Genomic DNA, 115,343 nt, shown 5'->3' on the forward strand with positions numbered 1-115,343 from the left:
AACGGTATCAGCATCGGATTCACGGGGCGAATTGCACGCATCGCAAGGGTTCATCAATATGGTACGAAAGATAGAGCCGAGCACCGCGCTCCGCAAGTGCGATATGAAACACGAGAGATGCTCGGTTTCACCAACTCCGACTTAGATCAAATTCGCGATGATTTGTTGTTATACGTGGCTCAGTAGCTCACCGTGCTGCGACCAATGGTATCATTGCACGCCTCCTACCTTTGCCATGGATTGCTTAAAATGAAACCAAGTTTAAACATTCGAATTTGCATCTTGATGATAGTTGCATTTTGCATACTATTTTTTGGAGTAGCTATAGCCGGAATATACAACTTCACCAGAACTGCCACCTATGCAGCATTTGCGAGTTGCTTTATATTATTTTTAACACTTCTTGACATGAGGCAAGATCGAGTACTAAAGGGTTTCTTTTTGATAGGAGCTGGCGTGCTTTACCAAATTGTCTACCCGAAGTTCTTCTACATTTTCGTAACAAAGTCACTCATGCCCGCAGATGCCATTGACCATTTCGAAATTTTTGGGCAAGTCATATTATTAGCATGCGCCGGAGCAGGCGGCAGCATCATCGCTGTTTATGCTGACAAAACGTCTAGTGACAACGAACTAGCTTCAACGGATAATCCAACAACAGAAAAACCCGATATAGAAAAGATAGTGATCGATAACACCGCACAAATTGAGCAATTAATAAAAAGCACAACAATTCTAAGCAGAAAACTCAACATAATGATAGCGACAACCGCCACAGCTATTGTTGCAACAATTACAATTCTAACTATCTCGCTAATGCGATAGATTTCACAGTATAGAAAATGGCATCAGCAATGACGCCATTTGACCTAACACCCGACTCAGATCCAGCGTGCTTAAAAGTAGCACAGCAAACGATTAATAAGTCACGCACATCGTCTCTATTGTAAATATCAGTCTCTTTATTGAGCAGACACAAACGGAAAATTATTAATTACATCATCAGCCAGTCTATAAATGTCAGTATAACCATGAGCCCGAGCAAGCTTAGGCTTCCAGTAACGTCCATGAGCTAACCAATGCCTAAATGCCAAAGCTCCTTTTAACTCTCTGACATAAACAATTGACGATGGCGCGTAGCGCTTCCATGCATCCAAAATATCATCAAAACCAATTTTGTTTTTATGACGACCATACAGCTTCATATAAGCCCGACTAAGTGGATCTTTGAGTTTTGAATCCACTCGCTGCAAGTAATCTAATCGAAATTTTGCTTCCAACGATGCTAGTATTGTTAGACATATCGATATTTCCAACTCACGCTGCGCTTTTCTATAATCGCTCAAAATTTGAGCTGGCATTGAAAAAGCGTGACGACTTAGAAATGACGGGCTGTCTTCAGCATAGAAGACAGTCATAGAGGAACTAACGACGTCAAAATGGTCGGCAATTTCAGAAAGTTCAAGATTCATCCCAGAAGGAATGAATTCAATTCTTTTCATCGCGCGAGACCCATCAACAAATTCAAAAACTTGTCTACGCTTAATTCCGTATATTTATATGGAGGCCTATTCGAAACAATTTTCCACTCCCACGGCTCCAGTTTTGCAAGCGCTTCATCTCTTGATTCCGAATCGGTAACAACCTGTTTGGAACCATCATCTATGGTTACTTTCACACTGATACGCGGGCTATCCCCGCGAACTAATGCGAGCATAGCTCTCCCACTAGGGCCAATCAGATCAACTCTACCTTTTGAACCAATCAGCATAGTCCCAATCGGGTTGAATATGTATTTAGCATTACCTACCAGAAGCTTGGCGCTATTGACTTGATACGTCCCAAGAGCCTCCTCCATTATTGATATAGGAGCGCGAACAAACTGAACTGCACCGTCACTTCCATATGGCGAAACGAACCCTTCGATTGTCCGATAGAGTTGATCCAGATAATCCCTCCACTCAGAAATCTCCTTCTCAGGGTCAAATTTTACACTTTCAACGGTATCGGAATGTTTACTTACAAACTCAGAAAACGATTTGTTTTTTTCCATGAGAACCGTCCACCATTCAATTCCATTAAAAATTTTAGTCTCTAAGCGAGCTGCTATCCACCAGAAACGTGTCTTTACGAAAGGGATACACCCAAAAAACATTATGTCATATTGAATTGAGTTCATCTTTCTGCGTTTTTGGCTCTCGTGTATTGCAAATCGCCTCGTTTAGAGCGTAACGACTCAGCTGATGCCCTGTCTTCTCCTCCTTTACAAGATACCAACGCTGCCATGAACCGCCTTGTGGAGCCACCATCGGCACCATGAACGACTTACCCACCCTGATCCGCCTGATTGAAAACCTCATACGCTTCGGCACCATCGCCGAAACCCAGATGAAGCCTCCACGCGTGCGAGTCAAAACCGGCGCCCTCACCACCAACTGGCTCCCGTGGATTACCCCGCGCGCCGGAGCCGACCGAGAATGGAACCCACCAACCATTAACGAACAAGTCATCCTATTCAGCCCCTCCGGCCAACTCGGCAATGGCATTGTCCTCACCGGCCTATTCAGCGACCACATCCCCGCCAACGGCGACCGCGAGGGCCTGCACCGTCGTACCTACCGCGACGGCGCCGTCATCGAATACGACAGCATCGCCCACCACCTAAACGCCACCCTGCCAGAAGGCGGCACCACGAAATTGATCAGCCAAGGCGGCATCCACATCGTCGGCCCTATCACCCACAAAGGCGACTACACCCAAACCGGCAACCAATCCATCACCGGCAAAATCACCGCCTCGGTGGATGTGGTCGCAGCCAACATCAGCTTGGTCAAACACCCCCACGGCGGCGTCATGTCCGGCGGTGGCATCACAGGCCTGCCGCAATGAACCGAGAAACCGGCGCCACCATCGACTTGGTCGAACACATCACCCAGTCCGTCACCGACATTCTGACCACTCGCCTCGGCACCCGCGTCATGCGCCGCGAGTACGGCAGCTTGTTGCCCGAGCTGGTGGATCAGCCATTCAACGAATTCATCCGCTTGCAGGCCTACGCCGCCACTGTCATGGCCCTGATGCGCTGGGAACCGCGTATCAGCCTCAGTCGTGTGCAATTATTCGGCGCCACGTTGGCCGGCCAATCGATCCTGGACCTTGAGGGCAGCCTCGTCGATAGCAACGAGCGGCTGAGCCTGAGCGTCCCCCTGCGCCTGGGAGGCAGCGCATGAACACGTTCGTCGCCATCGACCTGAGCCAGCTCCCGGCGCCGCAGGTCGTTGAACAGATCGATTATGAGCAGATCCTTGCCGAGCGCAAGGCGTATGCCATCGGCCTTTGGCCGTCCGAGGAACAAGCGGAAATCGCGGCGCGCCTCAACATGGAATCCGAGCCGCTGACCAAACTGCTCGAGGAAAACGCTTACCGCGAAATGATCTGGCGCCAGCGGGTCAATGAGGCCTCGGTGGCGAACATGCTCGCCCTGGCCAAGGGCGCCGACCTGGAGAACCTGGCCGCGAACTACAACGTGAAGCGCTTGGTCATTCAGGTGGCCAACGCTTCGGCTACGCCACCTATTCCAAAGCTGATGGAAAGCGACGACAGCCTGCGCGAGCGCGCGCAAATGGCCTGGGAAGGCCTGAGCACTGCCGGCCCGCGCAACAGCTACATTTTCCACGCCCGTTCCGCCGACGGTCGCGTGGCCGACGCCACCGCAGAAAGTCCTAAACCCGCCGAAGCGGTCATCACCGTGCAATCGGCACTGGGCGACGGCAGTGCCTCGGCGGATTTACTGGCCGCCGTTAAAGCCTACCTGAGCGACGACGACCGCCGCCCATTGGGCGATCGCCTGAAGGTACAGAGCGCGCAGATCATCCGGTACGAAGTTAACGCCAAGCTCTACCTACTGACCTCGGGGCCAGAATCAGAACTGATCCTGAAAGCGGCCAAAGAACGACTGCTGAAGTTTGTGCACCAACGCCGTCGATTGGGTCTGGAGATTTCCGAATCAATTCTCCACGCCTCGCTGCACGTCGAGGGTGTTCGCAAGGTGGTGCTCGATGATTGGGACGACATTGTCGCCACGCCTTACCAGGCGCCCTACTGCACCGACATCGACCTGTCGCTGGGGCTTGATCATGACTGACCTTTCACTGTTGCCGCGCAACGCCACACCGCTGGAACATCTCGCCGCTCAAGCCCTGGCTCAAATCCAGCGCGTACCGATCCCAGTGCGCCAGCTCTACAACCCCGAACTCTGCCCTCTGCCGTTGCTGCCCTACTTGGCCTGGGCGTTCTCGGTAGACCGCTGGGACAGTCAATGGCCCGAGGCAGCCAAGCGCTCGGCCATCCGCTCCGCGTACTACATCCACTCGCGCAAAGGCACCCTCGGCTCATTGCGTCGCGTCGTCGAGCCACTGGGATTTGAGATTGAAGTCGTGGAATGGTGGCAGACCGCGCCCCAGGGCCCCCACGCGACGTTTGCCCTGAACATCAGCGTGTCCGAAACCGGCATCACCCAACAGATGTATCAGGAACTGACCTGGCTCATCGACGACGCCAAGCCCCTCACCCGCCACCTGACGCGCCTCGCCATCATTCTGGAAACCCGAGTCGATACCCATGCCGCCATTGCCGTCGATGACGGCGACGAAATCGATGTGTATCCGTGGGCAAACCCGGATATTGACGTATTCATCCAAGGCTATGGCGGCACCTGCATTTACACCCTCGACGAACTGGACGTGTACCTTCATGGTTGATAAGAACACCCTTTTCGGCGGCATGCTCACCACCCTTGGAGCCGCCAAAAAAACCAACTGCGATGCTTTGGGCATTCCCTGGGAGCCGAGCTACATACTGATCGGCGATACCAACGGTACCGACCCGGCGCCTGATCCGTCGCAAACGCAGCTGATCAATCAGGTGCACCGCGCGCACCTCAATCAACTCCGCGTCTCTCCCACCGATCCTAACGTGTTGATTGCAGAGGTCGTGCTTCCGCCCGAGGTCGGCGGCTGGTGGATGAGGGAGCTGGCTCTTGAAGATAAGGACGGCGTGTTCTCGGCAGTCGCGAACCTGGCGCCCAGCTACAAACCGTTACTGGCCCAAGGCTCGGGACGCAACCAGGTGGTGCGGATGCACATCATCACCAACGGTACCGCCAACATTCAGCTCAAGATCGATCCGGCCGTGGTGTTGGCCACCCGCGACTACGTGGATCGGTCCGTTAATGCCGGCGCAGCCTTCACCACTGTGTCGTCATCCAGAACATTGAAACCCAAAGAAATGGGCTTCGTTCTGATCGACGCCAGCGCGGGGGCGCTGAACATTCAATTGCCACCGGCCAACGCCACCTTGGGTACACGCGAGGTGATTGTTCACCGCAAAGACAACAGCATCAATCGCCTGGTCATCAAGACGGGAAGCAAAGACATGCTGAAATTCCATACTCATCTGAACCCCAAGGGCTATCCCTTCCTGGTGCTGATGGGCGCGGGCGATTGGTGGCGTTTGCGCAGCGATGGGGCCGGGAGTTGGTGGCCGGTTGGGCGCTTCGATAGCACAACGCTGGGTCGCCCAGTCTTCGAGACGACCACCGTGTTCAGTCCCGGCGGTTACGGCGCCATGAATGGGCAATTGCTTAAGAGAGATGAATGGCCGTGGCTGTGGGATCACGCACAGCAGTCGGGAATGCTCCACCCGGATAAACAGCAATACCTGGAGGGTGCATGGACCTTTGGGGATTACAAATCGACGTTCCGTATACCTGAAGCACGAGGTGAATTTTTCAGGGTGCTCGACGATGACCGGCTCGTCGATAAATCCACCCTGAAGGGAGTCACCAAAGCCGGTAGCCCTGTTATTACCGATCTTAGAGGCCGCACGCGCGTAAAGATTGGAATGACGTTAGAAGGTGGCGATTTTCCGAAGGGTACAACCATTATTTCATTCGGCGAATCCGAGGTTACCGCCTCCAACCCATCAAGAACGGATGGCGCTGGGGAGTGGCAAGTACTCGGACGGATAGCCGGCTCATGGTCACCCGATAATTTTGAGCGTCACACCCACTCCGTCTCTTTCGGATCAGGTTCGGGCGACCGTGTAGCACTTCTTCCTTCACCCACCTCACTCACGGGTGGCAACGCTCACCTGAACCATGTCGTGGCCAGAAATACGTCTCCCCCCTTCATCGGGCGCGTCGGTGACGAAGAAACCCGCCCCCGCAACATTGCCTACCCCGGCCGTATCAAAATGATTTGAGGTCCTGATGATTACCTATTTGATTGACGAAGCAGGTGCCCTGTCCGGCCCAGTCACGTTCCCCGACATTCCCGGTTTCGGCCCGCAACTGCCCGGCAATGCGGTGCAAGTTCCAAAAACATTGGCGCCTCCAGAGCCAGGCAAAACCTGGGCGTTGCTCAATGGAGAAGTCCAACAAGCACGCGACCAACGAGGCACCGCTTACCGCACCGCAGACGGTACGCAACAATCATGGCAACAGTTGGGTGAACTGCCCGAAGGGCTCACCACCCAGCCGTGGCCAGGCGAACACTTCAAATGGATCAACGAGCAATGGACCCTCGACGAGCCTGCCCAACGTGCTGCGCAAAGTGCCCAAGCCCTGGAACATCGAGACAACTTGCTGCGTGATGCGCAACTGCGTATCGCGCCGCTTCAGTACGCAGAAAAATTGGGCAGCGCCACACCTGAAGAACTGGCGTCCCTACTTGATTGGATGCGCTACAGCGTGGAACTCAACCGCATCGAGCAGCAAGAACACTTCCCCAACAACGTTGTCTGGCCAACGCTGCCCCAAACGCAACGCCGCTAACCATCGCGATCTGTAGGCATGCCCCCTACAACCCTCACTGCGCGACGAAATGATGCGCGCGCGGCAACCTGTGCACCGACTCAACCCTCACAGCACAGGCTGCCCCATGTCCGATTATCTTCACGGCGTGCGAGTCATCGAACTCAACGATGGCTCACGCCCCATCCGCAGTATTCCGACCGCCGTCATCGGCATGGTGTGCACCGCCGACGATGCCGACGCAACGGTCTTTCCGTTTGACACCCCCGTCCTGATTACCAACGTTCAGACCGCCATCGGCAAGGCCGGCGAAAAAGGCACCCTCTCCGCCAGCCTGCAAGCCATCGCCGACCAGACCAAACCCTACGTCATCGTCGTCCGCGTCAAAGAGGGCCAGGACGAAAACGAGACCACCAGCGCCCTGATCGGCACCACCACCGACACCGGGAAATACACCGGCATGAAAGCCCTGCTCGCCGCCAAGTCGAGGCTTGGCCTGGTGCCGCGCATTCTCGGCGTGCCGGGTTTGGACTCCCAACCCGTCGCCGCAGCCCTCGTATCCATCGCCCAGCAGTTGCGAGCATTCGCTTATGTCAGCGCCTGGGGCTGCCACACCAAGGAGGAAGCCGTCGCCTACCGCAACTACTTCGGCGCCCGCGAAGTCATGCTCATCTGGCCGGATTTCTTGAGCTGGGACACGGCGACCGACAGGACCGTGACCGCTGCGGCCGTCGCACGCGCCCTGGGCCTGCGCGCCAAGATCGATCAGCAAACCGGCTGGCACAAAACCCTGTCCAACATCGCCGTCAACGGCGTCACCGGCATCAACGCCGACGTGTTCTGGGACCTGCAAAACCCGTCCACCGATGCCAATTACCTCAATGGCCACGAAGTCACCACGCTGATCAACGAGGGCGGCCTGCGCTTCTGGGGCAGCCGCACGTGCAGTGACGATCCGTTGTTTGCTTTCGAGAGCTACACCCGTACCGCGCAAGTCCTGGCCGACACCATGGCCGGCACGCAGATGTGGGCCATGGACAAACCGCTGCACGCCTCCCTGGTGAGGGACATGATCGAGGGCGTGAACGCTGAGTTCCGCAGCAAAGTGTCGGCCGGCTACCTGATCGGCGGCAATTGCTGGTACCCCGACGACATCAACACCAAGGACACCCTTAAAGCCGGCAAGCTCTGGCTCGATTACGACTACACGCCGGTCCCGCCGCTGGAAGACCTCACCCTACGCCAGCGCATCACCGACCGTTACCTCATCAACTTCGCCAGCCAGATCAACCGCTAATCGGAGACCAGCGCCATGGCCATGCCGCGCAAACTCAAAAACCTCAACTTGTTCAACGATGCCAACAGCTACGTCGGCGTCGTCAAGTCGGTCACCCTGCCGCCCCTGGGTCGCAAGATGGAAGCCTATCGCGGTGGAGGCATGAACGGCCCCGTGAAGGCCGACCTGGGCTTCTCCGACGACGGCATCCAGTTCGAATGGAAGACCGGCGGCCTCGACCTGATTTCCCTGCGTCAGTTCGGCGCGGTCAATGCATCGGGTATTGCACTGCGCTTTGCGGGCTCGTTCCAGCAGGACGACACCGGCGACGTCAGCGCCGTCGAAGTGGTCCTGCGCGGTCGCCACGAAACCATCGAAATGGGCGACCACGAACCCGGCGAAGACACCGAACACAGCGTCACCACCACCTGTTCCTACTACAAGCTGATCGTCGATAACGAAGACATCATCGAGATCGACTTGCTCAACTTCATCGAGAAGGTCAACGGCGTGGACATGCTCGAAAAGCAACGCGCCGCCATTGGCCTCTAACCCCAAGGACGACCCCATGCAGACCGTTGAAATTCAACCCGTCATCGAAGACAACACCGTCACCCTCGACACGCCGATCACACGCGGCAAGACCACCATCGACACCCTCACCTTACGCAAACCGCAGTCCGGCGAACTGCGCGGCGTGCAGTTGGTGGAGCTGCTGAACATGGACGTGGCGACCCTGATCAAAATACTGCCGCGCCTCACCTCCCCCGGCATCACTGCCCAGGAGGCGGCGGGCATGGACCCGGCCGACCTGCTCGCGTGCGGCAGCAAGATCTCCGGTTTTTTGTTGCAGAAATCGGTGAAGACGGACGCCTCCCTCGTTGCGTAGAGGACGCTATGGCCGACCTGGCGGTGGTCTTTCATTGGGCGCCGGCGGATATGGATCACCTGGGCCTGCAAGAACTGATGGAATGGCGCGAGCGCGCCAGGGTGCGGAGTGTCGCCGATGGCGAATGATTTAAAACTTCGGGTGCTGCTCAGCGCCATCGACAGGGCCACGCGGCCGCTGCATGCCATCAACAATGAGAGCATCGGCGCCGCACGCGCACTCAAGGATGCTCGCGACCGCCTCAAGGCTCTCAACGCTCAACAGAAAGATGTCAGTGCCTGGCGCACTCAGCGCGCGGCGGCCCAACAGACCGAACACGCCTTGAACGCCGCCCGCGACAAGGTCAAAGCGCTCAGTCAACAGATGTCTTCAACCGGCGCCCCCACCAAGGCGATGACGAATAACTTTCGCGCCGCCGTGCGTGAAGCGCAAAAACTTAAACAGCAGCACCAGCAACAAGGTGAACAACTCCAAGGCTTGCGCGCCCGTTTGCAGGCGGCCGGGATCAGCACCAAAAATCTCGGGAACCATGAGCGTCAGTTGCGCGAGCAAATTCGCGCGACCAACAACAGCATCAGCCAGCAAACCAATCGACTGGCGGCATTGGCCGCTCAACAAAAACGTTTGGCCGCATCACGCGCGAGCTTTGATAAATCCAAACAACAGGCCAGTGACATGGCCGGTAAAGGAACCACTGCAATAGTAGGAGGCGCCGCAACGCTGTACGCGGGTGCCCGGCTGATGGCTCCAGGTGTCGACTTCGACGCCAGCATGAGTAAGACGCAAGCCATTTCCCGACTTCAGAAAGACTCGGCGGAACTCGCCGCGTTACGCAAACAAGCCCGTGAATTGGGAGGCTCCACCCAATTCACCGCTGGCCAGTCGGCCGATGCTCAAGGTTTCCTCGCGATGGCGGGCTTCAATCCTGAAGCGATCAAAGTCGCGATGCCGGGAATGCTCGACCTCGCCGCAGCCGGTGACACCGAGCTGGCACAGACCGCTGACATCGCCTCAAACATCCTTTCCGGGCTCGGCCTGCGGGCCGACGAGATGGGCAGACTGGGCGATGTGTTGGTGGGCACCTTCACCCGCTCCAACACCAACTTGCAGATGCTTGGCGAAACCATGAAATACGCCGCCCCCATGGCCAAGACCTACGGCGTCGAGCTGGAAGTGGCCGCCGCGATGGCGGGTAAGTTGGGTGATGCCGGTTTGCAGGGCAGCATGGGCGGTACCGCACTCAGTACGATCATGAACCGCTTGGCCACCCCGCCCAAGGCCGCCGAAAAAGCCTTGGCAAAACTCAAGGTCACCACCGCCGATGCCCACGGCAACCTGCGCCCTCTGCCGGACATCCTCAAAGAGATTTACGACAAAACCAAAGACCTGGGCACTGCCGACAAAGGTGGACTGCTCAAGGCCATTGCCGGCGCGGAAGCGGTCAAAGGCATGGCGCAATTAGTCGAGCAGTCAGGTACAGGAGAGCTGCAAAAACTCATTGCCAGCCTGCGCCAAAGCCAAGGGGAAACGACGCAAACGGCCACCGTCATGGCCGACAACCTGAAGGGCGACCTAACAACGTTGAGCAGCGCCTGGCAGGATCTGGGGATCGAGTTGCAAGAACAGCAGGATGGACCGCTGCGCGGGCTGATTCAGTCCGTCACGGAGATTGTTCGTGGGGTTAAAGGCTGGGCGACTGAAAACCCGAACCTCGCCGCTGGGCTCGTCAAAACCATCGCTTTCGTCGCCGCGCTGGCCGTCGTGCTGGGCGGATTAATGGTCGTCGTGGCCAGCGTATTGCTGCCATTTGTGGCACTGCGCTTTATGTTCGCGCAACTCGGTATCCGCCTGCCCGGCTTGATCGGGTTGCTCTGGAATCTCGGCAGATCAGCACTGCCGTTCGTGGGCAAAGCGTTGCTCATAGTGGGCCGTGCGCTGATGCTCAACCCCATCGGCCTGGCAATCACAGCCATCGCCGGCGGCGCCTACCTCATCTATAAAAACTGGAATGCGGTGAAGTCGTATTTCATCGAGGCCTGGCGCGAAATTCAGGCCGGGTTCAGTGATGGCGTCGGCGGCATTCTCAAAACCCTGATCAACTTCAGCCCGATCGGACTGATCTACCAGGCATTCGCAGCGGTGCTGAGCTACTTGGGCGTCGACCTCCCCAGCCGCTTCACCGAGTTCGGCGGCATGCTTATCGACGGTCTGGTCAACGGACTGAAAGCGGGCTTCGGCAAACTCAAAAACGTCATGGGTGATATCAGCGACGCAACCATTGGTTGGTTCAAGGAGAAGCTTGGTATTCACAGCCCCTCGCGGGTGTTTGCCGAACTGGGCGGATTCACCATGGACGGACTGACTCAAGGTCTTCAAGGTGGGGAGAAAGGGCCGCTCGAAGCCATCAATCGGATCAGTAAGCAGATCACCGAGGTAGGGGTTTTGGCGCTGGGTGCACCAATAATTCCGGCGCCGACGTTTGAAAAAATAGCGTTCGCCGCGCCTGTCGCGGCTGTCGTACAGGCCAAGGCCCCCCGAGCAGCCGCAGTAGAACCTCTCACCGAGCAGCGTCCTACCGCAAGGGCTGAACGTAGCGAGCTGCTGCCGACCATCGTCAACTTTGGCAAAAAACTTGCCACGGGAGCATTGGCGCTCGGCTCGATCCCCATGCCGACCTTCGCCGTCGATGACCGTGCCCCTCTCAAACCAGTACCCGCACCGGCCTACGACAGCCACGACACCTACGAAATCCACCTTCCCGCAACCCCTGGCCTGGACGCCCAAGCCATCGCCCGCGCAGTACGCGCCGAACTGGCGCGCATCGAACGCGAGAAAAGCGCTCGCCAACGCAGCCGACTGGCCGACCTGGAGTAATCCCCATGATGCTTGCCCTGGGCATGTTCGTCTTCAGCCTTTCCACCGCCGCCTACCAGGAACTGCAACGCCAGACCGATTGGCGCCACGCCAGCAACAGTCGCATCGGCGCCGCCCCCGCACGGCAGTTTGTCGGTCGTGGTGAGGACGCAATCACCCTCCCCGGCATCATCCTGCCGGAACTCGCTGGCAGCACCCTCAGCCTCGATGCCTTGCGCCTGATGGCCAACACCGGCAAGGCCTGGCCTATGGTCGAGGGCAGCGGCCGGATTTACGGTTTGTGGGTCATTGAGAGCCTGAGTGAAACCAAAACCCTTTTCTTCCGTGACGGCACGCCGCGCCGCATCGAATTCACCCTCAGCCTCAAGCGCATCGATGACGATAGGATCGATCTGATCGGCGCCGGCACCCGCGCAGGCATCGGCATCATGAGGACGTTGCTGTGATCGATGCCGCCCTGTCGCGCGTCACCGGTTTTCTAGACGACGCCGTCGAACGCTACCGCCGCGAAGCCGGCTACCCAGTGCCGGCGTTCCGCATCACGGTAGATGGCCACGACATCGCCAAACGAATCAGCCCGCGCCTGATGAGCCTGGAGCTGACCGACAATCGCGGCATCGAGGCCGATCAACTGAGCCTCACCCTCACCGACCATGACGGCCTGCTGGCCATCCCGCCCACGGGTGCGGTCATTCGGCTCTGGCTCGGCTGGAGCGACACCGGCTTGGTGGACAAAGGCACCTACACCGTCGATGAAACCGAACACAGCGGCGCGCCCGACGTACTGAGCATCCGCGCTCGATCGGCAGACTTGCGCAAAGGCCTGAAGACCAAACGTGAACGCAGCTGGAGTAACACCACCCTCGGCGACGTGCTGGGCGACATCGCCCTGGGCAACGGCCTGACGGCGACCGTTGCCGGCGCCCTCGATGGGTTGCCCATCCTGCAGCTCGACCAGGCCAACGAATCCGACGCCAACCTGATCAGCCGAATCGGCGAAGAATTCGACGCCGTGGTCACCATCAAGGCCGGCTGCCTGCTGTGCTTTCCAGCGGGTAGCGGCAAAACCGCCAGCGGCGCAGAACTCCCACACATCACCCTCACCCGCGCCGACGGCGACCAACACCGCTACCTGCAAGCCGACCGCGACAGCTACGACGGCGTGCGCGCCTACTTCTATGACGTGAACAGCGCCAAAAAACAGGAAGCCATTGCCGGCCGCGGCGAAAACCTCAAGGACCTGCGCCACACCTACAGTGACCTCCAGTCCGCCCTACGCGCCGCCCGGGCCGAGTTCAACCGCCTGCAACGCGGCAGCGCCACCCTCAGCTATACGTTGGCACGCGGCCGGCCCGACTTGATTCCCGAACTGACTTACACCCTCCAGGGCGTGAAGGATGAGATCGATGAAATCATCTGGTACGGCGGCAACGTGCAACACACCCTCAGCGCGGACAGTGGTTACACCATCAGCCTGGAGCTGGAGAGCAAACTGCCGGACGACACCGTCGATGACCTGGTCGAAGAGAACAACGGCGACTTTACCGGCGTCATCGCCCACTACCGCGATAAACAGACCGGAAAGGAGAAGACCGTAACGATCGGCGATCAGAGCAAGCCGAAACGCTTACGATGGCTGTATGCCAACGAGAAAACGGCAAACCGGGCGATGGATCGGGTGTGGAAACGCATACAGGCAAAAAAAAAATGAACCGGGCAACAACTGACTGATTCCCCATCAAGGACGATTTTCATGCAAGACATCCGTTGCGGCCAGTGCAGCCGCAAACTCGCCGCCGCCAGCGGCTTCATCGAAATACAGATCAAGTGCCCGCGTTGCCGGACACTCAACCACTTGAAGGCCCCGAGCCTCCCCCCAGCGTGCCGCGAGCATCCAGAACAACGAGTTCATGAATGCAGCAACCCACCCTTGGCAGCCTGTTCGCAGGCATAGGAGGCTTTGATGTCGGATTTGAAAACGCAGGCTACCGCAGCGCCTGGCAAGTGGAGCTCAACCCAATCAACCGGGCTGTGCTTGCCGATCGATTTCCCCATGCACGCCAATTTGAAGACGTGCGCCAGTGCGGCGCCCACAACCTGTCCCCCGTCGATGTCCTCACCGCCGGCTTCCCCTGCCAGGACATCAGCGCTGCCGGCGCCAGACCCAGCAACCGAGACAGCCGCGGACTGCGTGGCGAACGCAGCGGTCTGTTTTGGGAAGTCATACGAATCCTCAAAGAAATTCAACCTCGCTGGGTGGTCCTTGAGAACGTCGTTAACCTGCTCGCTGTCAACGATAGCCACGACTTTGAAACAGTCATCCGGGCCCTTGCGGACTGCGGGTATGTGGGATTTTGGCGAGTGCTTAATGCTCAATATTTCGGAGTCCCCCAGCAACGTCGTCGAATATTCCTGGTCGCCGGTTATCGACGAATGCCCCCCATCGAGCTGCTGGCTGACGCCGCGCCAGTGGACGCAATACCTCCAGCGTCTCAATCGATCCAATGGCCACGCCCCGCGGATGCCTGGGCTGCCAATACTCTATTGGCAGACAAAGCCGGCTCCCAAATCGCTATGGGCTGTACCACTCTCGTCGCTCACCCGAACGGATGGGATCAGATGGCTGAGCGGCAGCGAGCGGCTGAAGATGATGGGTTTTGCCTCGGACTGGATGCGGCCAACCTTGCGGAGGCTTTTGGTGCCGGAAACGCCGTTGTTACGCAGGTGGCGGAGTGGGTTGGGCGGAAGTTGATTGAGACGAACTAACGACACAGCCCTCACTTACGGCGCCCGTACGGATGGTATCCGTACAGGCTTGACAAAGCACCGCCGTACGGATACCATCCGTACCGAGAGCACGAAAATAATATGAAAATGAAGACACGAGAATTAGATACCCACCAATGAGAGGAGCGATCATGGCGATCAAAAGGCCGAATGCGGCCATAAAACGAAAATGAAACTAACTTAATTTAAAAGGAAGCAAAACCTGTAAGAAAACTTAGTAGGTATGACAAATGACAACCTTAGATGAAACACTTAAATCAGCTAAAAGCGCACGACTTGAAATTAAAACCACTGACTTTGCAAAAGAGTTCATAAAAAGAGCTGCATCATTACAAGGCTTAGACATGACATCTTTCATAATGGCTTCTGCCTTTGAAAAAGCAGAAGCCGTTATAGAAAGCCACCGAAGGATAGAAGTTTCAGAAGAAGCTTTTTCCCGAGTACAAAAAATCCTCCTAGAGGATGAAACCGCCGCGCCATCAAGCGCGCTACTTAGACTAATGCGAGGGGAACATGAAAACAGAAGAGACGCCGGCATGTGAAATTGACAGCAACCTGCTTGCCAATTTCGAAAAATACAAATACACCAAGACGTTTAGTTGTGGGGTAAGTGTAATCGACTCGTACTATAAGGGCAGCCTCAAACGCGCTCTTAAAAGCGAGAATATTAATGCTATTGGGGCGATAGCACCGACAAAGGAGGTTGTTGGCTTCTGTACGATTACTTTGTCTGATATCGACAAGGTGATGGCTCAGAACGGCATTGACGACACCAATTTGCCATCGCGCGTACCTGTGATAAGGCTGGTGATGCTCGGAGTAGATACAAATTATCAAGGTTTGGGCATAGGCCAAAAAATCTTGATGGAAGCCTTCAAGCAAGCGGCACGGGTCCATAAAGAAGTCCCGATTAAAGGGATTTACTTGGACGCAGCACCTAATGCCGTCTCATTCTATGAGGAGCTTGAATTTAAAAGCATTGGCGAGCCTGATATTAATCAAAGCACGCCAATGCTGATCGGTATCAAAGTGGTCCTGAAGGCGATCGCAGCCTCTTAGCATCGCTTGAATCGCCTGCCAAGTATAGCAGGCTTGCCTATGTCACTATCAATGTAACTCTGTTGGCCAGAATTCCATTGATAGTGAAGCCAAGCAACATTTTCTGTACGGGCTTTTCGTATCATAGGCCCGTACAGCCTTCTGTCCTAGAATCCGCTCACTGCAACGCCGACAATTAAAATACTTATACCGCAGCCCGCCGAACAACCAAAATAAGAAATTAATCTCGTTAGAGACTCAGTTAATAAAACGTAATTTGAGTTACTGAAAACTGAACAGAACCGAATCAAGTTAGTTATGATGCTCGCACAACCAACATTAAACTTAAAAACCTCAGCACTTGCCAAGGTTTTTATAAACTCCAACTAGACCGTCAGCGCTTGGGCCTTGGTTTCTCGTCTCTCACATACCGCACAGGAGGTGGTGTCGGCAACTTAGGCGAGCTCGGCTTGTCCCTAATTACTGCTACCTTATCATTTTTTTCTCGACTCATTGCTCACCTCGAAAGATTGACTTCTATCGTCTTCAAGTACAATTCTAACCCGTGGTGCATCAGGTTTAGCAGGCTCACTCGTTTTTATCGGCGCTGGAGCACTTGTGGTTTGCTTCGCCGGACTTACATTAACTTTGTCTTTTTCACTCATTTGAACCCCCTTTAATTCTTCTGTTCGACTGGCAATCAAGGCAATACTGCGCTCCACTTTGCCTATCTGATCACCTACATATTTGTCTATCACCTGATAGTTTTTTCGAGGTGAAGAAACATCCATATCAAAACCAATAAATAGGACGCCAGCAATACCCAAAGGCGCGAAAGAAACTAACAACCACTTGAACGACTCATGCACTTTCCGCGAGCGCTCTTGATTTACTTCCGAATTATGGGTTGCACACTCCTCATAAGCATTACTTAAATAGGTATCAACCTCTGACCTTACATCAACCGCTTCAGCGCCAACCCCATCGCCATCCTGTATTGCCTTTTCAACCTCTTCATTGTAGCTCACCAAGGCATTACAATAACCTTTCACTTCAAGCGCAGGTGGCATCTGCTTGAAAGTATTGCCCCAGAAAGCCCTAATAGCGTATTTAGAAGAAACAGCCAAACCAGCAAAAAAAACAACTAACGAGGCAATTATTGCCGCACCCACAAAAATATAACGATCCAAGTCAAGCATGCGCAACATATAGCCAGAAACCGTTATCACTGCGAGCATCAAAGTAAATACTATTTGCACTCTAATAGTGATTTTCTCTTTTATTTCATTTTCTTGCAGATACATTTTCTCAAAAACAACAAGAAGCTCTTTTACTTCCATTTTTCGCCTCTTATATAACCTTACTCATCAACATTAAATTTGATAACCGGCCCTAAAAAACCTCATACACTTTCAGTAAATTCTGCGATAGCACAAGCCGACCAGCCCACGAACTTATAGATTATGCTGGCCGTTTGGTATCAGCAAGGACTTTGGTCAATGCTCAGCAGCGCATCGACACCCAACGCCCGTACTGGCAGCTTGCGCGACCTATCCCTCCCGGCACCGCCAAGATTGCGCATACGCGCAGCCACCAATGTACTGAATTCTGCTCAAAACGAACCCCGTCACCGCCATCCTGCAAGCGTTGCATCTAGCAACGGTGGCAACGGATCTGGATCAAGTGGCATACCCACGTCCACCCGCGCGACGTTCGTAGCCCTACCCAATTCCGTACTCACCGCCGAATTGACCATGACATTGCCCTTGATCGCGGGATAACCGCGCCGTGCATTGGCATCCAGCGCGATGCCGCGCGACCTCATAGGGGTGACCAGTAGGTGCATGTGCAGGCCTTACTCTTCGCTACTGATTAAGCCGCGTTCAGGTTTCGCAAAGGCTTAAGGACAATTCGCACCGGCCTCTGCGCTGTATTGCATCTCCTTCACACATCCACTCCTGCCTGCATCTTTTCAAATATTGGGTGGCTTCATGTCGAAGTTGTAGGCAAAATCCGAGACTTGCGTAAGAGGGTGCGATTGCTGAGTGTTTTGGCAGCCTACCGCCTTGTAAGCCTTAGATTCGGCGGGATACTCTCCAGATGTCGCTGCAAAGTCAGCGACCAGGTGTAGGAACCTGAAATGAATCAAGGCGTCACAGCGCCAAGTATTGCAGGCGCTTTTTTGTGTCCGCAATAGCGTTCTATGGCGGCTGTGCGCGGGACACCTTCGGGTGTGCCGGGTGCCTTGATTCCCGGTATTCCTACCCTGCGTACGGTCGCCACCTTATCCCGTAGGAAGGACGGTAGCGACTCCTCAAATCAAGGAGCTGCAGAATGCAAAACAATGGATACCATCCTCGCTACACATCCCGCGACCACCTCATCAACGGAGGTGGCAAATGACCGAACCAACGGAAGCAAAAACCCTCGGCTTTACCCCCTGCATCTACTGCCCAGGTTCAGAGCTGGCCATGTTCCACGTCAGCGCAGACGTACCCGTATACGAAGCATTGTCAAAGGCGTCCGACTTGCTGTTCCTGGCGAAGGCGCTCTCACAGGACGCAGCTTTCGAAAGAGACTCCGACCGTCATGCCTGGGCCGCGCACTATCTAACGGCTTTGGGTAAGGCCATCATTGATGATGTGATGAAGGCCGTTTCACCGCGACCGAATCTCTCGGGTAAAAAAACCGCAAAATAGCGGCCAGCCGTCCAAACCTTAGCCCCGATCTTTTCGGGGCTTCTGTGTTTTTGATACAGAGCGGGTTAAGTGATGCCACTGCAGGAACAAAAAACCCGGCGCTTGGCCGGGTTCCTTTATTGCTGTTCACGACAGCCAACCAGTCCTTCAACTGGCATCCCTTCCCTTGATCAATGAGCACCCGCCAGTGCTTGCGCAACCTGACGGATAAAGCCCCGATCTTCCTCAGACACCTCTCTGTACCACGTAAGAAGATTCCCTTCATCCTGAGTTAACTCAGAATTTTCGCTATTGGTTTTATCCCTGCGAAGGTTCTCTTTTTCATCCTGATCCAATATGCCCACTACTCCATTAAGTGATTGCGGGCGCAACGTTACTTAGGAGTGCGGAAAATCAAAACTGAAATCCATCGTAACGAAAGTTAAATATCGACGAGTTATTTCTTGGCGTTCGAAAGGCTGGTGACTTCGGACATCGCGCCGACAATGCGATGCACAGCTTTTTGGTCATATTCAGACAACGTTCTGAACTGATGGAGCAGCCGCTCTTCGGCCTCGTCCAGCCCTTCAACAGCACGCAGTACACGCCCGCCCGTCAAGACGTACAGCACGTCTACACCGGCTTTAGCCACGGCTGAGAGGTAGACAGAGTCGGCGTTGCGCTCGCCTTTTTCATAGCTGCCCTGGGTATTACGGGTGATCCCGCCGAGCTGCGCAAAGGCATCTTGATTGAGCCCCAGCCGCGTCCTTTCTTCGCGTAAGCGCTCACCTACGCCAACGTCCAAGCCTTCTGTCGATGCACAACTTTTCAAGCTTTCACCCTTTACAGGCCAAATTGTTTGGGCATAATGGCGCAAAATTCAACACGGATGCCCACGAATGGACACTATGCCCGCCCTCCTAACCACCGAGCAAGCCCGAGCAGCACTTGATCGAAGAGGGATCAGCCTCGCCGAGTTCGCCCGTCAGCACGAGCTAAACAGCAACTTGGTCAGCGACTTGTTGAATGGTCGGAAGAAAGGACGCCGTGGCCAAGCGCATCGTGCTGCGGTGTTGCTGGGGATCAAGGAAGGCATCGTTATTTGATCCGGCCACGTCGTTAGTACAGCGCAAGGATGCCCTATGAGCACTTACAAACTGGTCTGCCCTCACTGTCATTCCCGAATGCGCATACGCACCAGCGAAGGCACCCACATTTTTCTGCGTGTCGCTTACTTGCAGTGCACCAACGAAGCCTGCGGCTGGTCGGTACGCGCTGAATTCGAAATGACCCACGAGATGAGCCCCAGCGGTATGGCGAACCCCACCGTCAAGCTCCCACTGGCCGACACGGCGCTGCGCCGCGAAGCCATGAAACAAGCCAGCGATCAGCTGGAGCTATTGCCGAACCAAGGACTGGAGACTGCACCATGACCACCACACATGATTACCGCACCAGCATGCAGGAAGCCGCTCGGGCGTACTTGTTGCGCCACCAGGCGGAATACCTGGCCGATTCCGATCAGCTCTTTGAAAGCTGTGTGCGTCACCTGAGCGTGGCGCTTGAAGTGCCCGCCAACATTGCGACGAAGCTGGTGCACTTGGCATGGAGTGAATTCCAGGACCAAGAGCTACTGCGCCCATCGCTCGATGCAGCAGACCTGACAAACACCCTGTAACCCCCAACTCAACTCACCTCTCGCCTATGCCCGAATGGGTAGGGGGTGAGGTGCGCCTAAAAAGTGAGGTACGCATGGAAAACGACGTGGATATCTTCACCACCCTGACACGTGAACAGGCGGGCATTTTGCTTGAGACGCTTCGCGCAAATTATGCCGACCAGTTCAACGCGTACTGGTATGAGGAGCGCTTTAACGCGGTGCCCGAACATTTGCGGCATGACTCACTGATCGCGGCGTTCCCGATGATGGCGGCGCAGAAGCGGTTGATCGGCGCGCTCTCCTTCAGCCTCGGTCGAAGGTGCTGATCATGTCGGAGTTATCGAACACGCTTCACGCAGAGGTGTTGCAGCGTCTTGCGAACGACTACGGGTTGAAGAGACGCCTAAGCACCGACTATCTGCGCGGCGGCCAATGTCCAGCCTGTGGAAAAAAAGAGCTCTACACCCGCTATACAAATCCCTGGCTGATCATCTGCGGCCGCGAGAGCAAATGCGGACAGCGTTGGCACCTGAAGGAGGTCTATGAAGACCTGTTCGATGACTGGAGCAAGCGTGCGCCCTCCTCCGATCAGTTTCCCAGCGCAACCGCCCGCGCCTACCTGGAGTTTGCCCGGGGCTTTCGCTTTGAGTTGATCCAAGGCTGGTTCACCCAGGACACGTATTACTCCAGCGAATTGAATGCCGGCAGCGCCACCGTTCGCTTTGCCTTGGACAAGGGCGGCTACTGGGAGCGGCTGATCGATCGGCCACACCGCTTCGGCAAAATGAAGGCCCGGTTCCAACCGGGTGACAGTTACCGAGGCACCTGGTGGTGCCCGCCCTGTGTTGAGTTGCTTGAGGTCAAAGAGCTGTGGATTGTCGAAGGCATCTTCGATGCGATTGCCCTGGCCCACCATGGCATCGCGGCCGTGTCGGCCATGTCCTCCAATGTGTTCCCCGAAACATCGCTCAAAGAACTTTCCCGCCACCGCGGCGGGAAGCACCCCAAACTGGTTTGGGCGCTGGATAACGAACCCGGCGCTCATCGCTACACAAAGCGCTGGGTCCGCGAAGCGCGTGCTCTGGGCTACACCTGTGAAGCGGCGCAGATCCCGCAACCCGACAACCGCAAAGTCGATTGGAACGACCTGCACCAGCGCTGGCAGTTCATCGACGATATCGAGCAGCGCGCCGAGCAAGTCGAACAAGACCTCAGGACCGCCCGCCACTACGGCTCCTTGTTGATCGCCGAAAGCGCCGCTGATAAAGGCGTGCTGACGTACGAATGGCGCGAAAGCCATGAGTTTCACTTCGGGTACGAGAGCCGCCTGTACTGGTTCAAAATGGACCTGGATAAATTCAACAAGGCCATGCAGGCGCTGGACACTTCCGAACGCCATGAGGACCAGCAGCTCACCGACAAACAGCGACGAGCCAAAGCACTGCGCCAGTGCGGTGGTGTAGTGGAAATCGCGAACTGCTATCCCCAGGCCTTGTACTTTCAACGCAACGACGTCACCGATGAGTCCTGGTACTACTTTCGGGTCGATTTCCCCCATGACGGCGGCAGCGTCAAAAACACCTTCACCGGAGGCCAAGTGGCGGCGGCCAGCGAGTTTAAAAAGCGCCTACTGAGCATGGCCGCCGGCGCCGTGTTCACGGGTAGCGGCAAGCAGCTCGACAGGATTCTCAAGGACCAGCTTTACGGTTTGAAAACCGTCGAGACAATCGATTACGTGGGGTACAGCAAGGAATACGGCGCTTACGTGTTCGGTGACGTGGCCATGCGCAATGGACTGGTGTGCGAAGTGAATAAGGAGGACTTTTTCGAGTTTGGAAAGCTGCGGTTAAAAACGCTGCAGAAGTCGATCAAGATGCAGATTCAGCGGGATCACAAACAGTACCGAACTGATTGGTTACCGATGTTGTGGCTGTGCTTTGGAGCCAAGGGAATCGTTGCCCTGGCCTTCTGGTTCGGTTCGTTGTTCGCCGAGCAGATAAGGGCCAAGTACAAATCCTACCCGTTCCTCGAAGTCACGGGTGAAGCCGGCGCCGGCAAGACCACGCTGCTGACCTTTTTGTGGAAGTTGTTGGGCCGGGAACATGAAGGGTTTGACCCATCGAAATCGACCCGCGCCGGTCGGCAGCGAGCCATGGGACAAGTGTCCAACATGCCTGTGGTGCTGATCGAAGGCGACCGCAATGAGCCAGACAAAGCACACGCAAAAAGCTTCGACTGGGATGAACTGAAAGACTACTTCGGTGGCGGCACACTCGGCACCAAGGGCATGAAAACCAGTGGCAACGAAACCTATGAACCACCGTTTCGAGGCGCCATTGCCATCAGCCAGAACGCCGATGTCAGCGCCTCCGAAGCGATCCTGACCCGAATTATCAAATCGCATTTTGCCCGGCCAGAAGTCACCACCGAGAGCCGATCAGCCGCAGACAACCTCAACGTGATTCCGGTCGAACAGCTCAGCCACTTTCTCGTGCTGGCGATTCGCGCAGAACCACAAGTCATGGCGAAATTTGCCGAGCGTGTACTTGTCCACGAACAGCATCTGCGCAAGATCAAGGAAATCAGGGTGGAGCGGATCTTCAAAAACCACAGCCAGATGATGGCCTTGGTTGATTGCTTATGCCTGATCTGCCCGTTGGATGAGAACCAGGTCGTCACAACTCACCAGCAGCTCACTGCGATGGCCCTGGAGCGGCAGTCCGCGATCAGTGCTGACCACCCTCTGGTTGCAGAGTTCTGGGAGGTCTACGACTACCTCGAAAGCCTCGGTGAAGGTCCACAGGTAAACCACAGCGTCGACCCGAAACTTATCGCCATCAACCTCAACGACTTCGCGAAGCAAGCCAGCGAACACCGGCAAAACCTCGCTGACCTCAAGACATTGCGGGCGTTACTGGTCGATAGCCGTAGCCACAAGTTACTGGAAATCAATAAAGCCACTTACAGCGCCGTCCGTGCTTCGCAAGCGGCGAACAATCCGATGGACAAGAAAACCACCACTGTACGCTGCTGGGTGTTCCAGAAGGCGTAACTGTCCCATTCAGTTGAAGGAACAACACAATGAAAACTCTGTTTGTCCTCATGGCTCAGTACGACGGCCAAGTGGTTATCCCGCTCGATCGCGTCTGCAAGGACTACTTTACTCACCTCACCACTGACATGTTCCAGCGCAAGGTGATGGCGGGACAAATTAGGATTCCGATTACACGTATGGAGGCAAGCCAGAAGAGCGCCAAAGGCGTCCACATTACGGATCTTGCGGAGTATCTGGACGTGCAGCGCGCCGCTGCGATTAAGGAGAGTCATCAACTAAACAGCGCGCTGCGGCGTGGCTGAATTACTTTAGCAATCTGGCGCCCAGAGTCACTGGCGCCAGCAAGATCTTGTCTTTCCACTCCCACTTAACATAGGGATCACCTCGGCCACGCAGATGCGTATAGCGGCGCATTGAGTTCCAGTCTCGATGTCCGGATACACTCGACACCCGAGGGATGTCCCAGTCCATTTCGAACAGCCGGCTTACACCTTCGTGCCGCAAGTCATGAAAGGTGAGGTCTTCTATTTCAAGAAACTGGCAGGCCCTAGTCCAGGATGCAGAGATTGACCCAGCATCATAAGGAAATATCTCGGGCCGCTCTTTGGGCATGGTTTGAAGAATGGCCCAGGCTTCTGGCGGTAAGTGGCACCACACATCATTGCCGATCTTCTGGCCGGGGTTCTTCATATCGCGAACCAGTACCCGATGGCCGACTTCATCCAGATCGGCCCATTGAATCCGTGTGATTTCTTCTTGGCGACGCGTGGAGAACAGCGCGAACCCGGCCACTTTAAGCATATTGATAGCTGTCGGACGGCGGGCTTGGATGCCCTTGAAGTGTGTCAGCAGTCGATGCAGTTCATCCAACTTAGGACGGCGGTCACGTTCGCGACTGCGCATGTTGTAGCCGAGCTTTTTCAGAACCTTTCGGGCATCAGACATCGCCACTGGATCGACCTCATATCCCCATGCAGGACGAGCCACTGAAAGCACGGCGCCAAGATGGGAAAGATCGTTACCGACCGTCTGGGGTTTAACGTCTCCGCCCTCTTTACTCATGCGCCAAAGCGCATACTCCACCAACTTCTGACTATTGATGTCTTTGTCGTGCAACTTGCCAAAATATGACTCACCGATGGCATTGAGCGTGGCAAGCTTGGTTTTGCCCATCGGCCGGACTTTCTTCATTTCAAGTAAGTAGCGCTCGATCATTTCCTTGACCGTTGCGCCTTTTCGGTTTGCTCGCTCGATGGCGCCTGGTTGATCCAGCTCGGCCTCGCGACTCCGAACCCAGGCCTTGGCGGCCTCTTTTCGGGCGAAGGTCTGGCTCTCTTGGTAAACTTGGGCTCCGTCGCGAACCAAACGTATTTGTGCCGTATAGCTGACGCTGCCATCGGTACGCTTCCTTGCTCTGATCGTGGCCATATTCACCTTGGTACAATTGCAAAATGAGTTGGTATATTGTACCGACGCCTCGAAAAAAACGCCGTTTTACCCCCCAAAATCAGCCTTAAATACGTAGAGCAAAATGATACAGAATCTTGCTACAGCCCCAGTAAACACAAGCTCTGCGCTGTCTCGGCGGTTTAGCGTAGCCCCGATGATGGATTGGACCGACCGCCACTGCCGCTTCTTCCTACGCCTACTCTCCAAAAACGCCCTCCTCTACACCGAGATGGTCACCACCGGCGCGCTCCTGAACGGTGATCACGACCGTTTCCTGCGTCACAACGAAGCCGAACACCCCCTCGCCCTTCAACTAGGCGGCAGCGTCCCCCTCGACCTGGCCGCTTGCGCCCGCATGGCCCAGGAGCACGGTTACGACGAGGTCAACCTGAACGTCGGCTGCCCAAGCGATCGTGTTCAGAACAATATGATCGGCGCAGTGTTGATGGGGCATCCGCAGTTGGTGGCGGATTGTGTGAAGGCGATGCGCGATGCGGTGTCGATTCCGGTGACGGTGAAGCATCGGATCGGGATTAACGGGCGGGACAGTTACGCGCAGTTGTGTGATTTCGTCGGTACGGTTCGGGATGCGGGGTGTACGAGTTTTACGGTGCATGCGCGGATTGCGATTCTGGAGGGGTTGTCGCCGAAGGAGAATCGGGACATTCCGCCGTTGCGGTATGACGTGGCGGCGCAGTTGAAGCAGGATTTTCCGGAGTTGGAGATTATTCTCAACGGCGGGATCAAGACGCTGGAGGCTTGTCACGAGCATTTGCAGACGTTCGATGGCGTGATGCTGGGGCGTGAGGCGTATCACAACCCTTATGTGATGGCTGAAGTGGATCAGCAGTTGTTCGGCAGCACGGCGCCGGTGATTACTCGGGCCGAGGCGCTGGCGCAGTTGCGGCCTTATATTGCGGCGCACATTGATGCCGGCGGTTCGATGCACCATATCACCCGGCATGTGCTGGGGTTGGGCACCGGGTTTCCGGGGGCGCGCAAGTTTCGGCAGTTGTTGTCGGTGGATATTCACAAGGCGAAAGAGCCTTTGGTGTTGCTGGATCAGGCGGCGGAGTTGCTTGAGGGGCGCTAACCCCTCCCTTCGCCTTTAGACGGTCAGGCCGCTGCGGCGGCCGTCCAGTTCACCCACCCGAATAGCCAGGTCGACAGAATCAATAAGCCGAAGGCAATACGGTACCAGGCGAATACCGCGTAGCTGTGGCTGGCAATGAACTTGAGCAAGCCGCGCACGGCGATCATCGCGAAGATGAACGCGGTGACAAACCCCAAGGCAAATACGGGCAAGTCGCTGGCCTGAAACAAATCGAGGTATTTGTAGCCGGAATACACGGCGGCGCCGACCATCGTGGGCATCGCCAGGAAAAACGAGTACTCGGTCGCAGCCTTCCGTGACAGTCCAAACAGCAATCCGCCGATGATGGTCGAGCCTGAGCGGGAAGTGCCCGGGATCATCGCCAGGCACTGCGCGAAACCTACCTTCAAAGCATCCGGCCAACGCATGTCATCCACATGCTCGACATGCACCACATGCTCCCGCTGCTCAGCCCACAACATGACTATTCCGCCCACTACCAGAGCGACCGCGACGGTAATCGGATTGAACAGGTACTCATGGATTTTATCGGCCAGTAATACACCCAAGACAACGGCCGGAAGAAAACCGATCAACAGGTTCAATGTGAAACGCTGCGCTTTAAGTTGGGTTGGCAAGCCTTTGACGATCTCGAATATTTTAGGACGAAACTCCCAGACGACGGCCAGAATGGCACCCAGTTGAATAATAATATTAAACGCCATGGCGCGTTCGCCACCAAACGCCAATAAGTCCGCAACAACAATCTGGTGACCGGTACTGGAAATGGGCAAAAACTCTGTCAGTCCTTCTACTGCGCCTAAAACCAATACCTGCACAAACGTCCAAAACTCCATCAATCCTCCGCCAGGCTATTCTTGTTGAACGCCCCATCAACCAAATAAATGAAAGGCACTACGTAGCAAATGCCTATTAAACAATTAGGGAATCCTGCAGATAATAAAACCCATCAAACAGCATACTCAATACTTGTTATTAATCGTCCGGCTAACGAACTACCGGAAACGCTGATATTGGGACGTGATATTCCGCCCCTAAGGAAATGTGACGAAGCGCACATATTCACCTTATTTCAAGATCAATAGCCCGCAATCACCCGTCAAGATCGTGATGGCCTTTTGGCCATAAAAATCAATCGCCAGCGACCCAAAATAGTGGCACCATTCCATATTGCCATCATCTAAGGGCCCCATTTCACTAGTTCAACTGGCCGCGAGAGGCAACTAAAAGGTCGAAAACCTTTGTTTATGTTAGAAAACTCGGTTTGTCGGGTCTGAAATGCGTTTTGAATGTTACCAATTGTCAGTCACAGATGAGAACCGGTGCTTTAACATCCTGATGTCAGCACCCATTCGAGTCAAAAAGCATGATGCTTACAGGGAAATTAGCGACTAGAAGCCAGCGCCCGACAAATGAAGAACGAGGTGTTCTTACCTTGGGTCGTACCCGCAGCGTGGCCGAGAACTTTAGAGCATTAGTCGCAAGGCACGTACACTCTGATATAGCTATTGATGCTAGCGCTTACACTATTTTACATAAGAAGAATGAACGCCCGGATTTGTACCGCGCTATCTTCATAATCATTGACAGCCCTCATGCATTCGATGAGGGCCTGGCACTGGTGGAAACCCTCCGCTCCACCAACTTGAATCCACTTATATGTGCGGTTATCACAGGCCGAGGTGCCTACAACAAGATGAAGTATTATCTTGCTGGCGCCGACTGCTGCATCAAGATCAATACATTGTCCGACGAAAACACTGAGTTTCTGTCCGAGTTCTTCAGCAGTGAAGAGTGGCAACGGGACGTCAACCTGGTGTTGGACCCCACGCGCATATGCCTGATGGGCACTCGTAAGAAGCTGGACATCTCATTTGCGGAAATGAAAATTTTGGAGGCCTTTGCGCAAACCAGTAACCACATATTAAGTCACGATGAAATCGCCAGAATCATGGGTCTGAACACCAATTTTTACGACCCCCGGGCTTTGGAGAAATCAATCAGTCGTCTTCGCGGAAAAATCAAAGGCATGTATGGCACGAATGCCATTCAAAGCATTCGCGGCTATGGATACCGTTTGATGAGGGGTCTGATCTCGACCGCCTGATTCACCTATGGAAAGGAGTTGTTGCATGAACGCGACTGGAGGTATTTCCCCCGCAAAGGCCCCGTATCGCTCTCTCACCCGGCAACTGATCCTGTCACGTGATGATCGCCCGTTTGCCAGTGAGATAAAGACCCGCCCCCTTCCCGCTCCGTCGTCGTGGACGACGCAGGCGGGCCAACCGTGTGAGCGCAGCAGCGACCCATGGGTGCCGATGCACCGGGAGCCGTCCTCCCTCAAGGACCGTCGCTCGCACAATTCTGAAAAATATCTGAACCGAACGTTTCTCTGCCTGTCTGAACCGAGCCTTGCCAGCATTGCACTAGCTGACGAGCTGATCCGGTCTGGTAACAACCTGCGCGATCTCGGCCACACACTGGTCGTGTCACTCAAGGTGCAACCATTCTGGGAAGTGGATTCCAAATATAAAAAAAACATTATTTATCATATGTATCGCTTGAAAGATCATGGTATAGAAATCGCGCTGGATGACTACACTATCCGACGGAAATCTCTTACACGCTTCGACACTCTGAATCTGTTTAACTACATCAAGGTATCGATTTCATCCCTGGACCAGTGTTTGAAGCTCGAGAGCGATCCTGAGTTTCTCAATCGATTCCATGACCGTATGGTGACACTGCTCCATAACAACAAGATTTCTTTTATTGCCGATCGAGTAGAGCATATCGAGAGCCATTCATTGGCCCGGGCGCTGCCCTTTGATTACTTTCAAGGGAGCTATTACTCCCCTGCCGATCATTTTTAACCAAACTTTGGTGACTACTTTAGGAGAGAGACGTGGAAATAAGTACAACCCTCCCCAGAAAATATTTTGTTGTCGTGACTCACAGCATTACTTCCCAGCGTGAGCTCGAAACCATACTGTCCAGCGAGCGATTCAACTCGTTTGGTACGTCCCAGGCACAAATGTTTATCGAAGGTGTTGCCCCGCCCTCTTCCGCCCCCGTGCTGATGGAGTTCACTTACCCAAGTGGGTCAAGGAAAAATGTCGCCCACACGATCGAACATGAGACACAGAACATACTGGCCACCCTTGAAGCGGAATGGTCGGCAGCTCAGTCCGGTGTCACGCCAACTCCTGTCGAACTTAGTGATATCCCCCGAGAACATGAGGACATCGAGCCATACAGCGAAGCCTGGCAACTCGACGATGATCAAAGTGTGCTGATCAAGGAAAACGTCGAAATCAACCTCACTGGACTGGAAGCCGCTCTCGTCAAGAAGATGCTCCACCATGAAGATCGTGTCGTCAGTCGGGATGATCTGATTCTAAGTATCGGCCGGGAACCGGAACAGTATCGCGGACTGGAAATGTGCTTGAGCCGATTGCAGGACAAGTTCAAAAGCGCCAGCAAAGGTGAACGACTGTTTCGCGCGGTAAGAAACCGTGGTTATTGCCTGATCCAGGAAGTTGTATCAGAGCCGCATCACGCCTGACCCACCTGAAACAAACATATGACAGTGCTATTACAACAATAAAAAGTGCACTTTGTTTGTTACCTCCCGCTCCAAACACCCCCCCAATTTCGACCTTTTCTAACATCTCATATTTATAACCCATAAAGTTGGCACTTTGCCATCTTGTTAGAACTCGTCAGACAGCCCTCCCCATCAATAACTTAATCTATTGACTGACGACAGTTGGATCTCTCGACGTTGTTAGTCCCAGGGCATTAGTTAAAACAATAACAATCCTGTTTAAACAACTCGCGGTTCGACTGTCGATACCTGAATGGACGTCTTTTGGGGATATCGCATGGATCTTACTCTTCGTATCAATCGAAATACCGGCCTCAAGGGACTGACCTTTTGGGGCCAATGGGCGCTGGCACAGGGCTTTGTCGTTGCATTGCTGTTTGTACTTGCCGAACAGCATACCGGCGCGGTCGAGTTCTATTACCGGGTGTGCGCGGCACTGAGCGTACTGGCTTCGGTGCCGGCCTACACGTTCAGTGGCGTCTACCGCAAAAGAGACAGCTACCTGACGGGGTTGGGACGCCTGTTCATGGGTTGGTCCATGACCATGGCTGCGCTGGCCTGCATGGCCTTCATCTGCAAGGCCGACGAGCTGTTTTCGCGGCAGGTGATTCTCAGTTGGGCGGTGTACGGTTTCCTCGGGCAAGCGCTGCTGTACGCGCCGTTGCACGGGTTCTCCAAGTACTATCAGCGGTCGCGAAAAAGCGAGCATCGGACCCTGATCGTCGGGACCGGCGAGTTGGCGCTGGGCCTGGCCAAGAAGTTGAGCAGCGTCGAAAACCTGCCCTTGGTGGGTCTGGTCAGCACGGGTACCGTTGCCCCGCTGGAACCGGATGCCCCCCACATCGTCGGCGTGCAGGAAGATCTGCTCGAGTTGATCAGCTTCCATGACATTCGACGCTTGTACATCACCTTGCCGCTGAGCGAAGCGGCAAAAATCGAAGCGATGTACGTCGATTTGCTCGGTGCCAATGTCGACGTGGTCTGGGTGCCGGACCTGAACAGCCTGACGCTGCTCAATCACTCGGTGCGGGTTGTGGACGGTCTGCCGGCGATCTATCTGAATGAAAGCCCATTGACCAGCCAACCCACCGCTGCGCTGAGCAAAAGTCTGGTGGAAAAAAGCGTGGCGCTGTTGGCCATCATCCTGCTGAGTCCGGTGCTGGCGATTATTGCGCTGGCGGTGAAGCTCAGTTCGCCCGGCCCAGTGTTCTTCAAACAGGACCGCCATGGCTGGAACGGCAAGGTGATCCAGGTCTGGAAGTTTCGCTCGATGCGGGTCCACGACGATCACGAGGTCAAGCAGGCCAGCCGCAACGACTCGCGCATTACCGCCGTCGGGCGCTTTATCCGCCGCACTTCGCTGGATGAACTGCCGCAACTGTTCAACGTGCTGCAAGGGCACATGGCCCTGGTCGGCCCACGGCCTCACGCGGTCGCCCACAACAATTACTATTCGGGGAAAATTCTGGCCTACATGGCTCGCCACCGAATCAAGCCGGGGATTACCGGGCTCGCACAAATCAATGGTTGCCGTGGCGAGACGGACACCCTCGACAAGATGCAGAAACGTGTGGAGATCGACCTCAAGTACATCAATAACTGGTCGCTGTGGCTGGACCTGAAGATCCTGGTGAAGACGCCCTTTACCTTGCTCTCGAAGGACATCTATTGATGGCGTGAAGGTTGAAACATCAGCACCACAAGGGGACGAAAGTCCCCTTTTTTGTGGCTGGGATTAACCGGTCGGCAATCCACAAATCCCTGTGTGCGGGCTTGCTCGCGAAGGCGGCGTGTCAATCAACCTATAGGTCGACTGACACGACCTCTTCGCGAGCAAGCTCGCTCCCACAGGGGTTTTGGGTTGTTCACAAATACCAGGCCCAACCCGAGCGAATGTGGGAGAGGGCTTGCTCGCGAATGCGGTGTGTCAATCAACCTATAGGTCGACTGACACGACCTCTTCGCGAGCAAGCCCGCTCCCACGGGGTCCAGGTGTGATGTAACGATCGTTACTCGGTGATCTTCTCGAAGTTGCGGTAGAACATGTCGTTGTCGCGGCTATCAGTCATCGAATGCAACTGGAAACTGCGATTGAGCCGTGCGCCGCCGTCCCGGGTCAGTGGCGACCAGACGAGGTTGGCGCGGCGCATGGTCGACATGCTCATCAATTCATCGAACGGAATGGACAGGTACAGGCCTTTGTCGAAACTACCTTCGCCATATTCGGCGCCAGTGGCGGTGGTGATCGTCGCCCAGGCCCCGAAGCGTACGCCGTTGGAGAACTCCCGCGAGAGGTCGATCGTGGTGCCCCAATCCCCAGCCAGGTAGCGTCCGACGCTGACCGCAGCCAGTGTGTCGTAGGGCAAATCGGTATAGCCGGTGATATGTCCGGTGACGACCGAGTAGTCCCGCAGGCCAAAGCCCTGGTCGAATTCGCGCTGGCGCACGTAGTTCAAATCCGCGCCGACCGACCAGCGCTGGCCCGTCGGGCGAAACAGCACCTCGCCGCCAACGCCGGCAAACATCGATTCCAGATAACCGCCGTAGACCATGCCATACAAGTCTTTGTCCAACTGCTCGGCGTGGCTGACCTGGAACAGCGGCATGGTGACTTCGGACGTTGTCAGGTACTGGCGCAAGTCCGTGCGCACCCGGGGCAAGCCACTGGGTGCGTCGTATTTAAAGCCGTCAAAGTTATTCAGCAGATTGGCGCTGAGCAGGCCGCTCCACCAGGTGTTGCGGTTGAAGCGATACTCGGCGTCCGCATCAGCACTGAACTGATAGAAAAAACCGTCAGGACCACCGACGTTCTGTTTGAAACCCAACCCGGCCCCGTAGCTGAAGGGGTCGCGGGCTTCGGTGTAGAGGGTCTTTTCGTTGTGCGGCATCGCCGGGTTGATCTCAGTGGTGCGGTGCAACGCTTGCAGCGGTTCCTCGTTATTGAGCACTTCGCGAAAGGTTTGCCGTGGCACGCTGGTTTCTTCCAGTGGCAGGTCGTAGCGCTTGTTGACCAGAGTGAACCAGTCGATATCGGCGTTGACGCTGTTGTCCAGAATCCGGCTGGCACGCCCGACCGCTTTGGCCGAATGAAAATAGCGACCCTGCTCGCCGTAGACGATCAACTCGAAACCGCGCTGGCTGATGCGCTCGACCTTGTAGCCGGCATTTTGCTGCAGACGCCGGGACACATCCGGCCAGTTGACCTGATCCATCGCGACGGCTGGCGCCTTGGCCGGCAAAGGCTCCGCCGGCGGATCGAAGCTCTTGGTCGGGGCCTTGCGGCTGACGAAGTTGGTGTGAAAGGTCAGGCCGAACATCGCGGTGTTGCCCCGCTCCCAGGCCGCACTCACGTCCAGCGAGTCGGTCACTTTGAACACAGCGCCGAGGTTGATCGGTGAATCCTGCTGGATCACGTTGTCCTTCGGCTCGTGTTTATAGTCGTTGCCTTCGTACTCGAGTTTCAGACTGAGCCGGTCCCACGGCGTCTGGTAGGTCACGCCGCCGAACAACGAAGGCTTGCCACGAAAGTAGGCGCCGGCGTTGACGTCGCCAGTGCCTTCCATGTCCGGCCGGGTCTTGAAACGATCGTCGAGCCAACCCGCCGGGTTGTCGAAGTCGCCGCGGTTGCCCAGATAACCCCAGGCAATCCCGGCAGTGAAATCAAAATCGTCGTAGCGCTTGCTGGCCACCAGGAATTCACTGGAGAACAGGCCTGTACCGCCAATATCTCGGAAGCCCAACGCCACGTCGGGCGCCCAATGGGTTTCCTGCCACAACCGGACTTTGAGATCGACCGCCTTATCCTTATAGCTCTGGTTGCCGCTCAACGATTCGGGGCCGTAAGGCCGGTTGGTGATGGCGGTGTAGCGAAATGCCCCTTCCAGCCAATCGAACGGCTGTAGCGCCACGCTGTAACGGCTATAGGGCTCGGTGCGGTTGGCGTTCACGCTCAACTCGCCGGCCGGGGACATCCGGGCGGTCGGCGTCTGCCACAAGCCAACGCCACCGAAATCATTCTGGGTCAGACGCGGCTCGGCATGCGCCAGCCCACAGGGCAATAACAACACAGCTGCAAAACGTAAATTCAATGAACCACCTCAGCCAATTGCGTGGCAAGAAATTCGGCCAACTGCTGATTCAGTTCAGGGATAGGCGGATCGAGATCATCATTTTTGACTGGCACGAGAATCTTGCTGCCGGCGGCAGGCACCTGCCCGCGCTCACGATTCCACGGCGCAATGCCGACCTGGCGGGTGACGCCGCTGGGCTGGATCAGCCACAGATAATCGGCCTCCGCATCGTCCAGGATGGCGCATCCTTTTAGGTACTCCCGGGCCTCTTGCCCGACGACATGCGGCAATCGGCACGGTTCGGCGACGGCGCCGAGCACTTCAACTTGATCGACGCGCAACGGATAGATCAGGCGATCGCCGTCGCTCAGGTGAACGTTAGGGGCGAACCCGACCTCGATCGCCACCGGGTCCAACACCGTGACCTGGCGCCCGGTGACTGGCATGCGGCTGACTTGCTCAAACAGCCGCGTCGCCAGTTCTACCCGGCCGGGTCTGTCGAAGATCAGCGCTTCACGCCGCAACACCTGCAAGTCGAACAGCACCCCGGTCTTGAGCCGGGCCTGCTCTTCCAGCAACGACTGGCGCAGCAACCCCGCCGCCAGCCAATAGCTTTCGGCATTGGGCACGGCGACGCTGATCACGTCCGACAGCCGTCCGCCCGGCGGCAAGTCGACCGGCCCCGGGATTTGCACATCGCCCGAAACCGTGACCGCTGCCTGGCTTGCGCTACTGATCAACAGCAGGCACGCCGACAAAAACACCCACCGCTTCAACGGGCAAACCTGCGTTCTGGGGTCAGTTGCACAATCTTGACCCGCAGGCGCGTGGTCAGTTGTTGCTCACTCTTCAAGATGAAACCGTCAACCGGATCGACCCAATAACGATTGGTCGCACGCAAGCCAATGGCCGGGGCGTCAATCTGCTCATCGACACGTAGCACGGCGTATTCCTTGTTGAGGATTTCCAGGGTTTCCATGGACTTGCGCGAGAAGCGACTGTTCAGAATCACGCCCGTTTCGCTGCCGCGATAAAGATCGATCCAGCGCTGGCTGGTGTAGCCATCGGGCAGCGTGTGCAGGCCTTGCTTGAAGGGCGAGGCCGGCGCCAATCGCGTGCCGTCCAGATCGCCCTCGACACCGAGGCCGATGGTGCGCACCGCGAGACCGTCGCGCAGCAGCAACACCTGTTTGCCGGACGCGACCCAGAACTGCAGGTCGCCCCGCTCACGCACCATCGCCAACACCCCGGAGCCGGACGGCGTGGTCAAGGTGATCTGGGAAAATTCAACCCGGGCCACTTCGGCAGGCGTGACTTCCAGTTCATCGGGGCCGACCACCGCAGCCTTGAAGTTGCTCAAGGAAGCGGTCATCAGCGGGTTACAGCCACACAACAACAAGGCCGCTATCAAACCGACGCCAACTTTCAACGTTTTCACAGACCTGACCTTATTTGCCGTTATCCCGGACTTCACTCAGGTTCTTCGCCGAGGAAGCGCCCACGCCGAGAATGGCCGCCGATGGCACCAATTGGCTGATGAATCGGTTCCAGCGCGTCACGTTGGCGGGGCCGACGTAGACGATGTCCTGGGGCCGAACATTGAAGTGCGTGGCGAGCGCCATGGCGGTCGGCGACTCGGCTTGCAACTGGTAGATTTTTGCCGGTTCCACATCGAGGTTTTCCACCCCGCGAATCACGTACACGGCGTTGCCGTTGGAGGTGGTCTGGCTCAAGCCGCCGACCGAACCGAGGACATCGGACAGGTTCATGGTGCCGGTCTTGAACGTCAGCGCGCGCGGCTGATTGACTTCGCCCATGACGTAGATGCGCTTGTTGTCGTTGTACGGCAGGTACAGCTGATCGCCACCCTTGAGGTAGACGTTCTGCAACTCGGAATCCTGCTGGTTGAGCGCGTCGAGGTTCAGCGGATAGACCCGCCCGTTGCGCGTCAGCAGCAAGCCGGACAAATCCGCGTTCTGCGGGTCGATGCCGGCCGTGCCGAGCGCTTCGACCACGTTCAGCGGGTTGGTGGAAATCGGTTGCGGACCGGCCTTCGATACCGCCCCCGACACCACCACCTTCTGGCTGGCGAAGCGCAACACTGCGACATCTACTTGCGGGTCGGCGATGAAGGCCGACAGGCGTTCGGAGATGTCCTCGCGCAGTTGCTGGATGGTCCGGCCGGCGGCCTGGACCTCCTTGATATAGGGGTAATACAACGTGCCATCGGAACGCACCAGGCGACCGTTGGCATCGATCTGCTGTTGCGCGCCGGAGGGCGCCGTCAGCTCGGGATGGTCCCAGACCGTGATGTACAGGACATCGTTGTTGCCGATGCGGTACTCGGCCGGGGTTGTCAGCAACTCCGCCGGCAGCGACGTATGTTTCTGCGTGGCGCGGTCCATCGCAATGAGCTTGGGCGTGATCGGAATCAGCTCGACGCGACTGCTTTCACTGGCCCCTTGGCGCGTGATATCGCTGGTGCTCAGGTATTGCCCCGGAGAAAACATACAACCTTGCAAAGCGATACTGGCCAACATCAAAAAAGGAAAACTACGAGTCATAATGGCACTACGCTATTCAAGGGCAAATCCAGCAAGGTCACCCGACTTTCATCGGGCGACCTTGTATTACACCTACAGAGTGACTCAGTTACTGGTGCCGGTTGTCCCGGTAGTACCTGTGGTCCCGGTGGTTCCGCCATTGGCGTTGCCACCACTGTTGGAAGCGGCCACTGCACCCGCAACCATCGCCGTACTGGCCGCAGGCGCTGTGGAAGCGGCTACGTTACCGGCGACATTAGTTGCTTGTGTCAGCGGCGCTTCCGCTGCGGACGCCCAGTTGCCAAACATCGACAACAGGGCAATTGCCATCACTTTTTTCATATCAACTCCTTTCTAACGTTCGGCTCTGTTAGAAAACAAAGCGTGCAGTTAGAGGTGGAAAGATCAAGCCGCAAAAAGTGCGAACAAGATCCGTTGTTCATCCACAATCAAACTTGATTGATAGATGTCGAACGGCAGGGCTTATATCTACGGATTTGCCGGATTTAACTCCAGCCTAATTTCCCGACGTTACTTAACATTCCTGTCGGTTTATAACATTCGGCACAATCAATACTTATCCGAGGTAACCCTTCGGGTGGTTCGATTGCCAGCGCCAGGTGTCGGTCATCATTTGCTGCAAACTGCGCGTCGCCTTCCAGCCCAGTTCACGGGCAGCCTTGGACGGGTCGGCCAGGCTCTCGGCGACGTCACCCGAGCGGCGCGGCAATATCCGATACGGCACCGGCCGTCCCGACGCCTGCTCAAACGCATGCAGCACCTGCATCACGCTGTAGCCGTCGCCCGTGCCCAGGTTCCAGATGTTGATGCCGGTGGTCTGTGAAATCGATTGCAAGGCCTTGAGATGCCCGTCCGCCAGGTCCACGACGTGGATGTAATCACGCACGCCGGTGCCATCCGCCGTGGGGTAGTCGTTGCCGAAAATCGACAACTCTTTCAGGCTGCCGACCGCCACCTGGCTGATGTAAGGCACCAGGTTATTGGGAATGCCATTGGGGTCTTCACCCAAGTGGCCGCTGTCGTGGGCGCCGACCGGGTTGAAGTAGCGCAACAGGGCGATGCTCCAGCGCGGCTCGGCCGTACACAGGTCGCGCAGCACGTTCTCGACGATCAGCTTGGATTGGCCGTAGGGATTGGTCGGGTTGCCCGTCGGGAAATCCTCGCGAATCGGCATCTGCTCCGGCGCGCCGTACACCGTCGCCGATGAGCTGAACACCAGACGAAACACACCGGCGGCCGCCATTGCCTGGCACAGCGTGATGCTGCCGCCGACATTGGCTTCGTAGTACTCGAGCGGCTTGCGCACGCTTTCGCCGACGGCCTTGAGTCCGGCGAAATGCAGGACCGCATCAATCGCGTGTTGCTGGAAAATCCGGTCGAGCAAGGCCCGGTCGCAGACATCCCCGTGAATCATCAGCGCACTTTTGCCGCAGATGGCTTCCACGGCATGCAGCGCAGCGTCGGAACTGTTGGAAAGATTGTCCAGCACCACCACGTCAAAACCCGCTTCAAGCAGCGCAAGTGTAGTGTGCGAACCGATATACCCGGTGCCACCCGTTACCAGAATCTTCATAGAGCGGTCCATAGTGGGGTCGTAAGTGCGCAATAACATGTGCCGATCAATAGTTACGTCGACCAGACAGTCATACCGGGTACTTATTTAGCACTCTGAAACGCTCACCACTATCAACAGATACCGACGAAAAATAACTAACAAGCCGCGGACGGACAACTCATAACATTCCGTTGTTATACACCGCACAATAATTGCCATTAACAACCCATCTCAGGTATTAAAGTAGTCGCTTAAACAAGAAACTTACAACCACCTGTTATTTAATCCGCAGTGGGTTGTGATCAATGACTTCCAGGGTATTTTTATGATTCGTAAATGTTTGTTCCCCGCCGCGGGTTATGGCACGCGTTTCTTGCCGGCCACCAAAGCCATGCCCAAGGAAATGCTGCCGATCGTCAACAAGCCGTTGATCCAGTACGCGGTAGAGGAAGCACGGGACGCCGGTCTGCAACACATGGCCCTCGTGACCGGTCGGGGCAAACGTGCGTTGGAAGATCACTTCGACATCAGTTATGAGCTGGAACATCAGATTCGCGGCACCGAAAAAGAGAAATTCCTCGCTGGCACCCGCGAGCTGATCGAAACCTGCACCTTCTCCTACACCCGGCAGGTGGAAATGAAAGGCCTGGGTCACGCGATTCTCAGCGGTCGCCCGTTGATCGGCGATGAACCCTTCGCCGTGTCGCTGGCGGATGACCTGTGCCTGAACCTGAAAGGCGACGGCGTGCTGGCGCAGATGATCCAGCTCTACAAGAAATACCGCTGCTCGATCGTCGCCATTCAGGAAGTGCCTCGGGACCAGACCCACAAATACGGGGTGATTGCTGGCGAGTTGATCGCCGACGGCGTGTACCGCGTCAGCAGCATGGTTGAAAAACCCAACCCGGAAGACGCCCCGTCCAACCTGGCCATCATCGGCCGCTACATTCTGACGCCCGATATCTTTGATCTGCTCGCCGATACCCAGCCCGGTAAGGGTGGGGAGATCCAGATCACCGACGCGCTAATGAAGCAGGCGCAAAACGGTTGTGTCCTGGCCTACAAATTCGACGGTTTGCGCTTCGATTGCGGCGGCGCCGAGGGTTATCTCGACGCGACCAATTTCTGTTACGAACACCTGTACCTCAAGGGCCTCTGACCAGGCCCTCAACCGTCGCCCACTCTTCATTCAGGCAGGCCATTATGAACATTGCAAAAAACTCGGCAGACATTGAACGGGAGGTGGGTAACGTCGGGGTGATGTCATGGATGTCACGGTATCCGTCGTTGTCCTCCCCCACCGAAACCTGGCTCGGCGCCCTGCTGATGGTGGAACGCATCGGCGTGTTTCCTTCGTCCGGGGAAATCCGTCGGCCGATTCGCGATCCTGATTCGCTCCTCGCCCACCTGAAAAACCTCTACGGCGAGCAGGCGCTGGATATCGACGAACGCGCCGGGCTGAAAGTGATTTTCAGCGACTGGCGATTCCGCGCGCGCATTGCCGGCAGCGATCCGGCGATTGTCATCACGGTGGAAACCCGGTGTGATCCGCAACTGATGCCGCTCAAGACGGCGGAGTTGTTGAGTCAGTTGGAGCATTTCGAGAAAGGCAGGCGCTGAAGGCTAAGCACCGCCCCCCCTGTAGGAGCGAGGCTTGCCCGCGAAAGCGGTGAATCATGCGATGAAAATGTCGACTGACATGACGCTTTCGCGGGCAAGCCTCGCTCCTACAGGTTCTGCGTCTTGGCTCACTGACAGATGTTCTGCGGCGCGACGATCAGGCTGTAGAGATAATCCGCAATCACCCGCCCTCCCGCCCCCGGAATCGGGTGAATCTTGTCCGGGCCGATCATCGGGGCGGGTCCGCCCAGGGCATAACGTTTGACGTCGGCACCGAACGCGCACTGCATATTCGCGTAACCCAAGTGCTCCTTGCGCGCCCAGGGTTCCAGCACCTGCGCGTACGCCGACATCGGATAGGCACTTGAACGCGTAGTGTCCTGGCGCAGGATCAGGTTGATGCTCGCCGCCGGATGAACCTCGCGCACCATCCGCACCAGGCCTTGAATGTTCTGCAGATAGGTTTCGGGTTTCACGCCAAAGCCCTGGTCGTTGCCGCCCAGCATGATCAGGTAAATGTCCGCTGGAATCCTCGACACCACCGCTTTCCACTGCGCCTGCCACGGGCCATCGTTGTGATAGAAATCAGCGGAGGCCGCGCCGGACGCCGCGAGTTTGGACACCCGGACGCCGTCCTGTTGATTGCTCAACCACAAGCCGAACAAGGTGGGTGCGCCGTTCACCACTTCCAGCCGAAACGCCCACTCGGGCTGCTTGGAAAAGCCTGGTAACCGGACCTCCTGAACACCTGAACCGTCGAGTTTCAACGAATGCCAGGGATCCGACGCAGTCCAGCGATAACGCACCTCACTGGCTTTCCCGTCGCCCAGGTACAGCAATTTCGCCTGGGCGATGGACGTATCAACGCTGGCGGTCGGGCGCGCATCGATCTCCAGATAAGCACCCGGCCGGCCGGTGATGGTGCGACTGTCCGGGCTGGCCTGGCCAAGTCCGGACACGCTCCAATCACCACCGAAGTACTTTTCGCTGCCGCGGGTGTATGTGTAGTGGGTGCCGCCAAGCGCCGCGCCGTGGTTGAATCCGACGTAGCCCGGCCCGGCAAAACCCGCCTTGTGGGTAAGCCGCTGGACAAGCTTGTTCAGATAAAAATCCTGCCCGGCGCTGTAACTGTCGCCAATCACCGAGATGGCCAACACCTTCCCCGCCTTGCCTTCGCGCCACTGCGCAAAACGTTCGCGAGCGTCACCGACTTCAATCACCGAAGCCGCTACGGGACGCGCTTCATCAACTGCAAACATGCGTCATTTCCTTCATCAGGATTACGCCACCGTCACCAAGACAACCGGCTAATTATTGGTTAACACACTCTTCGTAGCAGCTGCCGAGCAGCGCGAGGCTGCGTTCGGCGGCGAAGCCGTCGTAAACCCTGCGCTCGAGGTCTACCTGAAACACCGCGTCGCCTGATTTCACGACGGCTTCGCCGCCGAACGCAGCCTCGCGGTGCTCGGCAGCTGCTACAGAGCGCGTTACGGCTTAACTCGCTGGCATTACGACTACGGGTGGCTTTTTAAATGTGACCCGCTCACCCAGGAACAGCACGGAGGTGACGTTGAATCGACTGAAAATGCTCGACAACACCACCGGCCCCAGCAGACCCAAGGTCACGCCGCTGAGCACCAGAACGCTGTCATCGCTCACCCCCAGACGCCCCAGCACGGCTCGCGAAGTGGCGGCAAACAGCACATGAAACAGGAAGATCGCGTAGGAATAACCGCCGAGCCAGATCAGCCAGCGCACCTGCAAGTTACTCGACAACAGCGCCACGCACGACACACACCCTACCAGCAAGCCGACCAGGCTGCGGCGATCGACGATCAATCCGCGATCCACCGTCGCCACATACAGCAGCACCGCCGATATCAAGACGAACACCAACGGCCCGATCACCCTGAACGTTTGCCTGATCTCGCTGACCTTTTCATGGCCAATCATCCCCAGCACAAAAAACGGCAGCAGATAAACCGCGCCATTGATGCCGAACGCATCCACCGCAAACGGCGGCAGCAGAAACACCGCCGCCGCAAACCCCAGCAACAGAAACTGGCGCGTCACCGTCCGCAACAAGCCGCGCCATTCCAGCAACCCGACAAACATGAAGATGATGAACACCGCCTGCAAAAACCAGAAGTGATTGACCGGGATATAGAACGAAAACAGCGCATCGATCACGCCTACGTCCTTGTTCACTCCGGGCCCGATCGCTTGCAGCACCGAGAACGGCACCCCCACGCAAAACAACGGCACGATCAGCCGCCGGACCTTGCCGACCACGTAGGCCTGGAAGTCATTGCCGCGGATTTTGTAGATGGAATAGATATAGCCCGAGATGAAGGTGAACAGCGGCATGCGCACGTACACCATGGAATCGGCGATCACCCGGAACGGCGATCCAACGTCTATTTTCAAGCCGCCGCCCAAGGGGCCAATCACGTGATAGAGCACCAGCAGCAGGCAGGCCAGACCGCGCAGGGTTTCGATCTCCAGCGACTTTTTCTTGCTCGACATAAAACGCAAACCTCAGCTCAGGATTCTTGATTCAACCAGCACAGGTTTCTTTGCGCGCAGCTGCAAACCCAGGCCCATGAACAGCACCGGCACCACCATGGAAAAATGCCGGGCGAAGGAACCGAAGTCCGGTTCGAACAAGCCCTGCACCAACAAAAAGGACAGGGGAATGGCGATCAGCTCTTTGACTTTGGTGTCGATGCGCGCGCCCTTGTAGTCGCTGGACGTGATCATTTTGAACATCAGCAGCGAGGTCATCATCATCAACACCACGAAGATGATCTGGCCCAGACCGGACAGCAGAATCAGCTCCACGGGAAACGACAAGCGAAAAAAGATGCTCATCGAGTCCAGCGCTTGCGACACAAAATCACCGCCGCTGATCCACGAAACGATCAGCGACTTCGAACCCTCCTCCCCCGCCGTGCGCAGCTCATTGTTGCTCGCGCGAATCGACGACACCGAGTAGCCGACCACCAATTGAATCGCCGTGGCGATGGCCAGGTAGAACAGAAACAGCATCAGGAAGAAGGTCATCCGCGACACGTACTTCTTCATCACGCACACGCCGAACCAGGCCAGGGAAAACAGGATCCAGTAGGGTCGGATCAGCACGCCGTAGATCACCGCCGAGCAGAAAAATCCGCCGCGATAACGCCTGGAAAACGAGAACAGCAAAATGGAAATCATCGCCACCGAGACGATGATTTCCTTGGTCAGGTTTTCGAGGAAAAACGAGCGGACCACACCCCACAAACACAGGGTAAAAAAGATCGTCAGCGGCATGCGCCGGAACATCAACACCGGTACCGCCGTCAGGAACAGATTGCACGCCATCCCGTAGGCCCAGGCGTTGGTCAGGTTGATGCCGGTGGGTCGCAGCAGGTACGCCGAGCACTCGTAGGATGAGCGGTCTGGCGAGAACGGATTCCAGAAATTGCAGTTGTCGGCGCGGGCGTAGGACGACCACAACGTCATGGCATCGGGGCCGGGATCGCGGTGCATCAGCAGCGGCATGGCGACCGACAAAAACAAGCCACTGAACAGGATCAGGAACGAGATGGACGAGTCGAGCTTTCTGCCGCGAAACTCGATGGAAGGTAGCTTCACGCGGTCACCTTCACGCGGGCAAACCGGGTCAGCACAGCGATGACACCGAGCTGCACGGTGATCGAAAAGACATTCCCCCACGCCGCGCCATAAATCGAGTAGTGCTTGATCAGCAGGTAACTCACCGGCAGGGAAACCGCCAGGCAGATCGCCGCGCTGGCCAGTGATACCCGGCTGTTTTTCGACGCAATCAAACCGCCCCAGACGATGTCGCCGACCGCGCGCAGGGCAAAGGAAAAAATCAGCACAGCGAGCAGATCGTTATCCGGACGCGGCACTGTCGTCGCGACGTAAACGAGCACGACATTGAAGAACAGCACAATCATCAGCGCCACGGCGCCGGACAGCAGCAGCGCGCGCATCACCCACTGATTGACGAACAACTGCCGAACCGTCAGCGCCTGCTGATCGTTCTGATAGCGCTTGGCGAGCACCGGTATGCCCACCACCGCGACCACGGCGTAGGACAGCGCTTGCAAGGTGTTGGCCGCCGACCAGGCGTAAACGTACTTGCCCAGACTGGCGTAGGGCTCGAGGTCGATAATCAGGAAGCGCTCGGCGTACTGACTCAACGCGATCAGCCCCGTGCCCAGGTAAAACGGCAATCCGGCTTTCCACACCGAAGCGGTGGTCAGCGCACCGGTCACCCGCCCACGGTGAACGTTCACCACAATCAGGTAACCGGCCACCATCACCGACACGTTGGCCGCTACCCACAACCACAGCACGCTGGCAATGTCGGTCACCCAGCCCAGCATCATCCCGGCCAGGGCCAACAGCGCCCAGAGTCCGGTTTTGGTAAAGAACAGCAGCGCGCCCCACGTGGCTTTCTGCGCGGAAAACACAAAGGAATTGATTTCGAATGACAGGTGCTCGGTGAGCAGCAACAGCGCCACACACACGATCAGCGTGGCACTCGCCTCAATCCCCTGAAACTGCGAATACACCGTGACCGTCACCAGCGACAACACAATGCCCACGGCCAGGTACAACAGCAAAACCCTGTCGACCACCCACCGCGAACTGCGCCCGACGCTGATCAGTCGATTGATTTCGGAGCTGAAACCGACGCTGTAGAACTTCGACGCAATCAACGAGGCGGCCACCACCACGCCGTAAAAACCCAACGCGTCATAGCCCAGGTAATGGGTGATGGCCAACACCAGCAGAAACTTCGCGCCTAACGCTCCGCCCCGGAGCAGTAGCCGAAATATCATCGAACAATGCCCTTGATGATCCCGTCCATGACCTGGGTCTTGGCTTCGATCTCGCGGCAGGTGTCCGTCAACCGCTGACCAAATCGGGACAGGGCATTCTGCGCGTAAACCGTGTTGATGATGGTGTCGACATTGATGTCGCCGCCATTGATCACCCAGTCTTCCACGCCCATGTCCTGATAGGCGCCAAAGCCCTTGCGCTCATAGCTGATATGGAACGCCGGGACGCCCGCCAGCAGCGATTCGATGGCACCGTGCAAACGCACGGAAATCACCAGGTCCGGTTGATATCTGGCCAGGGTTGCCTTCAGCGGCAGCAAGTCTTCGGTAATGCCCAACTCGCGATAGAACGCGCCGTCATCGTTGCCCCGCACCGCGCTTTGCACTGCGCACACCACTTTGCTTTTGTTCTTCAAGCGTTGCAGCAGCAGCTTCAGGTTCGCCACGTAACCGGCCTTCTTTTCCTTGCTCCACGCCGGGGGTTTACGCAGCACCACGCAGACCACCGCCGGGCTTGCCGCGCACCGGGTGAACTTGGGTTGCTGGAGAATCTTGCCGGCCAAGGCCTGCACCGCCAGGTCCGGGGCGCGGTAGACATTTTCATACGTGCCGAACAGCTCCGACGACCTATTGTCGCGGACAAATACCGCGTCGGCCTGGGCGTAATGCTCGACGATCTTGCTGCCTTCGCCGTGGAACGGACCAATGCTTTGCGGCAGGTACACCGACGGCACTTTGCTCAGGATCGCGGTTTCCAGTTGCTTGGCGTGCCCGAGTTTCAGCTTGATATGTTCGAAGGCGCTTTTGGAGCGCATGTAGCCACCGCCGACGCCGACGATCAGATCGCTCGCTTTCAATACATCCGCCAGGCCCGCGTAGGACTGATTCAGGAACAGCGCTTGCTTGACCCGGCCCAAGCCCTTGGCCGCCATGACCGGCGCGTCGTGGCGCAGATAGGGTAAGTAGCTGAAGGATTTCGGGTCCGAGGCCACGACGCTGATCGAGGTGTCGGCACCAAAGTTTCGCAGCACCAGGGCGATGGCCAGATCCACGAGCAAACCATCACCGGAATTGGACGCGCTGTAGCCATGCAAAATCGTTACGTTCATAAGCTGATATCTACTTAATAAGTGGGAGCGGAATACGCGTCGTAGGTCTGCTTGATCATCAACGTGGCACTGAACCGCTCACGGACCTTTTCGCGCCCCTGGACGCCAAGCACCAGCAAACCGGGCTTCTGGATGTTCACCAGCAGCTTGGTGAGTGCCTGATGATCTCCGGAGGGAAACACGTAGCCCGTCACGCCGTGGGTGACCAATTCGGGCAAGGACGTGCAGTCGCTGGCAATCACCGGCAGCCCCATGGCCATGCCTTCCAGCGGCACCATGGCAAAGCCTTCCCAGCGACTCGGAACGATCAGCGCATCCGCCGCCTGATACAGCGCATTCACTTCGGCCGGCGTCACCCAAGGTATGTATTCAACCCCGTCCATTTCCGGGCAATCGACGGTGTCCTCGTTGACCGCACTGCCGACCACCGTCAGTTTCAGGTCCGTGCGCTGCACGCCCGCAAACCCCTTGAGCAACACATCGAAGCCCTTCTGATAGTCGAGCCGTCCCACAAACAACAGATGGATCGGCGCTTGACCGGGGATTTTCGGCTCATCGTCTTTGTAAGGAATGCCGTTGTAGATCAACTTCATCCGCCGACGCTCGATGCCAAACCGCGCGGCTTTGTCCAGTTCGTACTGGCTGACGCAGATGATCACGTCAGTGACTTTCTGCAACAGCCGTTCAATCAGCGAATAGACTTTCTGCTTGGCCGGCGAACTCTCCATCAGGAATGAAAAGGCGTGGGGGCAGTAGATAATCTTTGGCTTGCGCCACGGCCGCAGCAGCACGCACACGCAACGGCCAATCACCCCGGAAAAGGTGCTGTGCAAATGCACCACATCGGGTTTTTCCTTGAAGATCAAACGGGTCAGTTGCCAGGCGAATCGCAGCAATGAGCGCACATCGCGCTTGGTCCGGTCGAAGGTGCGGATCTGTTGCTCATCGATGCCGTGCAGCTCTTTTTTCTGATCAAACGGGATCAAGTACACCAGTTCATAGTTCGCAGCCTCGCCCTCAGGTGGCGCCGATATCGTGCGAATAACGGTGGCCACGCCACCCTTAATCGTTTCGGCCACATGCAGTATTTTTTTCACAATCCACCCATTTCCATTCAGGTAATGCCGATGCCGAATCAAGCCTTGTCGGACGCATACTCGTAGTTGTAATTACCGTAGCCGCCGTTGCCGTAATAGCTCGCGGCACGCTTCTCGACGCCGTTGAACACAGCGCCTTTCAACTGGATACCGTTCTGGGCAAATCGACGAATCGTCAGTTCAATCTCTTTGGCGGGGTTCACGCCGAAACGGGTAACGATCAGGCTGATGGCTGCTTCACGCCCGACAATCGCAGCGTCGGTCACCGCCAGCAGCGGCGGCGTATCGATGATCACCACGTCATACAGGTCGCTGAGTTGCGCCAGCAGGTCGCGAAAGTTCGCGTGCATCAACAGCTCCGACGGGTTGGGCGGGACCTGTCCGCGACTGATGAAATGCAGGTTCTCGACCTCGGTTTCGTGAATGCCCTGCTCCAGGCTGCAACGCTTGACCAACAAGTCCGACAAGCCATTGGTGATCGGTGTGTTGAGCGTCTTGTGCAGATGCCCTTTGCGCATGTCAGCATCGATCAGCACCACTTTTTGCCCGCTTTGCGCCATGACCGCCGCGAGGTTGGACGAGACGAAGGTCTTGCCGACCTGCGGGCTCGGACCGGAAATCATGATGCGGTTGTTGGTCGAGTCCAGCCCGGCGAAGTGCAGGCAGGTGCGCAAACTGCGGATCGATTCGATCGACAGGTCAGTCGGGTTACGCAGGGCCAACAGGAACGCCTGCCGCCGCGATTCGTCACTCGGGCGCAGTTTTTTGCTGTCCTCTTCCTGCTGCAACACGCTGTAGGGAATCGACGCATACACCGGCAACCCGAGTTGTTCGATGGCCTCCGGCCCTTCCAGGCCGCGACTCAGCGATTTGCGCACCAGCACCACGGCGACGCCGACAAACCCGCCGAGGAACGTCGCGATCAGCACGATCAAAGCCTTGCGCGGTTTGACCGGGGTGGTCTTGTCGACATCCGCCGCATCGATTAGCCGCGCGTTGCCCACCGCCCCGGCCCGGACAATGTCCAGTTCCTGGGATTTGTTCAGCAACTGGGTGTAGATCTGCGAGGCGACTTCCACGTCGCGGGTCAGGTTCAGCAACTCCTGTTGCGTGGCGGGCAGGTCCTGAACCTTGCTCTCCAGACTCTTCTGCTGACGGGTCAATTCGCCAATCTGTGCCATCAACGCGCGATAGACCGGATGCTGCTTGGTGAACTTGCGATCCAGCTCCGCCTGTTGCAGTTTCAACTCTGAAATACGCGTATCGAGGGTGACGATCTGTTCCAGCACCGATTGGGTTTCGAGGGAAATATTGACCGTCTTGCCGCGTGTTTGATAACCGTTGAGCGCGTCACTGGCCTTGATCAGGTCGTGCTTGACCTGCGGCAGTTGAGCTTGCAGAAAGTCCAGACTTTGCGCCGCTTCCGCCGAGGTGCGCTCGACGTTTTGCTGCACATATAACGAGGCGACTTTATTGAGGATCTTCACGGCCTGGGCGTAATCAGCGCTGGCCAGGGCCAGGCGGATAATCCCCGATTCCTTGCCTTGCTCGGACACATCCAGGTCATCCTGATAATCCAGGATGGTGACGATTCTCGGACTGCGCACCACTTGGAAACGGGTGCCAGGATTGGCCGTCAGATCGGCGATCCGTCCCTCGACGCCGTTTTGCACAAAGGCTTCGCCGACGGCGCCGTCCACCAGCAGGTTGTCGTTGTCATCGAACAACTGGAATCGCGGCTGCTCGCCGGCGACCAGTGTCAGCTTCTTGCCCAACAATTCTTCCGGCAAGTTGAGCTGGGCGATGTCCAGGCGTTCGCCGCCCCAGGCGTAGCTGTTCAGGCCGAAACGCGGAGGCGCTACGGAGTCGCCCTTGTAGCGCCGGGCCAGAAAGCCGCCAATGACCGGGAAGGTGTTGGGCGTGACGTCGATATCCAGGTGCAGATCGTCGACGGTTTTGCCGATCACCGCGCGGGACTTGATGATGCCGATCTCGGTCACCGACGGCGATTGACCATTGAGCATGCTGTTGAGGTCGGAGAAACCGAGCATGTCGTTCTTTTTCGGTTCGACCTGCACCACGGCGTTCGCCAAGTACACCGGCGTCGCCAAAATCGCATAGGCCACGCCGGTCAGCATAAATGCACCGGTGAGCGCGCCGATCAACCATTTCTGATCAATTAAACTGCCGAATATTCCGAGAAGATCAATATCATCTCGCTCGTTGTCCCGGGTGCCGACTACTGACGGTAACTGCATAAGTGAATTCTTACCATTTACTGATCTGAAAATTATTCATCAATGCCCAAGCCGCTGCGCCCATGAGCAAACAGCATCTTCAATCAATGCATGGGCATGAATAAAAGCTGCTTTTCCTTGACGATACGGGTCTTGTATTTCTCGCTCACTCTGCCACTTGCCGAGAAGAAACACTTTGCCCCTGGCGTGCGATGCAATCTTCAGCACTTGGCTTACATGCTGTTTTTCCATGACCAGAATCAGGTCCGATTCATTAACGATGTCCGGAGTGATTTGCCGGGCCTTGAACGCTTCAGCGCTATGTCCATGGGCCTCCAGCACCTGGCGTGCCGCAGGCTCCATGGCCTCGCCAACACGAGCGCTAAGGCCCGCGGAGGTCACGGTGATGGAGGAAGAGGCCAGCGCGTTACGCAGCAGCATTTCTGCGGTCGGACTTCGGCATATATTGCCTACGCAGACGACAAGGATCTTTTTGAACAAGGCAACGCTTCCCGTGTAATGTCGAATCAACCAATGCGTCGCGGGGATTTGAGTGAACCACGGGTTCATCCCGCACTCAGAAACGGATCAGCCTTGTTAATACAAGCGTATTAAGTACCACGACAGTCAAAAACCACCCAACCAGAATAAGCGGACCAAAAATAACGAACGTTTTCTAACAATGGCCATCCGACAAAACATAACAGTCGTGCACTTAGCGACTTCATCGCTATCGAACTAATAGCAGCCAAAAACCAATAATCAATGTTATTTCCAGCTCCACGAGAGGGAATTCGCCATGCATTTCAAACGCCTTGCCGCTTCCACGCTGCTGATACTCAGCAGTCAGGTTCACGCCAGCGCACTGTTCCCCGCCCTGGCCGCCAACAAGACCTTCGGTGTCCAGGCCAAGATCCAGACATTCACCGCCGCCGATGCCGGGCAGATCAAAGCGTCGGGGTTCGGGTTTGTGCGTTTTGGCGTGTGGACCAACAGCCTGGCTGACGCGGCGTATCAAAAACAGATCAGCGATGCGTTCGCCGTCGCCAAAGCCGCCGGACTGCCGGTGTTGATGACCATTCGCTCGACCGAAGCGCTGACGGCCGCGCCCGGCAACGCCAAGGCACTCGCGGCGGCGGGAGCCGTGTTCGCCCAGTCGATAGTTGCTTTGGAACAGTCCTACCGTACGCAATTGGTGGCCATTGAAATCTGGAATGAGCCGGACCTGGCAAAGTATTGGCCGACCAGCCACTTCGAGACGACGTTTGTGCCGTTCATGAGCGCGGTGTGCCAATCCCTGGGGCCAAAAGCGTCAGCCACGCCGCTGATTGGCTTCGGCTTCGCGAAAGCACCGAGCGCCGGGTCCGCGTCTACCGTGGCACTGAACCGGATCGTCAGTGAATACCCCAAATGCCTGAGCGCGATTTCCTATCACCCCTATGGCCTGACCGGTGCGCAGATCAGCACTGCCCAGGCGTTCATTCAGCAGAACTTCCATCTGCCGGGGGTGATCAGCGAGTGGGGAGTGTCGGCGCTCAGCTCCAACGGCGGGGACGACGGGCAGGCCAGTAAAGTCAGCACCTTCATCGCCGATGTGAAAAAACTCAATATCCCGCTGACGTCCCTTTATGAATGGAAGAACAGTGATTCGGGCGGCAATGACCGGGAGCGGAATTTTGGCCTGCTGACGTCTGATGGTCAGCCGAAGCCTGCACAACTGGCGGTCGAGACACTGCTGAATGCACAGTAGGAAGCGTTAACGGTCAGTTGCTTTGAACCTGTGCCCCGATTTGGCATCGTATTTACCGATACCACGCCCCTGCATTCAAACACCTGTTTTCAGGATGTTGCCATTGGGGCCATCGATACGCACACCCGCCCTTGAGTGGCTGTCAGCGCTCGGGTAATGTCATCAGACCCATAGGACAGAGCACGCCCATGACTTCCAAGCTGGAACAACTCAAACAAATCACCACCGTCGTTGCCGATACCGGCGACTTCGAAGCCATCGCTCGCGTTAAACCCGTTGACGCTACCACCAACCCTTCCCTGCTGCTCAAAGCGGCGGCCATTCCCGGTTACGCCGAGCTGCTGAACGCCTGCGTGCATGACTGCAAGGGCGACGTGGGCCTGGCCAGCGACCGTTTTGGCGTCGCGGTAGGGCAAGAAATCCTGAAAGTGGTGCCGGGCCGCATTTCCACCGAAGTGGATGCACGTCTTTCGTTCGACACTGACGCCGTATTGAAGCGCGCGCACCGTCTGATCGAGCTGTACGACAAGGCCGGCATTGGCCGTGACCGCGTACTGATCAAGATCGCCTCCACCTGGGAAGGCATCCGCGCCGCCGAGATCCTGGAAAAGGAAGGCATCCAGACCAACCTGACCCTGCTGTTCTCCTTCGCTCAGGCCGCCGCTTGTGCTGACGCGGGCGTGTTCCTGATTTCGCCGTTCGTGGGCCGCATCTACGACTGGTACAAGAAGGCCAACGGCAACGACTACACCGGCGCGGATGATCCGGGCGTGCAGTCGGTGACCCGCATCTATAACTACTACAAGGCCAACGACTACAAAACCGTCGTGATGGGCGCTAGCTTCCGTAACCTGAATCAAATCGAGCAACTGGCAGGCTGCGATCGCCTGACCATCAGCCCGGACCTGCTGGAGAAACTGGCGGCAGATAACGGCAAGCTGGAGCGCAAATTGGCGCCAGGCCATGCTGGCGAAGCACGTCTGAGCCTGAACGAAGCGCAGTTCCGTTGGTTGTCCAACGAAGATGCGATGGCGACCGAGAAACTGGCTGAAGGTATTCGCCAGTTTGCCCGGGATCAGGAAAAGCTTGAGGCGTTGCTGCAAGCCAAGCTGTGATCTAGTCCAACGCAATGCAAAAAGGGCGAACCCTCACGGGTTCGCCCTTTTTTGTGTGTTGAATTCGCCGCTTGACCAATGTGGGAGCGGGCTTGCTCGCGAAAGCGGTGGGTCAGTCAACATCTATGCTGGCTGATACACCGCTTTCGCGAGCAAGCCCGCTCCCACAAGGGAACTGCTCGGGATCAATGCCGCTCCAGCGCATTCACCAGATCATGAAACGCTTCACGATTGGAGTCGTTCAGGCCCATGAGGATCTTGTGCGCTTCGAGCACTTTGATCCGCACCACTTCTTCGGACTGATCCTGGTCTGGCAGGTCGGTCAGGCACTCAGGGCATGGGATCGGACGGTCAACAATGTTGAACACTTGCTCGAAGCCCATGGACTGCAGCAGACGGGTGATGTCTTCGTGGGTGGTGACGACGGTCGGCAGCAAGCCGACCTTCTGCCGCGACAGGATCGACAGTTTGGCCAACAGGCCCAACGTGGTGCTGTCGATGCTGCGGGTTTCGGTCAGGTCGATCACGATCGCGTTGAAGTTCAACGCCGTGAAGATCCGCTCAATAGTCGCATCCAACGCCGAACACAGGGTCAGGCGAACTTCACCGACGAACTTCAGGACGAAGGTGCCATCCTGCTCGGCGAACTGGATTCTACCGGTACTCATTAAAGATTCCTGCTCAACACCAACAGGGCGATATCATCCGGCATCTCCCCCAGCGTGGCCAATCCAAAAACCTGCCGCAGCCCATCCAGGGTGCCGCCCGCAGCCTTGACCCGTTGGGGCAACGCCGCTTCTTTCTCTTTGAGTGTGGGTTCTGGCAAAAGGTCCAGAATGCCATCAGACATCAGCGTCAGGCTGAACGTCGGAGGCAATTCCATCACGTGGTCTTCATAGGTGGCTTCATTGAAGAGGCCCACCGGCAAACCACGCCCTTCCAGATAACGAACACTGTCTGGCGTGTACAACACAGGCAACGGCAGATGACCGCCGATGCTATAGGTCAACAAACCTGTCTCCTCGTCGATGACACCACCGACCATTGTGACGTGTTTACCCAGCTTACAACTGATCAGGCCTCGGTTGATATGACCAAGTACCTCTGAAGGCTTGAATTCTGGCAACGTGCCATTGCGCTTGGATTCGAACAGCAAGCGCGTGGTCATGAATTTCAGCAGCACGGTGACGAAGGCTGAAGAGGCGCCATGACCGGAAACGTCCGCCAGGTAGAAGGCTACCCGACGCTCGTCGACCCGAAAGTAGTCGACGAAATCACCCGACAGGTACAGCGACGGGATGATCTGGTGAGCGAACTGGAACTCGTCGATGGTCCAGGGACTGACCGGCAGCATGTTCATCTGCACCTGGCGACCGGCGTTCTGGTCTTCCTGGAGCAGGTTCAGGCTGGCTTCGAGTTCGCGGTTGGCCTTTTCCAGCTTGTCGCGGTAGCGCTGGTTTTCCAGCAGCAGCCGCGCACGATCCAGGGCCCGGCGCACGGAGTGCTCGAGCACGGCCAGATCTTCGAGAGGCTTGATCAGGTAGTCCGCCGCGCCCAGGCGCAGCGCCTCGACCGCATCGTTCATCACGCCGGCACCCGACACCACGATGACCGGGGTTTGCGGCGACAGCTCGGTGACCTGGCGAATGAGTTCGAGTCCGCCCATCTGCGGCATGCGCAGATCGCAGATGACCAAGTCGGGCTTGTCTTGCTCGAATACCTGAAGACCCTGCTGGCCATTGCTGGCTTGCAGGACACTGAAACCACTGTCTTCCAAATAGGCGGCGAGGCTCGCGCGCACTACTTCGTCATCATCGATTATCAGCAGCGTGGCACTGGTTTTTGGCATGTGGGCAAACGGCGCCAGAATTAGGTTGGCGTAGCAGGCAGGGGTTTTATCCCGGCTCACACTACTGGATTCGCTTTCTAGCCTCTCTGTTGCACTGTTTTAGAGCGTTTGCCCTACACACAGGTCCACCAGAGGTGCCCTTCTAAGGCGCAGACGGTACTCCCATCCGCGGGGCGTTTCAAGCTCACGCCGATGGTCGCTTGACGTCTTTACTTCTCAAATCACCGGGAGTTATAAGAACAGGCAAAACCGTAACCCAATGGAAGGATCGAGCCCATGAGTCAAACCGATCGGGACTACAGCGAAAAGCGCGATTTCATCCGCATGCGAGTCGATGCCGATGTGTCGCTGATTCACGAGGGCGATGAGGTGCCAGCCGTCTGCATCGACCTTTCCAGCAGTGGCATGCAGGTGGAGGCACCGCGTTTGTTCAAGGTCGGAGACCGGCTCAGCGTGCGGATCGATTCCGATCACGCGGCCCTCACGGGCCTTGAAGCCGACACCGAAGTGGTGTGGGTGAAGGAACAGGACGGTGGCAACCAGAAACTCGGGCTTACAATCTTGAAGATGAAATAAACGCAATCCAGAACCAAAGAAGGCGGCCCAATGGCCGCCTTCTTCGTTTTACCGCACTGAATCAGAAATCGTCTTCGACGTGGCCGTCTTTGACTTTGAATTCGCGATTCTGCAGGTAGGCATTGCGGATGAAGATGTACTTGTCGCCGTTGATCAGCTTCTCGGCGGACAGCAGGCTGGCGCGGGTGTCGACGATGTTCAGGCCGAAGATCGAGTTACGCACTGGCACGTCGTTGATGTAGCGGTACGGGCCGGTGTAGCCGTCGACGAACTTGGATGGCGCATCACGCAAAGTACTTGGGCCGAGCAATGGCAGCATCACGTACGGACCGCTGCCGACGCCCCAGTAGCCGAGGGTCTGGCCGAAATCTTCATCGCTGCGTTGCAGGCCCATCTTGGTGCCCACATCGAAGAAGCCCAGCACGCCAAAGGTGGTGTTGAAGATCAGGCGAGCAGTGTCGACGCCGGCGGCGGCCGGTTTGGCCTGCAGGATGTTGTTGGCCAGGTTGGTGACATCACCGACGTTGCGAAACATGTTGTGGATGCCGTCTTCCACGAACTGCGGCGTCACGAACTCATAGCCCTGGGCAATGGGTTTCAGCGCGTAGGTATCGACGAAATCGTTGAACTGGTAAATCGGGCGGTTGACGCTTTCCCAAGGATCATCTTCCGAAGCCGCCTGGGCGGCAAACGGAACCAGCAATACGCTGGCACACACACATAGCTGAGCGAGTTGATTGCTCCAGCGCATAGAAAACTCCTTGGATTGTACAGGCGCGGGCGCGCGGCCCAAGCGTAAAGGCGGCTAGTATAAGACGGAAAGTCAGGTTTAGGCAGCACTGTACGAGTCGACCTACGGAAGTTGCAGAACGACGGTGAGCGTTTCACATCACTGTCACTCAACTGTCACCGTCCTCCCATAGCCTTGTCGCTATTTCAGGGACGTTGATATGCCGCATGCCGACACCTTGCCCGTCGCCGCCCCCAGCCTGACCGCCGTGCTGTTCGGCCTCAGTGGTTGCCTGGTGGATTTCGGCGCCCGCACGCGCCAGCCCGGCGCGCCCTCCGCCGAACACGCCGAAGTCACCCCCGGCGCCCTCGATAGCCTGCGCAGTTTGCAGCACCTGCAGATTCCTTGCGCATGGCTCGATGAACTCCCCCCGGCCCTCAGCCACTCCCTGGCCGCAGGCCTGCCGGCGTGGATCAAACCTTCGCAACATCCAGCAACAATCAATCCATGGCCGGCCCCGAACGCCTGCTGGCAAGCCTTGATGGCGTTGAACGTAGAACGCCTGGACGGTTGCGTGCTGGTCAGCGGTGAACCGCGATTGCTGCAAGCCGGACTCAATGCCGGGCTGTGGACCATTGGCCTGGCGTCCTGCGGTTCACTGTGCGGGCTGGCGCCGAATGAATGGCAAGCCTTGAGTCAAAAGGAGCGCGAACAGCTGCGCGGCAAGGCAACGGTGCAGCTGTTTGGCCTGGGGGTGCATTCGGTGATCGATCACCTCGGCGAGCTCGACACCTGCCTAGCGGACATCAGTTTGCGTCGGCTCAAGGGCGAAAAGCCCTGATCGAGATCATGCAGGTTACCCGTGAGTGGATTAATCTAAAGGTCAGCCATAGACCTTTGGCGTGCTGCTGCGGTCTATGCCAGTGCCTATCGATAAAAGGAAGAACGCCATGCCTGCCCGCGAACTGCAAGAACAGCTCAATACCCTGCGCGAGCAATTGGAACAGAATCCGCCGCTGTCCGACTCCGAGCGCGCCGACCTGCACGCGTTGATGCAACAGATCGAACTTGAACTTGAACTCGAAACCAAGACCCAGGATTCCAGCCTCGCCGATGGCGTGAACCTGGCCGTCGAGCGCTTCGAACTCGAACACCCCGCCATTGCAGGCACCTTGCGCAACATCGTGCAAACGCTGGGCAATATCGGGATCTGAACCCGCCAGATACAAAAAAGCCCTGCTAGCGATAGCGGGGCTTTTTCATTTCACAGCGTTGAAATCAAAAGATCGCAGCCTGCGGCAGCTCCTACCCTGGAATGCATTTCCCAGTAGGAGCTGCCGCAGGCTGCGATCTTTTGATCTTATTGGCGGACCAGACGATGGTTCGGCAGTTGCACCGCCTCAGTGCTGCGATACGGGTTGATATCCAACCCACCCCGCCGCACATACCGCGCATACACCGTCAATTTCTCCGGCTTAAGCAACCGTTGCAGGTCGAGGAAGATCCGTTCCACGCACTGCTCATGGAAATCCGAGTGCTGGCGAAAGCTGACGATGTATTCCAGCAAACTCGCGTGATCCAGCGCTGCGCCACGGTATTCCACCGCCACGCTGCCCCAGTCCGGCTGACTGGTGACCGGGCAGTTGGATTTGAGCAAATGGCTGTGCACGCTCTCTTCGACAATGCGTGAATCATCGCAACGCAACAGTTCCGGGCGTGGGTGCTCGTAGTTGCTGACGCTGATGTCCAGCCCATCGATGCACACGCCGGGCAAGGCCACGACGCCTTCCGCCTCGACATCCTTCAAGCTGCGAATCCGCACGCCAACCGGCTTACCGGCCGCCGCCGACAGGTCTTTCACCAGCGTGGCTTCAAGGCTCGCGGTGTCGGCGAACGGTGTCTGGTTCAGGGAGTTGAGGTACAGCTTGAACGACTTGGATTCGATGATGTTCGGCGAATCCGCCGGGATGCTGAATTCACCGATCGCCACCACGGGCTTGCCCGATGGCAGCAGCCACGACAGCTCGAAGCAATTCCAGAAATCAACACCTTTATACGGCAGGGTGTCTGCCGTCAGGCCCAGCTCGGCCCATTTCGCGGTGCGTGGGATCGGGAATAACAAGGACGGCGTGTAGGTGGCGATGTATTCGCTGGATTTGCCCAGCGGCGAATGTTCGGCTGCGGGATGCATGGCGGAAACCTGACTGAAGAATCAGCGGATTCTATCAGCCTTTGCGCCCGCCTTTGAGTGCTTACTGACTGACAGTCAGTTTGCCGACCATGCCCGCCTGATAGTGCCCCGGGATATTGCAGGCAAATTCCAGGCTGGTGGCCTTGGTGAAGGTCCAGGTCAGCTCGGCGGTTTTGCCCGGTGGCACGAGCACGCTGTTGGGGTCGTCGTGTTTCATTCCGTGATCCATGCCCGCCATCGACCCGTGGTCCATTTCCTTCATGGCTGTAGGCGTGAGCATGCCACTTTGCTGCATCTTGAGCATTTCCTGCTGGTGCGCGGCATGCATCGCCACGTCGCCGAGGTTGAATTCGTGCAGCAACTGGCCTTTATTCACCAACACAAAACGAATCGTCTCACCGGCCTTGATGTCGATGCTCTTTGGATCGAAGGACATATCGCCCATCACCACTTCCACGCTGCGGCTGGCCTTGGCCGCCGGGGCCGGTTGGCCAAAGTCGTAGGTCTGCGCCGGCGAGGCCCACACCGTCGAACTCAACGCCAGCAAACACGCAGCCAGCACCAGACGATTGCGCAAAAACATAGTCGTACTCCAACAAGATAAGGTTCAGCCTGTGGAAAACTCTAAACTGACACGCCTGCCCGTAACCTGACAGCCAGATTACAACTTTGTCAGGTTGGCCGGCATTGCGGCCACCCACGGTATAAAGCGCTCGTTCCACTTAAACAGAGCTATTTATTCAAAAGAGCTATTCATGAAACTGCTGATCGTCGAAGACCAAGCGAAAACCGGCCACTACTTGCGCCAGGGCCTGACCGAGGCCGGTTTCAATACCGAACTGGTGGCCGACGGCAGCACTGGCCAGCAATTGGCGCTGACCGGCGATTACGCGCTGCTGATCCTAGACGTGATGCTGCCCGGCCGCGATGGCTGGCAGATTCTCCAAGCCGTCCGTGGTGCCGGTCTCGACACGCCAGTCCTGTTTCTGACCGCCCGAGATGCGGTGGAGGACCGGGTTCACGGCCTCGAACTGGGCGCCGACGATTATCTGGTCAAACCTTTTGCCTTTTCCGAATTACTGGCCCGGGTCCGCAGCCTGTTGCGGCGTGGCAGCGGCTCGCCTCAGGAAACCACCTTGCAACTCGCCGATTTGCGCCTGGACCTGATCCGCCGCCGGGTCGAACGCAGCGGTCAACGCATCGACCTCACCGCCAAGGAATTCGCCCTGCTGGAAATGCTCCTGCGCCGCCAAGGTGAAGTGCTGCCCAAATCGCTGATCGCTTCCCAGGTGTGGGACATGAATTTCGACAGCGACACCAATGTCATCGAAGTGGCGATCCGCCGTCTGCGCCTGAAGATCGACGACGATTTCCCCAACAAGCTGATCCACACCGTGCGCGGCATGGGTTACGTCCTCGAAGAGCGCGACGCCTGATGCGCCGACTGTCCTTGAGCAATCGCCTGGCCCTGCTATTTGCGGCTTGCACCGCTGTGGTGTCGTTGTTTGCCGGGGTGTTGTTCAGCCGCGCCAGCGAAGCGCATTTCGTTGAGCTCGATCAGCAATTGCTCGACGGCAAGCTGATCGGCTTGCGTCGGGCGCTGCATGACCTTCAATCCAGTGAAAGCGAAGTGAAACTGCAAGATGAGCTGAGCCGACAGGCTGATTTGTCGCTGCGCATTACTGGCAGCGATGGCCAGCGCTGGTATGACAGCTCCATTCGATTGCCCAAGGAACTCCCGCAAACTCCGGGTTTATCGACCCTGAGCAGCAACGGCACCGACTATCGCGTCCTTCACGCCCCGCTGTTCCCCGACAAACCCGACTCGCCGCAACTGACACTATTGCTGGACATCACCCATCACCAACACTTCCTGCAACGCATGCAACACTTGATCTGGCTGACGGTTGGCCTCTCGGCCCTGGCCACCGCCCTGCTCGGCGCCTGGGCGGCGCGTAGCGGTCTGCGCCCGTTGCGGCGCATGAGCGCGGTGGCCAGTGGCGTGTCGGCACACTCGCTCAACGCCCGGTTGCCGGAAGAGAACATGCCGCCGGAACTTGCGGAAATGGCCCACAACTTCAATGCCATGCTCGGACGGCTCGACGACTCTTTTCAACGGCTCTCGGCCTTCTCCGCCGACATCGCCCATGAACTGCGCACACCGCTGTCGAACCTGCTGACCCACACCCAGGTCACCCTCACCCGCCCGCGCCCGATCGAGGATTACCGCGAGGCGCTGCACAGCAACCTCGAAGAGCTGCAGTGGATGGCGCAACTGGTCAATGACATGTTGTATCTGGCCAAGGCGGATCATGGCTTGCTGATGCCCAAGCGCGAACCGCTGGAACTGGCGGAGGAAGTGGATGTGTTGCTGGAGTTCTTCGCGCCGCTGGCCGAGGACGCGCAGGTGAAACTGAGTCGTGATGGCAGCGCGCAGATGGAGGGCGATCGCAGCATGTTGCGCCGGGCGCTGTCCAATCTGCTGGATAACGCGTTGCGGTTTACGCCGGCCAATGGGGAGGTTCGGGTGCGGATTGTTGATCAGCCCAAAGGCTTGAGTATGACGGCTGAGAACAGTGGCGGCGGGATTGATGAGGCGTTGCTGCCGCGGTTGTTCGACCGGTTCTATCGGGCCGATCCGGCGCGTCAGGAAGGCAGTAGCGAGCATGCGGGGTTGGGGTTGGCGATTACCCAGTCGATCATTCGTGCCCATGGGGGTGTGATTCGTTGCGAATCGGAGAATGGGTGGACGCGGTTTGTGATTGAGTTGCCAAAAGAAAATTGAGGCTGCCAAGTCTGGCCCCTTCGCGAGCAAGCCCGCTCCCACATGGGATCTGAGTTGATCACAAATCTGTGGCTCAACTCGATCAACTGTGGGAGCGGGCTTGCTCGCGAAAGCGGTGTAACGACTTACGAATACCGCAACGCATGCGCCGGCTCGATCTTCGCCGCGCGCCACGCCGGATAAACCGTCGCCAGGAAGCTCAAGATGAACCCGGCGGAGCAGATCAACAACACATCCCCGCCCTGCAATTGCGACGGCAAGTTGCTGACGAAGTACACGTCCGAACTGAAGATGTGCTGCCCGCTGACGCGCTCCAGCCAACCCACCAGTTCACTGACGTTCAACGCCGCGATCACACCGAGTATGCCGCCGATCAAGGTCCCGACAATACCGATCACCGTGCCCTGCACCATGAAGATCGCCATGATCTGTCGCGGCGAGGCGCCGATGGTGCGCAGGATCGCGATGTCCGCGCCCTTGTCGTTCACCACCATGATCAATGTCGCGATGATGTTGAACGCCGCCACCGCGACGATCATCAGCAACAGCAGGCCGATCATGGTTTTTTCCATTTTCATGGCGCTGAACAGGCTGCCCTGGGTGTGGGTCCAGTCATCAGCCTTGTAAGCGGTGCCGAGGCCGTTGGCGATGTCGTTCGACACCTTCGGCGCCGCGTACAAATCCTTCACCGCCAGGCGCACGCTCTGCACCTGGTTCGGCTGCCAATGCTGCATCTGCGCGGCGTCGGCCATGTGAATCAACGCCATCGAACCGTCCAGTTCGGCGCCAACCTTGAACACACCAACCACGTTCAACCGCTGCATGCGCGGGGTGATGCCACCCGGTGCGCTGCTGACTTCCGGCACGATCAGGGTGATCTTGTCGCCAACGTTCAAACGGAAGCGCCGCGCAGTGATTTCACCGACCACCACGCCGAACTCGCCGGGTTTCAAGTCTTCGAGACGACCTTGCACGATGTGCTGCGCGACGATGGAGACCTTGCCTTCCTGCGCCGGGTCGATACCGCTGACCTGGATCGGCTGCATCGAGCCTTTATACGAGAGCATGCCTTCCATTTCGGTGAACGGCACGGCGGCGGTCACTTCCGGATTTTTCATCGCGGCGGCGGCCACGGGCTGCCAATCGTCGATCGGGTTCACGCCGACGATGGTCGCGTGGGGCACCATGCCGAGGATGCGCGAGCTCATTTCGCGCTGGAAACCGTTCATCACCGAGAGCACCACGATCATCGCCAGCACGCCCAGGGCGAGGCCGATCATCGAGGTCATCGAGATGAAGGAAACAAAGCGATTGCGGCGCTTGGCGCGGGTATAGCGCGTGCCGATAAAGATCGATAACGGTCTGAACATTCGCAGGGGCACCGTATAAAAATAAAAGACCCGACGCACTGTTCAGTACGCCGGGTTTCGGTCAATCAGATGGGCGTCAGGCAACCTTCCTGCAAATGCAGGACGCGATCCATCTGGCGGGCCAGGTTCATGTCGTGGGTCACCACCAGGAACGCGGTGCGCATCGAGGTGCTGAGTTCCAGCATCAAATCCTGAATGCCTTGCGCGGTGTGGGAGTCGAGGTTGCCGGTCGGCTCGTCGAGCATCACCAGGCCCGGGTTGTTCACCAGGGCACGCGCAATGGCCACACGTTGACGCTCGCCACCGGACAGTTCCGAAGGTTTGTGCTGCAGGCGATGCCCCAGCCCTACCCGCTCCAGCAACGCAGTGGCACGCTGGCGCGCTTCCGGGATCGCGGTCTTGCCGATCAGCAGCGGCATGCAGACGTTTTCCAGGGCGGTGAATTCCGGCAGCAAATGGTGGAACTGGTACACGAACCCGAGGGAACGGTTACGCAGCAAGCCACGATTTTTCTCGCTCAGGGCCGAGAGTTCTTCGCCATCGAGCCAGACGCTGCCCTTGGTCGGCGTATCGAGGCCACCCAGCAGGTTGAGCAAGGTACTTTTGCCCGAACCCGAGGTGCCGACGATCGCCACACGCTCACCCGGATGCAGTTCCAGTTGCAGACCGGCCAACACTTGCACCGACTCCGGGCCTTCCTCGTAGGATTTGCCCAGGTTACGGCAGCTCAAGATTGCTTTTTCACTCATGCCCGACTCACTCATAACGTAGCGCCTCCGCAGGCTGGGTGCGCGCGGCACGCCAGGCTGGATACAGGGTGGCGAGGAAACTCAGTACCAACGCGGCGGCGCAGACCATCAACACGTCCTGGCTCTGCACTTGCGACGGCAGGTAATCAATGAAGTACACGTCGGCGTTCAGGAATTTATGCCCGATCAAGCCTTCGAGGACCGAAATCGCGGCACTGACGTTCAACGCGGCGAAGATCCCGACCACAGCGCCGATCAGCGTCCCGACCACGCCAATGACCGTGCCCTGGACCATGAAGATCGCCATGATCGAACCCGGCGTCGCGCCAAGGGTGCGCAAAATCGCGATGTCGCCCTTCTTGTCGTTCACCACCATCACCAGCGTGGAGATGATGTTGAACGCAGCCACGGCGACGATCAGCAGCAATAGCAGACCGATCATGGCTTTTTCCATGCGAATCGCCTGATACAGGTTGCCGTGGGTGCGGGTCCAGTCACGCGCGTAGTAATGGTCTTCGCCGAGTTGCTGGGCGAGGGTCCATGCCACGCGTGGCGCCTGGAACAGGTCGTCGAACTTTAGGCGGATGCCTTGGACCTGATCCGGTTTCCAGCGGTGCAACTTCGCCAGATCCTGCAGGTTGGTCACACCCAGGTAGCCGTCCAGTTCACCGGCGCCGACATGGAAGATGCCGACCACGGTAAAGCGTTTCATGCGCGGGAACATCCCGGCCGGAGTCACGGTGACTTCCGGCGCGACGAACGTCAGCTTGTCGCCGATGGCCGCGCCGAGCTTGGCCGCCGCCTTGTCACCGATGACGATGCCAAAGCTGCCGGGAGTCAGGTCGTCGAGTTTGCCCTGCTGCATGAAGTTATCAATGATCGAGACCTGACGCTCCAGCGCCGGGTCGATGGCATTGAGCAACACCTTGGACACCTTACCGTTGTTGGTCAGCAGCCCCTGCATCTGGGTGAACGGCGCAACGGCCGTCACCTGCGGGTTCCGCTTGACCTTGGCGGCCAGACTTTGCCAATCGCTGATGGGTTCACCGGACTCGATGGTCGCGTGGGGCACCATGCCCAGCACGCGGGTGCGCATCTCATGATCGAAGCCGTTCATGACCGACAGCACGACGATCATCACGACCACGCCGAGGGCGAGCCCGATCATTGAAGTCAGGGAAATGAACGACACAAAATGATTGCGACGCTTTGCACGGGTATAACGCGTGCCAATAAATACGAAGAGAGGTCTGAACATGTCGGGGCTTGTTCGGAGGGAAAAGGAACGTCCTTGTGGCGGGGGTCGATAACCAGCTTTACACTCAGACCACCGCCGCTACCATGGGTTCGCCATGTCGACATTAGATGAAGAAGATCGCCGCGAATACTACCGTATCGAGGACACGATCGCACTGGAAATTCGGACCCTGTCCGCTCCCGAAGCCGCTGGCCAGGAAGTGTTGCAGGATGCTTCTCCCCTATTCAACCTGCTCAGCGAACTGCACCTGAGCGAATTCGAGTCGCAGCACCTGTTGCGCCAGATCAGTGAGCGCGACCGGGCGATTGCTGCATTCTTGAAGTCCCAGAACAAACGCATCGACCTGCTCAGCCAAGTGGTCGCCCTGACCGTGCTCGGGCAGATCGGCGAACCGCAACCGGTGATCATCTCCGAAGGCGGCATCGACTTTCAGCACCCGACGCCGATTGCGGTCGGCGCGCACCTGTCGGTCAAACTGGTCTTGATGCCGCAAGCGCTGGGTCTGTTGCTGCGGGCCAGGGTCACCCACTGCGACCGCAAGGGCGACGGCTACGACGTCGGTACCGAGTTCGAGTACCCGACCGATGCCCAACGCCAGTTGCTCGCCCGCTACATCTTGCAAAAGCAGGCCCAGGAACGACGTCTGGCCCGCGAACAAAACGAATCAGGCATTTAATTAAGGAAGAACCGTGACCCTCATCTACGGCCATCGCGGCGCCAAGGGCGAAGCACCGGAAAATACCCTGAGCAGTTTTCAGGAATGTCTCAAGCACGGCGTGCGCCGCTGCGAACTGGACCTGCACTTGTCCATGGACGGCGAGTTGATGGTCATCCATGACCCGACGCTCAAGCGCACCACCGACCGGCGCGGCAAAGTGGTCGAGCACACCGCCAAGGATCTGGTGACCTACGACGCACGCAAGGGTGGTCCGGGCTGGATCAAGCCGTGCCCGATCCCGACGCTGGAAGAACTGTTCGAGAAATGCGATTTCGAGCACTGGCAACTGGAAGTCAAAAGCGCTTCACGCACTCGCGCCGCGACCACTGTGCTGGCGATTCGTGAAATGGCGGTGCGTCACGGGCTGCTCGACAAAGTGACGATCACTTCAAGTTCCCGCGAAGTATTGAAAGCCGCGCTGGACCTGGTGCCGGACGTGTCCCGCGGATTGGTGGCCGAGTACGCCTGGCTCGACCCGCTGAAGGTCGCGCAAAGCTATGGCTGTGAGATTCTGGCGCTGAACTGGACCCTGTGTACGCCGGAACGCCTGCAGAAGGCGCAGCGTCAGGGGCTGCATGTGTCGGTATGGACAGTCAACGAGCCCGCGCTGATGCGCAGACTCGCCGACTTCGGCGTTGACAGCCTGATTACAGACTTTCCCGGTTTGGCCACTGCCACGCTCGAGAATTGCTGAAATCGGTCTCCCCGGCCGGCTCAGGCCACCGGCCGGAGCCGCTCAAAAAAGCCGGTTGAGGCCATCGTATGCCGCTACCCGATAGGCTTCGGCCATGGTCGGGTAGTTGAACGTCGTGTTGACGAAGTATTTCAGGGTGTTCAGTTCGCCCGGCTGGCTCATGATCGCCTGGCCAATGTGAACAATCTCCGACGCCTGATAGCCGAAGCAGTGAACGCCCAGCACTTCCAGGGTTTCACGGTGGAACAGAATCTTCAGCATGCCCTGGGGCTCGCCGGCGATCTGCGCACGCGCCATGCTCTTGAAGAACGCCTTGCCCACTTCGTATGGCACTTTGGCCTGGGTCAGCTCTTGCTCGTTCTTGCCGATCGAGCTGATCTCCGGAATCGTGTAGATGCCGGTCGGCACGTCATTCACGAAGCGCCAGCTGTTGTTATCGACGATGCTGCCAGCGGCCGAACGGCCCTGGTCATGCGCGGCACTGGCCAGGCTCGGCCAGCCGATCACGTCGCCGGCGCCGTAAATGTTCGGTACGCAGGTGCGGTAGGCTTCGTCGACTTCGATCTGGCCACGGCTGTTGACCTTCACGCCGATGTTTTCCAGACCCAACTGATCGGTGTTGCCGGTCCGGCCGTTGCACCAGAGCAAGGCGTCGGCCTTGATCTTCTTGCCGGACTTGAGGTGCAGGATCACACCGTTGTCCACGCCTTCGACGCGGTCGTAGTCTTCGTTGTGGCGAACCGTAATGTTGTTGTTGCTGAAGTGATAGCTCAGGGCCTGGGAAATTTCCGAGTCCAGGAAGCTCAGCAACTGACCGCGGTTGTCCACCAGCTCAACCAGCACACCCAGACCGCTGAAGATCGACGCGTATTCGCAACCGATCACGCCGGCGCCGTAAACAATGAGTTTGCGCGGGGTGTGGCCGAGGCTGAGGATGGTGTCGCTATCGTAGATACGCGGGTGATGGAAATCGATGTCCGCCGGGCGATAAGGACGCGAGCCGGTGGCGATGATTATGTGCTTGGCCACCAGTTTCTCGACCACGCCGTTGGCGCACACCACTTCGATGGTTTGCTCGTCGGCGAAGCTGCCAGTGCCGAAGAATACGTCGACGCGGTTACGGGCGTAGTAGCCAGTGCGCGAGGCGACTTGTTTGGAAATGACTTTTTCTGCGCTTTTCAGCACGTCCGGAAACGAGAACCAGCGCGGCTCACCAATGGCCCGGAACATCGGGTTGGTGTTGAACTGCATGATCTGCCGGACCGAGTGACGCAATGCCTTGGACGGGATGGTACCCAGGTGGGTGCAGTTGCCGCCGACCTGGCGACGGCTGTCGACCATCGCCACCTTGCGTCCTGCTTTGGCGGCGTTCATTGCCGCGCCTTCTCCCGCCGGGCCGGAACCCAGCACCACCACGTCGTAGTTGTAGACAGCCATGCGTACTCCTCAGAACAGGCCGCGGCGCCATCGGCACCTGCGGCTAAATCACGCCGATCTGCGGCGTGAAGGAACAATTTGGGGCCAGTGCAGAACCCGGACACAGTCTATAGAAGCGTCAACGCCGCGCACATTAACCCTTGGTCGCGTCGTAGGCTACTTTTGCCTGCACTACAACGCCAGTCTTCAATGCTTGAATCGCCGTAATCATTCGGTTTTGCCGCCACTGAGACGCTCAAAAGCCTGATTGGTCCGTGTGACGAAACCTGTATCGGCACGAATCACAAAGAATGCACCGATGTTGTGTTTTTGTGCGTAGTCCCATCCACGTTCGGGGCCGAGAATCAGCAATAGGGTGGATAAGCCATCGGCCATCAGGGTTGAAGGATTTATTACCGTGACGGACGCCAGGTTGTGGGTAATCGGCACGCCGGTGCGGGCATCGAAGGTGTGGGAATAGCGGCGGCCGTTTTGCTCGAAATAGTTGCGGTAGTCACCAGAAGTGGACACGCCGTAACCGTCGACGTTGATGATGCGTTCGGCCACTTGCTGGTCGTCCCGGGGTTCTTCCAGGGCGATCTTCCACGATGAACCATCGAGCTTCTTCCCGGCGGCCTTGAGCTCGCCAGTGGCTTCGGCGAGGTAGTTGTGGATGCCCATGCTGTCGAGTTTTGCGGCGATGGCGTCGACCGAGTAGCCGGCGGCGATGCTGTTGAAGTCGACTTCGACGGCGGCATCCTTGCACAGTTGATCGCCGTCGATACGCAGGTGCGTGTGGCCGACTCGCTGCATCGCGTTGGTGAGTGCCTCTGTGCTTGGGACTTCTTCTTCACGGGACTGTGGGCCGAAACCCCAGAGGTTCATCAGGGGTTCGACGGTCAGGTCGTAGGAGCCTTCGCTTTGTTGCGACAGTTGCTCACCGACGCGGACCAATTCGAGGATCGGTGCGGGCATGGTCTGACAGCGATTGGCGGGCAAATCGTTGAAGCGCTCGATGTCCGAGTCGCTGCGGTAGGTGGACATTTGTTGGTCGACGTCGGCGAGGATTTTTTCGACTTCGATTTGTACGGCTTTCGGCGCGGGTAAACCCTGGGTTCGTACGTACTTGATCGAATAGGTGCTGCCCATGGTCGGGCCGCCGAAGCTTTCCATGGAATCGCCGTTGTTGCAGCCGGATAGCGCAACGAACAGCAACAGGAAAAAACCCTTCTGCTTCACCAATCTCACATCCCCTGAATGCCCTGACACAACGCCGAAGCTGGCCATTATGCGACACAACTGTGGGAGCGGGCTTGCTCGCGAAGGCGGTGTGTCAGGCCACATTGATGTTGACTGACACGGCCTCTTCGCGAGCAAGCCCGCTCCCACATTTTTAATCTGCGCTAATTCACTCCAGTCCGCGATTCATGCCGGCTAATGGCTATAACGTTTAAGCAGCAGCCTAACTAGTGGTTGCCTATCTATCTTCATACACATATCGTTACAAAACTGTTCGGCGCGTGCCTGCATGCTTTAAGCCGACAGCATGGAAGCGTCAAGACCAGGGATTTCCAATAAGACAGCCAAAGTGAGAGCGTTAAAATGGCCTCGAATACGGGCAAAGGCAAAGCGATCTTTCGCGTTGTCAGCGGTAATTTTCTTGAGATGTTCGACTTTATGGTCTACGGCTTTTATGCCACGGCCATTGCGAAGACCTTCTTCCCTGCCGACAGCGCATTCGCCTCCCTGATGCTGTCCCTGGCGACGTTCGGCGCCGGGTTCCTGATGCGCCCGCTGGGTGCGATTTTCCTCGGCGCCTACATCGACCGTCATGGCCGTCGCAAAGGCCTGATCATCACCCTCGCCCTGATGGCTGCCGGTACGGTGCTGATTGCCTGCGTGCCGGGTTACGCCACCCTGGGCGTGGCCGCGCCGCTGATCGTGCTGTTCGGTCGCCTGCTGCAAGGTTTCTCGGCGGGCGTGGAACTGGGCGGTGTGTCGGTGTACCTGGCCGAAATTTCCACCCCGGGCCGCAAAGGCTTCTTCGTCAGTTGGCAGTCCGCCAGCCAACAAGCCGCCGTGGTATTCGCCGGTTTGCTCGGCGTGGGCTTGAACCACTGGCTCAGCCCGGAACAAATGGGCGACTGGGGCTGGCGCGTGCCGTTCCTGATCGGCTGCATGATCGTGCCGGTGATCTTCGTGATTCGTCGCTCCCTGGAAGAAACCCCGGAATTCCAGGCACGCAAACATCGCCCGACCCTGCAGGAAATCATCCGCTCGGTCGGTCAGAACTTCGGCATCGTTATCGCCGGCATGGCGCTGGTGGTCATGACCACCGTGTCGTTCTACCTGATCACCGCCTACACGCCGACCTTCGGTAAAGCCGAACTGCATCTGTCGGACCTGGATGCTTTGCTGGTGACCGTGTGCATCGGCCTGTCGAACTTCTTCTGGCTGCCGGTGATGGGTTCGGTGTCCGACAAGATCGGACGTAAACCCTTACTGCTGGCGGCGACTATTCTGGCGATCCTCACCGCCTACCCTGCCCTGTCGTGGCTGGTGGCGAACCCGAGCTTCAGCCATCTGCTGATCGTCGAGTTGTGGTTGTCGTTCCTGTATGGCTCGTACAACGGCGCCATGGTGGTGGCCCTGACCGAGATCATGCCGGTAGAAGTTCGTACGACCGGTTTCTCCCTGGCCTACAGCCTGGCGACTGCGACCTTCGGCGGTTTTACACCGGCGGCCTGCACCTACCTGATCCACGTACTGGACAACAAGGCTGCGCCGGGGATCTGGCTCAGTGGCGCGGCGGTGCTGGGTTTGATCGCGACGCTGGTGTTGTTCCGGGGCAACAAGCATGAACTGCGGACTGCGCAAGCGGCTGTGGTTGGGGGCGCCCGTTAGATCGCATTCGCGAGCAAGCCCGCTCCCACACTAATCCAATGTGGGAGCGGGCTTGCTCGCGAAGAGGCCCGCCCAGGCAACTCAACCGCAACAGGCAGAGCGCACAAACAAAAACGCCCCGACCAAAGTCGGGGCGTTTTCATGTGCAGCTAACGCTTAGCGCGGGAACGCTGGCGGGTTGACCCCGGCCATGTCTTCCATCACGCGCACTACCTGGCAGCTGTAACCGAATTCGTTGTCGTACCAAACGTACAGAACAACGCGGTTATCTTGGGTAATGGTCGCTTCAGCATCCACAACACCGGCGTGGCGCGAGCCAACGAAGTCGGTGGATACCACTTCCTGCGAATTGACGTAGTCGATCTGCTTATGCAGATCGGAGTGCAACGCCATGTAGCGCAGGTAATCGTTCATCTCTTCACGGGTGGCGGCTTTCTCAAGGTTCAGGTTGAGAATGGCCATCGACACATTAGGCGTCGGAACGCGGATCGCGTTACCGGTCAGCTTGCCGGCCAGTTCTGGCAGGGCCTTGGCAGCAGCGGTGGCAGCACCGGTCTCGGTGATCACCATGTTCAGCGCGGCGCTACGGCCACGGCGATCGCCCTTGTGGAAGTTGTCGATCAGGTTCTGGTCGTTGGTGTACGAGTGAACCGTTTCAACGTGACCGTTGACGATGCCGAACTTGTCGTTGACAGCCTTCAGCACCGGCACGATGGCGTTGGTGGTGCAGGACGCCGCGGAAACGATCTTGTCGTCAGCGGTGATTTCGCCGTGGTTGATGCCGTGAACGATGTTCTTCAGCTTGCCTTTGCCAGGCGCGGTCAGCACAACGCGGTCGATACCCGGGCAAGCCAGGTGTTGGCCCAGGCCCTCGGCGTCACGCCATACACCGGTGTTGTCCACCAGCAGCGCGTCTTTGATGCCGTACTGGGTGTAATCCACTTCAGTCGGGTTCTTCGCGTAGATAACCTGGATCAGGTTGCCGTTGGCGGTGATGGTGTTGTTGGCTTCATCAATGGTGATGGTGCCATCGAACGGACCATGAACCGAATCGCGACGCAGCAGGCTGGCGCGTTTGACCAGGTCGTTCTCGGCGCCCTTGCGGACCACGATGGCGCGCAGGCGCAGGCCGTCGCCACCACCGGTTTTCTCGATCAGGATACGCGCCAGCAGACGGCCGATACGACCGAAGCCGTACAGGACAACGTCGGTGCCTTTGCGTGCGGCAACGTTTTGCTGGCCAACCACATCGGCCAGTTCTTCACGGACGAACTGCTCGGCGGTACGGCCATTTCCTTCGGCCTTGAATTTGACCGCCAGCTTGCCCAGGTCAACCGAAGCGGCACCGAGTTTGAGCTCGCTCATGGCTTTGAGCAGCGGGAATGTTTCGTGGACGGACAGTTCGCTGTCATCGGACTGGCGATGGCGAGCGAAGCGGTGAGCTTTGAGAATCGCAATGACTGAACGATTGATCAGGCTGCGGCCATAGATCGAGCTCACCACGTTGTTATTGCGGTAGAGCTGACCGATAAGCGGAATCATCGCTTCTGCGAGTGCTTCACGGTCGATCCATTCACCAAGACACTGGTCGGGCTTCTGAGTCACGGGAACCTTCCACATATGTAGGGGCAGAAAAAAGGGGCTACATTATGCCGCCGAGTGCCTCTCGTAGCAATGCGCGCCTGTCGTACGAGCCGTAACAAATTTCCGTTCAAAAAAATTACGCCATGCTGTAGCCCAGTAAATACGGGGCTTCCAGCGCAGTCAATTTTTTGGAGGTGGCGCTGCCTTGTCCGTAACCATCCGTAACACCTGTTCGTTTTGCCACTACATAATCGGCAATTTTCAGCAAAAAACGGCTGGATTTTGTCTTTACCACTACATTTCGCCCAACCCGCGTAATAGACATATCTGCAACTGACAGCCGGCACCTGAGGCCGCTACAATTACCGACTTTGTCGCAACGCTTGGAGCTCAACCTTCCGTGCCCGTTCTGCGTCTACCGCTTCTCCCTGCCGCGGCAGGTAAACAGCACTGGGGCAACCTGCCCGGTGCCGCCCTGAGCCTGGCCATTGCCGAGGCCGCCAGCGCTGCCAAGCGCTTTACCCTGCTGCTGACCGCCGACAGCCAAAGTGCCGAACGGCTGGAACAGGAGCTGAGTTTCTTCGCCCCGGATTTGCCCGTGCTGCATTTTCCCGACTGGGAAACCCTGCCCTACGACCTGTTCTCGCCGCACCAGGACATCATCTCCCAGCGCATTGCCAGCTTATATAGGCTGCCGGAGCTGACCCACGGTGTGCTGGTGGTGCCGATCACCACGGCCTTGCATCGCCTGGCGCCGACCAAGTTCCTGCTCGGCAGCAGCCTGGTGCTGGACGTCGGCCAGAAACTCGACGTCGAGCAAATGCGCACCCGGCTCGAGGCCAGCGGCTATCGCTACGTCGATACCGTGTACGAGCACGGCGAATTCACCGTGCGCGGCTCGCTGATCGATCTGTTCCCGATGGGCAGCAAACTGCCGTTCCGGATCGACCTGTTCGACGACGAAATCGAAACCCTGCGCACCTTTGATCCGGACAACCAACGCTCGATCGACAAGGTCGACACCGTTCGCCTGCTGCCGGCGCGGGAATTCCCGCTGCAAAAAGATGCGGTCACCCGCTTCAAGGCACGCTTTCGCGAGCGTTTCGACGTGGACTTCCGTCGCTGCCCGATCTTCCAGGATTTGAGCAGCGGGATTACGCCGGCCGGTATCGAGTACTACCTGCCGCTGTTCTTCGATGAAACCTCGACCCTGTTCGATTACCTACCGCAAGACACCCAAGTGTTTTCCCTGCCGGGCATCGAGCAGGCGGCGGAGAACTTCTGGAACGACGTGCGCAATCGTTATGAAGAGCGCCGCGTCGATCCGTCCCGTCCTTTATTACCACCCGCCGAGCTGTTCCTGCCGGTGGAAGATTGCTTCGCGCGCCTGAAGAACTGGCCGCGCGTCGTGGCCAGCCAGCAAGACGTGGAAACCGGCGTCGGCCGCGAACGCTTCCCGGCGCAACTGTTGCCAAACCTGGCCATAGAAGCCAAGGCTACCCAGCCGCTCGCTGCGTTGGCCGGTTTCCTCGACGCATTCCCCGGTCGCGTGCTGTTTACCGCCGAATCTGCGGGCCGTCGTGAAGTGCTGCTCGAGTTGCTCGAACGCCTGAAGCTGCGACCGAAAACCGTCGACAGCTGGCCAGACTTTGTCGCCGGCAAAGAACGACTGGCGATCACCATTGCGCCGCTGGATGAAGGCCTGCTGCTGGACGATCCGGCCCTGGCGCTAATCGCCGAAAGCCCGTTGTTCGGTCAACGGGTGATGCAACGTCGTCGCCGGGAAAAACGTGCCGACGGCAACAACGATGCGGTCATCAAGAACCTCACCGAGCTGCGCGAAGGCGCGCCGGTGGTGCACATCGATCACGGTGTTGGCCGCTATCTCGGTCTGGCGACCCTGGAAATCGATGATCAAGCCGCCGAATTCCTGACCCTGCAATACGCCGAAGGCGCCAAGCTCTACGTGCCGGTGGCCAACCTGCATCTGATCGCGCGCTACACCGGCAGCGACGACGCCCTGGCCCCGCTGCACCGTCTCGGCTCCGAGACCTGGCAGAAAGCCAAGCGCAAAGCCGCCGAACAAGTACGCGACGTCGCCGCCGAGTTGCTCGACATCTATGCCCGCCGCGCCGCCCGCGAAGGTTATGCTTTTGCCGACCCGAAAGCCGATTACGCGACGTTCAGCGCCGGTTTCCCGTTCGAAGAAACTCCCGACCAGCAAACCACCATCGACGCCGTTCGCGCCGACATGCTCGCGCCCAAGCCGATGGATCGCCTGGTCTGCGGCGACGTCGGTTTCGGCAAGACCGAAGTGGCGATGCGTGCCGCGTTCATCGCGGTGCACGGCGGTCGTCAGGTGGCGATTCTGGTGCCGACCACCCTGCTCGCCCAGCAGCACTACAACAGCTTCCGCGACCGCTTCGCCGACTGGCCGGTGAGCGTGGAAGTGATGAGCCGTTTCAAGTCGGCCAAGGAAGTGAATGCCGCCATCGCCGAACTGGCCGAAGGCAAGATCGACATCGTGATCGGCACGCACAAGCTGCTGTCCGACGATGTAAAAATCAAAAACCTCGGGCTGGTGATCATCGACGAAGAGCACCGTTTCGGTGTGCGTCAGAAGGAACAGCTCAAGGCCCTGCGCAGTGAAGTCGACATCCTCACGCTGACCGCCACGCCGATTCCGCGCACGCTGAACATGGCGGTGTCGGGCATGCGCGACCTGTCGATCATCGCCACGCCGCCGGCCCGTCGCCTATCGGTGCGGACCTTCGTCATGGAGCAGAACAAAAGCACGGTCAAGGAAGCCCTGCTGCGTGAGCTGCTGCGCGGCGGTCAGGTCTACTACTTGCACAACGACGTGAAGACCATCGAAAAATGCGCCGCCGACCTCGCCGAGCTGGTGCCGGAAGCACGGATCGGTATCGGCCACGGGCAGATGCGCGAACGCGATCTCGAACAGGTGATGAGCGACTTCTACCACAAGCGCTTCAACGTGCTGATCGCCTCGACCATCATCGAGACCGGCATCGACGTGCCGAGCGCCAACACCATCATCATCGAGCGTGCCGACAAGTTCGGCCTGGCGCAGTTGCACCAGTTGCGCGGCAGGGTCGGTCGCAGTCACCACCAGGCCTACGCGTACCTGCTGACGCCGCCGCGCCAGCAAATTACCGGCGACGCCGAAAAGCGTCTGGAAGCAATTGCTAACACCCAGGACCTCGGCGCGGGCTTCGTGCTCGCCACCAACGACCTGGAAATCCGTGGCGCCGGCGAATTGCTGGGCGACGGCCAGAGCGGGCAGATTCAGGCCGTGGGTTTCACGTTGTACATGGAAATGCTCGAGCGCGCGGTGAAGTCGATCCGCAAGGGCGAACAACCGAACCTCGATCAGCCGTTGGGCGGCGGTCCGGAAGTCAACTTGCGCGTACCGGCGTTGATTCCCGAGGACTACTTGCCCGACGTTCACGCCCGATTGATTCTGTACAAACGCATCGCCTCGGCCACCGACGAGGAAGGCCTGAAAGACCTGCAAGTGGAGATGATCGATCGTTTCGGCCTGTTGCCGGAGCCGACCAAGAATCTGGTGCGCATCACCCTGCTGAAATTGCAGGCTGAACAACTGGGCATCAAGAAAGTCGACGGCGGTCCGCAAGGTGGCCGAATCGAGTTCGCGGCCCAAACGCCAGTTGATCCGTTGACGCTGATCAAACTGATCCAGAGCCAACCCAAACGCTACAAATTCGAAGGCGCCACGATGTTCAAATTCATGGTGCCGATGGAGCGCCCGGAAGAGCGCTTTAATACTGTAGAGGCGCTGTTTGAGCGCCTCCTCCCGAAAACTGCTTGAAGGACGCCGCATGCGCCTGTTTCGCTCGCTGACTTTATTGATGACGCTGATGGCTCCCTCGGCGTTTGCCGATGATCTGTATCAGGTCGAAATGATTCTGGTCCGGCAAAACGCCGTGCCCGCCATCGTCAGTCGTGCGGCACCGGAAGACTGGGCTGCAGGCGCACAACGCCTCAGCCCCGACAGCCAACGCACGCCAAGCCTCAATGGCGAAGTGGAGAAACTCACCGCCAGCAACGATTACACCGTGTTGCTGCACAAGGCCTGGCAACAGACCCTGGGTGAAGAGGCCAGCAAAATCGCGATCAGCGACGGTACAGAACAATTCGGTCAGTTCCCGATCGAAGGCACGCTGAACCTGAAACTGGGTCGTTTCACCGACGTGGATGCCGACTTCTGGGTCAACCAGATCGACGGCAACGGCATGGTCACCGCCAGCGAACGCCTGAAGCAGGAAAGCCACACCAAGAACGGCCAGCTGAACTTTCTCGACAACGGCCACCTGGGCCTGCTGATCAAGATCACTTCGCTGACCGCCCCTGCGCCTCGGCCAGTCCCCGATGAAATTCCGGACTGATTGAAGTCCTTATGCCTGCGACCCTGAGCAAACCCCTCGCCCCCTCCTGGGTCAGCCGATTCAAGGAACAGAGCCTGGAGCGCGGCCGTCGCTACGCGCTGGAAAACCGCGTCAGGATTGTCGAGGCCGGCGACGCCACGATCATCGCCGCGTGCGAGGGCTCGGGCGGTAACGTTTACCGTCAGACCATTCGCCTGCGCGAGTCGGCCAAAGGCACATTGCTGATGATCGACGCCAACTGCACCTGCCCGGTCCACAGCAACTGCAAACATTGCGCGGCGGTGCTGCTCAAAGTCCAGGAAACCCTGGCCTATCCCGCCGCTGCGCAAGACGCCGAACTGCTGGAAAAACTCCAGGCCGTACTGGAAAACCGCAGCCCGAAGGCACCGCCACAAGTGCTGGTGGATAACGTGCAACCGGTGCCACGCCTGTGGCTGGCGAGTATCGAGTTCAGCGCCTTCGAGCCGCGTAACGGCAAGATGCAGCGCTACATCCAGCATCGCGCGGCGCTGTCCTTCAGCTACCTGGATGAATACGTGTCCGGGCAGAAGAACGCCGACGTGATGATTCGCCAGGAAACACAGACCTTACGGATAAAACGTCACCCGGAAGTCGAACAGGCCTACAGGGAACAGCTACGAATCCTCGGCTTCAAGATCGCCACCCGGCAAAGCAAGGCCTTGCCGGAAAGCGCCGGCGAACTGTTCGAGATGGTCAACGACAGCGCCTGGCTGACCTTCACTCTCAACGAACTGCCGAAGCTGCGCACCCAAGGCTGGGAGTTGCAGATCGACGAGGATTTCGGTTTCGACCTGACCGCCGTGGACGACTGGTACGCTACCGTCGAACAGGCGCCGGAGCGCGACTGGTTTGATTTGGAACTGGGGATCATCGTTAACGGCGAGCGCCTAAGCCTGTTGCCGATCCTGTTGAACCTGATGCGTTCGCACACCGAGATCCTCAACCCGGAACGCCTGGCCCGACGTCGCGACGACGAACTGATCCTGGTCAACATCCCGAACCGTCCGAATTCCGAGTACGGTCCGTTGCAGGTCGCCCTGCCCTTCGGCCGCTTGAAACCGGTGCTGGCGACCCTTGGCGAGTTTTACCTACAAGAGCCCGGCGAAACCACGCTGCGCCTGAGCAAGGCCGACGCCACGCGACTGAATCCGCTGGAAGGCATGCCACTGCTGTGGGAAGGCGGCGAACAGATCCGCACCTTTGCCCAGCGCCTGCGAGACATCAAGGACTTCACCACGACCGCGCCGGAAGGCTTGAACGCGACATTGCGCCCCTATCAGCTCGAAGGCCTGAGCTGGATGCAGTCGTTGCGGCAACTGGAAGTCGGCGGGATTCTCGCGGATGACATGGGCTTGGGTAAAACCCTACAGACCCTCGCGCATATTCTCAGCGAGAAAATCGCCGGGCGCCTCGATCGGCCGTGCATGGTGGTGATGCCCACCAGCCTGATCCCCAACTGGCTCGACGAAGCGGCGCACTTCACGCCACAGCTCAAAGTGTTGGCCCTGTACGGCGCCAGTCGTAAAAAGCACTTCGAGAGCCTGACCGATTACGACCTGATCCTCACCACCTACGCGCTGCTGCCCAAGGACGTTGAAACCCTGGCAAAAGTGCCGCTGCACGTGTTGGTCCTGGATGAAGCGCAATACATCAAGAACCCCAACAGCAAGGCCGCCCATGCGGCCCGTGAGTTGAATGCTCGGCAGCGCCTGTGCCTGAGCGGCACGCCGCTGGAAAATCACCTGGGCGAACTGTGGTCGCTGTTCCACTTCCTGCTGCCCGGCTGGCTCGGCGATGTGAAAAGCTTCAACCGCGATTACCGGGTGCCGATTGAAAAGCGCGGCAGCGAAGTCAGACTTCAACACCTCAACGGTCGGATCAAGCCGTTTCTGCTGCGTCGGACCAAAGAGCAAGTCGCGACCGAATTGCCGCCGAAAACCGAGATCATCCATTGGGTGGAGCTCAACGAAGCCCAGCGCGACGTGTACGAAACCATGCGCCTGGCCATGGACAAGAAAGTCCGCGACGAGATCACCCGCAAAGGCGTGGCCCGCAGCCAGATCATCATCCTTGAAGCGCTGCTGAAGTTACGCCAGGTGTGCTGTGATCTGCGGCTGGTCAATGACGCGGCTCTGCCCACCCGCGGCAGTACGTCCGGCAAACTCGACAGTTTGATGGAGATGCTTGAGGAGCTGTTCGAAGAAGGTCGGCGGATTCTGCTGTTCTCGCAGTTCACGTCGATGCTGGCGTTGATCGAGGATGAACTCAAAAAGCGCGGCGTCGAATACGCAATATTGACCGGCCAGACCCGTGATCGCCGCGCGCCGGTGAAGGACTTCCAGAGCGGCAAGCGTCAGATTTTTCTGATCAGTTTGAAGGCGGGCGGCGTGGGTCTGAACCTGACCGAAGCCGATACGGTGATTCACTACGACCCGTGGTGGAACCCGGCAACGGAAAACCAGGCGACTGACCGGGCGTATCGCATCGGCCAGGAAAAACCGGTGTTCGTCTACAAACTGATTGCCCGGGGCACGGTGGAAGAGAAGATTCAGCATCTGCAAAAGGAAAAATCCGACCTGGCTGCGGGCGTACTGGATGGGCGCTCGGCCGGGGACTGGAAGTTGCAGAGTGATGATATTGAAGCGTTGTTTGCGCCGTTGCCGGATAAGCTCGAAAAGCGCTGAGGTCGGTGGCGCTTGATAGATGGCCTTCGCGGGCAAGCCTTGCTCCTACAGGTTTATGTTGATCCCCGATGTCGCGAACGACATAAACCTGTAGGAGCAAGGCTTGTCCGCGAAGGCGCCCTCACTGCAGAAAACAGCTATCAAGACTTGAGATGAGGCAGCGGCGCAAACAATGCCTCGATATCACTCGGCTCAAGCTTCAACCCTCCCGTCGTCCCACCTTCCAGCACCGCACCAGCCAAAGCAGCCTTCTCCTGCTGCAATGCCTGTATTTTTTCTTCCACCGTGCCTCGAGCAATCAGCTTGTAGACGAACACCGGTTTGTTTTGCCCGATCCGGTAGGCACGGTCGGTCGCCTGGTTTTCCACCGCCGGGTTCCACCACGGATCGAAATGGATCACCGTGTCCGCAGCGGTCAGGTTCAGGCCTGTGCCGCCGGCCTTCAGGCTAATCAGAAACAGCGGTACCTTACCGCTCTGGAAATCCTTGACCGGCGTGCGTCGATCCGTGGTGTCACCGGTCAGCAGCGAGTAGTCGAGACCGCGCTGCTGCAATTCTTCCTCAATCAAAGCCAGCATCGACGTGAACTGCGAAAACAGCAAAATCTTGCGACCTTCGCTGAGCAATTCCTCCAGCATCTCCATCAAGCTGACCAGCTTCCCACTGCCTGATCGCAGGGCTTTTGCCGTGAGCGTCATTTTGATCAGGCGCAGATCGCAGCAGACCTGACGCAGCTTGAGCAGCGCGTCGAGGATGATGATCTGACTGCGGCCAACACCACTGCGGGCAATTTCGTCACGCACCTTCTTGTCCATCGCCACGCGCACGGTTTCATACACATCCCGTTGCCCATCACTGAGATCGACCCAATGCACGATTTCGGTTTTCGCTGGCAATTCGGTGGCGACCTGATCTTTCTTGCGACGTAGCAGAAAGGGTTTGATCCGCGCCGTCAGGTGCTGCATCCGATCGCTGTTGCCGTGTTTTTCGATCGGCGTGCGGTAGTCGCGGTTGAAGGTTTTGCTGTCGCCCAACCAACCGGGTAGCAGAAAGTGAAACTGCGACCACAGCTCGCCGAGGTGGTTTTCCAGCGGCGTGCCGGACAGACACAATCGTTGACGGGCCTGTAGATCACGGGCAGCTTGAGCAGCCTTGCTGACCGGGTTCTTGATGTTCTGCGCCTCATCTAGAATCAACACGCTCCAGACTTGAGGCTGCAATACTTCCAGATCCCGCGGCAGCAGCGCGTAGGTGGTCAGCACCAGATCGTATTCGGCCAGGCTGGCAAAGTCTTTTTGCCGCGCCGAACCATGCAGCGCCAGGACCTTCAATTGCGGGGTGAAGCGTTGCGATTCGTCGAGCCAGTTGGGGATCAGGCTGGTGGGCATTACGGCCAGTGCCGGACGATCAAGGCGTCCGGCCTGTTTTTCTGTCAGCAGATGCGCCAGGGTTTGCAGGGTTTTCCCAAGCCCCATGTCGTCGCCGAGAATGCCGCCGACCTCCAGCTCGCGCAGGGTTTGCATCCAGTTCAAGCCTTCAAGCTGATACGGTCGCAGCGTCGCGTTCAGGCCCTCGGGCGCCGAGACATGCGCATGCGTTGACTCACGTATTCGCCGGGCAAAATTGCGCAGCCGCTCACCGCCCTGCCAAACCAGCGGCACGCCGTCCAGCGCACTCAGCCGCGCGGCATCCGGGGCAGTCAAACGCAACGAGTCGCCCTCATGCGAGCCCAGGTACAACTCGCCGAGCGTGGCCATTAGCGGTTTGATGCGGCCATAGGGCAGCGCGACTTTCACATGCGCCTTGGAACCGCCAAGCTCGATCAACAGCTGTTCGTCATCGTTGCGCTTGGCCAGACTGGCGGGATCGAGCAACTGTGGCTGGCTGCGCAGCAAATGCAGCAAGATCGGCAACAGGCTATGGCGCTCGCCGTTGACCACGATGCCCAGTTGCAGATCAAACCACTGGTGCGCCGATTCTTCCTCAACATCGGCATACCACTGCTCTACCGGCTGCACATTGAAGTGAAAAGCATGGCTGATATCGACGTGCCAATTTGCCTTACGCAGCAGCGGGATTCCCTCCTGCACAAAGGCAAGCCAGGCCGAATCATCCGGCAACGCGAACATTTCGCCCGGGCGGTCCACGCTGCTTTTAATCGTAGCCTTTTTAAAACCGTGTTTTTGCAGGGCCTGGCGCAAGGCTTTTTCGGCGGCCGGCTTGCGCTGGATACGCTGGGTTTCGGTGCCGGAAAGGATCAACACTTCGGGGTTTCGGTCCGTGGCCGGGTGCCCGTCGTAGGTGAACGCCAGCGCGGCACGGTGCTCTGCCTCATACTTCCAGTTCTTGTAGCGCTTGCCGCTGTTGAGCGTCAGGTGCGCCTCGGGAAAAATGTCGTCCACCACCCGCTCCGTCAGTTGGTGCGGCGGGGCAACTTGCGTCGCGGAACTCATCCGATGGCTGAACTGCATCGCCTGGCGCGCCGGAATATCCGGCGCCAAGGTCAAATGACAAGCCAGTTTTTCATCCTGTTCGGTGAACAGGGTTCCGACTTGCAATCGCTCGCGATCAAGGTAGTACAAGGGTTCAATGGCCAGTACCGTTTCCGGCTCGACTTCGTCGCTGCTCCATTGAGGGCGGAAACTGCCGTTGGCTTGTTCGGCCCAGGCGAACCGACCCGCTCTCTTCGCTCCCAAAGCCAGGGGCGGCTGCTCGAAATCGAGGAACAGTCGCGCGGTACGCAGCAACATCTCCAGGAGTTCGGCGCCACTGCTGCCTTCCAAGGGGTAGCCGCCGTAATAGGCGTGATGGGAGTGAATGGCCACCAACAGCCGGGCTATCCGAAGGTCCAGTTCCGCCAGATAGCCGGGTTGACGCAAGAGCATTTCCGATAACGAGTACACCGGCTTAAGGTCTTGCAAGACGCCGCTCTTAAGCTGGCGGGCCTTGAAAATTTCCAGGGTCCACTTCCCTGCTACGGTTGTGGCCTTGAGCCTGTAGATCAGGCGCGTATTGGTCCCCAGCGCTGGCTCATCGGGCGTTTTGCCCGTAGCAGGAATACCGTCGAGCCAGCGTTCCAGCTCGCGACTCAAGTGAACCTGGGCGGTGCTTTCGGACGGTTTATCGCGATGATCCAGCAGGTGATAGATGACTGCGGCGCTATGTTTGCAGTTGAACATGACCGGACACGAACAAACGCATTGCAGTCCCGTTCGCGCATGACGGTCTTCAGAGAGCTCGATGACCTGCTCGTACTGCCGGTTTTCGGAACCAACGCACGTTGCGATAATCGTCAAGTCCTCGTTCTGATGGATCGTTATCCTATCCTCGTCCGCGTACCGGCGGGCCTTTTCCAGAGCGCGATGACTGAACACCTCTGCCCAAGGTAGCGCATGAAGTTGCTCGGTTAATGTGGTCATCAAATCAACGCCGCTCAAATCTCAGAGGATCGGCCAGAGACTTTATCTGGCCGCAGAAACTCAACCCGCCAACACCCGCGCCAGCGTCGACTTAACCTTGCCCATCCCGTCATGCAACGCCTGTTCGATCTCGGCCATGGTGATCACTGCCGTGGACTTGCCCGCCGCCGGATTCACCACCAGCGCGAGGCAGGCGTAATCCAGCTCCAGCTCGCGGGCCAGCGCCGCTTCCGGCATGCCGGTCATACCAACGATGTCGCAGCCATCACGTTCCAGTCGCGCGATTTCAGCGACGGTTTCCAGGCGTGGCCCCTGAGTGCAGGCATATACCCCATGACTGCTGTAGCCGACGCCTTCAGCCGCCAGCGCCGCGATCAATTGCTGACGCAACGGCTCGCTGTAGGGGTAGCTGAAATCGATGTGGGTGACCTCCTCGAGGTCACCGGCGAAATAGGTGTGTTCGCGGCCGCTGGTGTAGTCGATCAGTTGATGGGGCACGCAGAAATGCCCGGTGCCCATCGCGGCATGAATCCCGCCTACGGCATTGACCGCAAGAATCGCTTCGGCCCCGGCCTGCTTCAGCGCCCAGATATTGGCGCGGTAGTTCACCTGATGGGGCGGCAAACGGTGCGGGTGGCCGTGGCGCGCAAGGAACAGCACCTCTTTGCCGGCATACACGCCGATCTGCACTTCGGTCGAAGGTGGACCGTATGGCGTGTCCACGGCTAATGACTGACGAATGTTCAGGCCTTCGAGTTGAGTCAGGCCGGTACCACCGATGATCGCGTAAACCGTCATAACGGAAAGTCCTTATTCAATCAGTTGAGCTTCTTTGAGCGCGCCGACAGCCGTGAGCCAGCGCGGGTCTTGGCGATATTCAATACCGACGAACGACTGCCCGCGCATCCGCGCGATACGCGGCGACGGCTTGACCTTCATCCGCTGCGCGGCGCTCAGGGCCAGTTCCGCAGCGGCGCGGTCGTTGCACACCAGGCCCATATCACAACCGGCGGTCAGCGCGGCTTCGATGCGGCTGGCAGCATCGCCGACCACATGCGCGCCCGCCATGGAAAGATCGTCACTAAAGATGACACCGTCGAACTGCAGCTCGCCGCGCAGGATGTCTTGCAACCAGCGCCGGGAGAAACCGGCCGGATGGGCATCGACCTGTGGATAAATGACGTGGGCCGGCATGACGGCGGCCAGTTGTTTGCTCAGTCGAGCAAATGGCACCAGGTCATTGGCGCGGATTTCGTCGAGGCTGCGCTCGTCATTGGGAATGGCGACGTGGGAATCCGCCTCAGCCCAACCGTGCCCCGGGAAATGTTTGCCGGTGGCGGCCATGCCGGCGCTGTTCATGCCGCGGATAAAGGCACCGGCGAGCACGGCGGCGCGCTCGGGATCGCCTTCGAACGAGCGGGTGCCGACCACGGCGCTGCGCTGGTAATCCAGATCCAGCACCGGGGCGAAGCTCAGGTCGAGACCGACGGCGAGCACTTCGGTGGCCATGATCCACCCGCACTGTTCGGCGAGGTATTCGGCATTCGGGTTGTCGGCGATGGCACGCATGGCCGGCAGTCGTACAAAGCCCTGACGCAGACGCTGGACCCGACCGCCCTCCTGATCCACGGCCAATAGCAGATCAGGACGAATGGCGCGGATCGCGGCGCTCAGCTCGCGCACCTGGCGCGGGTGCTCAATGTTGCGGGCGAAAATGATCAGGCCGCCCACTTCGGGCTGGCGCAACAATTGGCGATCTTCAGCCGTCAGCCAGGTACCGGCGACGTCCACCATCAACGAGCCTTGCAGGCCAGCAGTCATAGGGATTCCTTGAGAACAATAAACCTGGCTCGCACATGATCGCCGCCATGGGCTGAGCCCGGCAGGTCGGCGATATCAATGGGGAGCGGGTTCAGAACGAGAGTCGGCATGGGCGGCTAGCTTAGCGGATGTCAGCTGCCGCGCCCACCCGTGTGCGGTTAAACCTTGGCGGCAACCGGGGCCGATTTGCTGCGCGGACGCAATTGCGCGGTGGCCATGGCCGAGTCGGTGACGCCGGTTTCGGCACGCATGCCGGCGGCCAGGAACGGCACCATCAGGCGCATGACCTGCTCGATGGAGGTATTGACGCCGAAATCGGTTTCGGCAATCGCCCGCAAGGCCTTGATACCCGACATGCTGAACGCGGCGGCGCCGAGCATGAAGTGCACGCGCCAGAACAGTTCGATCGGTGGAATACGCGGCGCGGCTTCGTTGACCAGCATCATGTAGCGACGGAAAACCTTGCCGTACATGTCTTCCAGATAACGACGCAAGTGTCCCTGGCTCTGACTGAAAGCCAGCCCCAGCAAACGCATGAAGATAGACAGGTCGTTGCCGCTGCGTGGCTGCACTACCAGGGCTTGCTCGACGAGGATTTCCAGCAGCTCTTCAAGCGTCGGTTTGTTTTCCGGCTTGGCCTGGCGTCGCTCCAGTTCCTTATCGAGACTGGCGCAGAAGGGCCCGAGAAAACGCGAGAACACGGCCTGGATCAGCGCCTTCTTGGAGCCGAAATGATAGTTCACCGCCGCCAGATTGACTCCGGCCTTGCTGGTGATCAGACGCAACGAGGTTTCGGCGAAACCTTTTTCCGCGAACAACTGCTCGGCAGCATCGAGAATGCGTTCAACGGTTTCCGACTGGGCCATGGCTACTCCGCCTGACAAACACTTGTTTGAAACATACGTTTCAGCCTGTGCATTGTCAAGCCTGCCGGTTCGTTTTGGGAATGGTCGGTCAGCTATTTAACCATACAACTCTGCGTCGTTAATCAGCGACCTGACTGACCGTCCAGCGGCGAGCGAAAAAAGGGGCATTGCCAAGACGCTTTCACTGTATATAATCCCAGTCACTGTATAAAAAGACAGAGCGATCAATATGCTAAAGCTGACGCCACGCCAAGCAGAGATTCTGGCCTTCATCAAACGTTGCCTCGAAGACAACGGCTACCCGCCGACCCGTGCGGAAATCGCTCAGGAATTGGGTTTCAAATCGCCGAACGCGGCGGAAGAACACCTCAAGGCGCTGGCCCGCAAAGGCGCGATAGAGATGACGCCTGGTGCCTCCCGTGGCATCCGCATCCCCGGTTTCGAAGCCAAGGCCGACGAATCCACCCTGCCGATTATCGGCCGTGTGGCTGCGGGCGCACCTATCCTTGCTCAGCAACACATCGAAGAGTCCTGCAACATCAACCCGACGTTCTTCCATCCACGTGCCGACTATCTGCTGCGGGTACATGGCATGAGCATGAAGGATGTGGGCATCTTCGACGGCGACCTGCTGGCCGTCCACACTACCCGTGAAGCCCGCAATGGCCAGATCGTGGTGGCGCGGATCGGTGATGAAGTCACCGTCAAGCGCTTCAAGCGTGATGGCAGCAAGGTCTGGCTGATTGCCGAAAACCCTGAGTTCGCCCCCATCGAAGTCAACCTGAAAGATCAGGAACTGGTGATCGAAGGCTTGAGTGTCGGCGTCATTCGCCGCTAAAGGAGGCTTTATGCAGTTCCCACACACACCACAGCAAGCCCAACTGCCGTTGTTCGAGGCGTTCATGGCGCAACCGCTGGCGCCTATCCTGAAAGACGTGGTCGAGTCGCCCTGGAGCGCAGAGCCCGAAGTCTTCAGCGAACTGTCACTGCGTGGTGCAGCCGGGAGCTGCCTGAGCCTTTTGGCGCCGATTCTCCGGGAATTGAGTCAAGACCAGGATGCACGCTGGTTGACCCTGATCGCTCCGCCCGCCAGCCTGACCCAGGCCTGGTTGCGGGACGCCGGCCTGAACCGCGAACGCATTCTGCTGCTGCAACCCCGCGGCACCCAGAGCGCTCAACAACTGACTTGCGAAGCCTTGCGACTGGGCCGCAGCCACACGGTCGTCAGTTGGCTCAACCCGCTGAACGCCGCTTCACGGCAACAGTTGATCAGCGCCGCCCGCACCGGGGACGCTCAAAGCCTGAATATTCGACTGGGTTAACTGACAAACAATGTGCGCGTCAAACAGCGCCAGGCTTCTCCAGGGATAGAGAAGCCGATCTGTAGCGGTGTCAGCAGAAACCGACGGACGGGATCAGTGAAGGATCCGCGGCTCTTCATCCTTATTGAATTCGCCTTCAACCAGGCGCCCTGCCATCTGCACTCCAACGCTCAACATCGCCTTGGCGACTTCCACGTGATTGCCTTGCAGAAACGCTTTGGCGTCCTCGGAGAAATCCAAAGTAACCAGAGAACCCTCGTCCTCAGCCCTGCGCAGCTCGATTCGGCCGTCTGGTAACTCAACAATTTCTAGAAAGGACGTTGGCATAAAGGTCTGTTCTCCACGAAAGGCGGGGATTATATAGGCATCGGCCAGGCTTCGCTCGGGATCTTGACCAGAAGTCATCGCGAAGAAACATCTGTTAGCACTCATCCTTGAACGGACAACCCAACGGGTCATCCGGCACATCAGTCAGTCCATTAGCACTCGTTCAGCCCTTCACGGAAGCGGATCGCCAACCCTTTGAGGTTCTGACGCCAGCTCTCCAGTTCCTCTCGGCTCAGCTCTTGAGGCGCCTCTTCTTCGTCCAGGTTAACCGCCATGATCAATGGTTGCGTCACGTCACCCTTCGGTTTGTGCGGGACCCGTGGTGGTTGAAACAGTGCGGCATGGGCCGCGAGCAGCTTGGCCAGCCAGGTTTCCGAATTACCCGCCAACTCGACCATCTCGGCCATTTCAGGAATGGCGATCGCATCCAGCACTTCGCGGGTCAGCAACATCTCCGCGCGCGGCGCATTGGCTTGAGGCAAGCGATAGAAACCGGCGATTTCATGGCACAACCCCAGCAACGCACCATAGAGGTGAAACAGCGCCGATTCGCGCCCGGCCTGAATCAGTGCCAGGGAATTCATCGCCCGCCCCTCTTCGGCCCTGGCGAGCGCTTCAAGCGACAGGCCGGCGAAATAGATCTTCTGGTTGGTACGGGTATAGAGTTCGTGGGCCATGACGGCAGCCTCCACAGCGAAATAATTGCGTCACACAGACCCGACAGTGTCGTGGATCACCCAAGCCCACTGCAAGCCCAAAACAAAAGGCCGCATGAAAATCCGTGGATTGTCATGCGGCCTTTTGTGTACGGCTTCTTTTAAGCTTTAGCGGCTGGCCGCTTGTCTTCAACCGTCCACTTACCGCCGTCGTAATACGCCTTCCAACCCGTCGGCTTACCGTCGATTTCGGTCTGTACGTATTGCTCTTTGGTTTTGCGGCTGTAACGGATCACGGAAGGCAAGCCATCCGGATCTTTCTTCGGCGCTTCGCACAGGAAGTGATACTTCGGATCGATCTCATCCTTGTGCGGCACGATCTCGATCACCAGCGGAGCACGGGTCTCGCGGTTTTTCGGGAACTGGCTCGCCGCCAGGAACAGGCCGGAAGCCCCGTCACGCAGGATGTAGGTGTCGTTGACCTTTTCGCATTTCAGCTCAGGCATCTTCACCGGATCCATCTTCGGCGGTGCAGCGTCACCGCTTTTCAGCAATTTGCGGGTGTTCTTGCACGTCGCATTGGTGCAACCGAAGAACTTGCCGAAACGGCCGGTCTTGAGTTGCATCTCGCTGCCGCACTTGTCGCATTCCAGGCTCGGACCTTCGTAGCCCTTGATGCGATAACTGCCTTCTTCGATTTCGTAGCCGTCGCAATCCGGATTGTTACCGCAGATGTGCAGCTTGCGCTTCTCATCCAGCAGGTAAGCGTCCATCGCCGTGCTGCAGATCGGGCAGCGGTGCTTGCCGCGCAGTACCAGGGATTCCGATTCACCCTCGTCGTCCGCGGCGATTTCGTCGCCCGGCACCAGGTTGACGGTGGCCTTGCAGCGTTCTTTCGGAGGCAGGCTGTAGCCCGAGCAGCCGAGGAACACGCCAGTCGATGCGGTACGAATCTGCATCGGACGACCGCACACCACGCACGGAATATCAGTCATCACCGGCTGGTTGGCGCGCATGCCGCCTTCAGCGCTTTCGGCTACTTCGAGTTTTTTCTTGAAGTCGCCGTAGAACTCGTCAAGCACGTTTTTCCAGTCGCGCTCGCCCTGAGCCACGTCATCGAGGTTCTCTTCCATGCCGGCGGTGAAGCCGTAGTCCATGAGATTGGAGAAGCTCTCAGCCAGACGCTCGGTGACGATGTCGCCCATCTTTTCCGAGTAGAAACGACGGTTGTGCAGCGCCACGTAGCCGCGGTCCTGAATAGTCGAAATGATCGCTGCGTAGGTCGAAGGACGACCGATGCCGCGTTTTTCCATTTCTTTGACCAGGCTCGCTTCCGAGTAACGGGCCGGCGGCTTGGTGAAGTGTTGGGTCGGATCAAGCTTGATCAGCTTCATCGCGTCGCCCTGAGCCATGTCCGGCAGCACATCGTCATCGCCTGGCTTGGCGATTTGCGGCATGACGCGGGTGTAACCGTCGAACTTCAGGATGCGGCCCTTGGCACGCAGCTCGAAATCACCGGCACCCACGGTCACCGTGGTCGACAGGTATTGCGCCGGCAGCATCTGGCAAGCGAGGAACTGGCGCCAGATCAGCTCGTAGAGCCGCTCGGCATCACGCTCCATGCCCGACAGCTTGCTTGGCTCGGTATTGGCGTCGGAGGGACGAATCGCTTCGTGAGCCTCTTGTGCGCCTTCCTTGCTGCTGTAGACGTTCGGGTTTTCCGGCAGGTACTTCTTGCCGAACTCACCTTCAATATAAGTACGCGCCATCGCCACCGCATCAACCGAGAGGTTGGTGGAGTCGGTACGCATATACGTGATGTAGCCCGCTTCGTACAAACGCTGAGCCATCATCATGGTTTTCTTCACCCCGAAGCCCAGGCGGTTGCTCGCGGCCTGCTGCAGGGTGGAGGTGATGAACGGTGCCGACGGCTTGCTGCTGGTCGGTTTGTCTTCACGCTTGACGATGCTGTAGCTGGAAGACTTGAGCTTCTCCAGCGCGGCCATGGCCTGGGCTTCGTTGAGCGGCTTGAAGGCTTCACCCTTCTCGCGGGCCACGTCAAAGCGCACGGTTGCGCCTTTGGCAGTGCCGAGGTCAGCGTGGACTTCCCAGTACTCTTCCGGGTTGAACGCGCGGATTTCACGCTCACGCTCAACGACCAGTTTGACCGCAACCGATTGCACACGACCGGCGGACAGGCCGCGAGCGACCTTGGCCCACAGCAGCGGTGAAACCATGTAACCCACCACGCGGTCGAGAAAACGACGCGCCTGCTGGGCGTTTACACGGTCGATGTCCAGCTCGCCCGGCTTGGAGAAGGCTTCCTGAATCGCCTTCTTGGTGATTTCGTTGAACACCACGCGCTTGTAGCGGCTGTCGTCACCACCGATGGCTTCGCGCAGGTGCCAGGCAATGGCTTCCCCCTCGCGATCCAAGTCGGTTGCGAGATAGATGGTGTCAGCATCCTTGGCGAGCCGGCGCAGCTCTTCGATGACCTTTTCCTTGCCCGGAAGGATCTCGTACTTGGCTTTCCAGCCATGATCGGGATCGACACCCATGCGCGAGACAAGCTGCTTGCGCGCTTTCTCTTTCGGCGTGAGCACCGGACCTTCACCCGCGGCGGCCTTGCCGCGCTTGGCGGCTGGCTCTTTGCTGGCGCTAGCCGAACCGCTGGTGGGCAGGTCTCGGATATGGCCGATACTCGACTTCACCACGTATTGGTTACCCAGATACTTGTTGATGGTCTTGGCCTTAGCCGGGGATTCCACAATGACCAGCGATTTGCCCATGGATCAGAAAATTCCTGAATTCTAGAAGTGAAAGGCGGTTGGCGCCTGACGCGGCACCGCTATATATAGTGGCTACAAGGTGAGGTCAAGCGCAGGGTTTTGCGCGCACTCAGCTTATGGCTTCGAAAAAAGGCTCGGTTCGGCTTGCACCAAAGCAAAGCGTGGCACCTGTTCGCCGTCAACCTCGACCGACTCCAGGAACATGCTCAAGGGACGCACCCAAAAGCCGTAATCGCCATACAGGGCTTGGTAGAAGACCACTTCTTCTTCGGTCTCGGAGTGCTGCGCAACACTGAATACGCGGTACTGCGGACCTTTGTAATGTTGGTAGAGCCCAGGTTGTATCGGCATGCTTTGGCCCTCACTCAAATCTTTTCAAAATAAAAACAAAAATAAATTCAGAAAAACAAAAACCGGGGCACTTGGCCCCGGCTTCCATCAACGAGACGCTTAAACGCGTTCGAAGACGGTGGAGATGCCTTGGCCGAGACCAATGCACATGGTGGCTACCCCGAAGGTGCCGCCATTTTGCTTCATCACGTTCAGCAAAGTGCCGGAGATACGCGCACCGGAGCAACCGAACGGGTGGCCTAAGGCGATCGCGCCGCCGTGCAGGTTAACCTTCTCGTTCATCTTGTCGAGCACTTTCAAATCTTTCAGCACTGGCAGGGCCTGTGCGGCGAAAGCTTCGTTGAGCTCGAAGAAGTCGATATCGTTGATCCCCAGGCCCGCACGCTTCAGTGCTTTTTGTGTAGCCGGAACTGGACCATAGCCCATGATCGCCGGATCCACACCTGCCACTGCCATCGAACGAATCACCGCCAAAGGCTGGATGCCCAGGTCTTGGGCACGCTGCGCCGACATCACGATCATGCACGAAGCACCATCGGTGATTTGCGACGAAGTACCGGCTGTCACGGTACCGCCCTTGGGATTGAAAGCAGGCTTCAGAGCCGCCAGGCTTTCCAGGGTAGTTTCCGGACGAATGGTTTCGTCATAGTCGAACAGTTTCAGGAAACCGTTCTCGTCGTAGCCCTGCATCGGGATGATTTCGTCTTTGAACTTGCCTTCCAGGGTCGCCTTGTGGGCGAGCTGGTGGGAGCGCACGCCGAAAGCGTCCTGCTGTTCGCGAGTGATGCCGTGCATTTTGCCCAGCATTTCAGCGGTCAGGCCCATCATGCCCGAGGCTTTCGCCGCGTACAGGGACATGTGCGGGTTAGGATCGACACCGTGCATCATGCTCACGTGGCCCATATGCTCGACGCCGCCCACGACGAACACGTCACCGTTGCCGGTCATGATCGCTTGCGCCGCGGTGTGCAAAGCGCTCATCGACGAACCACACAGACGGCTGACGGTCTGGCCGGCAGCAGTGTGCGGGATCTGAGTCATCAGCGACGCCATGCGAGCGATGTTCCAGCCCTGCTCCAGGGTCTGGTTCACGCAGCCCCAGATCACGTCTTCGACTTCGTTCGGGTCAACCTTGACGTTGCGTTCCAGCAATTTGCTGATCAGGTGCGCCGACATGTCTTCAGCGCGGGTGTTGCGGTGCATGCCGCCCTTGGAGCGGCCCATCGGAGTACGACCGAAGTCGACAATCACGACGTCTCTTGGATTCAAGCTCATAAAATTTCACTCTCGCTCAAAAGTTGGGACGCTTAACCGAAGAACCGTTGGCCAGTCTTGGCCATTTCACGCAGCTTCGCGGTCGGGTGGTACAGCGCGCCCAAATCAGCGTACTGGTCAGCCAGGGCAACGAACTCTGCAACACCGATCGAATCGATGTAGCGCAGCGCACCGCCACGGAATGGAGGGAAACCAATACCGTAGACCAGACCCATATCGGCTTCGGCGGCGGTTTCGACAATGCCATCTTCCAGGCAACGCACGGTTTCCAGGCACAGCGGGATCATCATCCAGTTGATGATGTCTTCGTCAGTGACTTCGCGCTGCTCGTAAACGATCGGCTTGAGCACTTCCAGTACCGACGGGTCGGCGACTTTCTTCTGCTTGCCCTTCTTGTCGGTCTCGTAAGCGTAGAAACCCTTGCCGTTCTTCTGGCCCAGGCGCTTGGCTTCGTACAGCACGTCAATAGCCGAACGGCGATCGTCTTTCATGCGATCCGGGAAGCCTTCAGCCATCACGTCACGGCCGTGGTGACCAGTGTCGATGCCGACCACGTCCATCAGGTAGGCCGGGCCCATTGGCCAGCCGAATTTTTCCATGATCTTGTCAATACGGACGAAGTCCACACCAGCGCTGACCAGCTTGGCGAAACCGCCGAAGTACGGGAACAGCACGCGGTTGACCAGGAAGCCCGGGCAGTCGTTGACGACGATCGGGTTCTTGCCCATTTTCTTGGCGTAGGCAACGGTGGTGGCAACGGCCAGCTCGCTGGACTTCTCGCCACGGATCACTTCAACCAGCGGCATCATGTGCACCGGGTTGAAGAAGTGCATGCCGACGAAGTTTTCCGGACGCTTGAGGGCTTTGGCCAGCAAGGTGATGGAAATGGTCGAGGTGTTGGACGCGAGGATGGTGTCCTCTTTGACGTGACCTTCGACTTCGGCCAGTACGGCCTGCTTGACCTTAGGGTTCTCGACGACGGCTTCGACCACCAGGTCCACGTGACCGAAATCACCGTAGGACAGGGTCGGACGAATGCCGTTGAGCACTTCGGCCATTTTCGCCGGGGTCATGCGGCCTTTATCAACGCGACCGACCAGCAGCTTGGCGGCTTCAGCCAGACCCTGCTCGATGCCGTGCTCGTTGATGTCTTTCATCAGGATCGGCGTGCCTTTGGAGGCCGACTGATAAGCGATACCGCCACCCATGATGCCGGCGCCCAATACGGCAGCCTGCTTCACGTCACGGGCGATTTCGTCGTAGGCCTTGGCCTTTTTCTTCAGTTCCTGATCGTTCAGGAACAGACCGATCAAGCTCTGCGCGGCAGAGGTCTTGGCCAGTTTGACGAAACCGGTGGCTTCAACTTCCAGCGCCTTGTCGCGACCGAAGTTCGCGGCTTTCTGGATGGTCTTGATCGCTTCAACCGGCGCCGGGTAATTCGGGCCAGCCTGACCGGCCACGAAACCTTTGGCGGTTTCGAAAGCCATCATTTGTTCGATGGCATTCAGTTTCAGCTTTTCCAGCTTCGGCTGACGCTTGGCCTTGTAGTCAAACTCGCCGGAGATGGCGCGCTTGATCAGTTCCAGGGCCGCTTCCTGCAGTTTCTCAGGTGCAACCACTGCGTCCACTGCGCCGACTTTCAGCGCGTCTTCAGGACGGTTTTCCTTGCCGGCGGCGATCCACTCGATGGCGTTGTCGGCACCGATCAGACGCGGCAGACGCACGGTGCCGCCGAAGCCCGGGTAGATGCCCAGTTTGACTTCCGGCAGACCGATCTTGGCCTTGGTCGACATGACGCGGTAGTCCGCCGCCAGGCACATTTCCAGACCGCCGCCCAAGGCGATACCGTTGATCGCGGCGACAGTCGGGACGTTGAGGTCTTCGAAATCGCTGAAAATCTTGTTGGCTTCGAGGTTGCCAGCGACAAGCTCTGCATCAGGCAGCTTGAAGTTCTCGACAAATTCGGTGATGTCGGCGCCGACGATGAACACGTCCTTGCCACTGCTGACGATCACACCCTTGATCGAAGCATCTGCCTTGATGGTGTCTACGGCCTGACGCAGTTCGTTCAGGGTTAGACGGTTGAACTTGTTGACGGACTCACCCTTGAGATCGAACTTCAGTTCGACGATGCCACTTTCAAGAGCCTTAACCGTGATGGCTTTACCTTCGTAAATCATCAACTGATCTCCACGATATGGAAGCTGAACAGTACACGTCGGACGCAGGCGAATGGCTCGGCAGGACGCTGTTCGTCGATGCTAACGCCAATCCACCCGGCACACCCGCCAACGCGATAGTCGGGATTCTGTAGGAGCGATCTGAAATACAAACGCTCAATTCATACGCCCGTTTGATTTGGGTACGCCACCTTCACGGAATTTCCGACAATTGTCAATCGCCCAAAATGTTGGTTGAAACGCGACTTTGCAGTCATTTCCGTAAGACGAAGGCTCACAACACGCAGGTGCATATGAGGCCATTCATAGAATCAATAGTTAGAAAAGTCGCCCTAATTCACGGCAACTCGCGTTTAAGCAGCTACGCTGGCGGGACATTGAGGAAAAAATTTAAACGCTTTTGGCGAATACCCGGAGTAAGATCAGCCCCACAAAGATTTCCGGCCTGCCTGGCCAACCCCAGCCCGATGATGATGTCGGGCTTTTTATTGCCCGTCTGCCAGACCTTTCGCGCCATTGCAGCGCGAAATTTCCGCAAGTCATGCCAGCGCTTTCAGCACCGCATCAATCTCCTGCAAAACATCCGCTTCGCCCTTCTCGCCCCAATATAAAAAGATCATCTGCTTGTCCGCCTCGACTTTGTAGACATTGGCCGGCAATTTTTCGAAATGATTGAGCAGCGCCCGATCCTCGCAGACCTCCTGCCACTGATTGACCCACACACCCGGCGCTTTCTGCCAGTAACTCCAGCACTTTGGCTGATTGCCCCGACGCGGCCGATGGTACTGCGCACACGGGCTCGGCGGCTCCTGGCTCAGCCAGTGCGGCCACTCCTGCGGCGCCAGTTGCATGGCCAGGCCGATGCGTCGCGCTTCCATTCGCAAGGCCATGCGGCCGCTCTGGTGGCGCGACGGTCGCAACCATGCCAGCGGACTCAGTACCACCAGCAGGATTGACACCACTATCCAGACCGTCATATCTGTACTCCCGATTCTTGATGAGCGCTTTGAGTCACTTTGGAACCATCGCGCTTGAAACCAGCCATACTTACCAATATCGCAATCCTCAGGAGGAGCACCTCATGCCCTACCACCATATTCTGGTCGCTGTAGATCTAACCGAAGAGTGCGATCCTGTTATCCACCGCGCTCGCGAACTGTCGGTGAGCAACGGCGCGAAGCTGTCCCTGGTGCACATTGTCGAGCCGATGGCCATGGCCTTTGGCGGCGACGTGCCGATGGACCTGTCTCAGTTGCAGCAGCAACAGTTTGATCAAGCCAAGGAGCGCCTGGACCGACTGATCCTGAAGTACCCTGAGCTCACCAAGGAATACAGCCACCTGACTTACGGCCAGCCGCGTCAGGAAATCCATCACCTGGCCAAGGAACAGACCTGCGACCTGATCGTGGTCGGCAGCCATGGCCGCCATGGTCTGGCGTTGTTGCTCGGCTCCACCGCCAACGACGTGCTGCACGGTGCGCCTTGCGACGTGCTTGCGGTGCGCCTGGTCAAAAGCTGAAACACATAACCCCCTGTGGGAGCGGGCTTGCTCGCGAAAGCTGCTTAACTCTCAACAAATGTGTTGACTGATACGCCGCTTTCGCGAGCAAGCCCGCTCCCACATTGGATCTACGCCAGCCCAGTACATCGCATTCCATACGAAAAGCCCGGCGTTCATTTCTGAACGCCGGGCTTTTTTATTGCAAGATCATTCAGGCATCCAGCTCGGCCCAACGCTCGACCATCACGTCGAGTTCAGCCTGCAATTGCTCAAGCTGAGCAATCACCGCCGCCGTTTCGGCAGCTGGGCGCTGATAGAAAGCGACATCCGCCATTTGCGCTTCAACCGCCGCAATCTGCGTTTCCATGGCTTCGATCTGACCCGGCAGCATTTCCAGCTCACGCTGATGCTTGTAGCTGAGCTTTTTCTTCGCCACCGGCGCTTCCACCGCAGCGACAGGCGCCGCTTCGGCTGTCACCACGGCGGAGGTCAGGTCGGCCTTGCCGGACTTGCTCTCGGTCACGCCCAGCAGGCGCGGCGAGCCGCCCTGACGCAGCCAGTCCTGATAACCACCGACGTATTCGCGGACCTTGCCTTCGCCTTCGAAAACCAGGGTGCTGGTGACGACGTTGTCGAGGAATGCCCGGTCGTGACTGACCATCAGCACAGTGCCATTGAAGGTCAGCAGGACCTCCTCCAGCAGTTCGAGGGTTTCGACGTCGAGGTCGTTGGTCGGTTCGTCGAGGACCAGCAGGTTCGCCGGTTTGCTGAACAGCTTGGCCAGCAACAGACGGGCACGCTCACCACCGGACAGCGCCTTGACCGGAGTGCGGGCACGCTGCGGGCTGAACAGGAAGTCGCCGAGGTAGCTCAGCACGTGACGGCTCTGACCATCGATATCGATGAAGTCGCGACCTTCGGCCACGTTGTCGATCACGGTCTTTTCCAGGTCCAGCTGATGGCGTAACTGGTCGAAGTAGGCCACGTCGATGCGCGTGCCCTCTTCCACAGTGCCGCTGGTAGGCTGCAAACCGTTGAGCATCAGTTTCAGCAAGGTGGTCTTGCCGGTACCGTTGGCGCCGAGCAGACCGATACGGTCGCCGCGCTGCAGGACCATCGAGAAGTCCTTGATCAGGAACGGGCCGCCCGGGTGAGCGAAGCTCACGTTCTCGAGGACCATCACCTGCTTGCCGGACTTGTCAGCGGTATCCAGCTGAATGTTGGCCTTGCCGGTGCGTTCACGACGTTCGCTGCGCTCGTTACGCAAGGCTTTGAGGGCACGCACGCGGCCTTCGTTACGGGTGCGACGTGCCTTGATGCCCTGGCGGATCCAGACTTCTTCCTGGGCCAGTTTTTTGTCGAACAGCGCGTTGGCGGTGTCTTCAGCGGCCAGCGAGGCTTCTTTGTGCACGAGGAAACTGGCGTAGTCGCCGTTCCAGTCGATCAGGCCGCCGCGATCCAGTTCGAGGATACGGGTTGCAAGGTTCTGCAGGAAGGAACGGTCGTGCGTGATGAACAGCACGGCGCCCTGGAAATCCTTCAGCGCTTCTTCAAGCCAGGCGATCGCACCGATGTCCAGGTGGTTGGTCGGTTCGTCGAGCAGCAGCAGGTCCGGTTCGGAAACCAGGGCCTGGGCCAGCAAGACGCGGCGACGCCAGCCGCCGGACAATTCGGCGAGGGTCTTGTCGGCGGGCAACTGCAGACGGCTCAAGGTGCTGTCGACCAATTGCTGCAAACGCCAGCCGTCGCGGGCTTCGAGGTCGTGCTGGACGTGCATCAGCTTGTCCAGGTCGGCGTCGGTGACGATGTTCTGGCTCAGGTGGTGATACTGCGCAAGCAGCTCACCCACACCGTCCAGGCCTTCAGCCACAACGTCGAACACGGTCCGCTCGTCGGCTACCGGCAATTCTTGCGGCAATTCGCCAATCTTGAGGCCGGGTGCGCGCCAAACGGAGCCGTCATCGGGCTTCTGGTCGCCCTTGACGAGCTTCATCATGCTGGACTTACCAGTGCCATTGCGGCCGATGATGCACACCCGCTCACCACGGGCGATCTGCCAGGACACCTTGTCCAACAACGGCGTAGAGCCGAAAGCAAGGGACACATCGCTGAATTTGAGCAGGGTCATGAGCTTCTCCAAAAACCGGGCGCGCATTCTACCTGACTTGAGGCTTCAGAAGGCCGGCAATTTCACCTCTGTAGCACTCTGCATGACAATTGTTGCGATCTTGCACCGGCAGGCCGGCAAAGCTTTCGCCCGTTGCTGGCAAAAGGCTAAGCTACAGATTATTCAGTGCTGATGCTGTCAGCACTTGTCATGATTTTTCTGCCCGGATGTCTCATGCGCAGTCGCCTTTTCAGTCTTCTATCTTGTTTGCTTCTTTCTGCCACTGCCGCTCAATCAGTCCAGGCGGTGGACTTGTCCACCCAACGCCAGTATTACGATGAAGCCAAGCGCGCCTTGGCCAAAGGCGATTCCGAGCCTTATTTCCGCTACAGCCAGGCCCTCAGCGATTACCCGCTGGAACCTTACCTCGCCTACGACGAATTGACCGCGCGCCTTAAAACCGCCAGCAATGCCGAAATCGAGAAATTCCTCGCCGAACACGGAGACCTGCCCCAGGCCAACTGGATGAAATTGCGCTGGTTGCGCTGGCTGGCGGATCGCGGTGACTGGGCGACCTTCGTCAAGTACTACGACCCCAAACTCAATTTCACCGAACTGGACTGCCTGAACGCGCAGTACCAGATCGGCCATAACCTGAAACCCCAAGGCTATGCCAACGCCGAAAAGCTCTGGCTGACCGGCAAATCGCAGCCCGCAGCCTGCGATGGTCTGTTCGGGATTTGGGCCGCCGAAGGCCAACTGACCGAACAGAAACGCTGGGAACGCACCAAACTCGCCGCCCAGGCGCGCAACTATCCACTGGCCAACAGCCTGGTGAGCGGCCTGACCACCCTCGCCCCGCGCGGTCGTTTGCTGGTGGATGTGGCGCAGAAACCAGAGCTGCTGAATCAGCCGTCACGTTTTGCTCCGGCCGATGAGCCGATGTCCGACATCGTCAGCCTCGGCCTGCGCCGTCTGGCGCGCCAGGATCCGGACAAGGCCATGGAGCTGCTCGACGGTTACGCCAGCAGCATGCATTTCTCCCGCGATGAGAAAGTGGCCATCGCCCGAGAAATCGGCCTGACCCTCGCACGACGTTTTGACCCGCGCGCGCTGGACGTCATGACCAAATACGACCCGGAACTGCGCGACAACACCGTGTCCGAATGGCGCTTGCGCCTGTTGCTGCGTCTGGCCCGTTGGGACGACGCCTATCAGTTAACCCGGCGTTTGCCCCAGGACCTGGCGACCACCAACCGCTGGCGTTACTGGCAGGCCCGCAGCCTGGAACTGGCGCAACCGCAGAACCCGGAAGCGCAGACCTTGTACAAGGGCCTCGCCCGCGAGCGTGACTTCTACGGCTTCCTCGCGGCCGACCGCTCGCAGCTCCCCTACTCGCTGGTCAACAAACCGCTGGTGCTCAGCCAGGCGCTGATCAACAAGGTCCGCAACACGCCCGGCGTGCGTCGCGCCCTGGAATTCCACGCCCGCGGGCAGATCGTCGATGGTCGTCGCGAGTGGTATCACGTCAGCCGTCACTTCAACCGTGACGAAATGGTCGCCCAGGCGAAACTGGCCTACGACCTGAAATGGTATTTCCCGGCAATCCGTACCATCAGTCAGGCGCAATACTGGGACGACCTGGACATCCGCTTCCCGATGGCCCACCGCGAAACCCTGGTACGCGAAGCCAAGGTACGTGGCTTGCATTCGAGCTGGGTGTTCGCCATCACCCGTCAGGAAAGTGCCTTCATGGACGACGCCCGCTCCGGTGTCGGCGCCAGCGGCTTGATGCAACTGATGCCCGGCACCGCCAAGGAAACCGCGCGCAAGTTCAGCATCCCCCTGGCCTCGCCACAGCAAGTGCTCGACCCGGACAAGAACATCCAGCTCGGAGCCGCCTACCTGAGCCAGGTCCACAGCCAGTTCAACGGCAACCGCGTCCTCGCCTCCGCCGCCTACAACGCCGGCCCCGGCCGCGTGCGCCAGTGGCTGCGCGGCGCCGACCACCTGAGCTTCGACGTGTGGGTGGAAAGCATCCCCTTCGACGAAACCCGCCAGTATGTTCAAAACGTATTGTCGTACTCGGTGATCTACGGCCAGAAGCTGAACTCGCCACAACCGTTGGTGGATTGGCATGAGCGGTATTTTGATGATCAATGATCGGTAATGCCGATCACGTAGGAGCTCCTACGCCAATCTCGACCGTAGAGATACCTTACCGCGCTCAGTCAAGCGATATCGTTGAGCCGGACTCTTAGGTGAGTCGGGGTCAGTCATTTCGATCAAACCGGCAGCTAATGCTGGCTTGAGATAATTAGCCCGAAAGGTCGCCTTGTGAGCCAGACCGACCTCTGCCATCAACTCATTGACCTTGAGTGGGTTGCCGCCATCCAGTGCCAAAAGCAGTTTCACTACTTGGTCGGTTACTTGGTCGGTTACTTGGTCGGTCAGCGGTTCGCTCCGAGCGGCTTCCGCCAGCGCAACACTCAACGCCTGGAGCATAAACTCAACAAACGGAGTCGATTCGGCCAATTGGTCAGCAGCCGATAACGCCGCGTAATACGCATCCTGCTGTTCACGAATCACCGCTTCGACCGGCAAGTAAGCCAGCACGGGACGCCATTGACTGAGTATCAAGGTCTGCCATAGACGCCCCATCCTCCCATTACCATCGGCAAAGGGATGGATGAATTCGAACTCATAATGAAACACACAACTGATGATCAACGGATGCCAATCAGAGGCACCCAGCCATGACAGCAGGTCATCCATCAAGTGCGCGACGCGACTGGGAGGCGGGGCCATATGGACCCGTTGTTCGCCACGGTAAATGCCGACACCCGCTTGTCGAAACCGCCCGCGATCATCAATCAGCCCATGCATCAACAGCTCATGGGCACGGAGCAGATCGGACCGATGGCCCGGGCGCCAGTCCGGCATGGCTTCGTAAGCCGCAAAGGCATTGCGGACTTCCTGGATTTCCCGCGGCAAGCCCAGCACACGCTGCCCGGCCAGAACAGCCGTGACCTGCTCGATGCTGAGCGTATTGTTTTCGATTGCCAACGAAGCCTGGATCGTGCGGATACGATTACCCCGGCGCAGTTGAGGCGTCTGCCGACTATCACCGACAGCCGAAAGTTGACCAATCTGCTCACTGATTTCGGCGATCAGCGCCAGTATTCGCGTGGTCAGGGTCAGCGGTGGTTGGTAGCGACTCATATCCTCATCCGGGCAATTCGATCAAGGCGACATGATGCCCGAACGCACGGGCCTCGGCAGCCTTCATTCAAGATCAAAAGATCGCAGCCTCGTTTCTCTCGACAGCTCCTACATCGCTCCTACGCGTGAAGATCGAATTCGGCCTTACCGTCGTTGAACTGCAACGCCGCCAACCGCGCATACAACGCATTGCTGGCCACCAACTCTTGATGCGTGCCCACCGCGACCAGTTTCCCTTGGTCCATCACCGCGATCCGGTCGGCGTTTTTCACGGTGGCCAAACGGTGGGCGATGACCAGGGTGGTGCGGTTTTTCATCAGGCTGGGCAGGGCTTGCTGGATCAGGTGTTCGCTCTGCGCGTCGAGGGCGCTGGTGGCTTCGTCGAGCAGTAGAATGGGGGCGTCCACCAGCAACGCCCGGGCGATGGCCAGGCGTTGGCGTTGGCCGCCGGACAAACCTAGGCCGCCGTCGCCGAGGTGGGTCTGGTAGCCGTTGGGCATTTGCTCGATGAAGTCGTGGGCGTAGGCGATTTTTGCCGCTTCCTGAACCTGGGCCAGGGTCGCGGCCGGATTACCGTAGCGGATGTTTTCTTCGATGCTGCCGAAGAACAATGCCGGGTTTTGCGAGACCAGGGCGAAGCAGCGGCGCAGGTCCAGCGGATCAAGCTGCGTCAGCGGCACACCGTCGAGCAGGATGCGGCCTTCGGCCGGGTCATAAAAACGCAGGAGCAAATCATACACGGTGGACTTGCCCGCACCGGAAGGCCCGACCAGCGCCAGGGTTTCGCCCGCGTTGATGGTCAGATTCAAACCATTGACCGCAAAGCTTTCGGGACGCGACGGGTAGGAAAAGCGCACATCCTGCAACTCCAGATTGCCCTTCACCCGTTCGGGCAAGGTCACCAACCCGCTGGTCGGTGGCTGGATGATGTTTTCCGAGCGCAGCAGTTCGGCAATCCGCTCCGCCGCACCGGCCGCGCGCTGCAACTCGCCGATGACTTCGCTCAAAGTGCCGAAGGCGCTGCCGACGATCAGGCTGTAGAAGACAAACGCCGCCAGTTCACCCGCCGAGATGCGTCCAGCGATGACGTCCATGCCTCCGACCCACAACATCACCCCGACGGCCCCCAACACCAGCACGATCACCAGGGTAATCAGCCAGGCCCGCTGGAAGATGCGCTTGCGAGCCGTTTCGAATGCCTGCTCCACGGTGACCGCAAAACGTTGTTCGTCCTGGACCTGATGGTTGTAGGCCTGCACGGTTTTGATCTGGCCGAGGGTTTCGGACACGTAGCTGCCGACATCGGCGATCCGATCCTGGCTTTCCCGCGACAGGCTGCGCACCCGACGACCGAAAATCAGGATCGGCGCGATCACCAACGGCAAAGCGATCACCACAATGCTGGTGAGCTTGGGGTTGGTGATAAACAGCAGCACGATCCCGCCGATGACCATCAGCAGATTGCGCAAAAACAGCGATAACGACGAGCCGATCACCGATTGCAGCAGCGTGGTATCAGCGGTCAGCCGCGACTGGATCTCCGAACTGCGGTTGTCTTCATAGAAGCCCGGATGCAGGTACACCAGATGATTGAACACCTGGCGCCGTATATCCGCGACGACCCGCTCGCCGATCCACGACACCAGATAGAAACGCGCAAAGGTGCCGACCGCCAGCGCGAGCACCAACACCATGAACAAACCAATGGTCTGGTTGAGCAGATGCGGCGACTGGGTCATGAAACCCTGATCCACCAGCAGCCGAATGCCCTGCCCCATGGACAACGTGATGCCGGCGGTGACAATCAACGCCAGCAAGGCGCCCAGGGCCTGCCCGCGATAGGGCACAAGAAAACGACTGGCCAGACGAATGGCGCGACGGTGACGGGAAGAGAGCATCGGTTTCATCCAGGTTCGCAACAGGAGCGATTAATGGGGCCAGCCTACACACTCAATGGGGTGGAACTCTGTAAATCACAATGAGTCAGGTTAATTATGACCGCCAAGACTAGTGCCTAGATGCTATTGGTCTAACGTTCGGGTAGTCACATCGAAGCATTTCTGGTGGACTGATGTTGCCGTTCTGGAAGGACCGCAGGGAGTTGTCACAGCCCGGTCACCTGGCGGTTTTAGAGTAAGCACACAACCTGATGAGGAGACAGGCCATGTCCTTGCAAAACAGCAGCGAAGACAAGATTCAAGTGATCCGCACACAACCAGACCAGTCTCTGGGTTGCTCGATTATCGATGAGGACGGGCGCGAAGTACCGATCACTGAAGGCATGATCCAGGACGCGTGCCGCGAACTGGAGAAACGATTGGTCAAGCCTGCCGAACAAGAGTGATATAGCCACCGTCTTCTTGACCCGGCCCAGGTTGGCCGGGTTTTTTATGGGTGATTATCCAGAAATTGCGGTGCGGCCATTCGCGAGCAAGCCCGCTCCCACAGGGAATTTTTGGTGACCATAAATGTTGTGTTCGACCGAGATCCAATGTGGGAGCGGGCTTGCTCGCGAAGGGGCCGACTCGATTCCTAGACAGCCACCGCGCCAAGTGCCGCCACAATCTTCTGCAACTCAGCCGAATCCCCCTCAATCCGCACCTGCAACCCATCAATCTCGCGGCGCGGCGGATAGTTCTTACGCAGCGCATCAAATGCCGCACGCTGCTCGCTCACATTGCCTACCAGGCTGCGGCGGAAATCCGCATCATCACGGCGCGGGTCGTACACGCCACGGCACAACATCGCCAGCGCCCAGGCCGGATCGCTGTTAGCGTGCAAGGTCACTTGCGCCAGCCACGGCGCGGGCAGCAAATCACTCAGGCTGACCGAAGCAGGCTGACCCAGGAAGTCGCAATACGCCTGATAGATCTGCGCCGTGCCGCGCTGTTTGCCATCGAGGCTGTAGCCGGCGATATGCGGCGTCGCCAGCACACAGAGTTCGGCCAGCGCCACATCGACCTCGGGCTCGCCTTCCCAGACGTCCAGCACCGCTTGCAGGTCTTCACGTTGCAACAACACCTGACGCAGGGCCGCGTTATCCACCACCGGGCCACGGCTGGCGTTGATCAGCCAGGTGCCGGGCTTGAGTCGGTTCAAACGGGGTTTATCGAACAGGTGCCAGGTCGCTTGAGCGCCATGCTTCTTCAACGGCGTGTGCAGGCTGATGACGTCGCACTGCTCGATGATCTGCTCAAGGCTCACGAAATCGCCGCCCTCCGCCGCTTGCCGGGGCGGATCGCACACCAGCACGTTCCAGCCCAAGCCTTGCAGGACCTTGACCAGTCGCCCGCCCACTTCGCCGGCACCGACCACGCCGTAGGTACGTTGTGTCAGGTCGACGCCTTCGATTTCGGCCAGGGTCAGCAGGCTGCCGAGCACATAATCGACCACGCCCCGGGCATTGCAGCCGGGGGCGCTGGACCAGGTGATGCCGGCCTGCTGAAAGTAATCGAGGTCCAGGTGATCGGTGCCAATGGTGCAGGTGCCGACAAACCGTACCTTGCTGCCTTCGAGCAACGAACGGTTGACGTTGGTCACCGAGCGCACCAGCAGCACATCGGCCTGCTCAACGGTGGCGCGGTCGATGGAACGCCCCGGCACCCGGCGGATTTCGCCGAAACCCTGGAAAAAGGCATCGAGCAGCGGGATATTTTCGTCGGCAACAATCAGCATGGCGAGGCTCCTTTGGCGGATCGGCAGTGTAGTTGTAGATGACCTGTCACGCCTAGCGCACATCCCCCGGTATATGCCATGTAGGAGCTGTCGAGTGAAACGAGGCTGCGATCTTTTGAGGTTGTTTTGAAGAGCAAGATCAAAAGATCGCAGCCTCGTTTCACTCGACAGCTCCTACGGGGGATGTGCGGTAGGCGAAAGGGATTACAAATCGGTAACACAGCGCTTTTCCTGACCACTGCGTCAGCAGGTAGAATGCGCCGCCCCTGCGCATCAAATCTCTCTGGACGTTTCGCCCTTGAATTCCGTAACTGACCACCCCGCTGCACCTGCCCTCAACCGCCCGGCCCGGGTTCGCCTGGAGCTGAAAACCCTGCTCGCCCTGGCGCTGCCGATCATGATCGCGCAACTGGCGACCACTGCCATGGGCTTCGTCGATGCCGTAATGGCGGGCCGGGTCGGGCCGCGAGATCTGGCGGCCGTGGCGCTGGGTAACTCGATCTGGGTTCCGGTGTTTCTGCTGATGACTGGCACGTTGCTCGCCACTACGCCCAAAGTCGCCCAGCGTTTCGGCGCCGGCACGCACAGCGAGATCGGCCCGATCGTGCGCCAGGCGCTGTGGCTGGCGTTGGTAGTGGGTTTGATGGCGACCGGCATGCTCATCGCCGCCGAACCGATCCTGCACATCATGAAGGTCGACCCCGAGTTGATCGGCCCGTGCATGCAATACCTGCACGGCATTGCCGCCGGTTTGCCAGCGGTCGCGCTCTATCACGTGCTGCGCTGCTTCAGTGATGGCATGGGCCGCACGCGCCCGGCGATGATCCTCGGCTTGTGCGCCCTGGCGCTGAACATCCCGCTGAACTACGTGTTCATTTATGGCCACTTGGGCGTGCCCGCCATGGGCGGTGCCGGCTGCGGCTGGGCCACGGGGATTGTGATGTGGTTCATGGCCCTCGGCATGATGGCCTATACCCGCTGGGCGCCGGCCTATCAGAAAAGCGAGCTGTTCAGCCGCTTCGACTGGCCACAATGGTCGGTGATCAAACGCCTGCTGGGTATCGGCTTGCCGATCGGCATTGCGGTGTTCGCCGAATCGAGCATCTTCGCGGTGATTGCCCTGCTGATCGGCAGCCTCGGCGCCACGGTGGTCGCCGGGCATCAGATTGCCCTGAACGTCAGTTCGCTGGTGTTCATGATCCCTTACTCGCTGGGGATGGCCGTCACCGTACGCGTCGGCCAGGCACTGGGCCGCAATGAGCCGCGTGAAGCGCGCTTCGCCGCCGGTGTCGGCATGGGCACTGCCCTGGCGTATGCCTGTTTGTCGGCGAGCATGATGCTGTTGCTGCGCGAACACATCGCCACGATCTACACGGCTGATCCGACAGTGATTCATGTGGCGGCGATGCTGATTGTGTATTCGGCGCTGTTTCAGTTTTCCGATGCGATCCAGGTCACAGCAGCCGGTGCGTTGCGCGGGTATCAGGACACTCGGGTGACGATGATTCTGACCCTGTTCGCGTATTGGGGAATTGGCTTGCCGGTGGGTTACGCCCTGGGCCTGACCGACTGGTTCGGTGCGCCGAGCGGCCCGAGCGGGCTGTGGCAGGGTTTGATCGTGGGCTTGAGTTGCGCGGCGCTGATGCTGTCGATCCGCCTGACGCGCAGTGCACGCAAGCGGATTCGAATCAGCCAGTCGGCGGGTTAAGCGAGTTTCTTGCGGATCCAGTAGAGGTAGGTGCCTGCCTCTTCGTGCTGCGCCACCAGTTCGTGGTCGAGAAACACACAGAACTTGGGAATGTCGCGACGGGTCGACGGGTCGGTGGCGATCACCTTGAGCAAGCCACCGGGCGCCAGGTCACGGATGTGCTGGTGCAGCATCATCACCGGCTCCGGGCAGTTGAGGCCGGTGGCGTCGAGGGTGCCGTCTACCGGCGTATCAAGCATTTCACTCATGATTCACTCCTGAAACTGGCCGGCATTGTCGCGCATTGCCGGGTTTAACGTCATCTGTGGCGTACACCGTCCCTGTGGGAGCGAGCTTGCTCGCGAAGGCGGACTGACATTCAACATTGATGTCGACTGACCCACCGCTTTCGCGAGCAAGCCCGCTCCCACATTGATCCGTGTGGCTTAGCGGGACTTGGGTTTCTTCACGTCAATCCGGCGCAAATGGCAGGTCACTTCTTCGCGGTCGTGGTACAGCTGTTTACAGCCGATTTCGACTTTGATCCCGCGCGCCTTGAAGCCGTCGGCGATGCGTTCGAGCAAGCGCTTCACTTCCGCGTAACGCTGTTTCATCGGCAGTTTGAGGTTGACCACCGCTTCGCGGCAATGCCCTTCGCCAATCCACTCTTCCAGCATCGCGGCGTTACGCGCCGGTTTCTCGACGATGTCGCAGACCATCCAGTCCACCGGTTGGCGCGGCTTGAAGGTGAACCCGTCAGCCATCAAGTGCTGCACCAGGCCGGTGTCCATCAGGCTTTCGGCCATCGGGCCGTTGTCGATGGCGGTCACCAGCATGCCACGGTTGACCAGTTGCCAGGTCCAGCCGCCCGGTGCGGCGCCGAGGTCGACGCCGGTCATGTCGCTGTGCAGACGCTCGTCCCACTGATCACGCGGGATAAAGTGGTGCCAGGCCTCTTCCAGCTTCAGGGTCGAACGGCTTGGCGCGTCACGCGGGAACTTCAGGCGCGGAATGCCCATCGGCCACATCGCCGAATTATTCGACTCAGCCAGACCGACGAACACTTCGCGGCCGCTTTTGAAGGTCAGCAACAGGCGCGGCTTGCTGGCATCTTCCACCAGTTTGCCGGCGCCAATCAGTGCCTTGCGCAGGTGGCCTTCGAATTTCTTGCAGAAGTTCGACAGTTCCTTGCCATCGTTGGTGTCGACCATTTCCAGCCACAGGCTGCCGCATACCGGGAAGTCGACGATGTGCGCGAGGATCACGCTGATACGATCGGTTTCCGGCAGGTCGATGAAAATCCCGCGAGCCCATTGGCGCGGGAAGATCAGCTCGGCGAAACGCTGGCCGCGCATCAGGCGCTCGGCGCCGTCTTCTTCGGTGCAGATAAATTCGGCGCAGGCGCTGGCGGTCTTGGCCTTGGCGTAACCGGCCACGTTCAGCCGCGCGGCGTGTTCGGCAATCTCGGAACAGACTTCGCCTTCGAAGCCCGGCCGGCAATGCATAAAGAGGGTGTTCATTGAATCTCCTGGGCAATCGGCAATGATCGATGCGCAAACTTGCCCTGTAGCAAAGCCTGTCACGAAAACCGGCGCATGATAGCCGAGTTCGGAACCTTGGACTTGTCGATAGAGTCCAGTTATTAGCCAGCTACTTAAAACAGGGCTAGGTTTAATGCTCTGTTTGTCCCGTCAGTCCGTAGCCGTGCGGACCCAAAGGAGTCATTTCAAATGCCGTCCCTCGATAGCCTGAAAACCCTTAAAACCTTACAAATCGACGACAAGACGTACCACTATTTCAGTCTGCCCGACGCCGCCAAGAGCCTCGGTGATCTCGACAAATTGCCGATGTCGTTGAAAGTGTTGCTGGAAAACCTGCTGCGCTGGGAAGACGAAAAAACCGTCACCGGCGCCGACCTCAAGGCAATTGCCGCGTGGCTCAAGGAGCGTCGCTCCGACCGCGAAATCCAGTACCGCCCTGCCCGCGTATTAATGCAGGATTTTACCGGCGTGCCGGCCGTGGTCGATCTCGCCGCGATGCGCGCCGCCATGGCCAAGGCGGGCGGCGACCCGCAGCGCATCAATCCGCTGTCGCCGGTGGACCTGGTGATCGACCATTCGGTGATGGTCGACAAATTCGCCAGTGCCAGCGCCTTCGAACAGAACGTCGACATCGAAATGCAGCGTAACGGCGAGCGTTACGCGTTCCTGCGCTGGGGCCAGAGCGCCTTCGACAACTTCAGCGTGGTGCCGCCGGGCACCGGGATCTGTCACCAGGTCAACCTCGAATACCTCGGGCGCACGGTCTGGACCAAGGATGAGGACGGCCGTACTTACGCCTTCCCCGACACCCTGGTCGGCACCGATTCCCACACCACCATGATCAACGGCCTCGGCGTGCTCGGCTGGGGCGTCGGCGGGATCGAAGCGGAAGCGGCGATGCTCGGCCAACCGGTGTCGATGCTGATTCCGGAAGTGATCGGTTTCAAACTCACCGGCAAGCTCAAGAAAGGCATCACCGCCACCGACCTGGTGCTGACCGTCACGCAGATGCTGCGCAAGAAAGGCGTGGTCGGGAAATTCGTCGAGTTCTACGGTGACGGCCTCGCTGATCTGCCGTTGGCCGACCGCGCGACCATCGCCAACATGGCTCCGGAGTACGGCGCCACCTGCGGTTTCTTCCCGGTGGACGACGTGACGTTGGAATACCTGCGCCTGTCCGGTCGGCCGGCCGAAGTGGTCAAACTGGTCGAGGCCTACACCAAGGCCCAAGGCCTGTGGCGCCTGCCGGGCAAGGAACCGATCTTCACTGACAGCCTGGAACTGGACATGGGCAGCGTCGAAGCCAGTCTTGCGGGGCCGAAACGTCCGCAGGACCGTGTCTCGCTGCCGAACGTGGCCCAGGCCTTCAGCGATTTCCTTGGCCTGCAAATCAAACCCACCAGCAAGGAAGAAGGTCGCCTGGAAAGTGAGGGTGGCGGTGGGGTCGCGGTGGGCAACGCCGATATGGTCGGTGAAGCAGACTACGAGTCGGAAGGTCATACCTATCGCCTGAAAAACGGTGCGGTGGTGATCGCTGCGATCACGTCCTGCACCAACACCTCCAACCCGAGCGTGATGATGGCGGCCGGGTTGGTGGCGAAAAAAGCGGTCGAAAAAGGCCTGAAACGCAAGCCGTGGGTCAAGAGTTCCCTGGCGCCCGGTTCGAAAGTGGTCACCGATTACTACAAGGCTGCCGGCCTGACGCAATACCTCGATGAACTGGGTTTTGCCTTGGTCGGTTATGGCTGCACCACCTGCATCGGCAACTCCGGGCCGTTGCCGGAACCGATCGAGAAAGCTATTCAGAAAGCTGATCTGGCGGTGGCGTCGGTGCTGTCCGGCAACCGCAACTTTGAAGGCCGGGTGCATCCGCTGGTGAAAACCAACTGGCTGGCCTCCCCGCCGCTGGTCGTCGCCTATGCGCTGGCGGGTACGGTGCGAATCGACATCAGCAGCGAATCCCTGGGTGATGACAAGGACGGCAACCCGGTTTTCCTGCGCGACATCTGGCCGAGCACCAAGGAAATTGCCGACGCGGTGAATCAGGTCAACACCGCGATGTTCCACAAGGAATACGCCGAAGTGTTTGCCGGCGATGATCAGTGGCAGGCGATCGAGGTGCCGCAAGCGGCGACTTATGTCTGGCAGGAAGATTCGACCTATATCCAGCATCCGCCGTTCTTCGATGATATCGGCGGGCCGTTGCCGGTGATTCAGGACGTGAAAAAAGCCAACGTGCTGGCGCTGCTCGGGGATTCGGTGACCACCGACCACATCTCCCCCGCCGGCAACATCAAGGCCGACAGCCCGGCCGGTCGTTACTTGCGCGAGAAAGGCGTGGAGCCGCGGGACTTCAACTCCTACGGTTCGCGTCGCGGCAACCATGAAGTAATGATGCGCGGCACCTTCGCCAACATCCGCATTCGCAATGAAATGCTCGGCGGCGAAGAAGGTGGCAACACGATCTACATTCCGACCGGCGAGCGACTGCCGATCTACGACGCCGCCATGCGCTATCAAGCGTCGGGCACGCCGCTGGTGGTGATTGCCGGGCAAGAATACGGCACCGGGTCGAGCCGCGACTGGGCGGCCAAGGGCACCAACCTGCTGGGGGTGAAAGCGGTCATCGCCGAAAGCTTCGAGCGGATTCATCGCTCCAACCTGGTGGGCATGGGCGTGCTGCCGCTGCAATTCAAACTGGATCAGAACCGCAAGAGCCTGAACCTGACGGGCAAGGAAACCGTGGATATTCTCGGTCTGACCGGGGTTGAAGTGACGCCGCGAATGAACCTGACCCTGGTGATCACCCGTGAAGACGGGACCAGCGAGAAGGTCGAGGTGTTGTGCCGCATCGATACATTGAATGAAGTGGAATACTTCAAGGCCGGGGGGATTTTGCATTACGTGTTGCGACAGCTGATTGCCTCATAAGCACTGCTGCTGACAGAGACACCGCCTTCGGGCGGTGTTTTTGTTTGTGCCCTGCGCTGAACAAAAATACCCTGCACACCACCGACCCACTTACAACACCAATCCCCCTGTGGGAGCGGACTTGCTCGCGAAAGCGGTATAACAGGCAACATTGATGTTGAATGTGATGGCCTCTTCGCGAGCAAGCCCGCTCCCACAAAGGGTTATGTGTCGAACACAAATCCCCTGAACAACACAGATCAATAGTGGGAGCGAGCTTGCTCGCGAAAGCGGAGTATCAGGCGACATTGATGCTGGATGTGATGGCCCCTTCGCGAGCAAGCCCGCTCCCACAAAGGGTTATGTGTCGAACACAAATCCCCTGAACAACACAGATCAACAGTGAGCGAGCCTGCTCGCGAAGGCGGTGTAACAGGCGGTATTGATGCTGGATTTGATGGCCTCATCGCGAGCAAGCTCGCCCACAAGGGGAATGTGTTGAACACAAACTCCCTGCACGCCACCGACCAACTGTGGGAGCGGGCTTGCTCGCGAAGGCGGTGTATCAGCCACCTTAGATGTTGAATGACACACCGCATTCGCGAGCAAGCCCGCTCCCACAGGGACTGCGGCACACTGCAAAATTTTCGAACACAAGGACTTCACATGCTCGCTCTGCCATGGCTCTACCTGGCACTTCTCTCCATCGGCTACGCCCTGGCCCTGATCTACGGCCAACTCGGCTGGCTCGCCGCAATCTCTGTCGCCCTGCTGCTGTTCGCCGGTTTCGCCGTGCGCCAGCAGAAGATCCAGGCCGGCCGCTATATCGGTCACGGTTTGTTCATCGTCCTGGCCTTGGCGCTGGCGATGCACTGGCTGCCCGGTTTCTACAACGGTCGTGGCATCGACCCGCAACGCTTCACCGACGATGCCGTGCCGTTTTCCATGTATCTGAACCAGGACAAACCCCTCATTGGTTTCTGGTTGTTGCTGGTCTGCCCGTGGATTGTCGGCCGGCGTTCGCTGCGGCTGTCGATTTACGCCACTGTGCTGGCGCTGACCCTGAGTGTCATCCTCGCCCTCGGCGGCGCGCTGTTGCTTGGCGTAATCAGTTGGGCGCCGAAGTGGCCGGACCAGGCGTGGCTGTGGGTCTTGAACAACCTGCTGCTGGTGACGCTGGTGGAGGAAGCGCTGTTTCGCGGCTATATCCAGGGCGGCCTGAGCCGGCGTTTCAAACACCTGCCCTACGGCGAAAACCTTGCCCTGCTGCTCGCCTCGCTGTTGTTCGGCCTGGCGCATCTGGGCGCGGGTTGGCAATGGGTGTTACTGGCGAGCCTGGCCGGGGTCGGCTATGGTCTGGCCTACCGATTTGGCGGGTTGGGCGCGGCCATCGCCACCCATTTCGGCTTGAACCTGCTGCATTTCGGTCTGTTTACCTACCCGATGCTTGCCGGCTGACGCAACGGTCGTTTTGCGACGAACCACTGATTATTGAAAAATACTCTCAACAAATCCCTGACCACGCCGACAACCTCTCAAAGCCTCACGGATTGAAATAGCCATGCGTAACAACCAACCCATTACACAACGCGAACGGACCTTTCCGGCTCAGCAACGGTTGATCTCCACGACCGACGCCAAAGGCGTGATCACTTACTGCAACGACGCTTTCGTCGAAATCAGTGGGTTTTCCCGTGAAGAGCTGATCCGTGCGCCGCACAACCTGGTTCGTCACCCCGACGTCCCGGCGGCGGTGTTCGCGCATATGTGGGGTACTTTGAAACAAGGCTTGCCATGGATGGGCATTGTCAAGAATCGCTGCAAGACCGGTGATCACTATTGGGTTAACGCCTATGTCACACCGGTTTTCGAAGGCAATCAGGTGATCGGTTACGAGTCGGTGCGGGTCAAGCCCACCGCCGAACAGATCCGCCGTGCCGAAGCGCTCTACCAACGCATCAACCAGGGCAAGTCGGCGATTCCTTCGACAGACAAATGGCTGCCGGTCCTTCAGGACTGGGTGCCGTTCATTCTAGTCAGCCAACTGAGCTTCATGATCGGTGCGTCGCTGAACTCCCACTGGGGTTTTGCCCTGGCGGCCGGTCTTTCGGTGCCCTTGGGCCTGCTGGGTCTGAGCTGGCAACAACGCGGCCTCAAGCGTCTGCTGGCGTTGGCCGGGCAAACCACGTCCGACCCGCTGATTGCGCAGATGTACACCGACAGCCGGGGCGCCCAGGCGCGTCTGGAAATGTCAATCCTCAGCCAGGAAGCGCGCCTGAAAACCTGCCTGACGCGTCTGCAGGACACCGCCGAGCACCTGACCGAGCAAGCGAAGCAATCCGACACCCTGGCGCACAACAGCTCCAACGGCCTGGAACGTCAACGCGTCGAAACCGAGCAAGTCGCCACGGCGGTCAACCAGATGGCAGCCACGACCCAGGAAGTCGCCAGCCACGTGCAACGCACCGCTGATGCCACCCAGGAAGCCAATCGCCTGACCAGTCGTGGCCGCGATATCGCCGGGGAAACCCGCGAAGCCATCCAGCGCCTGTCGGTGGTGGTCGGTGAAACCGGTCTGACCGTGACGCAACTGGCCAAGGACAGCGACGAAATCGGTGGCGTGGTCGATGTGATCAAAGGCATCGCCGACCAAACCAACCTGCTGGCACTCAACGCCGCTATCGAAGCAGCGCGTGCCGGTGAGATGGGTCGCGGTTTCGCCGTCGTCGCGGACGAAGTGCGGCAACTGGCGCAACGCACCAGCGAATCCACCGGGCAGATCCATGCACTGATCGCCAAGCTGCAACAGACCGCCAACACTGCCGTGCAGACCATGGACGCCGGGCATCGCCAGGCCGAGGAAGGTGTGGCGCGGGTCTTGGAAGCGGATCAGGCCTTGGTCGGCATCAGCGAAGCGGTGGCGCACATCACCGACATGACCACGCAGATTGCTGCGGCGACCGAAGAGCAAAGCTCGGTGGCCGAAGAAATCAGCCGCAACATCAGCAACATCTCGCAACTGGCGGACCAGACGTCGGAACAGGCTCAACACTCGGCGTTGTTGAGTGAAGAGCTGACCAAGACAGCGAATACCCAGTATTCGTTGGTGGAGCGGTTTAACCGTTAACGGCAACGTCAAAAGATCGCAGGCTGCGCCAGCTCCTACAGGGATCGCATAATCCGTAGGAGCTGCCGAAGGCTGCGATCTTTTGATCTGGCTTCTTACAAAAACTCCGCCACCTTCCCCGCCGCAGCCGCCAAATGCTGCTCATGACTAAACCCCGAAGCCTTCAGCGGCTTCAAATCATGATCCCCCGCCACCAGCCAGAACACCTCGATACTCGGCGACAACGCATATGTCTCGACGGCCTCACGATTGCCCAACGCATCCCGCTCGCCCTGCACAATCAGCGTCCGGGTCTTCAGCCCGGCCAAATGCTCGACCCGCGGCTTCTCCGGTTTACCCACCGCATAAAACGGATACCCCAGGCACACCAGCGCATCCGCGCCCAATTCGTCCGCCAGCAAACTCGCCATTCGCCCGCCCATGGACTTGCCACCGATGGCCAAACGCCCAGTGACATGGCGTCGCACCTCGGCATACACCTCACGCCAGCATTCGAGCAGTTTCGGTGCCGGGTTCGGTGGGCGTTTACCGCCGTCGAGGCGCCGTTGCGCCATGTAGGGAAACTCAAAGCGCAGGACGTTGACGCCCAGTGCAGCAAGGCGCCCGGCCATGTCGGTCATCCAGCCGCTGTCCATCGGTGCACCGGCGCCGTGAGCCAGGATCAGCGTGGTCGATGACGATCCCGACGCCGCATCCCATAACCAGCCATGTTCGGCCACGCACCGCCCCCATTGATCCCCGTCAATACTGGCCTTGTGCTCTTTGTCCATGCTTGCCTCGCTTTTAGTCTGCCTATAACTCCAGGCGAAGGGAGCGCTTGCCTTGCGGCTTACTCGCAAAGACGCGCCTTCACTTCGGCTGAACCGTGGATGGGGAACCATGAACACTTCTATCAGTACCGCCTACAACTACAAGGTGGTCCGCCAATTCGCCATTATGACGGTGGTGTGGGGCATCGTCGGCATGGGGCTCGGGGTTTTTCTCGCGGCTCAATTGGTCTGGCCCGAACTCAACTTCAATTTGCCGTGGACCAGCTTCGGCCGCCTGCGCCCGCTACACACCAACGCGGTGATCTTCGCCTTCGGCGGCTGCGCCCTGTTCGCCAGTTCGTTCTATTCGGTGCAACGCACCTGCCAGACCCAACTGTTTGCACCGAAAATCGCGCAGTTCTGTTTCTGGGGCTGGCAACTGGTGATTGTCCTCGCGGCCGTCAGCCTGCCGCTGGGCTACACCAGTTCCAAGGAATACGCCGAGCTGGAATGGCCGATCGACATCCTGATCACCATCGTCTGGGTCGCCTACGCCATCGTGTTCTTCGGCACACTGGCCAAGCGCAAGACCAAGCACATCTACGTCGGTAACTGGTTCTTCGGCGCGTTCATCGTCACCGTGGCGATCCTGCACATCGTCAACAATCTGGAAATCCCGGTCAGTTGGACCAAGTCCTACTCGCTGTACGGCGGCGCGACCGACGCCATGGTGCAGTGGTGGTACGGCCACAACGCGGTGGGCTTTTTCCTGACCGCCGGCTTCCTCGGGATGATGTACTACTTCGTGCCGAAACAGGCCGAGCGTCCGGTGTACTCGTATCGTTTGTCGATCGTGCACTTCTGGGCCCTGATCACCCTGTACATCTGGGCCGGCCCGCACCACTTGCACTACACCGCGCTGCCGGACTGGGCGCAGTCGCTGGGCATGGTGATGTCGCTGATCCTGCTGGCGCCAAGCTGGGGCGGGATGATCAACGGCATGATGACGCTGTCGGGCGCCTGGCATAAGTTGCGCAGCGACCCGATCCTGCGCTTCCTTGTGGTTTCCCTCGCGTTCTACGGCATGTCGACGTTCGAAGGGCCGATGATGGCGATCAAAACCGTCAACGCCCTCTCCCACTACACCGACTGGACCATCGGCCACGTTCACGCCGGCGCGCTCGGCTGGGTGGCGATGATTTCCATCGGCGCGCTGTACCACATGATCCCGAAAATCTTCGGCCGGCCGCAGATGCACAGCCTGGGCCTGATCAACGCGCACTTCTGGCTCGCGACCATCGGCACCGTGCTCTACATCGCTTCGATGTGGGTCAACGGCATCGCCCAGGGCCTCATGTGGCGCGCTGTCAACGAAGACGGCACGCTGACCTACTCCTTCGTCGAAACCCTGGTGGCCAGCCACCCAGGCTTCGTCGTGCGGTTGGTGGGCGGTGCGATTTTCTTCAGCGGCATGTTGCTGATGGCCTACAACACCTGGCGCACCGTGCGGGCCTCGCAGCCTGCCGAAGCCGCCGCTGCCGCGCAGATGGCCTGAGGAGTCCGCCATGAAACACGAAACAATCGAGAAAAACGTCGGCCTGCTGCTATTGCTGATGGTCCTGGCCGTGAGCATCGGTGGTCTGACCCAGATCGTCCCGCTGTTCTTCCAGGACGTGACCAATAAACCGGTGGAAGGCATGAAGCCCTACACCGCGCTGCAACTGGAAGGGCGCGACATTTACATCCGCGAAGGCTGCGTCGGTTGCCACTCGCAGATGATCCGGCCGTTTCGCGCCGAGACCGAACGCTACGGGCACTACTCGGTGGCCGGGGAAAGCGTCTGGGATCACCCGTTCCTGTGGGGCTCCAAGCGCACCGGGCCGGACTTGGCACGGGTCGGTGGCCGCTACTCCGAAGACTGGCACCGCGCGCATTTGTACAACCCGCGCAACGTGGTGCCGGAATCGAAAATGCCCGGCTACCCATGGCTGGTCGCCAACCCGCTCGACAGCAGCCACACCGAAACCAAGATCAAGGCCATGCGCACCCTCGGCGTGCCGTACACCGACGATGACGTCACCGGTGCAGTCGCGTCGCTCAAGGGCAAGACCGAGATGGACGCGCTGGTCGCCTACCTGCAAGTGCTTGGCACTGCCATTAAGAGCAAGAGGTGAGCCATGGTCTTTGAACTCAGTAGTGGAATGATCCGCGGCCTGGGCACGGTCGTGGTGTTTGTGGCCTTCGTCGGCCTCGCGTTGTGGGTGTTCAACGGCAAGCGCAGCCCGGAATTCGCCGAAGCGCGTTTGCTGCCGTTCGCCGATGAACCGCTCCCCGATGACGCCACCCAAGAACCTGAAACGAGGAGTACCCGGCCATGACCACCTTCTGGAGTACGTGGATCTGCGTACTGACCATCGGCAGCCTGATCGGCCTGACCTGGCTGCTGATCGGCACCCGCAAGGGCGAGACCAAGGGCAGCGTCGACCAGACCATGGGCCACAGCTTCGACGGCATCGAGGAGTACGACAATCCGCTGCCGCAGTGGTGGTTCATGCTGTTCGCCGGCACGTTGGTGTTTGCCGTGGGTTACCTGGTTTTGTATCCGGGCCTGGGCAACTGGAAAGGCATCCTGCCCGGTTACGAGGACGGCTGGA

At 58.3% G+C, this 115,343-nt stretch carries 109 protein-coding genes (2 of these 109 cut by a window edge); 59 read left to right on the top strand and 50 right to left on the bottom strand.

Features of this window, described 5'->3' with window-relative positions:
* On the top strand, window positions 1-186 hold the 3' end of the coding sequence (locus tag HB680_RS01580; protein WP_213936834.1) for a phage virion morphogenesis protein. It extends 273 nt beyond the left edge of the window; only the last 186 of its 459 coding nucleotides appear in the window; the start codon falls outside the window, past its left edge; it ends in the stop codon at window positions 184-186.
* A 63-nt stretch (window positions 187-249) separates the two neighbouring features.
* Entirely contained in the window at window positions 250-825 is a 576-nt protein-coding gene (locus tag HB680_RS01585; protein ID WP_213936835.1) for a hypothetical protein, read from the top strand.
* Window positions 826-962: 137 nt separating this feature from the next.
* On the opposite strand, the gene HB680_RS01590 is transcribed toward HB680_RS01585, so the two are convergent.
* A complete protein-coding gene (locus HB680_RS01590; RefSeq protein WP_213936836.1) occupies window positions 963-1,502 on the bottom strand; it encodes a hypothetical protein in 540 nt (179 codons plus the stop codon).
* Window positions 1,499-2,179 (bottom strand): hypothetical protein, encoded by a 681-nt coding sequence (locus HB680_RS01595; RefSeq protein ID WP_213936837.1) that lies wholly within the window; start codon window positions 2,177-2,179, stop codon window positions 1,499-1,501. Before HB680_RS01595 ends, HB680_RS01590 begins: the two co-directional genes overlap by 4 nt.
* 137 nt (window positions 2,180-2,316) lie before the next feature.
* Here HB680_RS01595 and HB680_RS01600 point away from each other — a divergent pair, with 137 nt between their 5' ends.
* The 17 genes from HB680_RS01600 to HB680_RS01680 all read left to right on the top strand — a co-directional run bounded on the left by HB680_RS01600 (window position 2,317) and on the right by HB680_RS01680 (window position 15,696).
* Entirely contained in the window at window positions 2,317-2,889 is a 573-nt protein-coding gene (locus tag HB680_RS01600; RefSeq protein ID WP_213936838.1) for a phage baseplate assembly protein V, read from the top strand.
* Window positions 2,886-3,230: a GPW/gp25 family protein gene (locus HB680_RS01605; protein WP_213936839.1), complete on the top strand. Its 345-nt coding sequence runs from the start codon at window positions 2,886-2,888 to the stop codon at window positions 3,228-3,230. The genes HB680_RS01600 and HB680_RS01605 overlap by 4 nt, the downstream gene beginning before the upstream one ends.
* Window positions 3,227-4,144 carry a baseplate assembly protein gene (locus tag HB680_RS01610; protein WP_213936840.1) on the top strand — a complete coding sequence of 306 codons (918 nt, stop codon included), beginning with the start codon at window positions 3,227-3,229 and terminating at the stop codon, window positions 4,142-4,144. Before HB680_RS01605 ends, HB680_RS01610 begins: the two co-directional genes overlap by 4 nt.
* A complete protein-coding gene (locus tag HB680_RS01615) occupies window positions 4,137-4,760 on the top strand; it encodes a phage tail protein I (RefSeq protein ID WP_213936841.1) in 624 nt (207 codons plus the stop codon). The genes HB680_RS01610 and HB680_RS01615 overlap by 8 nt, the downstream gene beginning before the upstream one ends.
* Window positions 4,753-6,261 carry a phage tail protein gene (locus HB680_RS01620; protein ID WP_213936842.1) on the top strand — a complete coding sequence of 503 codons (1,509 nt, stop codon included), beginning with the start codon at window positions 4,753-4,755 and terminating at the stop codon, window positions 6,259-6,261. The genes HB680_RS01615 and HB680_RS01620 overlap by 8 nt, the downstream gene beginning before the upstream one ends.
* A gap of 7 nt (window positions 6,262-6,268) precedes the next feature.
* Window positions 6,269-6,832: a tail fiber assembly protein gene (locus HB680_RS01625; RefSeq protein WP_213936843.1), complete on the top strand. Its 564-nt coding sequence runs from the start codon at window positions 6,269-6,271 to the stop codon at window positions 6,830-6,832.
* 106 nt (window positions 6,833-6,938) lie between these two features.
* Window positions 6,939-8,108: a phage tail sheath protein gene (locus HB680_RS01630; protein ID WP_213936844.1), complete on the top strand. Its 1,170-nt coding sequence runs from the start codon at window positions 6,939-6,941 to the stop codon at window positions 8,106-8,108.
* A gap of 15 nt (window positions 8,109-8,123) precedes the next feature.
* Window positions 8,124-8,639, top strand: a complete 516-nt coding sequence (locus tag HB680_RS01635; protein ID WP_213936845.1) for a phage major tail tube protein — start codon at window positions 8,124-8,126, stop codon at window positions 8,637-8,639.
* A 16-nt stretch (window positions 8,640-8,655) separates the two neighbouring features.
* Window positions 8,656-8,976, top strand: a complete 321-nt coding sequence (locus HB680_RS01640) for a phage tail assembly protein (protein WP_213936846.1) — start codon at window positions 8,656-8,658, stop codon at window positions 8,974-8,976.
* An 8-nt stretch (window positions 8,977-8,984) separates the two neighbouring features.
* A complete protein-coding gene (locus HB680_RS01645; RefSeq protein WP_213936847.1) occupies window positions 8,985-9,104 on the top strand; it encodes a GpE family phage tail protein in 120 nt (39 codons plus the stop codon).
* Entirely contained in the window at window positions 9,094-11,850 is a 2,757-nt protein-coding gene (locus HB680_RS01650) for a phage tail tape measure protein (protein WP_213936848.1), read from the top strand. The genes HB680_RS01645 and HB680_RS01650 overlap by 11 nt, the downstream gene beginning before the upstream one ends.
* Before the next feature lie 5 nt (window positions 11,851-11,855).
* Window positions 11,856-12,296: a phage tail protein gene (locus HB680_RS01655; protein WP_213936849.1), complete on the top strand. Its 441-nt coding sequence runs from the start codon at window positions 11,856-11,858 to the stop codon at window positions 12,294-12,296.
* Window positions 12,293-13,561, top strand: coding sequence for a contractile injection system protein, VgrG/Pvc8 family (locus HB680_RS01660; RefSeq protein ID WP_213936850.1), 1,269 nt, complete (start codon window positions 12,293-12,295; stop codon window positions 13,559-13,561). The genes HB680_RS01655 and HB680_RS01660 overlap by 4 nt, the downstream gene beginning before the upstream one ends.
* Before the next feature lie 42 nt (window positions 13,562-13,603).
* Window positions 13,604-13,804 (top strand): Com family DNA-binding transcriptional regulator, encoded by a 201-nt coding sequence (locus tag HB680_RS01665; RefSeq protein WP_213936851.1) that lies wholly within the window; start codon window positions 13,604-13,606, stop codon window positions 13,802-13,804.
* Entirely contained in the window at window positions 13,765-14,616 is an 852-nt protein-coding gene (locus HB680_RS01670) for a DNA cytosine methyltransferase (RefSeq protein WP_213936852.1), read from the top strand. Before HB680_RS01665 ends, HB680_RS01670 begins: the two co-directional genes overlap by 40 nt.
* Window positions 14,617-14,867: 251 nt before the next feature.
* Window positions 14,868-15,179 (top strand): DUF1778 domain-containing protein, encoded by a 312-nt coding sequence (locus HB680_RS01675; protein WP_213936853.1) that lies wholly within the window; start codon window positions 14,868-14,870, stop codon window positions 15,177-15,179.
* Complete coding sequence (locus tag HB680_RS01680; protein ID WP_213936854.1) at window positions 15,151-15,696, top strand: GNAT family N-acetyltransferase; 546 nt, start codon at window positions 15,151-15,153, stop codon at window positions 15,694-15,696. Before HB680_RS01675 ends, HB680_RS01680 begins: the two co-directional genes overlap by 29 nt.
* 473 nt (window positions 15,697-16,169) lie before the next feature.
* On the opposite strand, the gene HB680_RS01685 is transcribed toward HB680_RS01680, so the two are convergent.
* On the bottom strand, window positions 16,170-17,015 hold the full coding sequence (locus HB680_RS01685; RefSeq protein ID WP_213936855.1) for a hypothetical protein: 846 nt from the start codon (window positions 17,013-17,015) through the stop codon (window positions 16,170-16,172).
* A 1,059-nt stretch (window positions 17,016-18,074) separates the two neighbouring features.
* Between HB680_RS01685 and HB680_RS01690 the strand changes: the two genes are divergently transcribed.
* Complete coding sequence (locus HB680_RS01690) at window positions 18,075-18,374, top strand: DUF3077 domain-containing protein (RefSeq protein ID WP_213936856.1); 300 nt, start codon at window positions 18,075-18,077, stop codon at window positions 18,372-18,374.
* A 170-nt stretch (window positions 18,375-18,544) separates the two neighbouring features.
* On the opposite strand, the gene HB680_RS01695 is transcribed toward HB680_RS01690, so the two are convergent.
* Entirely contained in the window at window positions 18,545-18,709 is a 165-nt protein-coding gene (locus HB680_RS01695) for a hypothetical protein (protein WP_213936857.1), read from the bottom strand.
* Window positions 18,710-18,810: 101 nt separating this feature from the next.
* The gene (locus tag HB680_RS01700; RefSeq protein WP_256735436.1) at window positions 18,811-19,158 is read right to left on the bottom strand and encodes a helix-turn-helix transcriptional regulator; all 348 of its coding nucleotides are present in this window, start codon (window positions 19,156-19,158) and stop codon (window positions 18,811-18,813) included.
* Between the two features lie 103 nt (window positions 19,159-19,261).
* On the opposite strand from HB680_RS01700, the gene HB680_RS01705 reads away from it, so the two are divergent.
* From HB680_RS01705 to HB680_RS01730, 6 genes are all read left to right on the top strand, one after another.
* Window positions 19,262-19,459, top strand: a complete 198-nt coding sequence (locus tag HB680_RS01705; protein ID WP_213936859.1) for a DNA-binding protein — start codon at window positions 19,262-19,264, stop codon at window positions 19,457-19,459.
* Between the two features lie 36 nt (window positions 19,460-19,495).
* The gene (locus HB680_RS01710; RefSeq protein WP_213936860.1) at window positions 19,496-19,786 is read left to right on the top strand and encodes an ogr/Delta-like zinc finger family protein; all 291 of its coding nucleotides are present in this window, start codon (window positions 19,496-19,498) and stop codon (window positions 19,784-19,786) included.
* Window positions 19,783-20,031 (top strand): hypothetical protein, encoded by a 249-nt coding sequence (locus tag HB680_RS01715; RefSeq protein WP_213936861.1) that lies wholly within the window; start codon window positions 19,783-19,785, stop codon window positions 20,029-20,031. Before HB680_RS01710 ends, HB680_RS01715 begins: the two co-directional genes overlap by 4 nt.
* 74 nt (window positions 20,032-20,105) lie before the next feature.
* A complete protein-coding gene (locus HB680_RS01720) occupies window positions 20,106-20,339 on the top strand; it encodes a hypothetical protein (protein ID WP_213936862.1) in 234 nt (77 codons plus the stop codon).
* Window positions 20,340-20,341: 2 nt separating this feature from the next.
* Window positions 20,342-23,065, top strand: a complete 2,724-nt coding sequence (locus HB680_RS01725; protein WP_213936863.1) for a toprim domain-containing protein — start codon at window positions 20,342-20,344, stop codon at window positions 23,063-23,065.
* Window positions 23,066-23,094: 29 nt separating this feature from the next.
* A complete protein-coding gene (locus HB680_RS01730) occupies window positions 23,095-23,370 on the top strand; it encodes a pyocin activator PrtN family protein (protein WP_213936864.1) in 276 nt (91 codons plus the stop codon).
* Between the two features lies 1 nt (window position 23,371).
* Here the strand turns inward: HB680_RS01730 and HB680_RS01735 are convergent, their stop codons facing one another.
* Window positions 23,372-24,496: a tyrosine-type recombinase/integrase gene (locus HB680_RS01735; RefSeq protein ID WP_213936865.1), complete on the bottom strand. Its 1,125-nt coding sequence runs from the start codon at window positions 24,494-24,496 to the stop codon at window positions 23,372-23,374.
* Between the two features lie 103 nt (window positions 24,497-24,599).
* On the opposite strand from HB680_RS01735, the gene dusA reads away from it, so the two are divergent.
* Window positions 24,600-25,610 (top strand): tRNA dihydrouridine(20/20a) synthase DusA, encoded by a 1,011-nt coding sequence (dusA, locus tag HB680_RS01740; protein ID WP_213936866.1) that lies wholly within the window; start codon window positions 24,600-24,602, stop codon window positions 25,608-25,610.
* A 23-nt stretch (window positions 25,611-25,633) separates the two neighbouring features.
* On the opposite strand, the gene HB680_RS01745 is transcribed toward dusA, so the two are convergent.
* A complete protein-coding gene (locus HB680_RS01745) occupies window positions 25,634-26,467 on the bottom strand; it encodes an undecaprenyl-diphosphate phosphatase (RefSeq protein ID WP_213936867.1) in 834 nt (277 codons plus the stop codon).
* A 530-nt stretch (window positions 26,468-26,997) separates the two neighbouring features.
* On the opposite strand from HB680_RS01745, the gene HB680_RS01750 reads away from it, so the two are divergent.
* The 4 genes from HB680_RS01750 to HB680_RS01765 all read left to right on the top strand — a co-directional run bounded on the left by HB680_RS01750 (window position 26,998) and on the right by HB680_RS01765 (window position 30,910).
* On the top strand, window positions 26,998-27,738 hold the full coding sequence (locus HB680_RS01750) for a winged helix-turn-helix domain-containing protein (protein WP_213936868.1): 741 nt from the start codon (window positions 26,998-27,000) through the stop codon (window positions 27,736-27,738).
* A gap of 25 nt (window positions 27,739-27,763) precedes the next feature.
* The gene (locus HB680_RS01755) at window positions 27,764-28,504 is read left to right on the top strand and encodes an EAL domain-containing protein (protein ID WP_213936869.1); all 741 of its coding nucleotides are present in this window, start codon (window positions 27,764-27,766) and stop codon (window positions 28,502-28,504) included.
* A gap of 32 nt (window positions 28,505-28,536) precedes the next feature.
* Window positions 28,537-29,196: a winged helix-turn-helix domain-containing protein gene (locus HB680_RS01760; protein ID WP_213936870.1), complete on the top strand. Its 660-nt coding sequence runs from the start codon at window positions 28,537-28,539 to the stop codon at window positions 29,194-29,196.
* A gap of 319 nt (window positions 29,197-29,515) precedes the next feature.
* On the top strand, window positions 29,516-30,910 hold the full coding sequence (locus tag HB680_RS01765; protein WP_213936871.1) for an undecaprenyl-phosphate glucose phosphotransferase: 1,395 nt from the start codon (window positions 29,516-29,518) through the stop codon (window positions 30,908-30,910).
* 337 nt (window positions 30,911-31,247) lie between these two features.
* Here HB680_RS01765 and HB680_RS01770 read toward each other — a convergent pair whose 3' ends face one another.
* The 6 genes from HB680_RS01770 to galE form a co-directional block, all read right to left on the bottom strand.
* Window positions 31,248-33,326 carry a YjbH domain-containing protein gene (locus HB680_RS01770; protein WP_213936872.1) on the bottom strand — a complete coding sequence of 693 codons (2,079 nt, stop codon included), beginning with the start codon at window positions 33,324-33,326 and terminating at the stop codon, window positions 31,248-31,250.
* Entirely contained in the window at window positions 33,323-34,084 is a 762-nt protein-coding gene (locus HB680_RS01775) for a capsule biosynthesis GfcC family protein (RefSeq protein ID WP_213936873.1), read from the bottom strand. Before HB680_RS01775 ends, HB680_RS01770 begins: the two co-directional genes overlap by 4 nt.
* Entirely contained in the window at window positions 34,081-34,746 is a 666-nt protein-coding gene (locus HB680_RS01780) for a YjbF family lipoprotein (RefSeq protein WP_213936874.1), read from the bottom strand. The genes HB680_RS01775 and HB680_RS01780 overlap by 4 nt, the downstream gene beginning before the upstream one ends.
* A 10-nt stretch (window positions 34,747-34,756) precedes the next feature.
* A complete protein-coding gene (locus HB680_RS01785) occupies window positions 34,757-35,818 on the bottom strand; it encodes a polysaccharide biosynthesis/export family protein (protein WP_213936875.1) in 1,062 nt (353 codons plus the stop codon).
* Between the two features lie 138 nt (window positions 35,819-35,956).
* Entirely contained in the window at window positions 35,957-36,193 is a 237-nt protein-coding gene (locus HB680_RS01790; protein ID WP_054054211.1) for a hypothetical protein, read from the bottom strand.
* 235 nt (window positions 36,194-36,428) lie between these two features.
* Window positions 36,429-37,445 (bottom strand): UDP-glucose 4-epimerase GalE, encoded by a 1,017-nt coding sequence (galE, locus tag HB680_RS01795; RefSeq protein WP_213936876.1) that lies wholly within the window; start codon window positions 37,443-37,445, stop codon window positions 36,429-36,431.
* Window positions 37,446-37,752: 307 nt separating this feature from the next.
* Between galE and galU the strand changes: the two genes are divergently transcribed.
* Window positions 37,753-38,586 carry a UTP--glucose-1-phosphate uridylyltransferase GalU gene (galU, locus tag HB680_RS01800; protein ID WP_213936877.1) on the top strand — a complete coding sequence of 278 codons (834 nt, stop codon included), beginning with the start codon at window positions 37,753-37,755 and terminating at the stop codon, window positions 38,584-38,586.
* 44 nt (window positions 38,587-38,630) lie between these two features.
* On the top strand, window positions 38,631-39,047 hold the full coding sequence (locus HB680_RS01805; protein WP_213936878.1) for a mannose-1-phosphate guanylyltransferase: 417 nt from the start codon (window positions 38,631-38,633) through the stop codon (window positions 39,045-39,047).
* A 128-nt stretch (window positions 39,048-39,175) separates the two neighbouring features.
* On the opposite strand, the gene HB680_RS01810 is transcribed toward HB680_RS01805, so the two are convergent.
* The 8 genes from HB680_RS01810 to HB680_RS01845 all read right to left on the bottom strand — a co-directional run bounded on the left by HB680_RS01810 (window position 39,176) and on the right by HB680_RS01845 (window position 48,844).
* Window positions 39,176-40,306, bottom strand: a complete 1,131-nt coding sequence (locus HB680_RS01810; RefSeq protein ID WP_213936879.1) for an SGNH/GDSL hydrolase family protein — start codon at window positions 40,304-40,306, stop codon at window positions 39,176-39,178.
* Between the two features lie 235 nt (window positions 40,307-40,541).
* Window positions 40,542-41,573: an acyltransferase gene (locus HB680_RS01815; RefSeq protein ID WP_213936880.1), complete on the bottom strand. Its 1,032-nt coding sequence runs from the start codon at window positions 41,571-41,573 to the stop codon at window positions 40,542-40,544.
* 12 nt (window positions 41,574-41,585) lie between these two features.
* Window positions 41,586-42,683, bottom strand: coding sequence for a hypothetical protein (locus HB680_RS01820; RefSeq protein ID WP_213936881.1), 1,098 nt, complete (start codon window positions 42,681-42,683; stop codon window positions 41,586-41,588).
* Window positions 42,680-43,900 (bottom strand): polysaccharide biosynthesis C-terminal domain-containing protein, encoded by a 1,221-nt coding sequence (locus HB680_RS01825; protein WP_213936882.1) that lies wholly within the window; start codon window positions 43,898-43,900, stop codon window positions 42,680-42,682. Before HB680_RS01825 ends, HB680_RS01820 begins: the two co-directional genes overlap by 4 nt.
* On the bottom strand, window positions 43,897-45,009 hold the full coding sequence (locus HB680_RS01830; protein WP_213936883.1) for a polysaccharide pyruvyl transferase family protein: 1,113 nt from the start codon (window positions 45,007-45,009) through the stop codon (window positions 43,897-43,899). The genes HB680_RS01825 and HB680_RS01830 overlap by 4 nt, the downstream gene beginning before the upstream one ends.
* 14 nt (window positions 45,010-45,023) lie before the next feature.
* The gene (locus HB680_RS01835; protein WP_213936884.1) at window positions 45,024-46,106 is read right to left on the bottom strand and encodes a glycosyltransferase; all 1,083 of its coding nucleotides are present in this window, start codon (window positions 46,104-46,106) and stop codon (window positions 45,024-45,026) included.
* A gap of 38 nt (window positions 46,107-46,144) precedes the next feature.
* Entirely contained in the window at window positions 46,145-48,364 is a 2,220-nt protein-coding gene (locus HB680_RS01840; protein WP_213936885.1) for a polysaccharide biosynthesis tyrosine autokinase, read from the bottom strand.
* A 39-nt stretch (window positions 48,365-48,403) separates the two neighbouring features.
* Entirely contained in the window at window positions 48,404-48,844 is a 441-nt protein-coding gene (locus HB680_RS01845; RefSeq protein WP_213937103.1) for a low molecular weight protein-tyrosine-phosphatase, read from the bottom strand.
* A 298-nt stretch (window positions 48,845-49,142) separates the two neighbouring features.
* On the opposite strand from HB680_RS01845, the gene HB680_RS01850 reads away from it, so the two are divergent.
* Together HB680_RS01850 and tal are read left to right on the top strand one after the other, a co-directional pair.
* Window positions 49,143-50,093: a glycosyl hydrolase family 5 gene (locus HB680_RS01850; protein WP_213936886.1), complete on the top strand. Its 951-nt coding sequence runs from the start codon at window positions 49,143-49,145 to the stop codon at window positions 50,091-50,093.
* Between the two features lie 188 nt (window positions 50,094-50,281).
* Window positions 50,282-51,208 carry a transaldolase gene (tal, locus tag HB680_RS01855; RefSeq protein ID WP_123403444.1) on the top strand — a complete coding sequence of 309 codons (927 nt, stop codon included), beginning with the start codon at window positions 50,282-50,284 and terminating at the stop codon, window positions 51,206-51,208.
* 185 nt (window positions 51,209-51,393) lie between these two features.
* On the opposite strand, the gene rssC is transcribed toward tal, so the two are convergent.
* Window positions 51,394-51,876 (bottom strand): anti-sigma factor antagonist RssC, encoded by a 483-nt coding sequence (gene rssC / locus HB680_RS01860; protein ID WP_007935262.1) that lies wholly within the window; start codon window positions 51,874-51,876, stop codon window positions 51,394-51,396.
* Window positions 51,876-53,057 (bottom strand): two-component system response regulator RssB, encoded by a 1,182-nt coding sequence (rssB, locus tag HB680_RS01865; RefSeq protein ID WP_123512298.1) that lies wholly within the window; start codon window positions 53,055-53,057, stop codon window positions 51,876-51,878. Before rssB ends, rssC begins: the two co-directional genes overlap by 1 nt.
* Before the next feature lie 276 nt (window positions 53,058-53,333).
* On the opposite strand from rssB, the gene HB680_RS01870 reads away from it, so the two are divergent.
* Entirely contained in the window at window positions 53,334-53,633 is a 300-nt protein-coding gene (locus HB680_RS01870; RefSeq protein WP_213936887.1) for a PilZ domain-containing protein, read from the top strand.
* Window positions 53,634-53,694: 61 nt separating this feature from the next.
* Here HB680_RS01870 and HB680_RS01875 read toward each other — a convergent pair whose 3' ends face one another.
* Window positions 53,695-54,384, bottom strand: coding sequence for a VacJ family lipoprotein (locus tag HB680_RS01875; RefSeq protein WP_213936888.1), 690 nt, complete (start codon window positions 54,382-54,384; stop codon window positions 53,695-53,697).
* A 199-nt stretch (window positions 54,385-54,583) separates the two neighbouring features.
* On the opposite strand from HB680_RS01875, the gene HB680_RS01880 reads away from it, so the two are divergent.
* Both HB680_RS01880 and HB680_RS01885 read left to right on the top strand, forming a co-directional pair.
* On the top strand, window positions 54,584-55,204 hold the full coding sequence (locus tag HB680_RS01880; RefSeq protein WP_213936889.1) for an HAD family phosphatase: 621 nt from the start codon (window positions 54,584-54,586) through the stop codon (window positions 55,202-55,204).
* Window positions 55,205-55,313: 109 nt separating this feature from the next.
* Window positions 55,314-55,577 carry a DUF4404 family protein gene (locus HB680_RS01885; protein ID WP_213936890.1) on the top strand — a complete coding sequence of 88 codons (264 nt, stop codon included), beginning with the start codon at window positions 55,314-55,316 and terminating at the stop codon, window positions 55,575-55,577.
* 146 nt (window positions 55,578-55,723) lie between these two features.
* Here the strand turns inward: HB680_RS01885 and queF are convergent, their stop codons facing one another.
* Entirely contained in the window at window positions 55,724-56,554 is an 831-nt protein-coding gene (queF, locus tag HB680_RS01890; protein WP_213936891.1) for an NADPH-dependent 7-cyano-7-deazaguanine reductase QueF, read from the bottom strand.
* A 61-nt stretch (window positions 56,555-56,615) separates the two neighbouring features.
* Window positions 56,616-57,137 carry a cupredoxin family protein gene (locus HB680_RS01895; protein WP_213936892.1) on the bottom strand — a complete coding sequence of 174 codons (522 nt, stop codon included), beginning with the start codon at window positions 57,135-57,137 and terminating at the stop codon, window positions 56,616-56,618.
* 172 nt (window positions 57,138-57,309) lie between these two features.
* Here HB680_RS01895 and HB680_RS01900 point away from each other — a divergent pair, with 172 nt between their 5' ends.
* Together HB680_RS01900 and HB680_RS01905 are read left to right on the top strand one after the other, a co-directional pair.
* Window positions 57,310-57,990, top strand: a complete 681-nt coding sequence (locus HB680_RS01900) for a heavy metal response regulator transcription factor (RefSeq protein ID WP_213936893.1) — start codon at window positions 57,310-57,312, stop codon at window positions 57,988-57,990.
* Entirely contained in the window at window positions 57,990-59,339 is a 1,350-nt protein-coding gene (locus tag HB680_RS01905; protein ID WP_213936894.1) for a heavy metal sensor histidine kinase, read from the top strand. Before HB680_RS01900 ends, HB680_RS01905 begins: the two co-directional genes overlap by 1 nt.
* A 125-nt stretch (window positions 59,340-59,464) precedes the next feature.
* On the opposite strand, the gene HB680_RS01910 is transcribed toward HB680_RS01905, so the two are convergent.
* The 3 genes from HB680_RS01910 to HB680_RS01920 form a co-directional block, all read right to left on the bottom strand.
* Window positions 59,465-60,709, bottom strand: a complete 1,245-nt coding sequence (locus tag HB680_RS01910) for a lipoprotein-releasing ABC transporter permease subunit (protein ID WP_213936895.1) — start codon at window positions 60,707-60,709, stop codon at window positions 59,465-59,467.
* A gap of 65 nt (window positions 60,710-60,774) precedes the next feature.
* Entirely contained in the window at window positions 60,775-61,458 is a 684-nt protein-coding gene (gene lolD, locus HB680_RS01915) for a lipoprotein-releasing ABC transporter ATP-binding protein LolD (protein WP_213936896.1), read from the bottom strand.
* 7 nt (window positions 61,459-61,465) lie between these two features.
* Entirely contained in the window at window positions 61,466-62,716 is a 1,251-nt protein-coding gene (locus HB680_RS01920; protein ID WP_213936897.1) for a lipoprotein-releasing ABC transporter permease subunit, read from the bottom strand.
* A 94-nt stretch (window positions 62,717-62,810) separates the two neighbouring features.
* On the opposite strand from HB680_RS01920, the gene HB680_RS01925 reads away from it, so the two are divergent.
* Both HB680_RS01925 and HB680_RS01930 read left to right on the top strand, forming a co-directional pair.
* Window positions 62,811-63,392, top strand: a complete 582-nt coding sequence (locus HB680_RS01925) for a PilZ domain-containing protein (protein WP_213936898.1) — start codon at window positions 62,811-62,813, stop codon at window positions 63,390-63,392.
* Between the two features lie 13 nt (window positions 63,393-63,405).
* Window positions 63,406-64,128: a glycerophosphodiester phosphodiesterase family protein gene (locus HB680_RS01930; RefSeq protein WP_213936899.1), complete on the top strand. Its 723-nt coding sequence runs from the start codon at window positions 63,406-63,408 to the stop codon at window positions 64,126-64,128.
* A gap of 42 nt (window positions 64,129-64,170) precedes the next feature.
* On the opposite strand, the gene sthA is transcribed toward HB680_RS01930, so the two are convergent.
* Together sthA and HB680_RS01940 are read right to left on the bottom strand one after the other, a co-directional pair.
* A complete protein-coding gene (gene sthA / locus HB680_RS01935; protein ID WP_007907752.1) occupies window positions 64,171-65,565 on the bottom strand; it encodes a Si-specific NAD(P)(+) transhydrogenase in 1,395 nt (464 codons plus the stop codon).
* Between the two features lie 207 nt (window positions 65,566-65,772).
* Window positions 65,773-66,717 (bottom strand): FAD:protein FMN transferase, encoded by a 945-nt coding sequence (locus tag HB680_RS01940; RefSeq protein ID WP_256735444.1) that lies wholly within the window; start codon window positions 66,715-66,717, stop codon window positions 65,773-65,775.
* A gap of 429 nt (window positions 66,718-67,146) precedes the next feature.
* On the opposite strand from HB680_RS01940, the gene HB680_RS01945 reads away from it, so the two are divergent.
* Entirely contained in the window at window positions 67,147-68,448 is a 1,302-nt protein-coding gene (locus tag HB680_RS01945; protein ID WP_213936901.1) for an MFS transporter, read from the top strand.
* A gap of 156 nt (window positions 68,449-68,604) precedes the next feature.
* Here the strand turns inward: HB680_RS01945 and HB680_RS01950 are convergent, their stop codons facing one another.
* Window positions 68,605-70,068: a glyceraldehyde-3-phosphate dehydrogenase gene (locus HB680_RS01950; protein ID WP_123403407.1), complete on the bottom strand. Its 1,464-nt coding sequence runs from the start codon at window positions 70,066-70,068 to the stop codon at window positions 68,605-68,607.
* 364 nt (window positions 70,069-70,432) lie between these two features.
* On the opposite strand from HB680_RS01950, the gene mfd reads away from it, so the two are divergent.
* From mfd to HB680_RS01965, 3 genes are read left to right on the top strand one after another with little or no spacing between them, the layout of a single operon-like run.
* Window positions 70,433-73,882, top strand: coding sequence for a transcription-repair coupling factor (gene mfd, locus HB680_RS01955; protein WP_213936902.1), 3,450 nt, complete (start codon window positions 70,433-70,435; stop codon window positions 73,880-73,882).
* A 10-nt stretch (window positions 73,883-73,892) separates the two neighbouring features.
* On the top strand, window positions 73,893-74,459 hold the full coding sequence (locus HB680_RS01960; protein WP_213936903.1) for a CsiV family protein: 567 nt from the start codon (window positions 73,893-73,895) through the stop codon (window positions 74,457-74,459).
* 11 nt (window positions 74,460-74,470) lie between these two features.
* Window positions 74,471-77,164, top strand: coding sequence for a DEAD/DEAH box helicase (locus tag HB680_RS01965; RefSeq protein WP_213936904.1), 2,694 nt, complete (start codon window positions 74,471-74,473; stop codon window positions 77,162-77,164).
* A gap of 140 nt (window positions 77,165-77,304) precedes the next feature.
* On the opposite strand, the gene HB680_RS01970 is transcribed toward HB680_RS01965, so the two are convergent.
* From HB680_RS01970 to HB680_RS01985, 4 genes are all read right to left on the bottom strand, one after another.
* On the bottom strand, window positions 77,305-80,583 hold the full coding sequence (locus tag HB680_RS01970) for a DEAD/DEAH box helicase (RefSeq protein ID WP_213936905.1): 3,279 nt from the start codon (window positions 80,581-80,583) through the stop codon (window positions 77,305-77,307).
* 60 nt (window positions 80,584-80,643) lie between these two features.
* Entirely contained in the window at window positions 80,644-81,381 is a 738-nt protein-coding gene (locus HB680_RS01975; protein ID WP_213936906.1) for an S-methyl-5'-thioinosine phosphorylase, read from the bottom strand.
* Between the two features lie 12 nt (window positions 81,382-81,393).
* Window positions 81,394-82,404 (bottom strand): beta-N-acetylhexosaminidase, encoded by a 1,011-nt coding sequence (gene nagZ, locus HB680_RS01980; protein WP_213936907.1) that lies wholly within the window; start codon window positions 82,402-82,404, stop codon window positions 81,394-81,396.
* Between the two features lie 158 nt (window positions 82,405-82,562).
* Window positions 82,563-83,270, bottom strand: a complete 708-nt coding sequence (locus HB680_RS01985; RefSeq protein WP_213936908.1) for a TetR/AcrR family transcriptional regulator — start codon at window positions 83,268-83,270, stop codon at window positions 82,563-82,565.
* Window positions 83,271-83,499: 229 nt separating this feature from the next.
* Between HB680_RS01985 and lexA the strand changes: the two genes are divergently transcribed.
* Entirely contained in the window at window positions 83,500-84,108 is a 609-nt protein-coding gene (gene lexA, locus HB680_RS01990) for a transcriptional repressor LexA (protein WP_054054288.1), read from the top strand.
* Window positions 84,109-84,118: 10 nt separating this feature from the next.
* The gene (gene sulA / locus HB680_RS01995) at window positions 84,119-84,592 is read left to right on the top strand and encodes an SOS-induced cell division inhibitor SulA (protein ID WP_213936909.1); all 474 of its coding nucleotides are present in this window, start codon (window positions 84,119-84,121) and stop codon (window positions 84,590-84,592) included.
* Window positions 84,593-84,685: 93 nt separating this feature from the next.
* Here sulA and HB680_RS02000 read toward each other — a convergent pair whose 3' ends face one another.
* The 7 genes from HB680_RS02000 to HB680_RS02030 form a co-directional block, all read right to left on the bottom strand.
* Entirely contained in the window at window positions 84,686-84,919 is a 234-nt protein-coding gene (locus HB680_RS02000; RefSeq protein WP_123403749.1) for a hypothetical protein, read from the bottom strand.
* Between the two features lie 152 nt (window positions 84,920-85,071).
* A complete protein-coding gene (locus tag HB680_RS02005) occupies window positions 85,072-85,596 on the bottom strand; it encodes a DUF6586 family protein (protein ID WP_054054292.1) in 525 nt (174 codons plus the stop codon).
* A 140-nt stretch (window positions 85,597-85,736) separates the two neighbouring features.
* A complete protein-coding gene (gene topA, locus HB680_RS02010) occupies window positions 85,737-88,364 on the bottom strand; it encodes a type I DNA topoisomerase (RefSeq protein ID WP_213936910.1) in 2,628 nt (875 codons plus the stop codon).
* Window positions 88,365-88,478: 114 nt separating this feature from the next.
* Window positions 88,479-88,715 (bottom strand): DUF1653 domain-containing protein, encoded by a 237-nt coding sequence (locus HB680_RS02015; protein ID WP_213936911.1) that lies wholly within the window; start codon window positions 88,713-88,715, stop codon window positions 88,479-88,481.
* Between the two features lie 99 nt (window positions 88,716-88,814).
* The gene (gene fadA, locus HB680_RS02020; protein ID WP_010456360.1) at window positions 88,815-89,990 is read right to left on the bottom strand and encodes an acetyl-CoA C-acyltransferase FadA; all 1,176 of its coding nucleotides are present in this window, start codon (window positions 89,988-89,990) and stop codon (window positions 88,815-88,817) included.
* Between the two features lie 32 nt (window positions 89,991-90,022).
* A complete protein-coding gene (fadB, locus tag HB680_RS02025; RefSeq protein ID WP_213936912.1) occupies window positions 90,023-92,170 on the bottom strand; it encodes a fatty acid oxidation complex subunit alpha FadB in 2,148 nt (715 codons plus the stop codon).
* Window positions 92,171-92,709: 539 nt separating this feature from the next.
* Window positions 92,710-93,147: a hypothetical protein gene (locus tag HB680_RS02030; RefSeq protein ID WP_213936913.1), complete on the bottom strand. Its 438-nt coding sequence runs from the start codon at window positions 93,145-93,147 to the stop codon at window positions 92,710-92,712.
* A gap of 104 nt (window positions 93,148-93,251) precedes the next feature.
* Here HB680_RS02030 and HB680_RS02035 point away from each other — a divergent pair, with 104 nt between their 5' ends.
* Window positions 93,252-93,689 (top strand): universal stress protein, encoded by a 438-nt coding sequence (locus HB680_RS02035; protein WP_054054300.1) that lies wholly within the window; start codon window positions 93,252-93,254, stop codon window positions 93,687-93,689.
* A 193-nt stretch (window positions 93,690-93,882) separates the two neighbouring features.
* Here the strand turns inward: HB680_RS02035 and HB680_RS02040 are convergent, their stop codons facing one another.
* Window positions 93,883-95,799: an ATP-binding cassette domain-containing protein gene (locus HB680_RS02040; RefSeq protein ID WP_213936914.1), complete on the bottom strand. Its 1,917-nt coding sequence runs from the start codon at window positions 95,797-95,799 to the stop codon at window positions 93,883-93,885.
* Between the two features lie 213 nt (window positions 95,800-96,012).
* Here HB680_RS02040 and HB680_RS02045 point away from each other — a divergent pair, with 213 nt between their 5' ends.
* Window positions 96,013-97,941, top strand: a complete 1,929-nt coding sequence (locus tag HB680_RS02045; protein WP_213936915.1) for a transglycosylase SLT domain-containing protein — start codon at window positions 96,013-96,015, stop codon at window positions 97,939-97,941.
* Between the two features lie 27 nt (window positions 97,942-97,968).
* Here the strand turns inward: HB680_RS02045 and HB680_RS02050 are convergent, their stop codons facing one another.
* Complete coding sequence (locus HB680_RS02050) at window positions 97,969-99,000, bottom strand: Fic family protein (RefSeq protein ID WP_213936916.1); 1,032 nt, start codon at window positions 98,998-99,000, stop codon at window positions 97,969-97,971.
* Between the two features lie 119 nt (window positions 99,001-99,119).
* Window positions 99,120-100,907 carry an ABC transporter transmembrane domain-containing protein gene (locus HB680_RS02055; protein ID WP_213936917.1) on the bottom strand — a complete coding sequence of 596 codons (1,788 nt, stop codon included), beginning with the start codon at window positions 100,905-100,907 and terminating at the stop codon, window positions 99,120-99,122.
* Window positions 100,908-101,164: 257 nt separating this feature from the next.
* Between HB680_RS02055 and HB680_RS02060 the strand changes: the two genes are divergently transcribed.
* On the top strand, window positions 101,165-101,344 hold the full coding sequence (locus HB680_RS02060; protein WP_213936918.1) for a PA1571 family protein: 180 nt from the start codon (window positions 101,165-101,167) through the stop codon (window positions 101,342-101,344).
* Window positions 101,345-101,532: 188 nt separating this feature from the next.
* Here the strand turns inward: HB680_RS02060 and pdxB are convergent, their stop codons facing one another.
* Window positions 101,533-102,675, bottom strand: coding sequence for a 4-phosphoerythronate dehydrogenase PdxB (gene pdxB / locus HB680_RS02065; RefSeq protein WP_213936919.1), 1,143 nt, complete (start codon window positions 102,673-102,675; stop codon window positions 101,533-101,535).
* 298 nt (window positions 102,676-102,973) lie between these two features.
* On the opposite strand from pdxB, the gene HB680_RS02070 reads away from it, so the two are divergent.
* A complete protein-coding gene (locus HB680_RS02070) occupies window positions 102,974-104,383 on the top strand; it encodes an MATE family efflux transporter (protein ID WP_213936920.1) in 1,410 nt (469 codons plus the stop codon).
* On the opposite strand, the gene tusA is transcribed toward HB680_RS02070, so the two are convergent.
* A complete protein-coding gene (tusA, locus tag HB680_RS02075; RefSeq protein WP_054054315.1) occupies window positions 104,380-104,631 on the bottom strand; it encodes a sulfurtransferase TusA in 252 nt (83 codons plus the stop codon). The two genes, HB680_RS02070 and tusA, sit on opposite strands and share 4 nt — an antisense overlap.
* Window positions 104,632-104,808: 177 nt before the next feature.
* On the bottom strand, window positions 104,809-105,882 hold the full coding sequence (gene rlmM / locus HB680_RS02080) for a 23S rRNA (cytidine(2498)-2'-O)-methyltransferase RlmM (protein WP_213936921.1): 1,074 nt from the start codon (window positions 105,880-105,882) through the stop codon (window positions 104,809-104,811).
* A 210-nt stretch (window positions 105,883-106,092) separates the two neighbouring features.
* Between rlmM and acnA the strand changes: the two genes are divergently transcribed.
* The 3 genes from acnA to HB680_RS02095 all read left to right on the top strand — a co-directional run bounded on the left by acnA (window position 106,093) and on the right by HB680_RS02095 (window position 111,940).
* Window positions 106,093-108,834 carry an aconitate hydratase AcnA gene (gene acnA / locus HB680_RS02085; RefSeq protein ID WP_213936922.1) on the top strand — a complete coding sequence of 914 codons (2,742 nt, stop codon included), beginning with the start codon at window positions 106,093-106,095 and terminating at the stop codon, window positions 108,832-108,834.
* A gap of 645 nt (window positions 108,835-109,479) precedes the next feature.
* On the top strand, window positions 109,480-110,271 hold the full coding sequence (locus HB680_RS02090; protein ID WP_213936923.1) for a CPBP family intramembrane glutamic endopeptidase: 792 nt from the start codon (window positions 109,480-109,482) through the stop codon (window positions 110,269-110,271).
* Window positions 110,272-110,374: 103 nt separating this feature from the next.
* Complete coding sequence (locus HB680_RS02095; RefSeq protein WP_213936924.1) at window positions 110,375-111,940, top strand: PAS domain-containing methyl-accepting chemotaxis protein; 1,566 nt, start codon at window positions 110,375-110,377, stop codon at window positions 111,938-111,940.
* Between the two features lie 95 nt (window positions 111,941-112,035).
* On the opposite strand, the gene HB680_RS02100 is transcribed toward HB680_RS02095, so the two are convergent.
* Window positions 112,036-112,710 carry an alpha/beta family hydrolase gene (locus HB680_RS02100; protein WP_213936925.1) on the bottom strand — a complete coding sequence of 225 codons (675 nt, stop codon included), beginning with the start codon at window positions 112,708-112,710 and terminating at the stop codon, window positions 112,036-112,038.
* Between the two features lie 109 nt (window positions 112,711-112,819).
* On the opposite strand from HB680_RS02100, the gene ccoN reads away from it, so the two are divergent.
* The 4 genes in view from ccoN to ccoP are tightly spaced (at most 10 nt apart) and all read left to right on the top strand, a layout consistent with a single transcriptional unit that may run on beyond the window.
* Window positions 112,820-114,244, top strand: a complete 1,425-nt coding sequence (gene ccoN, locus HB680_RS02105) for a cytochrome-c oxidase, cbb3-type subunit I (protein WP_213936926.1) — start codon at window positions 112,820-112,822, stop codon at window positions 114,242-114,244.
* Between the two features lie 10 nt (window positions 114,245-114,254).
* Window positions 114,255-114,863 carry a cytochrome-c oxidase, cbb3-type subunit II gene (ccoO, locus tag HB680_RS02110; protein WP_213936927.1) on the top strand — a complete coding sequence of 203 codons (609 nt, stop codon included), beginning with the start codon at window positions 114,255-114,257 and terminating at the stop codon, window positions 114,861-114,863.
* Between the two features lie 3 nt (window positions 114,864-114,866).
* Complete coding sequence (locus HB680_RS02115; protein WP_213936928.1) at window positions 114,867-115,067, top strand: CcoQ/FixQ family Cbb3-type cytochrome c oxidase assembly chaperone; 201 nt, start codon at window positions 114,867-114,869, stop codon at window positions 115,065-115,067.
* On the top strand, window positions 115,064-115,343 hold the 5' portion of the coding sequence (ccoP, locus tag HB680_RS02120) for a cytochrome-c oxidase, cbb3-type subunit III (protein WP_213936929.1). It continues 677 nt past the right edge of the window; the window shows 280 of its 957 coding nt (coding positions 1-280); the start codon lies at window positions 115,064-115,066; the stop codon falls past the right edge of the window. The genes HB680_RS02115 and ccoP overlap by 4 nt, the downstream gene beginning before the upstream one ends.

It is taken from the genome of Pseudomonas sp. dw_612 (genome assembly GCF_018449725.1).
In the GTDB taxonomy this organism is placed as follows: domain Bacteria; phylum Pseudomonadota; class Gammaproteobacteria; order Pseudomonadales; family Pseudomonadaceae; genus Aquipseudomonas.

Coding starts and splice junctions, on each gene's coding strand:
- HB680_RS01585 (WP_213936835.1), top strand. CDS start 250: ATGAAACCAAGTTTAAACATTCGAATTTGCATCTTGATGATAGTTGCA.
- HB680_RS01590 (WP_213936836.1), bottom strand. CDS start 1,502: ATGAAAAGAATTGAATTCATTCCTTCTGGGATGAATCTTGAACTTTCT.
- HB680_RS01595 (WP_213936837.1), bottom strand. CDS start 2,179: ATGAACTCAATTCAATATGACATAATGTTTTTTGGGTGTATCCCTTTC.
- HB680_RS01600 (WP_213936838.1), top strand. CDS start 2,317: ATGAACGACTTACCCACCCTGATCCGCCTGATTGAAAACCTCATACGC.
- HB680_RS01605 (WP_213936839.1), top strand. CDS start 2,886: ATGAACCGAGAAACCGGCGCCACCATCGACTTGGTCGAACACATCACC.
- HB680_RS01610 (WP_213936840.1), top strand. CDS start 3,227: ATGAACACGTTCGTCGCCATCGACCTGAGCCAGCTCCCGGCGCCGCAG.
- HB680_RS01615 (WP_213936841.1), top strand. CDS start 4,137: ATGACTGACCTTTCACTGTTGCCGCGCAACGCCACACCGCTGGAACAT.
- HB680_RS01620 (WP_213936842.1), top strand. CDS start 4,753: ATGGTTGATAAGAACACCCTTTTCGGCGGCATGCTCACCACCCTTGGA.
- HB680_RS01625 (WP_213936843.1), top strand. CDS start 6,269: ATGATTACCTATTTGATTGACGAAGCAGGTGCCCTGTCCGGCCCAGTC.
- HB680_RS01630 (WP_213936844.1), top strand. CDS start 6,939: ATGTCCGATTATCTTCACGGCGTGCGAGTCATCGAACTCAACGATGGC.
- HB680_RS01635 (WP_213936845.1), top strand. CDS start 8,124: ATGGCCATGCCGCGCAAACTCAAAAACCTCAACTTGTTCAACGATGCC.
- HB680_RS01640 (WP_213936846.1), top strand. CDS start 8,656: ATGCAGACCGTTGAAATTCAACCCGTCATCGAAGACAACACCGTCACC.
- HB680_RS01645 (WP_213936847.1), top strand. CDS start 8,985: ATGGCCGACCTGGCGGTGGTCTTTCATTGGGCGCCGGCGGATATGGAT.
- HB680_RS01650 (WP_213936848.1), top strand. CDS start 9,094: ATGGCGAATGATTTAAAACTTCGGGTGCTGCTCAGCGCCATCGACAGG.
- HB680_RS01655 (WP_213936849.1), top strand. CDS start 11,856: ATGATGCTTGCCCTGGGCATGTTCGTCTTCAGCCTTTCCACCGCCGCC.
- HB680_RS01665 (WP_213936851.1), top strand. CDS start 13,604: ATGCAAGACATCCGTTGCGGCCAGTGCAGCCGCAAACTCGCCGCCGCC.
- HB680_RS01670 (WP_213936852.1), top strand. CDS start 13,765: ATGCAGCAACCCACCCTTGGCAGCCTGTTCGCAGGCATAGGAGGCTTT.
- HB680_RS01675 (WP_213936853.1), top strand. CDS start 14,868: ATGACAACCTTAGATGAAACACTTAAATCAGCTAAAAGCGCACGACTT.
- HB680_RS01680 (WP_213936854.1), top strand. CDS start 15,151: ATGAAAACAGAAGAGACGCCGGCATGTGAAATTGACAGCAACCTGCTT.
- HB680_RS01685 (WP_213936855.1), bottom strand. CDS start 17,015: ATGGAAGTAAAAGAGCTTCTTGTTGTTTTTGAGAAAATGTATCTGCAA.
- HB680_RS01690 (WP_213936856.1), top strand. CDS start 18,075: ATGACCGAACCAACGGAAGCAAAAACCCTCGGCTTTACCCCCTGCATC.
- HB680_RS01705 (WP_213936859.1), top strand. CDS start 19,262: ATGCCCGCCCTCCTAACCACCGAGCAAGCCCGAGCAGCACTTGATCGA.
- HB680_RS01710 (WP_213936860.1), top strand. CDS start 19,496: ATGAGCACTTACAAACTGGTCTGCCCTCACTGTCATTCCCGAATGCGC.
- HB680_RS01715 (WP_213936861.1), top strand. CDS start 19,783: ATGACCACCACACATGATTACCGCACCAGCATGCAGGAAGCCGCTCGG.
- HB680_RS01720 (WP_213936862.1), top strand. CDS start 20,106: ATGGAAAACGACGTGGATATCTTCACCACCCTGACACGTGAACAGGCG.
- HB680_RS01725 (WP_213936863.1), top strand. CDS start 20,342: ATGTCGGAGTTATCGAACACGCTTCACGCAGAGGTGTTGCAGCGTCTT.
- HB680_RS01730 (WP_213936864.1), top strand. CDS start 23,095: ATGAAAACTCTGTTTGTCCTCATGGCTCAGTACGACGGCCAAGTGGTT.
- HB680_RS01735 (WP_213936865.1), bottom strand. CDS start 24,496: ATGGCCACGATCAGAGCAAGGAAGCGTACCGATGGCAGCGTCAGCTAT.
- dusA (WP_213936866.1), top strand. CDS start 24,600: ATGATACAGAATCTTGCTACAGCCCCAGTAAACACAAGCTCTGCGCTG.
- HB680_RS01745 (WP_213936867.1), bottom strand. CDS start 26,467: ATGGAGTTTTGGACGTTTGTGCAGGTATTGGTTTTAGGCGCAGTAGAA.
- HB680_RS01750 (WP_213936868.1), top strand. CDS start 26,998: ATGATGCTTACAGGGAAATTAGCGACTAGAAGCCAGCGCCCGACAAAT.
- HB680_RS01755 (WP_213936869.1), top strand. CDS start 27,764: ATGAACGCGACTGGAGGTATTTCCCCCGCAAAGGCCCCGTATCGCTCT.
- HB680_RS01765 (WP_213936871.1), top strand. CDS start 29,516: ATGGATCTTACTCTTCGTATCAATCGAAATACCGGCCTCAAGGGACTG.
- HB680_RS01785 (WP_213936875.1), bottom strand. CDS start 35,818: ATGTTTTCTCCGGGGCAATACCTGAGCACCAGCGATATCACGCGCCAA.
- HB680_RS01790 (WP_054054211.1), bottom strand. CDS start 36,193: ATGAAAAAAGTGATGGCAATTGCCCTGTTGTCGATGTTTGGCAACTGG.
- galE (WP_213936876.1), bottom strand. CDS start 37,445: ATGAAGATTCTGGTAACGGGTGGCACCGGGTATATCGGTTCGCACACT.
- galU (WP_213936877.1), top strand. CDS start 37,753: ATGATTCGTAAATGTTTGTTCCCCGCCGCGGGTTATGGCACGCGTTTC.
- HB680_RS01805 (WP_213936878.1), top strand. CDS start 38,631: ATGAACATTGCAAAAAACTCGGCAGACATTGAACGGGAGGTGGGTAAC.
- HB680_RS01810 (WP_213936879.1), bottom strand. CDS start 40,306: ATGTTTGCAGTTGATGAAGCGCGTCCCGTAGCGGCTTCGGTGATTGAA.
- HB680_RS01815 (WP_213936880.1), bottom strand. CDS start 41,573: ATGTCGAGCAAGAAAAAGTCGCTGGAGATCGAAACCCTGCGCGGTCTG.
- HB680_RS01825 (WP_213936882.1), bottom strand. CDS start 43,900: ATGATATTTCGGCTACTGCTCCGGGGCGGAGCGTTAGGCGCGAAGTTT.
- HB680_RS01830 (WP_213936883.1), bottom strand. CDS start 45,009: ATGAACGTAACGATTTTGCATGGCTACAGCGCGTCCAATTCCGGTGAT.
- HB680_RS01840 (WP_213936885.1), bottom strand. CDS start 48,364: ATGCAGTTACCGTCAGTAGTCGGCACCCGGGACAACGAGCGAGATGAT.
- HB680_RS01850 (WP_213936886.1), top strand. CDS start 49,143: ATGCATTTCAAACGCCTTGCCGCTTCCACGCTGCTGATACTCAGCAGT.
- tal (WP_123403444.1), top strand. CDS start 50,282: ATGACTTCCAAGCTGGAACAACTCAAACAAATCACCACCGTCGTTGCC.
- rssC (WP_007935262.1), bottom strand. CDS start 51,876: ATGAGTACCGGTAGAATCCAGTTCGCCGAGCAGGATGGCACCTTCGTC.
- rssB (WP_123512298.1), bottom strand. CDS start 53,057: ATGCCAAAAACCAGTGCCACGCTGCTGATAATCGATGATGACGAAGTA.
- HB680_RS01870 (WP_213936887.1), top strand. CDS start 53,334: ATGAGTCAAACCGATCGGGACTACAGCGAAAAGCGCGATTTCATCCGC.
- HB680_RS01875 (WP_213936888.1), bottom strand. CDS start 54,384: ATGCGCTGGAGCAATCAACTCGCTCAGCTATGTGTGTGTGCCAGCGTA.
- HB680_RS01880 (WP_213936889.1), top strand. CDS start 54,584: ATGCCGCATGCCGACACCTTGCCCGTCGCCGCCCCCAGCCTGACCGCC.
- HB680_RS01885 (WP_213936890.1), top strand. CDS start 55,314: ATGCCTGCCCGCGAACTGCAAGAACAGCTCAATACCCTGCGCGAGCAA.
- queF (WP_213936891.1), bottom strand. CDS start 56,554: ATGCATCCCGCAGCCGAACATTCGCCGCTGGGCAAATCCAGCGAATAC.
- HB680_RS01895 (WP_213936892.1), bottom strand. CDS start 57,137: ATGTTTTTGCGCAATCGTCTGGTGCTGGCTGCGTGTTTGCTGGCGTTG.
- HB680_RS01900 (WP_213936893.1), top strand. CDS start 57,310: ATGAAACTGCTGATCGTCGAAGACCAAGCGAAAACCGGCCACTACTTG.
- HB680_RS01905 (WP_213936894.1), top strand. CDS start 57,990: ATGCGCCGACTGTCCTTGAGCAATCGCCTGGCCCTGCTATTTGCGGCT.
- HB680_RS01910 (WP_213936895.1), bottom strand. CDS start 60,709: ATGTTCAGACCGTTATCGATCTTTATCGGCACGCGCTATACCCGCGCC.
- lolD (WP_213936896.1), bottom strand. CDS start 61,458: ATGAGTGAAAAAGCAATCTTGAGCTGCCGTAACCTGGGCAAATCCTAC.
- HB680_RS01920 (WP_213936897.1), bottom strand. CDS start 62,716: ATGTTCAGACCTCTCTTCGTATTTATTGGCACGCGTTATACCCGTGCA.
- HB680_RS01925 (WP_213936898.1), top strand. CDS start 62,811: ATGTCGACATTAGATGAAGAAGATCGCCGCGAATACTACCGTATCGAG.
- sthA (WP_007907752.1), bottom strand. CDS start 65,565: ATGGCTGTCTACAACTACGACGTGGTGGTGCTGGGTTCCGGCCCGGCG.
- HB680_RS01940 (WP_256735444.1), bottom strand. CDS start 66,717: ATGGAAAGCTTCGGCGGCCCGACCATGGGCAGCACCTATTCGATCAAG.
- HB680_RS01945 (WP_213936901.1), top strand. CDS start 67,147: ATGGCCTCGAATACGGGCAAAGGCAAAGCGATCTTTCGCGTTGTCAGC.
- HB680_RS01950 (WP_123403407.1), bottom strand. CDS start 70,068: ATGTGGAAGGTTCCCGTGACTCAGAAGCCCGACCAGTGTCTTGGTGAA.
- HB680_RS01960 (WP_213936903.1), top strand. CDS start 73,893: ATGCGCCTGTTTCGCTCGCTGACTTTATTGATGACGCTGATGGCTCCC.
- HB680_RS01965 (WP_213936904.1), top strand. CDS start 74,471: ATGCCTGCGACCCTGAGCAAACCCCTCGCCCCCTCCTGGGTCAGCCGA.
- HB680_RS01970 (WP_213936905.1), bottom strand. CDS start 80,583: ATGACCACATTAACCGAGCAACTTCATGCGCTACCTTGGGCAGAGGTG.
- HB680_RS01975 (WP_213936906.1), bottom strand. CDS start 81,381: ATGACGGTTTACGCGATCATCGGTGGTACCGGCCTGACTCAACTCGAA.
- nagZ (WP_213936907.1), bottom strand. CDS start 82,404: ATGACTGCTGGCCTGCAAGGCTCGTTGATGGTGGACGTCGCCGGTACC.
- HB680_RS01985 (WP_213936908.1), bottom strand. CDS start 83,270: ATGGCCCAGTCGGAAACCGTTGAACGCATTCTCGATGCTGCCGAGCAG.
- lexA (WP_054054288.1), top strand. CDS start 83,500: ATGCTAAAGCTGACGCCACGCCAAGCAGAGATTCTGGCCTTCATCAAA.
- sulA (WP_213936909.1), top strand. CDS start 84,119: ATGCAGTTCCCACACACACCACAGCAAGCCCAACTGCCGTTGTTCGAG.
- HB680_RS02000 (WP_123403749.1), bottom strand. CDS start 84,919: ATGCCAACGTCCTTTCTAGAAATTGTTGAGTTACCAGACGGCCGAATC.
- HB680_RS02005 (WP_054054292.1), bottom strand. CDS start 85,596: ATGGCCCACGAACTCTATACCCGTACCAACCAGAAGATCTATTTCGCC.
- topA (WP_213936910.1), bottom strand. CDS start 88,364: ATGGGCAAATCGCTGGTCATTGTGGAATCCCCGGCTAAGGCCAAGACC.
- HB680_RS02015 (WP_213936911.1), bottom strand. CDS start 88,715: ATGCCGATACAACCTGGGCTCTACCAACATTACAAAGGTCCGCAGTAC.
- fadA (WP_010456360.1), bottom strand. CDS start 89,990: ATGAGCTTGAATCCAAGAGACGTCGTGATTGTCGACTTCGGTCGTACT.
- fadB (WP_213936912.1), bottom strand. CDS start 92,170: ATGATTTACGAAGGTAAAGCCATCACGGTTAAGGCTCTTGAAAGTGGC.
- HB680_RS02030 (WP_213936913.1), bottom strand. CDS start 93,147: ATGACGGTCTGGATAGTGGTGTCAATCCTGCTGGTGGTACTGAGTCCG.
- HB680_RS02035 (WP_054054300.1), top strand. CDS start 93,252: ATGCCCTACCACCATATTCTGGTCGCTGTAGATCTAACCGAAGAGTGC.
- HB680_RS02040 (WP_213936914.1), bottom strand. CDS start 95,799: ATGACCCTGCTCAAATTCAGCGATGTGTCCCTTGCTTTCGGCTCTACG.
- HB680_RS02045 (WP_213936915.1), top strand. CDS start 96,013: ATGCGCAGTCGCCTTTTCAGTCTTCTATCTTGTTTGCTTCTTTCTGCC.
- HB680_RS02050 (WP_213936916.1), bottom strand. CDS start 99,000: ATGAGTCGCTACCAACCACCGCTGACCCTGACCACGCGAATACTGGCG.
- HB680_RS02055 (WP_213936917.1), bottom strand. CDS start 100,907: ATGAAACCGATGCTCTCTTCCCGTCACCGTCGCGCCATTCGTCTGGCC.
- HB680_RS02060 (WP_213936918.1), top strand. CDS start 101,165: ATGTCCTTGCAAAACAGCAGCGAAGACAAGATTCAAGTGATCCGCACA.
- pdxB (WP_213936919.1), bottom strand. CDS start 102,675: ATGCTGATTGTTGCCGACGAAAATATCCCGCTGCTCGATGCCTTTTTC.
- tusA (WP_054054315.1), bottom strand. CDS start 104,631: ATGAGTGAAATGCTTGATACGCCGGTAGACGGCACCCTCGACGCCACC.
- rlmM (WP_213936921.1), bottom strand. CDS start 105,882: ATGAACACCCTCTTTATGCATTGCCGGCCGGGCTTCGAAGGCGAAGTC.
- acnA (WP_213936922.1), top strand. CDS start 106,093: ATGCCGTCCCTCGATAGCCTGAAAACCCTTAAAACCTTACAAATCGAC.
- HB680_RS02090 (WP_213936923.1), top strand. CDS start 109,480: ATGCTCGCTCTGCCATGGCTCTACCTGGCACTTCTCTCCATCGGCTAC.
- HB680_RS02095 (WP_213936924.1), top strand. CDS start 110,375: ATGCGTAACAACCAACCCATTACACAACGCGAACGGACCTTTCCGGCT.
- HB680_RS02100 (WP_213936925.1), bottom strand. CDS start 112,710: ATGGACAAAGAGCACAAGGCCAGTATTGACGGGGATCAATGGGGGCGG.
- ccoN (WP_213936926.1), top strand. CDS start 112,820: ATGAACACTTCTATCAGTACCGCCTACAACTACAAGGTGGTCCGCCAA.
- ccoO (WP_213936927.1), top strand. CDS start 114,255: ATGAAACACGAAACAATCGAGAAAAACGTCGGCCTGCTGCTATTGCTG.
- HB680_RS02115 (WP_213936928.1), top strand. CDS start 114,867: ATGGTCTTTGAACTCAGTAGTGGAATGATCCGCGGCCTGGGCACGGTC.